This is a genomic window from Paenibacillus haidiansis (assembly GCF_036553665.1).
Taxonomy (GTDB): domain Bacteria; phylum Bacillota; class Bacilli; order Paenibacillales; family Paenibacillaceae; genus Fontibacillus; species Fontibacillus haidiansis.
Map to the genome: position 1 here is coordinate 1 of NZ_JAZHPZ010000004.1, position 115,343 is coordinate 115,343.

Here is a 115,343-nt window from a genome sequence, read left to right on the forward strand (position 1 = left end):
ACCGGTCAGAGGGATGTCAAGACCTGGTAAGGTTCTTCGCGTTGCTTCGAATTAAACCACATACTCCACTGCTTGTGCGGGTCCCCGTCAATTCCTTTGAGTTTCAGTCTTGCGACCGTACTCCCCAGGCGGAATGCTTAATGGGTTTCCTTCGGCACCAAGGGTATCGAAACCCCTAACACCTAGCATTCATCGTTTACGGCGTGGACTACCAGGGTATCTAATCCTGTTTGCTCCCCACGCTTTCGCGCCTCAGCGTCAGTTACAGCCCAGAGAGTCGCCTTCGCCACTGGTGTTCCTCCACATCTCTACGCATTTCACCGCTACACGTGGAATTCCACTCTCCTCTTCTGCACTCAAGTCACCCAGTTTCCAGTGCGACCCGGAGTTGAGCCCCGAGATTAAACACCAGACTTAAATGACCGCCTGCGCGCGCTTTACGCCCAATAATTCCGGACAACGCTTGCCCCCTACGTATTACCGCGGCTGCTGGCACGTAGTTAGCCGGGGCTTTCTTCTCAGGTACCGTCACTCCGTTAGCAGTTACTCTAACGGACGTTCTTCCCTGGCAACAGAGCTTTACGATCCGAAAACCTTCATCACTCACGCGGCGTTGCTCCGTCAGACTTTCGTCCATTGCGGAAGATTCCCTACTGCTGCCTCCCGTAGGAGTCTGGGCCGTGTCTCAGTCCCAGTGTGGCCGTTCACCCTCTCAGGTCGGCTACGCATCGTCGCCTTGGTGAGCCGTTACCCCACCAACTAGCTAATGCGCCGCAGGCCCATCCGTAAGTGACAGATTGCTCCGCCTTTCATTATCTCACCATGCGATGAAATAAATTATCCGGTATTAGCTACCGTTTCCGGTAGTTATCCCAGTCTTACGGGCAGGTTGCCTACGTGTTACTCACCCGTCCGCCGCTAACCCTCAGGAGTGCAAGCACTCCATCAGGTCCGCTCGACTTGCATGTATTAGGCACGCCGCCAGCGTTCGTCCTGAGCCAGGATCAAACTCTCCAATAAAGTGTTTGACTTGCTCATTTCAAAACTGACGAGAATTTTACTTCTCATTTAATACTCACTCGTTGTTCAGTTTTCAAAGATCAACTTCATTCAGTCGTTGTCGCTGCATCAGCGGCAACTCTTATATTATATCAGGTTCGAGATTGAAATGCAAGTCTTTTTTTAAAATCTTCAAGCTTGCTTTTCAACAACCTATCGCTCGAAGCGACATTTACTAATATATCAGATATCTCCCTATAAAACAAATTGTAAAATATGGATTCTGCAATTCCCGTTTTTCACTTACTCCTGCATCTTTCCACGGACGATTAACCGATGGGTCGGATTGATAAGCGGATCGCAAGTAATTAACGTCAACACTTTTTTACTTTGGTCTTCGGAGTCAAGGACAGAAATATCCGTCGGCTCTACAATGGATATTTTGTCGACAACGTAGACATAACGACTTCCTCTTGCTTCAATAATAATTTCATCGCCGGCTTCCACTTCATTCAGGCGGTTGAATAACCTCCCTTTCGTATGTGCCCGGTGAGCGGCAATCGCCGCGTTTCCCTCCTCCCCTAAGGCAGCCGTTTCTTTTAGGTGTGCGGCGGCGTATTTCATATTGGATTTGGTAGCCCCTTCAAGAATGGGTAGCTCTACATCTATTTTAGGAATTATGATTATGGCGATGGCCCCCTCCTGATTATTAGCATTGCTAGTTGTTTTAAGTGAAACCGTTGTTTCCAACGATTCCGCCGCCGACAATACCTGGGACATGTTCAGATATTCGCGCTTAAGCTTCTGATTAAACGCTTCGGCGCTTTGGGGACTGTTGTTGCTCATAGCCTGCTCCAGCAGGTTTTTTTGTTTTAAGTCCGCATACCATTCGTTAGCTTTCGGAAACAGGATAATCATGATACCGGCCACAATTAAAATGTAGGCGAGTTTCTTCATTAGAATACGTCCCTTCAGACTAAATAGAGAAGCAAAGAGTTTGACCCCTTTACTTCTCTTTAACAATAGAAATCTTTTAATTTCTTTTTGCCGTTTTTCTAAAAATGATCCCTAGCGCAGTGATGACCGAACCTAAAATGTAAAATGGCACGGAGCTGCTTTCGCCTGTTTTGGGAAGAGTCTTTGCTTCTGTTACTTGAACTTGATCCTGGGTCGAATTTGTATTTTCCGAAACATTAGGTCCTGGAGGTTCTGTTGTTTCATTAGATAAGACCGCCGGAGTGGGGCTTGGGCTTGAAGTCGGATCTACCGTCGGAGTCGCGGTTGAGTCCGGTGTCGGTGTCGCTATAGGCGTTGCACTTGGTGTCGATGTTGGCGTGGATGTTGGTGTGGAACTTGGCGTTGAAGTCTTTGTAGGGGTGGATGTACGCCCTGGTTTTCGGGTTGGCCTTGGTGTCGCTGTCTCCGTTGGGGTTGGTGTCGGTGTTACTGTTTCTGCTGGCGTCGGCGTCGCCGTTTCTGTCGGTGTCGGTGTCGCCGTTTCCGTTGGCGTTGGTGTCGCTGTCTCCGTCGGCGTTGGTGTCGCCGTTTCCGTTGGCGTTGGTGTCGCTGTCTCCGTCGGCGTTGGTGTCGCTGTTTCCGTCGGTGTCGGTGTCGCTGTCTCCGTCGGCGTTGGTGTCGCTGTCTCCGTCGGCGTCGGTGTCGCCGTTTCCGTTGGCGTTGGCGTCGCCGTTTCCGTCGGTGTTGGTGTCGCCGTTTCCGTCGGTGTTGGTGTCGCTGTCTCCGTCGGCGTCGGTGTCGCCGTTTCCGTTGGCGTTGGTGTCGCTGTCTCCGTCGGCGTCGGTGTCGCCGTTTCCGTTGGCGTTGGCGTCGCCGTTTCCGTCGGTGTTGGTGTCGCCGTTTCCGTTGGCGTTGGTGTCGCTGTCTCCGTCGGCGTCGGTGTCGCCGTTTCCGTCGGTGTTGGTGTCGCCGTTTCCGTCGGTGTTGGTGTCGCTGTCTCCGTCGGCGTCGGTGTCGCCGTTTCCGTCGGTGTTGGTGTCGCCGTTTCCGTCGGTGTTCGGGTCGGTGTTGGTGTCGGACAATCAGGCGTCCGTGTAGGTTTCGGCGTCTTCGTCGATGTTGGCTTTGGCGTCTTCGTCGATGTCGGCTTCGGCGTCTTCGTCGATGTCGGCTTCGGCGTCTTCGTCGATGTCGGCTTCGGCGTCTTCGTCGATGTCGGCTTCGGCGTCGATGTTGGCGAATTTGTCGGTCTATGCGTCGGGTGATGCCCCCCAAGCGTACTGTACTCCGGTTCTCCCTGATTCTCATTCTCCCCGCCAGAGGTTGCCGTTACCGCACTTGTCATTCCCAGCGCGAGCCCGGCAGCCAATGTGGCGGCAATGGCTGTCCTTGCTTTCTTTCCCATTCAGCCCACTCCAGTACAAAAAGATATTCATTTTAAAACAGTACTTTTTCTTTTTTATCTTATTGGACTAAGGCTTGCACTATGCCTCACGATGCACAAGCCGGCAAAATTTATTTGTTAATCCTCGGTCGAACTGGGCAAACTATTTTCGACCGTATCAAGATTCCTCCGGAACACCCATTTCCGGCTTCCGTAAAAATTCAGGATAACCGTGACGAAAGTAACCCCGGCCTTGGCCAAAAGAACATGCACTTCAGGAAAAAAAGACATCAACCTCAGTAAAACCAGTGAAAGGGCAAGAACGATCAAATTCAGTGCAACAAACCGGATAAACCGTTTCGCATCGGGTCCCCGCCGGTTCGTATTAGCCATCCTCCGGTCATCAAACGTATACCGTCTGTTCATCAAAAAGCTGTTCACCATTCCTGCCGAGTATGAGAAAATCTGGGCGATTCCGTGCTCCGCCCCCCATTCCGTCAAAAGCGCAAAACAGGCAAAGTCGATGGCTGTGTTAATTACGCCTACCATATTGAATTTTGCAAATTGCAGCAGAGACGGTTTGAACCGATGAACTGCGGACCGCTTAACCTGCATATTCCTCGGCCCGCTCTCGCAAATCCCCTTCCGCCGTCGATGAATTTTGGCTCAAGTATCCGCCATCCGCAAACTCAAAGCCCGCTTTGTCGCGCACGATATACAAAGGCCGTTCCTTCGTTTCATCATAAATTCGGCCGATATACTCCCCCATCACGCCGAGCAGCATCAGCACAATGCCGTTAAAGAAAAGATTGATCGCCACGATCGAGGCCCAGCCTGGAACCGTGCCGAAAGCGAGCCATTTTTGCAGCAGCACGACAAACAGGTACACGAAGCTGGTCAGCGACAGAACAAATCCGACGTAAGAGGCGATTTTCAGCGGCTTATGGGAAAAAGACGTGATGCCGTCGGCGGCGAAGCGCAGCATTTTGCGCAGCGGATATTTCGTCACCCCGGCATAGCGTTCCTCGCGCACATATTCCACCTGGGTCTGGCGGAAGCCCGCCCATCCGACCAGCCCGCGGACAAAGCGATTTTTCTCCTTGAGCCCTTTGAGCACATCGCATACCTTGCGGTCGATGAGCCGGAAATCCCCGGTATCAAGGGGAATGTCGACCTGCGTCAATCTCCCGAGCACCCGGTAAAACAGGAGCGCCGTAGTCTTTTTAAACACCGTCTCGCCTTTGCGCTTGATTCGCCTTCCGTAAACGACCTCATAGCCTTCCTTCCACTTATCGAGCATTTCGAGAATGATCTCCGGCGGGTCCTGAAGATCCGCGTCAATGATGACGACCGATTGTCCGGCGGCATAATCCATGCCCGCGCTGATGGCCACCTGATGGCCGAAATTCCGGGAAAAATGGATCACCCGCACATGCGCATCGCGCCTCACGATCGCCTCCACGATTTCCGCCGTCCGGTCCGAGCTGCCGTCATTCACGAAAATAAGCTCGTAATCTTCTCCCGTCACATCCATCACCCGCTTCAAACGGGTATAAGTATGCTCGATGACTTCCTCTTCATTAAACATCGGAACGATCACACTGCAGCCAATCGCCATAACCTCCCCGATCCCCCTAACCTTTAAAATACCCACGAAAGAAACCAGCGCAGAATATGCTCCACATAGAACGAGCTCACCGGCATGCCGGACAGCGCCGGATAGAATGCGATAAACAATAGTACGGCCAGCGCCATGTACCATTTTCTGATCCAGCCAAGCCGCGGCACTCTTTCTTCTATGACTTTCGCCGTATACACAATTGCCAGGACCATGAACGGCACCATGGCAAAATAGTGATACAGAAACGTTTCTCTGGAAACGAGCATCCAGGGGATATACTGGGCCAGATAAGCGATCCAGATGACATAGGCGAACCGGTCCTTACGCTTCAACGAAAGCCATATGGTCAGCACCAGCATAAATACGCCGGTCCACCAAATCAGCGGATTGCCCATAGTCACGATCGTTGACACTATGCCTGTGGGCTCCCATTCCCCGCCATAGTACCAGACGGGCCTTTTCATAAAGGGCCACTCCCACCAGGAGGAAGCAAAGGGATGATCGCTCACCAGTCTGCTGTGATAATCGAACATATCCTTTTGGGCCTGGATGAGGGCCTGCCATGTAAACCCGCCCGGAGAAGCGGCGAGCTGCGGAATGAACGACAAGGCATATACCGCCCCGGGGATCAGCACGAAAAAGATGACGCAGGCACCGAGCGTGAGCAGCATGTTCTTTGGAAAAGCTGCGACCGTCCGGCGGTAAAGCGAAATTCGCTCCTCCGGTTCGGGATGCTCCAAGTCTTCCGCCACCAGTGCACTGCGGGCGGCGGCATACTCCCTGTAGCGGAAATACAACGAGATGCCCAGCATCACCGCCAGCCCGGCTCCACCGTAGACGACGATCCACTTGGAGGCGACGCCGATGCCGAAGAACAGCCCCGCCCAGAACAGCGGAACGAGCGTCTTGCCCAGACCGTCACGATGAAAATTCAGATTGAAATACCGGCTCATGAAGTAAAACATCAGCAGTATAAAGAACACGCCGTACACATCGATCGTGGCGATGCGCGTCTGGGTAAAATGCATAAATTCAGCGGCAAACAGCACGGCGGACATGATCGCATATTTGCGTTGACCGAACAGGCGAAGTGCAAAGGCGTAAATCAGCGGCAGCATGGCGGCCCCGAACAGCGTGCCGATAATCCGCCAACCGAACGGGCTTAGTCCGAACGCCTTGATGCCGACGGCGATCAGCAGCTTGCCGAGCGGAGGATGCGTTGTCTCATAGGCAGGTAGTCCATGCAAATATTCGTAGGCGGTGCGGGCGTGATAGATTTCATCGAAATACGTCCCGTTATAGAAATCGGGTTTGCTGACCGCGTCGGACGGTTCATCGAACAGCAGGCCGGGTTGCTCCTCCTTTGCGTTCAGACCATCGTCCCCATGAATTCCCAAGACGGGTAATGGCCCGGTACCGCCCTGCTCATAAAATGCCATTTCATGCAGCGAGAACCCCGGCTCTTCCACCGTCAGCTTCGCATATCTCGCTTCCATTTGAAGCGGCTGGCTCTTCCAGGTGAACACACTGCCGTGATCTTCAACGACTTCAAGCGAATCGCCCCAAGCCGAATCATCCGCTCCAAACTCAAGCTTGAACTTTCCATGACCCGTGCCCCCGAAGATGTTGACCTTTTCAAGCTGCTTGACATCGCCGAAATCAATGTAAAAACCGTCTCCCCCCGATGACGGCGTCCATACGGTTTGGGGCGCCCTGAACGAACCAAGCTGGTACAGCGCCACCGCCAAATAGACCAGCGTTATCAGGATGATCCATATCCAGCCTTTAACGCGACGCAGGACGGACCTCGCTCCGACGGAATGCGGAGTGACCGAAGCCGAGGTCAGATCGGCTAACAGTGTGCAATCCCGCTCCTGTAGGCCGGCCCGGGTCAGCGGCTCCAGCGGCAGAATTCTCTTTTTTACGTAAATATCAAGCCCGAGATAAAGCATGTAAGCGAGCAGTCCGATATTGGCGATAGAGCAAAGGTATACGATCCCGTCTTCCCCGGGACTCGATCCTCCGTTCAAAAAGCCGAGCACATAGGCGGTGTTCACATATTGCGTGAGGCTAAAGCCCATGAAAAGCCCCAACAGGCGGCTGTCTTTCACCTCCATGTAGCTGAACAGGCTCAGGATCAGCGCAGGGAACATATAGCGCTCATGCATTTTTGTCCCAAGCACGAACATGATGGCGATTAAGGCTAGCGCAATAAAATAGGATGAAGTTAGGTCGCGCCCCCGCCATTTTTTTCGGAAAGAGATATAACCTGCATAAGCCACCGCCGCTACAATGGCCAGCATGCCCCACGCCCGGAAGGACAAAAGCAACCAGCGGTTGTCAAGCGGAGACCAGTTGTGGCCGAACAGGGCGTAAATGTTAAAAGCGTTCACCGAGGCGAAAGGATAAGAGGACAAGGTAGAACGGTAAAGGTCGATCAGCCCGGACAAGCCGCCATTGCCCCAGAAAAAAGGCAGCGCGAGCAGGCCGAATGCGCCGATGCCGTACAGGACGCTGCGGCCGATTCGCCGGCCGTCGCGATAATACAGACAAGCGATCAGCCATACCGGAGCAAAAATCAGCGTCTGCGGTTTGATCAACGCGGCGACGGCCAGCCAGACGGCGGAACGTTCAAAACGGCGCTCGATCAAAGCCATGATCGAAACGAGTAGAAACAGTACATAGAAGGAGTCCACCTGACCCCATGCCGAGGAGTTGATTAAAACGGCCGGGTTCAATAAATATAGAACGGATAGAGCCAATGCGGTTTTACCGCCCAGCTTCTTGTCCGCGGTTTGGTATATGAGATATCCGGCGATCAAATCGGTCACGATGGACGGAAATTTAAAGAGCAATTGCGTCCCGGCCGCGTCAAAGCCCAGAGCAAACACGTTGCAAATAGAGCCGAGCACGTACAAGACATAAATATATCCCGGCGGATAGTCGGCGAACATCCCTTCCACGTAAAATCCGCCGATGCCCCGGTCCACGGCATGCTGGGCCCAGGCCATAAACGTGTTCATATCGGTCTCGAAGCCGCGGGCCGTCAAGGCGATCCCGATACGCAGAAGCAGCGAGACCACGAGTATAGCAGCAAACCAGAGGTGTTCCCGCCCTTCCGGTTCCCCAAGTCGGACGGTTTTGCGGCGAAGCATTCTTTGATACAAGAGGACAAACAGCAGACCGAACAAGGTGGAAAACAATAGGATTGGCAGCACGGATACATGCGCCGCCGTTTGCGCTGTCCCATCCTGCGATTCTCCCCCGCCGCCCGCACTTGGCGCAGGCGGTTCCAAGGAAAGCGGAACGACGCCTTCGGGAAGGCTACCGGCCTCCTCCACCTGAAGATCGTCGAAATACGCCTTGCCTGTATTCAGATGGCCGTACCCGCCGATTCCGGCGGCAATCGTAAGCTCCTGCTGCTCGGGTCCGGTCCGGCCGTAAAATTGCACCTGCTTCCACTGCCCGTCCGATTCCGTTAAATGCGGAAACGGCCCGCCGACACCGAGCGGAAATATCGTCGCTCCAACCTCACCGCTGCCCATCTCCTCGACCCGGATCCAGCCCGAAACGGAATAATCCGTGTCCGGCCTCACCGAGATCCGCTGCACCCACTTCGCGTGATCGGGTTGCAAATTTTCCACCACGGCCGAGGAACTTCCCGAATGCGCCTGATCGGAGGCAGCTTCGAGATCGCTGGCCCCCTCCGTTTGCACCCAAACATCCCGGCTCCATTGATCCGGGGAATTCCCGGAAACCTGCTCGAAGCCCGGGTTTTGCAGCAAATTGTTTCCTTCGGCGTAAAGCCATCCAGCCGGAGCCAGACTAATGATCCCCATCATTGCGGCAATCCAAGCGATTTTAACAAACCTTAACACGGCCCGACTTCCCCCCGGATACGGTTCTTTGTATTCAATATTTTTTAAAAATATATTGCAGGGGGACCAAGCTTATGCCTTATTAACTAAAAAAAGCCCGCCAACCAGTTCTGCTGGTTAGCGGGCCTTCTGCTTTATTAAGAAATGTTAGCCTTGGCTGCCAAGGAAGATATAGCGGAGAATGATGAGTACGGCAAGCACCCACATCAGCCAGTGCACCTTGTATTTGTTGTTGCCGCGCAGGTTGGCAATCGTTGCGAGCACCACATAGAAAACGATTCCGAACGAGATCCCGTTGGCGATATTGTAAGTGAACGGCATCATTGTGATGGTCAAGAAAGCCGGAATCGCCACAACCATGTCTTGAAAGTCGATTTCGCGAATCGATTGAAGCATCAGCACGCCTACGACGATCAGGGCCGCAGCCGTTGCGGAACCGGGGATCAGCGCCACGACCGGAGCCAGGAACAAGGCGAGCAGGAAGCAAACGCCCGTAGTTACCGCCGTCAGACCGGTGCGTCCGCCTTGGGCAACCCCTGCCGTACTTTCCACATAAGCCGTAGTTGTGGAAGTACCGAGCATAGCGCCGCCCGTAACGGCAACCGCGTCAACGAGCATCGCTTTGCCGACGCGCTTCTTGCCTTCCACCGGATCTTTCATAATGCCGGCGCGTGTCGCCGTACCGACCAATGTGCCGAACGTATCGAACAATTCGACGAACGTAAAGGTAACGATGGCCGAAATAATGCCTGTATGGGCAATGCCTTCCCAGTCAAACTTCACAAAGTTGATTTCCGAGAAGTCGGGAACCCATTTCGCTTGGCTGGCCGAGATAGAGTTGAAATCAACGGCACCCATCAGCATGGCGATTACAGTAGTACCCAAAATTCCGAACAAAATGGCGCCGCGAACATTAAGCACCATCAATACCCCGATCAGGAGCAAACCGATGATCGCAAGCTGTACATCTGTGTTTTGCAGACTGCCGAGATGAATTACCGTTTCAAAGGATAACACATCCGTGTACGTGTTCGCCGGAATATCGCTGCCGGCTTCCACGCCGACAGTCATTAGACCGCTGTTTTTCAAACCTACGATCGTAACGAACAGCCCGATCCCGACCGTAATGGCATGCTTGAGCGAATCGGGAATCGCATCCAGAAGCATTTGGCGTATCTTCGTTACCGTTAGTAGGATAAAGATCAAACCGGAAATAAATACGGCAGTGAGACCCATTTCCCAAGTAAAAGGCTTATCCGTCGATGCCGACGAAAGCACTACCGACGCGAAATAAGCGTTCAAACCCATCCCTGGCGCAAGCGCAACCGGGAAGTTAATGAAAAGACCCATGGCGATCGTGAAGATACCGGCTGCCAGTGCCGTCGCCAGAAAAACAGAATACCAGCCCATGTCGATTCGGCCGAATGCAGTCAGCGTGTTGGGGTTGACCGTCAGGATGTAAGCCATCGCCATAAATGTGGTAATACCGGCCATGATCTCCGTACGAATCGTCGTACCGTTCTGTTTCAGCTTAAAAAAGCGATCCATGATTCAAATACTCCTCCTTATTTTGAGTCGGAAACGACAAAAAGCCCGAGGTTGAATCATCCCCGGGTACCGATAGCAGCCGGAAGAAGCGGGAAGACAAGAGGCTCTCGGAACCGGCGCGCCTTTACAACGAATAAGAGCACGGCAATACCGATCATATCTTGGCCAAACTATCGCTTCTTCCTTTCGTAGCCGGATCATTACGGTGACCTCGTAGAGACTTCCGGGCCGATTCCCGGAATTATACGAAAAGATATGCTATTTGTCGAATTATCCGAACAAGTCTTGGACTTAAAGACCTATCACATGACTTATTCTAGGCTCGGACAGGGGAAGTTGTCAACCAAAAAACGAATATTATTTCAAAAAAACTTATCCAATGTTCGCTATTTGGATATATATATCCTATTTTATCCCTCCAATTTTTGTAGTATTCCCAAATTTACTTACAACATTCGACATTTGCAAGATTATGCCGAAATAATATAATTATTTTGTTCGACACATAACTGGCCTTGAGGGGGTTTGCTGATTGAGAGTTGCCACAGGCATTATTTTTGCATTCTGGCTCGTATTTATGGGATACAAGTTTCTGACAACGCAGCCGGTGGACTATGATGGAGAAATTAGACATTTTTTGAGCGGGGGATTGGTTTTTCTGCAGTTCATCGCGTGGGCTTTTATCTTTACCATGCCTTTTACAACATTCATCATTCTCATCATTGCGGAAGTGATCGCTCTACTGCTTGCATTCACCTATCATTCAAGCTATACCATCTTCGTGATTATTAATCTGATTTTCATCTTCATGAGCTTCGCGGGATACAAAGAGATGACCAGACAGAAGGCTGCCGCCAAAAAGCGGGCTAGAGCTACTTAGATTTTCCAGGGATAGAACTACATACATTTTTTTGATCATAAAAAAAACTCCCTCTCATTTGCTAACTGCGCAAATAAAAGGGAGTATTTTTTGTCGTCTATTCCCACTCGATCGTGGCCGGCGGCTTCGACGTGATGTCGTAAACGACGCGATTGACGTTCTCCACTTCGTTGACGATCCGCACCGAAATCTTCTCCAGCACATCCCACGGAATGCGGGCCCAGTCGGCGGTCATGCCGTCGATCGAGGTTACCGCGCGGATGCCGACGGTGTAGGAATACGTCCGGGCATCGCCCATGACGCCGACGCTCTTCATGTTCGGCAAGGCCGTAAAATACTGCCAGATCTCGCGGTCCAGACCCGCCTTGGCGATTTCCTCGCGCAGGATATAGTCGGAATCGCGGACGATCTTCAGCTTGTCCTCGGTGACTTCGCCCAGCACGCGGATCGCGAGCCCCGGTCCCGGGAACGGCTGCCGCCAGACGATTTCCTTCGGCAGGCCGCATTCCTCGCCTACTTTGCGAACTTCGTCCTTGAACAGCGTGTTCAGCGGTTCGATCAGCTCGAATTGCATGTCTTCCGGCAAACCGCCGACATTGTGATGCGATTTGATGGTTTGCGCCGTCGCCGTGCCGCTTTCCACGATATCCGTATACAGCGTTCCTTGCGCCAGATATTTGAAATCGTCAAAGCGCTTGGACTCTTCTTCAAACACGTAAATAAACTCGTTGCCGATAATTTTCCGTTTCTTTTCCGGATCGTCGACGCCTGCCAGCTTGGACAAGAAGCGTTCACGGGCATCGATTTTGACGACCTTCATATCGAATTTGCCGACGAACGTCTCCATGACGCTCTCGGCTTCGCCCTTACGGAGCAAGCCGTGATCGATAAACATACAGGTCAGCTGGTCCCCGATCGCCTTGTGGATCAGCGCGGCCACCACGGAGGAATCGACGCCGCCGCTCAGTGCGCACAACACTTTTTGATCGCCCACCTGCTCGCGGATTTCACGGACCTTATCCTCGATGAACGTCTCCATGCTCCAGTTGCCCTCGCAGCCGCAGACCTCGTAGATGAAGTTCTTGAGCATCTCGTTGCCGTGAACGGAATGGCGTACTTCCGGATGGAATTGAACTCCGTACAATTTACGCTCCCCGTTGGAAAAGCCCGCGATCGGAGCATGCTCCGTCGAAGCGTCGAGAATAAAACCTTCCGGCAATTCAACGACATGGTCCCCGTGGCTCATCCACACCGTTTGCTTGCGGTCGAGCCCTTTGGTCAGCGCGGAATGCGCTTCGAAATCGACATCCGCTTTTCCGTACTCGCGTTTCGCTGCGCGTTCCACCTTGCCTCCGAGCTGTTGGGCCATAAGCTGCATGCCGTAACAAATCCCGAAGATCGGCACGCCGATATCGTAAACGGCCGGGTCGCTGTGCGGCGCATCTTCGGCATATACGCTCGAAGGTCCGCCCGAGAACACGATCCCTTTCGGCGCTAGTTCCCGAATCCGTTCCACCGGGGTGTTAAATGGCAGCAGTTCGCTGTACACGCCCAGATCGCGAATCCGTCTGGCTATCAATTGATTGTATTGTCCGCCGAAATCAAGGACAACAATCAGTTCATTTGGCTTTTTCATTACCGAGCCTCCCTCAATTCATGAACCTAATTATACGAAACGACAAAAGAGCTCGTCAAGGAAGAGCGGGCGGCAAATCAGCGCCCCGAATAAGCCAAATTCCGGCACATTTTCAAGAAGCCTCTGCTGTCGGTCCGGTCCAACCCGGCCCCCCCGTAATAAAGGTTCTCCCAAATGCGAACAAAACTTTCCAAATCATCGGAGTTCCGTCCCCCGTTCTTGGTGCTAATGAATTCCACATATTCCCGGGCGGTCATTTCCGGAGTTTTCGCTCCATAAGCATTATACAATTCCCGCCATACGCATTCGGCGGCCCGCAGCAGCTCCCTTCTTTCCGGGAATCTCCGCCGCTGCCCCAGCATAAACAGCCATAAGAGGTAACGGCTCTGACGCAGCCAGTATTTCCGGTAGAGGACGGCAAACAATACCGTTAAACCGAAGCCCGATAATAAGCTCGTCCAGAAAAACAAACGCTCCTGAATCAAGCTCAGGCTATTTGACAGCTTGGCGGCGGTTTCTTCCATCAACTCTCCCAAAGAGCCGCTCAGTCTCCGCCACAGGCTTGAGCCTTGTTCCAGCAAGCCCTGCCCGCCTCCGTCCGTCGACGCCGCGGCAAAGGCGGATTCGTAACCCGGTGTCGGATCGAACGGAATCCAGCCCGCTCCGGGAAAATAAACCTCCACCCAGGAATGCGCGTCGGCATAGCTGACCGTATAGCGGTGCTCATCTTCGGAGACCGGCGTGCCCGGGGCGAAGCCCTTGACCCACCTGGCGGGAATTCCCCCGCTGCGGAGCAGCACGGTCATCGCCGTGGAGAAATGGTCGCAGTAGCCGATTTTTTGTTCGAATAGAAAATAGTCGGCAAAATCGCTGCCCGCCGGCGGATATTGGCTGTCCAGGCTGTAGGCGTAATGCTTCTTCAAGTAGTTCATGACCGCCAGCACCGCGTCGTATCGGCTTGGCCGCTCCTCCACAAGGTCGGCGCCGAGCCGGCGCACCCGCTCCGGCAGCGAATCCGGGAGCTGAAGCTCACGGCCGGCAAGCTCGGCCGGATCTTCTCCCCCGGCCGCGCGGAGCCTCTCGGCGGAAACTTCCGGCACCCCGGCTTCCAACTCGTAGCCGTAAACGGCTTGCTCGGGATATGCCGGCGCAAAGTAGAAGGCATCCGCACCGGCATCGTACCGGGAGTTTGCCTGTGGCGAACCCGTCCCGGCGTTCAATGCGCCGGAATCCGATCCGGCCGCTTCCCATCCGCCGGCGGTCGGTTTACCGGCAAAAACCCGCTCCACATTCAGCGGGCTCCCGCCGCTGAACAGCGGTACGGTTCCGGTGGCCGGCTCCTTGAAAATGACGGTCTGCCGGACGCTCCGGGCAGCGGACTGGACCTCAGGTCTTTCCGGTTCAGCGAGTGAAGCCGAAGCCGGATCGGCCGGGGACGAAGCCCAGCCCGCTCCGGTATACACGCTTTTGCTCTCACCCCGCCAATACGTATTTTCCGGCGATACGGCCGTAAAATATGTCTCATGCCGCAGGCGGAGCGGGGCGCCGAGCCGGGTGTCGTCCTTGCCGTAGCCGGACAAGGCGTAGCTCACGGACGGGCCGTTCAAGCCGGAGCCGCTCCAGCCTTCAAGGACCTGCGCAACCTGGCTCCAGGCAATGGCTCGCGCCGGCTGGACCGGCAGAAGCGAGCTGAGGAGGAAGGGGCCGGCAACGCAAGCTGCAATCGCGATAGCGATGGCGGCGGCCCCTCCCGGCTTGCCGCCTGCCCGCAGGCGGCTGCGAAACACCAGCGCCTGCAGGGCAAGCCCCCAGCCTGCCGTACGGACAAGCCCGGCATATACCGGCACATCTCCAACGGTTTCAAGCGCGAGCAAGTACAGCACGGAGGCGGCAAAGAACAGCAAATTGCTCTGCTTGCTTAGCGCCAGCGCCTGTACGGAGACGACGAGCAGGCTCCAGCCGATCAGCAGCAGAAGCGTGCGCGTTTCGCCGCCGAGCCCGTACAGCCTGCCGGTTTGCACCGCTTCGGCGACATCCGCGGCGATCAGCCCGGCGCAGTCGGAAAACCAGGAGAATCCTTGCGCTTGGCCGAACAAAAAATACATCGCTCCCGCGATCAACAACGGCGGAAGCGGCACAAACGCATAAGCGGGCAGACGAAAACAACCGAGCAGCAGCAAAATGCCGGTAAGCGCAAGAAACAACCCGATCAACCGGACGGGTTCCCCGCCTAGAAAAGAATATAACGGGTACAGCCATTCGCCGAACAATCCCAGCAGCAGCAAAGACGTAAGGGCACGTCGCCCCCCTTCTGCCAGCCGGCGGGACTTGTCCGCTTCGGGCGTGAGCGGCGTCAGGCCATGGACGCCGGGAAGCGGGCCGCCGGTGACGGGGCTTTGGTGATTAAGCGATGTCATGCCGGACCCCTCCTTCCCCGGAAGCGGCCCCGGCGGTACTATACCGCGTCAAATCCACGACGGAGAGCCCGCGGTCCGTCAGGCCGGCCGCCAGACGGGCGCTCTCGGCGTCGCCCTTCGGCCCGCAGGCGCACCAGATTTCGAGCCGGACGCCGCGCTCGGCAAGGAGCAGGGCCGCTGCGGCCAATTCAGGGGTCAGGCGGCCGGTGATGAAGGTCAGGGCTCCGCCTTCAGTCACGGCCGCCGCTTTCCTCAGGAGCCCGTCGCCGCTTTCCGCCGGACCGGGAGTCACGCCCGCCAGCAGGTCGAGGCCGGCCTTCAGCCCGCGCATTCCCGTAAGCGCACAGGCTTCGCCGGAGACCGGCCCGGTCATCCCGCCGTGGCGGAAATCAGCCTCGGCCCGGCCATCGGCGCCGAGTTCGCGGGCAAGCCACGCCGCGGCCGCGGACACGGCAAGCTCGAACGCGGCGTCCGCGCTTCCCGGCGCACCGGGGGCGGGGCCTCCCGGCCGCTTGGCGCCGGGCCGGTCGTACGATGCCGCAGCCGTGTCCAAATAAAGGCGCCGGGCCGGCATCTCGCGATCCTCCGGGATGCGCGTCAATAGCGCGCCCTGCTTGGCCGAGCTTTTCCAGTGCACGCGGCGCAGCGGATCGCCGGGCATGTAGGCGCGCAGCCTGCCCGCTTCCGCATATCCTTGCACGCTATCCCGTCCAAGGTCCAAGCCCTCCACATCCGGGCCGGCAGTCCCGGCTCCGCCGGAACCCAGCGGCAGCGGCACGGGGTGAACGACAAGCTCATCCCGAACCTTCATGCGCAAACCGCGCTTGAACCAGCCGAATGAATCTCCCCAAGTAATTCTCATATCATCACCGGTATAGACGCCCCGGTCCAAATCCTTCAGGTAATAAGTGCCGGTAAACCGTCGTTTCCAACTGCCGAAAACCAGCTTGCCTCCTCTGGAGCCCGCATCCGCCGCTTGGCCGGTATCGTGCGGGACCGACCATTCATCCTCGACCTCCACCCACAGAGGAAGAAGCCCGCCGGAAACGGTTATGTCCAGCGTCACCGCGACGGTGTCCCCGGCCCGGGGAGTCAAAGGATGCCAGGACCGCTTCGCTTCGACCCGCTTGGGTCCGAGCAACTGGGTCGCCGCACCCTGAAGCATGATGAGCAGCAGCAGAAGCAGCACAAACAGGAGCGACTCGCCCCCTTTCCAGGTGTAAAGCGCCCCCACCGCCACCGTTACAGGAATCGCCGCCAGCCATGTCCATATCCCGCTTCTCATCGCGGGCCACCCGCGGCCCGGTGAAACATCGGCACATCGGCCCGTTTCAACAGCTCGGCCACCGCCTGCTCGCCGCTGACCCCGGAAAGGACCGCCTCCGGCTTCAGCACGATCCGGTGGGCCAGTACCGCCCCGGCAACCGCCTTGACATCATCCGGAATCACATAAGTCCGCCCTTTGTAGTAAGCCATCGCCTGAGCGGCCCCCATCCAGGCCATCGTGCCGCGCGGGCTGATGCCGAGCAACAGCGGATGGTGATGCCGGGAGGCATTGGCTACGGCGACGAGGTATTTCTTGATCGCCTCGTCGACCAGCACGGTTCTGACCTGCCGCTGCATCAGCCCGATTTCCTCGGGCAGCAGCACCGGCTTGACCTCGACGGGCGGCTCCTGCATGCGCCGAAGCATCTCCATTTCATCTTCCGGCTGCGGGTAGCCGAGCGTCAGACGCATCAAGAAACGGTCGAGCTGGGCTTCGGGCAGCCGGTACGTCCCTTCGTATTCCAGCGGATTTTGCGTAGCCAGCAGCATGAACGGCTGCGGCAGCGCCCTGGTGATCCCGTCGATCGTGACCTTGCGTTCTTCCATCGCTTCCAGCAGCGCCGATTGGGTGCGGGGAGCCGCCCGGTTAATCTCGTCGGCCAGCACGATATTCGCGTGAACCGGTCCCGGCCGGAATTCGAATTGCCCGGTATGAGGCTGATATACATTCACCCCGGTCACATCGGCGGGCAGAAGATCGGAAGTAAACTGAATCCGGCCGAACGAACCGCCCATGCACGCGGCCAGCGTCCGGACCAGCAATGTTTTGCCCACCCCGGGTACATCCTCCAGCAAAATATGTCCGCCGTACAGCATCGCTATAACGGCCAGCTCGATTTCTTCGCGTTTGCCGACGATTACGCGCTCAACGCGCCCCACCAGCCGCTCCAAAATCTCGCGGGCTTGCTCTTGAATCATCTCCATCCCTCCATATAAGACAGCAAATCTATCAACCAGTTTCTCCAAAAAGCGCGGTTCATAGACCTGGAAATAGAGAGATTCCGCAAGGATCTTTCCCGCTACATAGCTTTGATTCTGCGTTCATCCCCGTCGGAAACGAAGGAAACGACCGGATGACCCGTCGCCTCCAGCAGCGGACGCAGCGACAACCACAAAGCATTGTTCCTCAGTACAAACGTGATTCCGTTAAATGTAACGGAACCTTCCCGCCCTTCCGTGAGCAACCTGCTACGATTCGGATCGACCGTTACTACGGTATCTCCCCATAAGACGACCGCGGTCCGGCTTTGACCGTCCCAGCTTACCGAAGCCCCCAGCCTTTCCATGGTGGAACGCAGCGGGACGATGAACTGACCGTCATGCAGCGCATATTCACCGGCGCCCAGCTTCGTCTCCACCCCTCCGGCTTCCACGAACAACGGCTGGGCCGGCCCGAACAAAGCGGCATTCGGTTTGACGTGGCTTTCGATCCAGGCGGCCGAGGGAGCGGGTTTGGCTTTGGTTTTAGCCGAAGCGGCCAAGCTGAATTGGACCGGTTTTTGCTCCGGGGACAACGCTTTGAACGTATAGCCGTGTTTTTTATAGAATTGAATGATGTCGGGAAGGGCTTTGACGGACTCCGCGTGACCCGCCCCGTCATGCAACAGGACGATCATTTCGTCCTTCAGCTTCTCGGAGGTGGCGTTTTTAACGATTTCCGCGGCGGGAACTCCCTTCCGTTTGGAATCGCCGCTGTCGACATCCCAATCGAATACCTTATAACCGCCCTGTTCCAGCAGCTCGAAATACGTTTCGTCAAAATGACCGTAGGTACCTCCCGGAGCCCGGACCAAAACCGGACGAACGCCGGTGATTTCCCGCAAAATCTCCTCGGTCCGCTTGATCTGCTCCCAAAAGCGGGGAAAACTGCTGTATAAATCGCTATATTCATGATTATAAGTATGGTTTCCGATAGCATGTCCCGCCTCCGCGATTCTCGTAATAATTTCCGGCGATTGCTTGGCATGCTCGCCCAAGACGAAAAATGTGGCCTGAGCCCCCTCCCGGTCCAAAATGGACAACACCTCGTCCGTCAGCTTGCTCGGGCCGTCGTCAAAGGTAAGGTACACGACCTTTTCCCGCTTTGGGGCGGGCGGAGTCTTGTCGGGCTTAGCCGCGGAGGCAATCGAAGCGGCCGGAACGGTCGAAGCGGTTAAATCGTCCGAATCCGTCAGGGCGGCATCGCTGCCGACGCCGGAAGGAGGCGTCCGCTCGGCTTCGAACGTTCCGCTCCCATCCGCAGCGGCGGTCTGCAAGCCTGACGGTCCCGCCATGGCCGAAGCGATCCCGCCGGCGGAATATGTCCCTAGCGCCGGGCCCGCCGACAAGGCATACCCGGATATTCCGGGCATGACCGGTTGTTGCTCACCATACACCGAAGCCGCGGCGACAATCGCCAGCATCGCGAGCAGCGCCGTCCGCAGCGTTTTAAAACCTGGCATCCGATATTTTCTCATTTCCTTCGACCTCCGCCGTTCATATCAATCCGTTTGCTTTCTGATAGATTGTATGAAGCTAGAAACGAAAAAAGACCGCCTAGGACTTGTCCATTCACAAGCCGGCGATCCTTTCACTGCTCTTCTGCTTTAGCCCAGTTCCTTGACGGCCTCCAGCACTTTCTCCGCATGGTCTTTGACTCTGATATTGCGCCATTCCCTGACGAGGACGCCCTCCTCGTCGATCAGAAACGTCGAGCGCACGATGCCTTCGTATTCCCGTCCATACAATTTCTTTAGCTGCCAAACGCCGAACATGCGGCATACCTCATGATCTTCATCCGACAGCAGCGGGAAGGGCAGGCTCTGCTTCTCCCTGAATTTATCGTGCGATTTGACCGGGTCCCCGCTGATGCCGAGCACGACCGCGCCAAGCTCGTGCAGCAAGCCGCTGCGGTCGCGAAAATCGCAGGCTTCCTGCGTGCAGGCGGGCGTCATGTTTTTCGGATAAAAGTAAATGACCACCTTGCGCCCGCGAAACTCGCCAAGCGAGATCTCTCCCCCGCCGCTTGCGGGAAGCCGGAAATCGGGAACGGGTTGTCCGAGACGTACCTGAATCTCTTTTTCTGCCATAGATTTCTCTCCTTATCTTCACAATCGCTTAAATATAGGAAATTGATTGTATTTATAAAAGAAATTATAATGGAATGATATGAAGAACATCCATCCTCAAAGCGAATTCATCGTTTATTTTTGAAAGGACGAACAAAATGACAAAACGCACAAAACGGGCGATCCTCTGGTCGGTTGTGGGGGTACTGATCGCCATCGCCGCTTTCGTGGCCTACTATTTTATCGCCATATACAACCAGGTCGAGAACTTCCAGAAGACCGGCGAAGAATCCCCTTTTTATAAGGTACAGCCTACCGAAACGAAAGTCCCCGAACCCCCGAAATGGGAAGGCACCGAACGGGTCAACATATTGCTTATGGGCGTTGATGCCCGCGGCTTGAAAAAAGGAGAGATCCCCCGCTCCGATACGATGCTTGTCGCCTCGCTCGACCCTGTAGCCAAGAAGATCAATCTGTTCTCCATTTTGCGCGATACCTATACGGAAATTCCCGAACACGGCTCCGACCGCATCAACACCGCCATTACGCACGGCCCGAATACGGCGATGAAGGCGGTATCCGACCTGCTCGGCATTCCGATCCAATATTACGTTTATACCGACTTCCAGGGGTTCATTGAACTGGTGGATGCCGTCGGCGGCGTCGATTTTTACGTGGAAAAGGATATGCACTACACCAGTAAGGCGGACAATCATGAGTACGATATCGATTTAAAAAAAGGCCAACAGCATCTGGACGGCGAAACCGCGCTGCAATACGTCCGTTTCCGTCATGACGCCATGTCCGACTACACCCGGACCGAACGTCAGCGGAATTTCCTGAAGGCTGTTGCCGAAAAGCTGATATCGACGACCTCCATCATGAACCTGCCGTCGATTCTGGAGAAGGTGAACCCTTATATCGACACCAATCTGTCCATCAACGACATGTGGAAATTGGCTACCGTCGGCTATACCAGCGATATGAGCGCGAGCGAGCAAATTCCGCCGATGGAGCTGCTGGTCGAGCAAACGATCGGCGGATCGTCCGTCCTCGGCGTCCGCAGCGAGGAAGAACTCAAAGAATATGTGCAAGAAGTATTTAGCAAAAGCGAAACCGACGCTTCCGGAACGGAAAACAGCGGGGACGGAGACGCATCAAACGGTACCCCCGCTGACGGAAGCGCGAACGGTTCGGAATCCGGAGACAATGACGGCAATACGACTTCTACCGGCCCTTGACGGACCGGCGGAAGCGAATTGCAGCTTGACCACTCCGAACCTATTGTGAAAGGAAGTATTCCCTTATGAACCGAAAGCAATCGGAACATCTATACGAAGAAGCACTGAAGCACATCGTCGGCGGCGTCAACAGCCCTTCCCGCTCGTTCAAGGCGGTCGGGGGCGGGGCGCCCGTCTTTATGAAGAAAGCCCAGGGCGCCCATTTCTGGGACGTTGACGGCAACCGCTACGTCGACTATCTCGCCGCCTACGGGCCGATTATTACGGGACATGCCCACCCGCATGTGACGAAGGCGATTCAGGAAGCTGCGGCTAACGGCACGCTGTACGGCACGCCGACCGAGCTGGAGATCCGGCTCGCCGTCATGCTCAAGGAAGCGATCCCGTCGATGGACAAGGTCCGCTTCGTCAATTCCGGCACCGAAGCCGTCATGACGACGATCCGCGTCGCACGCGCCTATACGAAGCGTAACAAGATCATCAAATTCGCCGGCTGCTACCACGGCCATTCCGACCTCGTGCTCGTCGCCGCCGGTTCCGGGCCGTCTACGCTCGGAATTCCGGACAGCGCCGGAATTCCGACCAGCATTGCCCAGGAAGTCATCACCGTGCCGTTCAACGACGCGGACGCTCTGGGCGACGCGCTGGAGACCTGGGGCGACGATGTGGCCGCCGTCATGGTCGAGCCGATCGTCGGCAACTTCGGCATGGTGATGCCGCAGCCGGGCTTCCTCGAGGAGGTATGCCGGCTGGCGCGGTACTACGGCGCGCTCGTCATCTATGACGAGGTCATCACCGCCTTCCGCTTCCATTACGGCTCGACGCAAACCTATGCCGGGCTGGCCAATCACGACCTGATCAAACCTGACTTGACCGCGCTCGGCAAAATCATCGGCGGCGGCTTGCCGATCGGCGCATACGGCGGCAGCAAGGAAATCATGGAGCAGGTCGCTCCGCTCGGCCCGGCCTATCAAGCCGGCACAATGGCGGGCAACCCCGCCTCCATCTCCGCCGGCATCGCCTGCCTGGAAGTGCTGCAGGGCGCCGGGGTCTACGAAGAGATGGAGCGCCTGACGATCAAGCTGACGGACGGCCTGGCCGATTCCGCCCGCCGCCACGGCGTGCCGCTGACGATCAATCGCATCCGCGGCTCGTTCTCCACGCATTTCTGCGACCATCCGGTCACGAACTACGAGGAGGCCCAGGATACCGACGGCGAAGCGTTCGCCGCGTTCTTCCGCGCCATGCTGAACCGCGGCGTCAATCTGGCTCCGTCGAAATACGAAGCCTGGTTCCTGACGACCGCGCATACGGAAAGCGACATCGATTTTACGCTGGAAGCGGCGGAAGCTTCGTTCAAGGAAATCAGCTCGAAATAACAATTATCTAAAAAAGGGGCTGTCCCAAAAGTAGATAATTCTACTTGAGGGATAGCTCTCTTTTATGAAAAAGTCAATTTTTAAAAAAAAGAGCTTGCCAAGAGATGTTATTCTTGGCTGATTCTTTCTCTTTGCCGGCTTACTGCCGCCTGCTTTAGCAGGTTGTGGGCAAGGCAAAGCCACCCGACCTCCAAGCTCACTTTGGGTAAGCCGCGAAGCAGGAAGCGTCGGAAGCCTCGATTATTTTTTATCTGGCCAAATACGCTTTCCGGTTCGTGCATTCGACGAACCGACAGGTTGTATCCTTCCTCGCTGGCCAGCTTTTTGCGGATCTGCTTTTTATAATGAAAGTAGGTTAGGCTCACTTGGATTTCTCGATTACCGACGGCTTTGGTGCAGGAAGACTTGAACGGACAGTCCATACAATTCACGTTGCCATAGTGCCGCTTGTGAATCTCAAAGCCGCTTTCCGTTTTCTCCTGGCTTTCCCGAATGAAGGTCAATTTCTGTCCAGCAGCACATGTCCATGTATCCATTGTTTCATCGTACTGCCAATTGTCGATTTTACTGATGTCATTTTGCCAGGCTTTCGACTTTTCTTTGTGATAGCTGCCATATTTAACAACCGCCTCCACTTGTTCATCTTCCAGGTAAGCGTAGTTTTCCTCACTTCCATATCCGGCATCTGCGATGACGGTGCCAGGCAATCGGCCCAGTTGTGCCTTTACCTTCTCTAGATGTGGTTTTAGCGTTCGCGTATCGGTTGGTCGTTGATGCAGGCTGTAGCCAACGATGAACTGGTTCTCTGTCCCGATTTGCACATTGTAGCCGGGCTTGAGCTGCCCATTTTGCATATGGTCTTCTTTCATCCGCATGAAGGTGGCATACGGATCGGTTTTGCTGTAGCTGTTGCGCTCGCCGAGGATCTCTTGTTGCTGTTCGTATTTTTGCAAACGAGGGAGCAGATCTTTACGAAGAGCGCGTACTGTCTTTTTGAGCGGTTTATCCTTAGGTGTTTCCTGTAGTTTGGCTTCCAGTTGCCGAGTGACCTGCTCCAGCTTTTGACTGGTCAGGCTACTGGCCTTTCCCAACTCTGGCAGGTCTCTACCTTGTTGCTCTTGTTCTTCCTGCTGCTCAGCCAGTTCGATGGTCTCAAATAGCGCATGTACTTTTTCTTGCAGTTTCGCCTTGTGCTTGACGACTGCCTTGCCCCAAACGAAGGTATACCGATTGGCGTTCGCTTCAATTTTGGTCCCATCCATGAAGTAATGATCCAACTGCACATACTTGGCATCCACAAGCATCTGAAGTACTCCAGTTCCAATACGTCCTTCATGCGCTCTGAACGAAAACGGTTGATGGTACGAAAGTCTGGACGCTGCCGGCCAGCGAGCCACATGAACATGATATTTTCCCTAACAGCTTTGGCGATTTGCCGGGAGGAGTAAATGCGCTGAGTGTATGCGTAGATAAGGATTTTGGTGAGCATCTTAGGGTGATAGCTGTTACGGCCGCCGCCGGGGTAAGCTGTTGCGAAGATTTTGTCGTCCAAGCGATTAACAGCTGCATTGACGACGCGAACGAGGTGATTTTCTGGAATATCCTTCTTCCAAGTCCATTGGCAAGCAAAGTTGGTCCATGGTATATTGAATGTACAAAAGAAACCTCTCCTTTTGGTTTGTGGTTGGGTGGTACCTCCATTTTACCAAGGATTGGTTTCTTTTGTTTGTACTAAATGAAAAGGGGGTGTCCCTCAGTCATCTACGATGACTTTTGGGACACCCCCTTCTTTTCACATTTAATCTATGGCTTATAAGATTGCAAGTAGGAAGAAACGGCTTGGACCGTTTGCTGCATTTCCGGAAAACTCAAGCCTCCTTCCGGAGATACTCGGCTTACTTTAACTAAAATATTGTCGTAAGAAATCATACATTCATCATAATTGTGTAAAAAGTTATTTTCGTTGTAGGTATCTGCTGACTTGGTGGGCCAAAAGATCATATCTTTTCCTAGCGAAGTATTTAAATAAACCAAGTCAATGATCGTAATGACCTGATTTTCGTCCTGGTAATAGATCCTTTCTTGCGTTTCGGTATTCGACTGTTCTCCATCCAGCGTCAAGATGGACCTTTTCCCCAGTGAGAACTCCTTGTCAATGGCTACCAGATTAGTATCATCCGTCTTTTCAATCATTTTTGACGAAGGTAATTTCAGCTGCGCAGCCATATCATTAAACAAGGTCCGATACTGTTCATATGAAAACAATTTATTGTCAACTTCGTTAATACTAGAGTTTGGTGACTGATTGGAACAACCGAAAAGGATTAAAAAGGTGGAAATAAAAAGTATAACTAATCTCTTTTTTATCATAGTCCTAGATTTTAGATTCTGTATATTCAATAGTGACATCATTTTCATTTACAGCCCATCCTGATTCCCCAGTATAGTGCATGCCAACCCAAGAGGAAGAACCCTTAGGGTATTTTTTCCATTCGGCCTGTCCGGCCCCATATCCGCCAGCTCTATACTTTGTATATGATGCTTTATAACCGGCAGGAATATCTTTAGGACCTGCTTCAACGGTAGTACTTGACATAGTAGTTTTTGAATAATTGTAGGATCCGCCAAGTTTAGTTTTAAGGCTAGCTAAAAATGCCACCTTGAATTGAGCCTCCGCTTCAATATTAGCTCCTACTTCCCATTTTGTTGTTACCGATTCCTGCTGTACATACTTCAATGGGAGCAAGCCAGTACTATTATTTTCGACAGTTACTCTGGAAACAAAAAATCTCTTCTTATCAACTTTAGTACTATTCAAAGTCCATCCATTAAAGACATAAGTATAATTTGAATCACTCCATGAGTTAGTACCGATTCCCCCTTTTTTATTCAACACAGTATAAGGTACAATTCTCTTATTTCCATTCAAATCTACTTCCCATGCTGTAGGAGGATCTAGTTTGTATTGTTGTTGACGTTCAAGTTCCTCTTTGTCAGGAACAGTACTAAATACACCATAGTCATCATTTGTGCCTTGCAATGAAGAATTAGCATTAGCAGCAACTGGTGAAAATGAGGCTAATAAACTTAAGGACAGTATCATTGTTATAACTCTGTTTTTTTTCATACTGCTATCACTCCTTAATAAAATTATCTTCATTTGTTATTATATACCAATTAATAAACCTAGTAAATACAAAATTGGTATATTTTAATATAATTATTTTCTCTGTTCGATTCGACTTTGAATAGTTTACGACCATGCCTTACTACAGTAGTTCTATACTATAAATAGCTCAAGCTCATAACAGAAGGATGGGACCTCCCTCGTGGTCCGGTATTGGAAAGTCCACTCGTGGCGGCAACCCACCGATATTTAGGTTCTGCAGTACGCTTCAAATAGGCATAGTAACCACTTCTGCTTATGCCTAAATATACACATAGTCCCTTGACGTTTTGTTTTTCCTTTAATTCATCGACGGACGCGGTATCTGTCCCGTAACCCTCCCGATTCAAGATTTTTAACCACTTTTTTAGACGTCCACCTCTAACTGCAGTCGTCGAATTTCGCGTTCCTGTTCTGTCTCAATCCTAGGGATTCCCCCGTTTATCCTTAAATCCTCTAATCCCGCATTCCCGGTACTTCTTCATCCACTTTTTCAAACGGTCCTTATCTTGTATGCCTAAATGTTCCGTGATCTTTCGATAACTCCATCCCTCTTCGACATGAAGCCGAATGGCTTCCACTTTTAATGACTCAGGATAATACTTAAACTTTTGTCCTTTTACCGCCATAAAAATGCACCCCTTAGAATTCATCGGATTAACCAAGGGGTTTTTCCAATGTCTATTCTAAGGGGTGCACTTCAACTCTTGGAGCGTTTTTTGTGACCAGTTAATCCTGTTTATTTTTGTTCGATCTTGTCAAAATAGTTCTCTTGCACGTATTGCGCGGCTACGTCGAGCTGCTTCTTCGAATCGGTGTCCTTCTTCGAGAACGATTCCTGCACGACGTTGGACATCGTCGCATAGTAGTCCTGCGTTCCGAATTGGGCCTCCGGCTTGCCTTCCAGCAGGCTGAAGAGGTTCGGATCGTATTTGTACACATTGTCGTACTTGTCGTAAATCGCTTGCACCTTGGCGGCATACTCGGAATCTTCGCTGAAGTATTCGAGCGGTGTCGGAACATAGTATTTGCCTTCCGCCTTGCGGGCGTTAATCGTATCTTCAACCGATTTCAGGGCGTCGTCGGTGAAGTAGTCGAACGTAATGTAACGGAACGCCATTTCCTGCTCGTCTTTCGTAGCGTTCGGATTGATGACGAGATAGTTGCCGCCCAGGATTCCGTAGTGTTTACCGCCTTTTTCGGCCGCAGGCATCGGATAGACGAGCACGTCCTCCGGCTTCATGCCGCCTTCGTTCAGCGCCGCTTGCGCCACGTCGAACGCGCCTGCGATCACCATGGCCGTCCGGCCTTGCTGGAATGAGCTAACCGCGTCGCCCCAACCGAGCGCCCAGTCTTGAGGAATCGCGTTGGCTTCCCATTTCAGCTTCTTGTAGAAATCGAGAGCCTTCACGCCCGCTTCGGAGTTGAAAGCGGCCGTCACCTTGCCGTCCACGGTCGTTTCGATATCGCCGCCGGCTTCAAACAGGAAATTGGTCCAGTTCCAGCCCGCTTCATTGCCTTTGCCCATCGGCGCGATCCCGGAAATGCCCTTCTTCGGATCGGCGACCGCCTTGGCGGTATTGTACATATCGTCCCAAGTCCAGTCGAGCGCCGGTGCGGTTACTCCCTTCGCGTCAAGCAGCTTCTTGTTCACCACGGTCGAAGTGATATACCCGTTTTGGGTAATGCCGTAAACTTTGCCGTCCACGATAAATTGGTTTTGCAGCACCGGGTTAATGTCGTCCTTATACTCCCAGTTGTTCCACAGCTCCGTAATGTCGGCGACCCAGCCGCGCTCCACCAGGAAGTTGGCCTCCGTCGCCCAAGTGTTATAGAAGGTCGGCGCTTCATTGGAAGCCATTTTGACGCCGATTTCATTGATATCGTACTTCCAGTCGTCCTTCACAATCGTAACGTTCGGATATTTCGCCTGGAAGCGGGCGATTTTATCGTCCTCCTGCGCGCGGAGCGTCGTTTCGTCCGGCAGCGGATAGTGGATTTTCAGCGTGATTTTTCTTTGCGTAATATCGTCAGTCGGCTCTTCGCTCACCGCCGCGTTGCCGCCGGTATTGCCCGTGGCCGCGCCTCCGTTATTGCTTTGGCTTTCCGCGTTGTTCTTGCCTCCGCACGCCGCCAGGAGCGAGCCGAACAGCATGAGGCACATCAGTACTGCTGAGAACTTGCGCATTGAAACTCCCCTTTTCCTGTAATGTTGTAATTCCATTTCTATATTAGAAGAGAACCCATGGAAGAGCGATGTGCATTCGTATGGCGATCATGTGCAGCCCTACGCTGATGAAAACGCTCTCCTTATCCCTTGACCGCCGACAGGCTGACGCTGCGCACGATAAACTTCTGGAAGATGAGAAAGACGAAGATCGGCGGCACCATGACCATGAACAGAATCGAGAATTTGATGCTGCTGTCCAGGCTTCGCGCGTTGATCACGTATTTATAGATCGCCGTTGCCAGCGTGTATTTGTCTTCCGTATGCATGACCAGCGACGGCCAGAACCAGTCGTTCCAGGCGGTGGAGAAGATGAAGATCGCCAGCGTCGCAAAGATCGGAACCGACAGCGGGATCGCAATGCGCAAGTAGCTGGTGAGCTCGGAAGCCCCGTCGATCCGGGCCGCTTCGAAAATTTCCGGGTGAATCCCGTCGAAGAAATTTTTGATCAGCAGGAAATAATACGCATTCGCCCCCGCCGGCAGCCAGAAGGCCCAATAAGAATTCAGCAGGCCCAGCTCCTTCAGATTAACGAAGTTCGGAATCATATAGCTGTTCGCCGGAATAAACAGGGTCAGCAGAATAAAGAAATAGATCACTCGGCTATAAGGGACGCGGATGCGCGAAATGCTGAACGCCGCCAGCCCGAGAACCAGCATGGTCATGAACAGATTTCCGAGAAATATGAATACCGTATTCTTCAAAAATACCGGCAAATCGATATAATGCCAGCCCTTGTTAAAGTTCTCCCAATGCCATGTCGTCGGGAAAAACTTTGGTGGAAACGTGTTGATTTCGGGATTGCTCTTAAAACCGTTAAACATCGTCATCAATATCGGGTACAGCATAGTGACCACCATGACGGCGATGCACAGCACCATCAACCCGTATACGATTTTGTTGGCCGGCTTCCGCAGGTCCGCAGGCGACAGGATGCCTCTTTCTTCCATGTTAGTATTCCTCCCTGTTCAGCTTGAATTGGATGACCCCGAGGATGCTCAGGACGATGAACATCAGCACGCCGAGCGCCGTACCGGCCCCATAGTCCAGCTGCGTGAACGCATATTTCACCGTAAACAGCGCATAGGTCAATGTCGCCTTGTTCGGACCTCCGTCCAGCAAGGCAAGCTGGGATTGGTAGGCCTGCGAGGTGCCGATAAGCTGGAGGATCAGCATCAATACGATCAGGCTGCGCATCGAGGGAAGCGTTACGTATTTGATTCGGGCCCAAACCCCGGCACCGTCGATTTCCGCCGCTTCATACCAGTCCCGCGGAATGCTGAGCACCCCGGCCAGGTAGATGAGCATCGCCGACCCGAACTGCTGCCACGTCTCCATGAAGACGATGGAGATCATCGAGAACCGTCCGTCGGAAATAAACGAAACCGGCTCCGCTCCAAACCAGCCCAGCACCGCGTTGATCGGGCCGACCGGATCGTACATCCATCTCCACATCCCGTACAGGACAACCCCCGGTACGACGAAGGGCAGGTACGCCGAAATCCGGGCGAATCCCTGGAAGAATTTCAGTTCGGAGATGGCGATCGCCGCCGCGATCGGCACCCAGAACCCGATGATCAGGGTAAGGAACATAAAATACAACGTATTTTTTACCGATAGCCATAAATCCGGATTGTGGAAAATTTTGACATAATTATCGAAGCCCACGAACGTATTGCCTTTGACAAAGTCGATATTGTAAAAGCTGTAGACCATCCCTTTGATGATCGGAACCCATAAGAAAACGATAAAAATCACGATGGCCGGAACCAGAAACAGATATCCCCAAATATACTTTTTCCAGTTCGAAGTCCGCGCGTTTTTTCTCGTCTTTTTCTCAGGCCCCTTTACCATACTCGCTGGTGAAACCACCGATTCTTCCATGAGTCTCCCTCATTCCTTTTTAATGTCCAGCTATAATTTTAAGAAAAGGGAGGGAGTCCGAACATGTGTAATCCTATGTGAAGTATAGCCGTTATTACTTCTTCAGTTCGCTGGGGCTGACGCCGAAATATTTCTTGAAAATTTTACTGAAATGCTCCGGCGATTCGTAGCCGACGCGTTCGGCGATTTCATAGCGGCGCAAGTCGGTATGCAGAATCAGCGATTTGCTCTCCTCCATCCGCAGCTTGACCACGTACTCCCACAGATTGTACCCGGTGTTCTTTTTGAACAGATAGCTGAGGTAATTGGGGCTGACATGATTTTTTTTGGCCACTTCGTGAATCGTCAGCCCCTTTTGCCGGTAATTCGCTTCGATATATTGCTTCGCGCTGTCGACGATCCGGTTGCTGTGCGTGGTAAGCTCCTCCGCGGTCGGGTCCTGGACATAGTCGTTCCAGTTGAAATCGCCGTAGTAAAATACGTGATAATCCCCCTGCTTCTCCCCCCACAGTATCGCTTTGTCCGCTTGCCGGCTTAACGCAGGCAGGAATTCGGCGCCCTTGAGGATTTGACTGATTCCTACCGTCGCTGATATGCCCAAATATTTATGCACATGATGATGCAGACTGCGCCCGATCATTTCAAGATGGTTGATTTTATTCGCGTCCAGCTCGGCGTACTCCGCTTCGCTCCATTGCAGCAATATGGTAATCTCCCGGTCCCCGGCATAACAGGTCAGGACATGGTACTCTTTATGGAGCAGTTCTTCCGCGACATTGAGCGCGCCGTACTGCAAGAGCCGGAGATCCCGGTCCGAGTAGGAGGAAGAGGAAGCGCCGTCCTTATGCCGATCCAGCTTCATTTTGATCACGGAAAAATACGGCCCCGAAACGCCCAACTTCTCCTCCAGCACGACCGTTCCTTCCTCCCGGGGCAGCGTGCCGTCCATCAGCCGGTTCAAGCGTTCGTTCTTCTCCTGGTCATGCTCGGCCATTTGAAAATAAGCCGATTCCTCAGATAGAAACTCATCGATTTGCGTGACCGGCTTTTCCATTTTCAGCAAGGCGTTGCGGACGGCATCAAGGAAATTTTCGCTGTTCAGCGGTTTGATCAAATAGTCCTTCGCCCCGAGCCGAATCGCCATTTGGGCATAATGGAACGTTTCATGCGCCGAAATTATAATCGTCTGCACCCAAGGCTTGATCAGCTTCGCCTGCTGCATCAGCTCGATGCCGCTCATTTCGCCCATCTGAATATCGGTGACCAAGAGGTCGATGTCTTCCATCCGGATATTGTCGAGCGCTTCCTGCCCGCTGTACGCGGTAAACACGGCTCCGATATCCATCCCGGACTCGCTGAGCAAACCCGCCAAGCCTTTGCAGATCAACGGTTCATCATCGACGACCAAAATTTTGTACATCCCGTTCTCCCCCCGTATGCTTATTCGTTCGTTTGTCCTGCCTTCGGCAGCGTAATGGTGACCCGGGTTCCGCCTTCCTGACGTTTCGTGTATTTCAGCCCGTACCGGTTTCCGAAATGCAGCCGGATGCGCTGGTGAATATTACGGATGCCGTAGCCGAACGACGGGTCCGGGTTTTCTTCCTCCAGCAATCGGTTAATCATTTCGTAATCGGCCGGTTTATAGCCGTTATCCTCAATGGAAATGAGCAGACTGTCGCCTTCGCCGACAGCGCGAATCGCGATTTCGCCGTCTTCACCCATATTTTTCACACCGTGGATAATCGCGTTCTCGATCAACGGCTGCAGCGTTATTTTCGGAATGGACACCTGGAGCAGTTCCTCCGGGATGTCGATGATCACCCGAAACGGGTAATCGTACCTGTGCTGCTGCAATTTGATATAAGCGGTCGCATGCTCCAGCTCCTCGCCGAGCGTGATCAGCTCCCGGCCCCGGCTGAGACTGATTTTCATCAGCTTGGACAGCTCCTTGATCATTTCGGCCGAGGCGGTGTTGCCCTCCATCGTGCTTTTCCAATAAATGCTTTCCAGCGTGTTATAAAGCAAATGCGGATTGATCTGCTGATACAAAATTTGCAGCTGCGACTCCTTCTGCTTCAGATCCATCGTATATTTGTAATGAATCAGCCCGTTTAACCGGCGGGCCATATCGTAAATCGAATGCAGGAGCACGCTGATTTCGTCGTTCCGGCTGCGGATCGGCGTCTCGGGGATTACATTGCCCGGCTCATACCTCCTGACGAAAGTGACCAGCTTCTGCAGCGGCATCATCAGCGACCGCCAGAAATACAAAATGATGATCAGCCCGCCGGCGAAATAGACGACGGTAATCAACTGGATCACCTGCTTCATTTCATTCTGCTGTTGAAGCAGCGCCTGCAGCGGAACCTTATAAACGAGCTTCTGTTGGAGGACATAGTTATAATTAATGACATAAATAAAATCGTCGGTAATGATATCCTTCACCCCCATCAGGGGCTCTCCGGAATCCGCCTGCGGCGGCAATTCCAGCACGGCGCTTTGATTCGACGATCTGGAGGTAAAGATTCTATTATTCCAGTCGGTAAAATAAAGCTCCCCCTCCGGCAGCGACACGGTCTGCAGCGATTCGCCGATCCGCGCGTCCAGATTCGTCACGACGAGCACCCCGATCGTGCCGTTCTTGTAGACGCTGTTGATCGCCCGGACGTAGGCCAAGGTCCGCTGGCTTCCCTGCCCCTCGGAGGGCGGCGACAAATGCTCGATGAGACGCAAATAACCGTTGCCTTTTTTCGCAACAGCCTCATCAAACCATTCCGGCTTTTCCTCATCCGAGAAAAAATAGACCCCCGAAGTCTGCGGATTCGGATAGTACGGGGCAAAAAAGTACGTGTTATCCGGGTCGTATACGTAGAGCGAGTAGTATAACGGCTCTCTTTCATCGGTTTCCTGCGAATAACCGGCGAGCAAATCCTCGAGTTTTTCATAGTTTTTGACCCGCTCCAGCACCGTCTCCTCCGTTGAAACCGGATTCAATTGTTGCAGCAGCGAATTCTGGAACACGGTCGAGGTTACCTTGTTGACCGCTTCGATGTCCCGGTTGATTAGCCGGAAATTTTGCTTGTTCAATTCGATGTAGGCGTTGGTTACATGGCGTTTCAGAATTTGCCCCGCCCGGTAGTTGCCGTATGAATTCAGCACGAATAAGGGAATGACGAGCACCAGAAACAGCAGGACCAACTGCTGCTTCACATTCATTTTGTTTAGCGGATTGTTAAGCTTCCATTTCAACTTGTATTCCCCCCGGCCCTTTAAGTGTAGCAATAATAAAAACCGGCAAGTATGCGCATTTTTACGCACATCATGAGCATTTCTCCGATGTAGGCTTATGCTGCTCCAGCCGATTCATCCTTAGTGTAATGGATTTCCGGCGGCTTGCCAGCAAAAAGTTGTTTTCTGCGGAGGGCTACCGCTCCATCCTAAGGTTTGGCGGTCGCCGACTCCTTAGTTGGACGAAAACCTGCAAATGTGCAGGCTTTATCCGAGTTGGAGCTCCTTTTGGCGGAAATTCCTACGAAAATGCAGGAATTTCCTCGGAATCATACTCCCGTGGCGAGAATAGGCCGAAAAACCTGCAGAATCGCAGGAATTTCCGGACTCCTTCGAGGCCTCGCACCAAAACCTGCATTGTTGCAGGAATTCTCGTTCTGACATTAAAAGGGCTGCCCGGAAATTCCCGGACAGCCCGCTTGCGATTCAAGTTCTGCATCAGCATCTCTCGCCTCTCTCCTCTCTCCTCTCGCTTCAGACCAGCTCATGCAGGCCTGCAATCACGCAGTCGGCATCGCGCAAGATGACGGCGCTGCCGATGCCGACCACCTTGCAGCCGGCCGCCTTGCCGGCCTCGACCCCGGCTGCGGCGTCCTCGAACACGACGCAATCGGCCGGGTTCAGACCGAGCGCCGCGCTGGCCGCGAGGAACACCTCGGGGTCCGGCTTCGCTTTGGACACCTTCGTCCCGTCGACCACCGCGTCGAACAGCTCCGCGATCCCTAGCCGCCCGAGAATAAAGGCGGCGTTTTTGCTGGCGGAGCCCAGCGCGATTTTCACGCCCCGGTTTCGCAGCTCAAGCAAATACTCCCTTGCGCCCGGTAAAATTTCCGCGGGCTCCAGCCGGGAAATATACTCGACGTACTCCTTGTTCTTGGCCTCCGCCATTTCCAGGCGCTCGGCCTCGTTCGCCTCCACGCCGCCCACCTCAAGCAGAATTTGCAGCGACTCCATCCGGCTGACCCCTTTAAGCCGTTCATTGTCGCTTTCGGTAAATTCGAACCCAAGCCGCTTCGCCAGCGAGCGCCAGGCAAGATAGTGGTATTTCGCCGTATCCACGATAACTCCGTCCAGATCGAAGATCGCGCCTTTCATCGTTTCCAGCATGATATTCTCCCCTTGCTAAATTCTTGTGTACAGCTTTACAGCTCGACCTTGAGCTTTTGCCCCGGAGCGAGCACGGTATGCTTATTCCCGATCCGAAACGGCAGCGCATCGTCGTTACTTTCCGCGGCTTCAACCGTAACCGCTTTAAGCGTGACGCGAACCTTGAAGGACTTGCCCCGCAGTATCAACGGGAACTCCACGGCTTCCCATTTTGGCGGCAAGGAAGGCGCGATGCTCACGATTTCTCCGTCGAAGCGCAAGCCCGCAAAGCCCAGCACCGCCGCCATCCAGGCGCCGCCGTTCGCCGCGGGATGCGTGCCGCCGATATACAAATCGCCGACGTATTGCTTCGACTCCCCGGTCAGATCGATCGTCGCCGTCCGCATAAAATAAGGGTACGCCCACTCCGAGGAACCGATATCCGCCGCCACCAGCGCGTAAATGCAGGAGCTCAGGCTCGAGCCGTGTTCCGTGCGCGGCTCGTAATATTCCCAGTTGGCCCGTTTCGTCTCCAAGTCGTATTGATCCTTGAACAAATGCAGCATTAAAACCACGTCGGCCTGCTTCAATATTTGCGTTGTCGTCGCCAGGCCGTTGCCTCCGCCCCAATATTCGTTGGTGTGAAGCACCCGCGATTTGAGTTCCGGCAGCGACACGTCCTCCAGTGTGAAATATCTGTCGAACTGCTCGATCACCCTGCTCTCGCCGTCCGGCTGCGGCACATATAAACGGTCGTGCATATCCGCGATATGCTCGGGCAAAATTGCCGCGCCCCTCTTTATAAGCGAATCGTACTGATCCGGGTCGTGGGCCTGAAGAAATTCCAACGCCGCCAGCGCGACGCGAAGGGTCCGTTTGACCATCGCATTCGTGAATGCATTATTGTTCACCCGCTCATGATATTCGTCCGGTCCCGTGACATCGAGCAGTTCATAGCGCTGCTTGGCGGGATTGAAATAAGCGTAGGAGTAGAAAAAACGCGCGCATTCCCACATGGCCTCCGCCCCGCCTTCCAACAGGATGCTGCCGTCGCCGGTAAACTCATAATATTGCCAGATCCCGCAGGCAACGTCGGCGCTGATATGGATTTGCTTGTCGCGGAAATAGGTGCGCATCGGCCGGCCCGTAAACACATCGTTGACGTTGAACAGCGTGCAGGCGTCATCGCCCGTCTCCTGGCTTTCCCAGGCGTAGAACGCGCCTTCGTAACCGTATTCGGCCGCTTTTCTCCGAGCGCCTTCCAGCGTATGCACCCGGTACATCATCAGGTTCCGGGCCGCTGCCGGCTGCGTGTAGAGGAAGAACGGGAGCATGAACATCTCCGTATCCCAAAACACCGCGCCTTTATATACCTGGCCGGACAACCCGCGCGCCGGGATCGACAGCTTCTCCGAATGCCCCGGCGCAACGATCAGCAGATGATAAAGGCTGTAGCGCAGCGCCAATTGCGCCTCCGCATCGCCTTCTATGACGACATCGGCGCGGCGCCATTTCTCCGCCCATTTCGCCGCGTGCTCCTGCAACAGTTCCTCGTATCCGCACCCGGCGGCGTCACGGCTCAGCCGCAGCGCGGCTTCAGAGGCATCCCCTGCGCCGTCCAAGCCGGTAACCACCGCCGCATACTTATAGAATGTATAGGTCTCGCCGGCACGGCAGGTCAAACGGATTTCCCGGCACAGCGAATCCGTCGCTACCGCTTGATCCGCAACAGCAGCGGGCGTTTGCTCCCAAGCCGCCGGTCCGTCATAATCCGGGACCGCCGTTTCCGCAACGGCCACGGGCACCTTAAGCTCCCGCGTGACCCCGGAAAGCAGCAGGCTGCCTTCCGACTCACTCCCCGCGAGCCCTTCCAGATGCGGGCCGTTGATGTCCCACACCTCGCCGTCGATCCCGGTTCGTATCACCAGTTCGCCGTCCGCACTGCTCCGCACCGATACCTTGGCGGCGATAAGGCTCAGCCGCTCCGCGCTGCAAAACCGCTCCGCCCATACGGTAACCCGGGGCGCCCCCGGCCCGTCCCCGACCGCGAACACCGTCCGGCGGCGGTGCACCGCCCGCGAGATGTCGAGCTCCTGCTCATGCTCGACGATGCTTGCGCCGGGGGAGAGCACGCCAAGCGGAACGCCCTCGTACTCGATCACGGTATACAGCCCGTTCGGCGCGTTCACCGGCTCCCGCCACTTGTCCCCCACCCGGTCGTACAGCCCGGCCAGCGTCACGGCCGTCAGCTCTTCCCGGGTGAATTCCTCCAGCGTTCCCCGATAACCCATATAACCGTTGCCGATCATAAATTTGTTACCGTTTTTTGCAATCCGCTCCCTGTCAAAACCCTGCTCACGTATAATCCAATCCGCCCTCAAACCGATCACCCTACCTTTACCCGTTCCAGCGCGATCTTGATCCCTTCAGCGCCGACGCGGTAATCCTGGCCGTAAACGATCATATCTACCGGTTCACCCGACTCGGTACGGAAGTGAACATAGTCCTTGTTCACTTCCACTCTGAGCTTCGAACCATGGAAGGTGATCGGGAAGCTGTATTTCTCCCAGCGCTCGGGGATCGTCGGCCCGAACACCAGCTTTTCCCCGTCCGACCGCATGCCCCCGAATCCGTAAACGATATTCATCCAGGCGGCGGCAATTGAGGTGGTGTGCAAGCCTTCGCGGGTATTGCGGTTGTAGTTGTCGAGATCGAGGCGCGTCGCAAATTCAAAAAATTTGTACGCTTCCTCCGGCCGCCCGATCTCGGAGGCGATGATCGAATGGATCGACGGCGACAGCGACGATTCGTGAATACAGCGCGGCTCGTAATAATCGTAATTGGCGCGTTTCTCCTCAAGCGTGAACTGTCCGCTGTACAGGAACATGAACATCAGCACGTCCGGCTGCTTGATCATGTCGTAGCGGTACAGCCGGTCATAAGACCAATGCGAGTAGAGCGGAAAATCCGTAACCGGAATATCGTGAATATTGAGATGCGGCATATCGAAGAAACCGTCATGCTCCTCATATACGCCCGTTTCCGCGTCACGCGGAATTTTCATAGACTCGGCTTTATGCTTCCAGTCGGCCTGCTCCTCCTCCGTAAGGCCGAGGCGGCCCGCAAGCTTGACGAAGGCGCCAGCCTCCTCGGCGCGCATTTGCCCGATCACTTCAAGCGTGTATTCGAACATTTTTTTCGCCATCAGATTAATGTAGCAGTTGTTGTTGACCATCAGTTGGAATTCGTCCGGCCCCATGACGCCGAAATACCCGTACTCACCGGTTTTCTGCCCGAATTGCCCTCGGGTCGCATAGAAGCGGCTGATCTGAATCAGCATCTCCAGCCCTTTCTCATACAAAAACGCGGTGTCCCCTGTTATGTTGACGTAATGCCGGATGCCGTAAGCGACGGCGGTTCCGACATGCAGCTGCAGGTTGGAATGCTGCCACAGATCGCAGCTCTCCGTCCCGTCGATCGTCGCGATCGGATAGAACGCGCCTTCGCAGTCCAGCTCCTTCGCCCGCCGGAGCGCATACGGAAGACTTTTATAGCGGAATTCAAGCAAGCTCTTGGCCGCCTTAGGATTGTTAAAAATATAAAACGGCAGGCAGTACGATTCCGTATCCCAGAAGGCGAGTCCGCGATAAGCTTCGCCGGTCAGCCCCTTGGCCCCGATATTGAAGCCCGGATTGTCGCCGTGATACGTCTGGTACATCTGGAAAATGCAGAAGCGGATGCCCTGCTGATTCTCCGGGTCGCCTTCAATCGCGATGTCGGAATCCTTCCATACCCGTGACCAATATTCCCGCTGCTGCTCGGCCGCCTCGTCATAACCGAGACCGGCATACCGTTCTGTAAGCTCCAGTCCGGTCCGCCATACGGTTTCATGATCGATGCCGGAATCTTTCTCGGCGTAATTCACCGCCAATTTGTCTATGGTCGTCCGCTTGCCTTGCTCCAAATAAAGCACCACATCGCGGCCGATAAAGCGGTCGCTTTCCACCAGCCTGCTGCTGATTTGCACAGGCGCCTCCACGCGAAAAGCGGAAAACAGCCGGTTCTTCGTGTTTACCGTCTGGGCCAGAATTGCGGCCGCCCCTCCCGCTTCCTGCCGTTTCAGCGTGCCCCAGTAGCTGCGGCCTTGATCCTCATGCACAACGGAAAAATCCAGCCCGGTCCGCACCTCGGCCGTGCCGGAAAAATTGAGCGGCTCGAACGCGATCCGCTGACAGCCCAAATGGGACACCGTCATGCTGACGAAGCGCTGAAAGCTGAGCTTCACGCTTTTGCCGCTGTTCAGATGCCATACCAGTTCCCGGGTATACACGCCGCTGCGGAAATCCAGCTCCCGGCGGTAATCGGAAAAGCGGCTTGCGGCCAAATCCAGCGTTTCCCCTTCAATCGTAATCCGGGTGTACAGCCAATCTACCGCGTTCACCATAAAGCGCAGCGATTTGATGATGCCTTTATAGTGGGCGTCCACCTTGCTCTCTTCAAACAGCCCGTTGAAGTAACTCCCCAGCAGCGTATCGCCGCCGTAGCCCTCTTCCGGATAACCTCTGACTCCCATATATTCATTGCCCAGTGAAAAAATCGACTCGGACACCCGGTTGCGGGCCGGGTCAAAGCCTTCCTCGGCGACTTTCCACGGATCGACCACCAGGTATTTGTCGGCAACTTTCGGCATGCTTCGCTTCCTCTCCTTTGTCTTTTGCTAAGGTTCCTTACCAGATTAGCCAAAAGCAAACGGGTGCCAAATGTCCAACTCTAATGAGCTTATGTGCGATCATACGGAATTGAAATCACATCGCTGCTTGCCAAAAAAAGAACACGGCCGATTCCGTTACCGACGGAATTAGCCGTGTTCTTTGGTAAAAATCTTCTTAATCCAGATGAAGCGCCTTTCTGACCTCCGCAGGCCATTCCGTGCTGCTTGGCCCGTACGAAGACAATAGCGCGTACACCCACCGGTCGATGCCGAAGGCGACGCAGCCGGAGTTCAGCGGAGCGTCGTCCGTATCATGAACCTGGAACGGCTTGCACAAGGAATCCCCCATATGATTGAAGGATGCGATGGAGAACGAGCCGCGCGGCTCGCCGAGATCGGCGATCAGCTCATATTTCATATTGCCCATAATTTGATGCTGGCCTTTGGCGGAATCCTCCGAGAAATAAAACGGATCGCTGGCGTTTTCGATCTTCCCGGACAATCCGAGCGACTGGAACAAATTCCAGACCTCCTCCATGATCGCCGATCTTTGCGCTTCAATATGGGCGGAGTCCCCGAACAGCACGATCTCCCGCATGGTGAATTCGTTCAGCCGGTGGTTGCCGAGCCGCCATGGGGCTTCATGCCGGTGGCAGAGGCCCGACGCCGTCAATGCCAGCGGCCCCTTGAGTCTCAGGCCCGATAGCTCCGCGTAACAGTGAAAGCAAACGGCAGGCGACAGGGTAAAAGGGCTTAAACGCACCAGTTCGTCCAGCCGTTCCGCATGCCTGACCTGCTCCAAGGTTTGAAGGGCATGCGGGAATTCCGCCACGAGGTAGAGATTTTGCGGGAAAGAAGCGATATACCCGCATTTGTTCAAGGTGTCGAGCGAAATCTTGGAGCTGTAGCTGCGCAGCTCCGCCCGATGCCTTAAAGCGAGATCGACCAGCAGCGCGTCGAGGCGCTGGGCGAGTACGACCGCCAGGCCGCTGCGGACCGTCCCGTCGACGGAGAATACCGATTCGATCCGGTGATCGCCGCGGCCATGTTCTCCGTCATTTTGATCTTGCTCTTCCGTAGTCCAGACCGTCCGGTGGCCGATGATGCGGTTCGTTTTCTCCTTATCGATCAGCTTGTTTACCGTTTCGTTGACGACGGCAAGATCGGTATCGGACGTCAGACCGATAACAATCTCCTGAGTTTCGGGTTCGAGGGAGCAAGCGGAAATGTTCTCCACGCTGTAAAGCAGCTTCGCCTGCAGCGCCTCCGCTTGCCTCTTGTTCAGAACGCCCAGTGTCGGGTACCTTTTGATCACTTGCAGCTCCTCCTTTAACCGGGCAGCATTTTATATGGCTTGTACCTGCTCCGTAATTTGCTTGATCCACTTCATCTCCGACTCCAGCCTTTGGGCGGGCCGGTCCCCAAACCATTCGAGAGATGCCGGATATGCCTCGTCTCCCTGCAGCAAATGCCGCAGAATCCGGGCATAGTCGACGACGCCTTCCGACAAAGCGGTCAGCCCTCTTCTGTCCCCGCTCGGGGAATAAACATTTTCCGGCTTGAACACGTCCAAATAGGCGCGGTCGCTTACGTTTTTCAGATGGAAATAACCGACCCACGGCTTTAATACATTCAGCGCATGAAGGGGATCGTCCCCCGACTCCCAAACATGCAGGAAGTCCACATTTACCCGGATGCCGGGATGATCCGCCGCCTGCAGCAGCCCGTGGGCCGACGGGAGCGTGTCGAAATACGTGTCGGGATGAAACTCGATCACGGTATATATCCCGGACTCGTAAGCGATTTCCGCCAGCATCCGCAGTCTGGCGGCGCATAATTCCAGATCCCGCGGCGTTGCCGAAACGCTGGGCCGGCTTCCGGCAAAGATGCGGATCTTGTCGCTGCCGAACAGCTCGGCCAGAGCGATCAGCCGCCGCCAGCGCGCCATGACATCCGGCATGTCCTCTTCCGGCGCCATTAGAGGTATATAGTGGCTGATCATGGACACATTCAGCCCCTTATCCCGCATCTCGGCAACATAACGTTCCGTTACCGCCGGATCGCCCTCGGATATTGTCTCCGCGTGGGCTCCCCACAGCTCGATACCGGCAAAGCCCCGTTCGCCGGCAAAAGAGATGAGATCCTGAAACGAAGTCAGTGTATGACGAAAAGAGATGGAGCATATGTAAAATTTCATTTTGTATACACGCCCGATCCGTTGCGTATTTTTTTGAATCTGTCCGAATAGAGATTCGATGCTTCAATCGACACTTTAACGGGGATCTGATGTCTCTCCAGTTTTTCCGAACAGAAGGCCTGGACCCTCCGCTTTAATTCTTTGGCGTCGATATCTTCGACCACATTGACGTCCGCCGTCACGATCTGGCCGAGCAGCACGTTGGGTTCACCGCGAACCGTCACGTCCTTCACTTCGGGCATTTGCAGCAGTACGGCCTCAACTTCGGCGGGGTATACCTTCTGCCCGCCAACATTGATGATTTCCGACCTCCGCCCCAAAATGCGGATATAATCCCCTTCCTGAACCACCTGATCCTGCGTATTGAACCAGCCCTCTTCGTCGAACGGATTGGGAGCGTTCAAATACCCCTCCATCGCGAACTTCGAACGGATATGCAAAATACCGTCGCGGATTTCGGTTTCCACGCCTTCTCCCCCGACTTTAAACAAGAGCGAATCGCCCGATTTCGATTTGGCCCTTAAGATGCCGATCTCCGACAAGCCGTAGGTTTGCCTAAACTGTACGCCCGGCAGCGCAGCGTAGAGCTGGAGCAGCGTATATTCCGGCATGACCTCCGTGCCGTAGGTGATCATCTTCAAGGAGGACATATCATACCTTTGGTAGGCTCCCGTCATCAGAAGAAGATTGAGGAAGCTCGGCGTCGTGGGAAGCAGCTCGATTTCATATCGCTCGATCATCGCACAAATGTCGTCGGGCAAGAGCTGCTTGGGGCAAACGACCGTCCCTCCGTTAGCCAGCGTGTGCAGCAGCGTATTCATGCCCCCGATATGGTCGAAACGCAGAAAGGTCAAGGTGCGCAGCGTGTCCCGCGGCGTTTTGTACCGCTCGGCGAACTTGATTAAATCATGGACGATCGCTTTGGGCACGCCGGTCGTGCCGGAGGTGAACAGAATCAGGCCCGGATGCCCGGCATCGGCCAGGTTTTGCAGCATGGGAGGCCGGGAGCCCCGTTCATAATGAACGGCTCGGTATCCCCCGTCGCCCTCCAAAGCAACCAGAACGTCGGCATGGGCGATTTCCAGCTGCTCTTTTTGCTGCTGCCCCTGAACGGACATAGGAACGATAATATTGCGGTTATTCATTAGTGCCAAAAGGGCGCCGCAGAGGGACGGAGAGTATTCTCCCGTAAGCGCGGCCACCTGTCCGGGCCGAATATTCTCTTTGGCCAACAAGCGCTTCCACAACTCGATGCAGTCGATCAAGCCCTGATACGTAACCCGTTCATCGCCGAATATCATAGCCTCCCTGCCGGGATACCGCCGCATTTTGTCAATCAGCCATTCCATCGTCATCGGATATCTTCTCCATCACAAATTGTTTGAGATACCTGTATTCCTTTAAAATCGGCTGTTCCAAATCTTTCGCCCGGATGGAAATTCGGAACTCTTCCTCCAGCTCCGCGAACAGGTTGACGATCAATATGGAATCGAGCGCCAAATCATTGATGAGGTCGGTATCCTCCCGGATCTCATCGATGTTTGTCCCCTCGCGCATAACCTCCAGTAAAATCGGCTTCAACACACTATCGATTTTGTTGTGATCCATGCCCCTCGCCCGCCTTCTGCTTCAACCAGGCCAGGAAAGCCATTTCGGACTGCTGCAATTCCGCGATCTTATTTTCCATAAGCTCTATGGCGTTATCCCTGTCCCCGGCGCTCTTAAATTTAAGCAATAAATAATTCAGCCTTCTCCACTTCTCGGAAATTTCGCCGATTTGCCGTTCCCCCTCTTCCGCATCGGCCTGATCCAAGCTCATAAAATCGCGGTAGGTTTCCCAAATTTGCTGGCGGAGGAGGCGAATGGAAGAGATCGTCGTGCTGTTTCGCTTAATCCAGGCATCCCGCTTCGCTTGCGGCCAATTTGGCGCATCTTTGAGATCGGCGATAAAATACTTGAACGACTGGCTGCCGCCGCGCCGATTGGCGAACCACTCGTACCAGATCTTCCATCTTGCATCGGATCCGGTTTCATCCTGTACCTTATTTACCGTTTCAGGCTTCTCCCCCCGGTAAAAAACCAGGTTCCGTCCGGCGCAAAATTCCAGGATTTCCCTGTTCGTGGGCAATGAATCGACCTTCTTTTGGACCAGCGTAAAATAGTGCAGGGTGTCATTGCGCCCGGTCTTGCCCGCATGGGCAACGGCCTCGGGGGCCAAGTACCCCGCGTAATCCGTCATCGGATCGAACACGGCATAGCCGCGGAGGGGATCCAGCCCGTGAATCAGCACCGAGTGCTGAAAGCCGCTGGATTCCATGGTCAGGTAAGCCTGCGGGAAATACTCCAGCCTGGACGCCATGCACAGCAGAATGACGCTGCTCCCCTTGCGGAGTTCTTCCGTCAAGGATGCCGCATCGCCCGACTGAAACTTCAAATCGATCCCGTACAAATAGTCAAGCGGGAAATTTCTCGCGTTTTTGCTGGACATCAGGGTGCGGAACTCGTAATCGAGATTCCAATAGTCCAGCAGTAAAATCCTGTGGTCGCGGCCTATTAACCGGATATAGGTCATTACGCACGACGTAAAGCATTCCATGAACGCTAGTTTGAAATTACACTCTTTCCGCAACTCCGGTAAGGCATTCATCCCGGGCTTCCCTCTCTTCCGCAAGTTGTTTATTCACCAGCAGAACGTAGCTTTCGCAGCGCTCCAGCAGTTCCTGATGCGTACCGCGGTCGATGATTCTGCCGTTCTCCATCACAAAAATCACGTCGGCGGCCATGATCATATCCAGCCGATGGGTCGAGATCAGCGTGGTTTTATGACGCATCGCCTTATGCAGCGATTGCATCACCTGCTCTTCCGTATGCCGGTCCAGTGCGGAGGTCGGTTCGTCGAGCACAAGAAAATCCGGTGCCTTAACGATGGCTCTGGCGATCGCCACGCGCTGGCGCTGGCCTCCCGACAGTTGAAAGCCCTGGTTATCCAAATGCGTGTGCAGCCCGTTCGGAAGCGAGTCCACGTAATCCTTCAAATCCGCTTCGCATAATGCCCGGTATACCTCTTCTTCGCCGACCCCTTGTCTGCCTAACGCCACATTCTCATACAGCGTCCCTTTGAACAAAAAGTTCTCTTGAAATACGACGCCCCAGTGCTCGGCCAGCATCTCCCTCGACCACTCGCGATGCGGCAGACGCTTGACATGAAGCTCGCCCGATTCCACCGGCATAAACCCGAGCAGCGTGCGAAAAAGCGTCGTTTTGCCCGAGCCGCTTCTCCCGACAAATGCGGCCAGTTGACCTTCGTACACCTGGAAATCGACGCCCTTGAGAATCCCGATTCCGTCATAGGATACGTTCAGACCGCGTGCGGAGATCACCGGCTCGTCCGCTTCGGACGCCGGCACTTCCCGGGATTGGGTTGACGAAGCCGCCTCGACGGGGCTGCTTAAAAACTCCAAAAGCCTCGTCATGGATATTTCGCTGCTGATCATATGGCCGTAAAGGTGATTCATCGCCTGAATCGGCTGCAGCGCCATGAAAATGTACTGGATGGCCGCAACCATCATCCCGACGGTGATCGCGCCGTTCATTACCTGCGTGCTTCCGAGGCCGTAGAGTATCGTTACGGTGATCGAAACGATCAGCATGCCCGATTGGCCCGATACGCTGCGGAACATGCCCTCCATCGTACTGGAACGGATCAGCCCTTTGTACATCCGATCGTTGCGCGCTTTCTCCCATCCTTCCAATCCGTAAGCCCTGATCTCGCGGGAACCGCTGATGCTTTCCACGAGATAGCCTCCAATGTCCTGATTGTGGCTGCGGACATTTTCCGCCGCCGATTTCAAAGGCGACCGCAGCAGGCGGGGCAGGGCGAACGTTAGCGGTATGCTGATGAGCGCGATAATTCCAAGCCGCCAATCCATAAAGAATATAAGACCGACCGCAATCAGCATCTGAAATACCAGCGTTATAAACTCCACAAAAATCAAAATGAGAAAACTGGCTACCTTCGAAATGTCATTCCCCATCAGCTCCAGATATTTCCCGTGCCCGTTCTTCTCGATTTCGGTCATCGGAGTTTTGCGCAAATGGCCGAGCACCACGGCTCTGAGGCCGAGAATATGATCAATCTCCAAGTAGCGGCTTAGCGTCTGCTGCAGGATGTTAAGTACCATACCGGCGATGGCCAGCCCCAGATACATCGAAAGAATCGGGAATACCAGTTCCTGCCGGCCGTTCACCAGAACGCTGTCAATAAAGCGGGAGATCAGAACAGGCTGATATAAATTAAGCACCATAACCAGAAAAGCCAGTAAAAAAACGGCGCCGACCCGGCGGCGGTTGGCCGGATGGTACTTTTGCAGCCTCCAATATAGCCTCATGACACTCATGTTCTTCCCCCCACCTCGTCTTTCGGGGTCACTTCGTCCCAAATTCGGTAAACCCGCAGAAGCTCGGCTTTTACCTCGGCTTCCCGGGCTTCAAGCTCCCGGAGCTTTCCTTCGATCTTCGAATAATCCATGCGGTTGCCCAGAACCGCCAGCCGAGCCAGGGACAGCATCAGGCTCTCCCAGAGCTTGACCAGTTCATTCGCCCCCTTGACCCCCGCTTCCGCTTCACCCGGCTCGTCCCCGGCGAAATATTGAAGCACCGGAGCATATCCGTTCATTCTTTTGGAAATGACGCCGACCTGCTCAATCGATGAGAACAACAGCTTCGAAACGCCGCCATCTTTCCGGCCGCAAGCGGCGGACAAGAAACGCTCCACTTCCCCGATCAGCAGGCCCGGCCCCGCCGCCGACTCCTCCTCCATCAGCAAGCGGATTTGCGCGGGGTCCGGGGCATGCAGCTCACTCGTGTCCAAGAGAACCCCCATAGCCAAATCCTCGTAATAGAAGGCGGCCTCCAGTTCATCGTGGCCTATCCATCCGTACCGGTCCAGATAAGGGTCTTCATAGCGCCATTGCCCCTGCATTCGGTCCCATTCCTTGAGGATGATGACGTGGGGAGTATGCTTCGCTTGATATTGCGGAGTATAGGGAATCCAGAACAAGTCGACGATTACCAAAATCGCCCCTTTGTTCCCCATGCTCCTGATAAGCCCTTGCAAAAGAGCAAAGTTCTCCTTTTTGCCCTTACCGTAATCCAACCAGCGCTTTAAGCTTCTGCCATATAACCGCTCGAAGCGTTCCGGCCAATTCATGGCGTCCGCCTCGTCGCTGAAATAATAAATGCCGTGCTCGTCGGCCTTGAAAGCGGCGTTCCAGACGCCGATATACATGGGCCGGTAATCGAGATGGCCGGTTTGTTCGATCAGATGAGCGTAGCAATCCAGCCAGCAGTGAACCTGCCGCGAGCCTTTCACGGAGTTACCTCGAACTTGGCAAAGATTTTATCCCTGATCGACCGCAGGGTGGAGAAATTATCCAAAGTGAGCTCATCATCGTCAAAAGCGATATTGTAACGGCCCTCGATCATAACGACCAATTGAATGACGCGCATGGAATCGATCCCGTTCTCCAGAATGGATTGCTCCATGTCCAGTAAATGCTCCAGCTCCGGCCGTTCCGAGAGTTCGGCGATCATGCGCTTTAAATCGGAAATCACCGTTTCTTCCTGTAGTAATGACATAGCAATCCCCTTTCTTTTATCTTGGCGGTTATTCGAAAAATTTCCCTATTTCTCCGGCGATCTGCGCCACCATCGCTTCGGTCATGGCGATATGCATCGGAAGCGACAAAATTTCGCCCGCATATTGTTCTGCGACGGGAAATTGTCCCGGCCGGCCGAGATGGGCGTAGGCGGGAGTCAAATGCACTGGCTCCGGATAATGGATGGCGGTCAGGATTCCCTTCTTTTGCAAATGCTTCTTCAGCGGTTCCCTCGCTTCCCGGTCCACCCGGATAACGTACAGGTGATAAGCGTGGCTGCCGTCCAACGCCAGCACGGGACGCTTCACCGCGTCGATACCGGCCAAATGCCGGTCATACCATTCCGCCACCTGGCGTCTGCGCCCGGACCACTCCTCCATATGCGGCAGTTTCAGCTTCAGCGCGCAAGCTTGAATCGGGTCCAGCCTGCTGTTGTAGGCCGGGAATTCATGGCTATAACGGACTTCGCCCCCGTGATTGCGCAGCTTCCGCAGCTTCTCGGCCAGCTCCGGCGAAGAGGTGACGACGGCTCCGCCGTCTCCGAGCGCCCCCAAATTTTTGTCGGGGTAAAAGCTGAAGCAGCCCATAACTCCATAGCTGCCGGCGGGTTTGCCGTTCAGGCCGGCTCCGGCCGCTTGGGCGCTGTCCTCCACAACGGCAATGCCCCGCTCCGCGGCCCATGCGGTCAAGGCGGGCATATCGGCCATCAGGCCGTACAGATGCACGGGAATCACCGCCTTGGTACGCGGAGTGACCAAAGCTTGGACCCCCTCCAAATCGAGGACATAGTCCGGGCCACAGTCCGCCAGCACCGGCGTTGCACCCGTGTTATAGATCGCATTGACCGTGGCGATGAACGTATTGGCCGCGGTGATCACTTCGTCGCCCGGGCCGATGCCCAGCGCCTTGAGCGCCAGAAACAAAGCGTCCGTCCCGTTGCCGACGCCGACGGCATATTCGGTGCCGGAATAAGCGGCGAATGCTTTTTCAAACTCCGCGACCTCCGGTCCGCCGACGAACACGCCCTTTTCTCCGATCTTTCCGACTTGCTCCATCCATGCCTCGCGGATGATTGCGAATTCAGCTTGTGGCGCCGAGAACAAGATCGCCATACCGCACCCCCTGACGCCGTTCGGCCGAGATTCGGATCGCATCCGCCACAGCCATGGTTTCCACCGCTTCATCCATGGTGATGGCGAGAGGCGCCCCTTCCGTCAAATGCTTGACGAACGATTCGTAAATCGTTTGAGCCCCGTCATACAGGGACGGGGTAAGCTCGATTGATTGCGCGGGTTTCCCTTTGATATGAAGCACCGCTTCTTTGTCGGTATCGATCTCGAGGGTGCCGTTCTCCCCGCCGACAACCCAAAGCGGGCTAGCGGCATGGGAACCGAAATTGATTTCAAACGACAGCAAAATATCCCGATCCGTTTTGATCGAAGCCCGGACATAATCCTCGGCGTCGCCCTGCCGCCAGCGCAGGTTATGAAGCGCCGCGTCGATTTCCGCAAACTTGCCGATCTCCAGCCGCAGCAATTGATCGATCAGATGGACTCCCCAATCGAGCAGTGCGCCTCCGCCGTAATCGGCTTCGTTGCGCCAATCGGGGTGGAACGATTTGACGCCGAAGCTGGCGCCGGAGCCGAAGGAATGATGCCGGCGGTCTATGAACAGCAGAGGGCCCAATTCTCCCTCTTCAATCACTTGCTTGACCAGTTGATAGTCCCGGTCAAAACGGCGGTTGTGAAACACGGTGACGGCCCTGCCGCAATCGCTCGCGACCTTCTGCAATTGGACGGCTTCCGCATAAGTCAAAGTGACCGGCTTCTCCAAAATGACATGCTTGCCGGATTGAAGACATTGCTTCGCCAGCTCAAAATGGCTCTGATGCGGGGTCGCGATCAGCACGGCGTCGATCGGGGAAGACAGCAGGCCGTCCAGCTCCGCGAACGCCTCCAAACCCCGCTTGACGGCCAAATCCCGGCGCTGGGCGGTAATGTCGTACACCCCCGCCGCCTTGATGCCGCCCAGCCGTTTGAGCGTAGGCATATGAATCAACTCTACGATTCTGCCGAAGCCGACGATCCCGAATTGGATGATAGGTTCCGTCATCGCTAGGCCGACGCTCCTTGCAGATTTGCGACGTAATCGATCACCATGCCGACCGTTTTAAAGGTATCCGGCCCCATTTCTTCTTCGGGAACGACGATCCCGAAATATTCTTCGAGATACACGACCAATTGCAGCATGACGATGGAGTCCACGTTCAAATCCTCGTAAAGCAGCGCCGATTCCTGCAGATCGTCCGGAACGTTAAGCTCCAGGTCCTCCGCTAAAATGCCTTTCAGTTTCTCCGCAATTTGACTTCTAGTTTCCATTTTGAATTCGCTCCTGTTCTTCTAATAATTTTCTGCTGATTTTTCCCGAGGGCAGCCGCGGAATCTCGGCAACCTTCTCAATGAATGCCGGAATTTTGTAAGGTGGCAGGCGGCCCATGCACCAGCTCTTCACATCCGCTTCGGCGATGTTCTCCCCGGCGACGATCAGCGCTTTGGCTGCTTCCCCCCACACGGGATGCTTCGTCCGGAAGACAACGGCCTCCCGAACCCCCGGCATGCCTTCGATAACGCTTTCAATTTCCAATGGAATGACCTTCAGGCCGCCGACATTGATCAGATCATCCAGCCTGCCGTAGATATGCAGCCTTCCTTCCGGCGTTACGATGCCCGCATCTCCCGTACGGACGATTTGCTCCGACGGCTTCTCCACCGTAATCCCGGCGGATTCTCCGGGGGGAGCGGGCTCCAGGCTTACCCGCAGGTTGGAAAGCGGACGTCCCATATCCCAGCGGGAGGCTAGGCCTGTCCCCAGGGAGACGCAACCGACTTCCGTACAGCCGTACTGCTGCCACACCTGGTCGGAGGCGTTCCCCAGCCGCTGCAGCAGACTGTCCGACAGCGGCGCGCCGGAGCTGATCGGCTTATGGAAGCGCAGCTCCCCCTTGCCCAAGGTCAGGAGCAATTGATACAGAAACGGGACGCCGTAAATGGCCGCACGGTCGGCGGAACGGACCATATTCAGCTGGAATTTCGGGTTCTTGTTCTGGACGACGGTCACCTCGGCCCCCCGCTCCATGGCCGCCAGCACTCCGGTTATCAAACCGAAGGAGTGCGATACGGACGCCAGAACCAGGACGGACTCCCCGGGCTCCGGCTGCAGGGCAAGATTATAGGCCGAGATTTCCTCCGCCACCTCCGTCCAGGGCCGGAAGATCAGCTTCGGCCGCCCGGTCGTTCCGGAGCTGAATTGCAGCAGACCCGGGTGATCGGACAGGGCTTCGTGTACCGGGGCATTCAGCTCGCACACTTCGCTCCATTTTCCGTGTACCAAATAGGAACATCCCGCTTCAAGCGCCATCCGTTTGGCCTCGTTAAGAGGGGTATCGGCATGGAAGAGCAGGATCGAAGCTCCATGGTCCCGAAGATATACCACCAGCGTTATCACCTCGAACGCGCCGCCCAGACAGATGGCATAGGCTTTTCCTTCAGGATTTCGAAACGGCTCGGATTTCCCGATTTCGTTCAGCCTGGAGGTGAACTCGAATTCGTCTATTTTTTGCCGGTCAATCGCTAGCATCAAGTCTCTCTCCCGAAAAATATGATATAATTCAATAAAGTGGAAATCGAAGGTATCTCCTTTTTATTGTAGAAAGCCTCCTTTAAGCATTCAATATTCAATAATTCAGAAACTGCCAATATATTCAGGAAATGCAGCTTAGGCTATATTTAGGAGGGAAAACCATTGCCCGTTCTGACCTTAACGGAGCTGTTGCCCGTCTACTTCCTCACTTGCGGGACAGGCCTTCAACCGAATTCCGTCAAATCCCGCTTTGTCCTGATCTGGTCTTCGCCTTCAGGCCATACGGGGGAGCGCGGGCGGAGCGAAATCACCCTGATTCCTCCGGGGTTGCGGGAATTTCCGCCCGCTTCCGCTTTTCCTGCCCATGCCGACTGGTTCTCGTTTCATTCCGCTTTTCTGGAAAACCATGATCTGATCAAAGCTCTCGATGCGCCTTTTACGGCTTCCTCCTGCGCTTATACCGAAGACATTCTGGCGCGTCTTTCCGAGCTGGGGCGGCAGGTGCATACCCAGCGGCGGCAAATCGATCTGTCCAATGCGCTATTTTCCCTCGTCTCGGAAATCCTGGAGCAGATCGCCGCCACGAAACCGGCCGCATCGCCCTTGTCGCCCGGCCGCCCGATCTCCAAAGACGGGAAATCGATCATTCTGGCCACCCGTTATATCCGCGAGCATATGGACAACCCGGATTTGTCCCTTTACGACATCGCAAATGTAATCGGTTACAATTCTAACTATTTTTGCTATAAATTCAGCTGCATCATGCAAATTTCGCCGATCCGTTACTTGAAAACCGTCAGGCTGGAGCAATCGCTTCGGCTTCTGAAGGAGAGCAACCACTCGATTCAAGCGATCTGCCGGCTGGTGGGCATCCGGAATCCCAGCAGCTTGTCGAGCCTGGTGAAGAGCAGCACCGGGCTCACGCCGATCGAATTCAGAATGCGGTACAGACAGCAAAAAGTCACCGGTTAAAGAAGGGGTTTCATTATGGCAAGGGTACTTTTCATTAATGGTCCGGCCAGCGGCCATGTCAATCCTACGTTGGGGCTGGTGGAGGAATTGATTACCCACGGGGAAGAAATCGTATATGTGTCGAGCGAGGAATATCGCTCCAAGCTGGAGCGCCTCGGCGCCGCTTTTGTGGCCTACGGCAATTTTCTGGCGGGGGCTCCGGCCTCCAGTCTTGGCGGGTTGATGCCGCTATCCAATCTGATCCTGTCTTCCTACGACATCATTCTGCCGTGTATCCGCGAAATTTCGGAGACCCGAACATTCGATTATCTGATTCACGATTCCATGTACGGCTGCGGGAATATTGTGGCCGGGATGCTGAGGCTCCCCCACGTTGCCACCTGCACTTCCTTTGTTTATTCGGAGCGCATGTCCGGCGGAAGCTCCGGCGATGAAGACATGCGGGAGAGCAACCGCAGATACGTTAAGGAATTCATGGCTTTGGCGCGACAAATGGAAGCCAAATACAAAATCCGATCTAAGCTGCAAATACAAAACGTGTTTTTTAATCCCGGCGATCTGAATCTGCTGTTCACCTCCAGGGAGTTGCAGCCCGAAGCCGACACGCTGGACGAGAGCTACCGGTTCGTCGGCCCATCGATTCATGATCGGGGAGAGCCCTTGGACTTTCCGTTAGAGAAGAAGCCGGGCCAAAGAACCGTCTACATTTCGCTGGGAACCGTGTTTAACGAGTTTCCGCAATTTTATGCTCTTTGCTTCGAAGCGCTGCGGGATTTTGACGGCCTTGTGATCGTATCGGTCGGAAAAAATACGGACATCGCCGGCTTTGGGGTCCTGCCGGAACATTTTATCATTCGCCCCCATGTCCCTCAGCTGGCCGTTCTCCAAGAGGCCGATCTCTTCATTACCCACGGCGGAATGAACAGCGTGCACGAGGCTTTGTATTTCGACGTTCCGCTCATTGTCGTTCCGATGGCAGCCGACCAGCCCGCCGTGGCCGGCCGCATTGAAGCGCTGGGAGCGGGGCGGATGCTGGACGCGGCTGCTTTGACGCCCGAGCTGCTGCGGGCCTGCGTCGACGAGATTTTGACTTCGGAGCATTACCGGCTCGGCAGCGCGAGAATCGGGCGGTCTTTGCGCGAGGCGGGAGGCCAGCAGGCGGCCGTAAGGGAAATTATGCGGTTCAAGCGGAAATTCGGCATTTTATAGCAAAAAACACGGCCCTTCCGCACCCGCGGAATCGGCCGTGTTCTTGTTGTTTCGGCAGCTCTATTCTATTTTACAGTTATAAATTGATAAATGCCGTTTTTGCTTTGCCGCTGTATTGAATATCGAGTCCGAGCCCGGTTGCGACCGCGGCCAGCGGCACATAGGTTTTCGACTCCTTGCCGACCTTGTGCAGGAAGGCCGGCGAAGCCGTGTCGAGCTTGACCCCGTTCGCCGTTATTTGGCCGGCGCCGATCGGAATCTCTACGGTGACACCGCCCAGGGCAACGGTCGCGGTGCCCGTCTTGGCGTCCCATCCGGTTTCGCCGCCGACCGCATCGGCAAGATCCTTCAACGCGACGAAGGTTTGCCCGTTTTTTAGCACCGGCGGATACGGAGTTTGAAGCTCCTGGCCCCGCACGACGACGGAAATCTCCGCTTTGCCCGCTTGAGCCGCGGTTTCGAGATAGCCGCCCCAAATCCTCTCGGCCATCACTTTGGCGATCGCTTCATAGCCCGCTTGGTTCGGATGCACGTCCTCCGCGAAAATATGCGTCAGCGACAATTCCTTGCCGGCAAAAGCCTCGGCCACATGCGCGGCCTGAACCGCCTTCCCCTCGGCCGCAAATTGGCCGGCCAACCCGTCAACCACGGCGGTAAAAGACGCGGCGGCCGCGTTCAGTTCCTTGTAAAGGTCCGCTCCCGCCAGTTTGGGCACCGGCTGGTACTGGTCGGCCAGCACGATGAGCGCCTCGGGGTTGATTTCGGTTATCAGCGATACCGCCCGCTCGACATTAGCCCGGTATGTACCGAACAATTCCGCGGCTTTTGTCTTTAACTGGCCTTCCGTCATTCCCTTTGCATCGGCGATCAGGGTCGTTACATCGTTGCCGCCGATGGTGATCGTAATGACGTCCGCCCGCTCCAGCTTCTCCCTGGCTTCCGCCACGCCGGCCGCAAACGCGGCAATCCGCGGATCGGAGAGTCCCGGCTGAATCTCTTCGGCGCTGACCTCCGCCTTGCCTTCTTTCATGGCGGAGACGAAGTTCAGCAGTCCGCCCGACGTCAATCCCAGCACGCCGTAGTTGGCAACCTCTGCGCGGCCGTGGAACCATGCCTGTTCCTGCAGCCGGTCGACGTAGCCGTACGGGGTCGAGGTGCCGGTCATCCCCGGCTCATAGCCGGCGGTAATGGAATCGCCGAGCGCCACGATCAATTGGCCGGCCTGGACCTGCGAGCCGGCCTGCCGCTCTGCCGTTCCTGCCGCGGCCGCCATCCCGCTCCGGGGCGATGAGCCGAGAGCCGCCGAACCGCCGCCCAGAAACAAAGCGGCGGCGAGCATCCCGGAGCAAAGACTCCGGCCCCGGCCGTTCGCCATGCCAAAATTCATAAATTCACTCCTTTTTCGTCTTCTTTAAATATTCGTCATAACGACCGTCGATCTCTTTGGCCATGCTGCGGTATTTCCGCGTCTCTTCCACGATGGGGTCGAGGTTGGTCTGAATGCGGATTTCGTATTTGGGAGACAATCGTCTCCGCTCTTCCTCCAAACGCTCTTCCTTGCTCGCTTGCTCCTGTTCGCTCAGCATCTCGCTGAGCTCTCTTTCAAGGTCTTTGTTATCGCTCATGACCCTAGACACTCCTTCCAATAAAAAGTGGCATCCTTCGTAATGAGCCCCGCTCTCGCTAATGCAATCCGGTTGCTCCCGCCGCCGTAATGACATCCAGCAGCTGGCGTTGGATTTTGCCGTTGCTCGCAACCAGATTGCGGACTCCGATGTCATAAGGGTTGCCCGCGGTATCCGTCACTATTCCTCCCGACTCCCGCACAAGCAGCGCGCCGGCCGCGCTGTCCCAAGCATTGAGATTGACCTCGTAGTAGCCGCTGAGCCGTCCAGCCGCCACATAGGCTAAATGAAGCGCAGCGGAACCGGCGGCGCGAAGGCTGCGGGTCGCTTCCGACAGGGCGACGATGCCTTTGAGGTTGACCGGGGCCGCAAATGTCCGGTCCGGATTGAAGCCGACGGCGACCACGCTGTCCGCCAACAGCTTTTCTTCCGACACGCGAGTGGGATTACCGTGCATATAGGCGCCCTTCCCTTTCTCGGCGACGAACATCTCGTCCCGAATCGGGTCGTAAATGACCCCGATGATCACTTCGCCTTTATAGGCCAGCGCGATGGACACGCAGAAGAACGGAAACCCCTGCACGAAGTTGGTCGTGCCGTCCACGGGATCGACAATCCACAAATATTCGGAAGCTTTGGCCTTGGCCAGCGCCGCCTCGGACGCCGCCGCACCCGGGGCCACTCCCTCTTCCCCCAAAATATCGTGATTGGGAAAATGGGTCAGGATCAGCTTGCGGATCATCGTCTCCGCTCCCTTGTCCACATCGGTCACCAAATCCTGCGGGGAATATTTCGTACTTAATTCCTTAACCGTGCCGAGCCTGCTTTTAATCCATTCGCCCGCCTTCGCGGCGCAATTGATTGCCACGGCGAGCGGACTCTTGCTGCCTACAACATAAGGAATACTAGGTTTCGAATCCAATTGCTTCACGCTACTTTCTTCATGTATTCTATAAACCGCCTCTATGAATCTTGCAAAATTTCCCTTTTACAACTATACGCCGACCGTTATGCAAAGTTGCGCCTTTTTTCACCCGGTTCCCGGGAAACGGGCAACCTTCCGACATGACCCGACATTATATAAAAAGTCCGCACCGGGCGCTTCAAGATCAGCGCCGCCGGACACGAACTTTTTTCGTTTGCTGGTTCGATTAAGCCCCCACGATATTGTATCCGCCGTCGACATAGATCACTTCGCCGGTAATGCCGCGGGACAGGTGACTGAGCAGGAACATCGCGGTGTCGCCGACTTCCGCCGTTTCCGTCGTTCTGCGCAGCGGCGCCTTCTCCTCGACCTGTTTCAGAATCGAGTTGAAATCGCTGATGCCCTTGGCAGCCAGGGTCCGGATCGGTCCGGCGGAAATCGCGTTGACCCGGATATTCTTGGGTCCGAGATCGTTGGCCAGGTACCGTACGGACGATTCCAATGCCGCTTTCGCCACGCCCATGACATTGTAGTTGCGCATGACGCGCTCCGCACCCATATAAGTCATCGTCATGATGCTTCCGCCTTCGGTCATCAGCCCGGACAAGCGCTGCGCGACCGCCACGAGGGAATAGGCGCTGATATCATGCGCCAGCGCAAATCCTTCGCGCGACGTGCTCAAGAAGTCGCCGGCCAGGTCCTCCGCTTTGGCGAAAGCGATGCTGTGCACCAGCCCGTGCAGCACGCCGAACTCGGTGCGCAGCGTATCGGCCAGCTTGTCGATCTCGGCGTCGACGGTCACATTGCAGGGCAGAACGAGCGAATTCGGAATGGTCTCCGCCAGCTTGCGCACCCGTCCTTCCACGCGTTCGCTTTCGTATGTAAACGCAAGACGGGCGCCCTGCTCCGCCAAGCTTTGGGCGATCGCCCAGGCGATGCTGCGGTCATTGGCCACGCCCATGACAATGATATTCTTACCTGCCAACAATTCTCCCATGAATAAGGGCCTCCTTTAATTTCCACCCGGTTTCGTTTTGTTCAACTTACCTTATTTCCGAAGCAATTTCAAGGGCGAAACCCGTACAAACTCACGGCTTGATCCGCACGCTGGCCCCGTCCAAAATTTCCACTCCGTCGCCTTGATAACGGGCAAGGTCTTCCATTAAAGCGAACAGAGCGCCGTCCTTCAGCTTGGCCTCCAGCATGACGTCAACCCGCTTTGTGTCTTTGGCGATCTTGCGGAGAAAATCCAGCAGTGGCGCGGCGATTACATGATCCGCGTGACCGCGCGGGTCACCGGCGCTTTTCGGACTGGAGGCGTGAATTTTCGGCGGCAGCGGGTCATCCGGCGGTGCGTCCGCCTGGGCAAACGGGCTTGTCCACGTTTGCCGGATGCGCGGCCAAAGCTCCGCGGGGTCCTCGCCGTCATTGTTCACCGATTGGTGGTGGATGTCGAGCACCATCGGCAGGGAAAGCGCCTCGCTGAGCTCCAGCGTCTCGACGGCGTTAAACGTCTTGTCGTCGTTCTCCAGCGTCATTCTCTGCCTGAAAATGTCCGGCAGCGCCGCGACATTTTCCTTAAACCGCTCTCCGGCCGAAGGCTTGTCCCCGTACGCTCCGCCCACATGAATATTGTTCTTCGCCCTGCGGTCAAGCCCCATCGCCGCAAACATCGCGTTATGATACTCCAGATCCCGCACCGAGCTGCGGAGAACTTCCGGACGGGGGGTGCTGAATACGGTAAAATGGTCCGGATGGAACGATACGCGCATGCCGTGCTTTTTCACAAACGCTCCGACCTCGGCAAACGGCTCGCGCAGCGCCTCGTACGGATTCCATCCCTTCAGGGCCTCATGAGTCGCCAGCGGAATCAGCTTCGAGGAGAAGCGGTAAACCTTGATGTCATGCGCCAGATTGTGCCGGAGCAGCCGCAGCGTATTGTGCAAATTCTCCGCGGCGATCGACTCCAGCTTCCGGACGGCCGCCTCGCGGTCCGCCAAGCCGCTGAACGTTTTGTAGGTCATTGTCTTCGATGGAGACGCGCCCGCTACCACGGTCGACATGGCGACATAGCCGAACCGGACGATCACTTGGCACCGGACCCGGCTTCCCCGAAGAACATCTCGTAGGCGAGCGCCGTCTGCACCGCCGATTCCTCTTCGGTCAGCGGACGGATGAGCTGCAGCTCCACCGAGGTGACTTCCTCCCCGTTAAAATTGATTTCGGCCACGCAAGCCGTAATCTTTACGATCGCGACCGCCTTGTTATCCGGGGTATAAGCGATTACCTTCTGCCCCGTCGGAAATACGCGCAGCCCCTGCTTCAGCATTTTGCCGCGGCCGTATTCCAGCAGTTCGTACAGCTCCTGTTCGTTCTTGAATTTGCATACCGAATTGAATTCCGTTTGAAAGCCCATGCCCATCGTCTTCCTTTCCGGTCTTATTGGATTCCGTTTTCGAAGTTCAGATTTTGCCGCGTTTCGAAGCGTTCGAGCGCCAGTTCGATCAAACGGTCGAGCAGCGCCTCGTAGGACACGCCGGTTTCGCGCCACAGCAGCGGATACATGCTGAACGGAGTGAAGCCCGGCATTGTGTTGACCTCGTTGATCCAGATCGTTCCGTCTGATCTTTTCACGAAAAAGTCGGCCCGGCACAGCCCGCTCCCCGAAATCGCCTTGAACGCCTTCACCGCGAGCTCGCGGACGCGGTCGGCCAGCTCGGTGTCCACCGGAGCGGGGATCAGCATCTGCGATTTGCCGTCCAAGTATTTTGCCTGGTAATCGTAGTATTCGGCGGAGGTGACGATCTCGCCCGGAACGGAAGCCAGCGGTTCATCGTTGCCGAGCACGCCGACTTCCACCTCGCGGGCGTCGACGAATTCCTCGACGATAACCTTCACATCATAGCGGAGCGCAAGCTCGATGGACCGGATCAGTTCTTCTCTTGTTCTCGCTTTGGAGATGCCGACGCTCGAGCCCAGGTTCGCCGGTTTGACGAAGCAAGGATAGCCGAGTTTTTCCTCCATTCCCTGGATCAGGATGTGGCCGTTGCGCTCCCATTCCGGGGCGGTGAAATAGCAATATTTGCACTGTTCAAGCCCCGCTTCCGCGAACAGCTTCTTCATGACCACCTTGTCCATACCCGCAGCCGACGCCAGCACGCCCGCGCCGACATATGGGAGATTGGCCATTTCGAACAGGCCCTGGATCGTTCCGTCCTCCCCGTTCGTTCCGTGCAGCAGCGGAAAAGCGACATCGATCGCCGGAGCACCGGTGGAAAGACCTTTGAACAGCAGGTTGATCGCCTCGGCCGTTCCGCCGCTTGCGGCGTCAAGCTGCAATTGCTCCAGATCCGCAAACGGCGCGGTCAATGTCTCGCCGACTCTCCATTCCCCCCGCTTCGTTATATAAAAAGGAATCAATTCGTATTTTGCGTAATCGAACGCTTTTGAAACCGCAAAAGCCGTTTGCAGCGAAATTTCGTGCTCTCCCGATTTTCCGCCGTAGATTAGCCCTACGGTCAATTTTTCCTGTCCCATGCGCAACCTCTTTTCAATAGATGTAAACGGGGCAAACCGCGCTGCCCCCAAATGGCCGGTCAGAACCGGTCCGCAATATGGAAAAAACGATACACCGTGCTCTCGGTCCAGGCGTAAGAATCCCGGTAATCCCAATACCGGTGCTTGCTGGGAACGGTATGGGCGTTCACCAGCGGCATGCCGCCCGCATCAAACGCGGTAACAATGGTACTGTGCTGAAAGGACCCGTCCCCATCCCAATCGTAAACGATGACATCCCCCAGCTCCAACTGCTCGGGCCGGCTAACGAGCTCCGCTCGGAGTCCGGATCCGCTGTTGGTCAAAAAGCGCTCCAGCGCATTTGCGACCGACCAGCTGTAGCTCCAGCCTTCCTTGCCCCCGACATAACCCTTGTACCACCAGCCCGATTCCCTTTTTCCAGTATAGTTTATAGGGGCCCCGCCTGCAAAGAGGCACTGGGAGATATAATTGGTGCAGTCGACCTCGAACTCGGCGAACTCGGGATTGAATCCGTCCCACCACCGGTCCGCGTACAGAACGGCGTCCTCCCGCCGGTACGGGTCGCTGCGCAGCCCCCCGCCTCCAAGCACTTCGTGGTTCAGAAACGGGCGCGGCGAGCCGTGTTTTCCTCCGCCCCCGCTTTCGCCGCCGTAATCCGGCAGAACCGGGACCGCGCTCCGTTCGGGCACGGGCTGAATGACGCGGGTGATCATCCATCCCCCGCCTTCGCGCTGAAGAGTCAAGCGCTGCTTGACGATGCGCTCCTCCTGATGGCGGGCGCCGCCTTTTTCATAATCGGTCTTCTGGGCCAGCAGCAGTTCCACCTCCATCTCGCCTTCGCGGTTCTCGATCTCGCGCAGCAGGCGGGCCCGGGTTTCGGAGCGAAGCGGCACGGCTCCGCGCCCTTTGTACCATTCCGCCAGCTTCCGCTTCTGCTCGCCGCGCCGCAGCAAATAATCCAGATCCGTGATCGTCGTCTCCGCCGTCCGCGGGCGGTAATCGACCTCGTCCTGGTTGTAATGGTTCACGTAAAGGGACAGCGCCTTTCTCCATTCGTCCGCCATTGCTCTGGACCTCCTTTAATTCCAAATAAGGAAATATACCCATTATGAAAATTATATGAGAGCGCACGGCCGAGTATGTGCCCGCCGTATGGTCATGCGCCGGATGACCGTGTAAGCCCATTCATTCGCGTAAATCGGGCAATACCGGGAGCAAATTGGGAACAAAAAGTTCTTTACTCGCACCTTGGGGGACGGTATACTTAACATAGTGAGTTTTGAAATCGAGTTTCATCTAGTGAAACAAGGAGGTCCTTTCATGTCAAAGAACGATTTTTTCGCCAGCCGCCGGACCCTCGAGGTCGGAGGCAAAAGCTACCGTTACTATGACCTTCAGGCTTTGGAGGAGCAGGGTCTGGGGAAAATAAGCAAACTCCCGTTCTCCATTAAAGTGCTGCTGGAAGCCGCCGTCCGCCAGTTTGACGGAAGAGCGATTACCGAAGAGCACGTCAAGCAAATCGCCGGCTGGAGCGAAGGCCGGGACGACAACAAAGAAATCCCGTTCATTCCGGCACGAATCGTGCTTCAGGACTTTACCGGCGTTCCGGTCGTGGTCGATTTGGCCGCGATGCGCGACACGGTGAAGAAGGCCGGCGGCGACCCGAAACAGATCAACCCGCTCGTGCCCGTCGATCTAGTTATCGACCACTCGGTCATGGTCGATGCGTTCGGTACTCCCGAAGCGCTTGAATATAATATGAACGTTGAATTCGAACGCAATGAAGAACGCTACCGTTTCCTGCGCTGGGCGCAAACGGCGTTCAACAATTTCCGCGCCGTCCCTCCGGCTACCGGGATCGTGCACCAGGTCAACCTGGAGTATCTCGCCTCGGTCGCCGCGACGAAGACGGTTGACGGCGAAACGGTCGTCTTCCCGGATTCCCTCGTCGGCACGGACTCCCATACGACGATGATCAACGGCCTCGGCGTCGTGGGCTGGGGCGTCGGCGGGATCGAAGCCGAAGCCGGCATGCTGGGACAGCCGCTGTATTTCGTGGCGCCGGAAGTCATCGGCTTCAAGCTGACCGGCAGCCTGGCCGAAGGCGCTACGGCGACCGACCTCGCGCTGACGGTGACGCAGATGCTGCGCAAAAAAGGCGTGGTCGGCAAATTCGTCGAGTTCTACGGACCGGGCCTGGCGAACATCAGCCTGGCGGACCGAGCTACGGTGGCCAATATGGCTCCGGAATACGGTGCGACGATCGGCTACTTCCCTGTCGATCAGGAAACGCTCGCCTACCTGCGCAGCACCGGCCGTACCGAGGAGCAAATCGCGCTGGTTGAAGCGTATTACAAGGCGCAGGGCATGTTCCGCACGAGCCAGACGGAAGATCCGGTATTCTCCGATCTGATCGAGCTCGATCTCGCCTCCGTCGTGCCGAGCCTTGCCGGGCCGAAACGCCCGCAGGACCGGATCGAGCTGACCGAGATGAAGGACAGCTTCAACAGCATTATCCGTACGCCTGTCGATAAGGGCGGATACGGCCTCAGCGACGAGAAGATCGAGCAAAAGGTGGAAGTCAAGCATCCGAACGGCGATACCAGCGTACTGACTACGGGTGCGGTCGTCATCGCCGCAATCACGAGCTGCACGAACACCTCGAACCCGAGCGTTATGGTAGGCGCCGGCCTCCTGGCCAAAAAAGCCGTGGAGCGCGGCCTCAAGAAGCCGGGCTACGTCAAGAGCAGCTTGACTCCGGGCTCGCTGGTCGTTACCGAGTACCTGCAAAAAGCCGGACTCATCGAGCCGCTGGAAGCGCTCGGCTTCCATGTCGCCGGTTACGGCTGCGCCACCTGCATCGGCAACTCCGGCCCGCTGCCGGATGAAGTCGGCGCGGCGATCGCGGAGAACGATATGACGGTCGCGGCCGTCTTGTCCGGGAACCGGAACTTTGAAGGCCGCGTGCACGCCCAGGTCAAAGCGAATTACCTGGCGTCCCCGCCGCTTGTCGTCGCTTACGCCCTGGCCGGAACGGTCAATATCGACCTGCAGAACGATCCGATCGGTTACGATCAGAACGACCAGCCGGTCTACCTGAAGGATATCTGGCCGTCTTCGGCGGAGATCAAGGAAGCGATCGGCCTGTCCGTCAGCCCGGACATGTTCCGGGCCAAATACGAAAATGTGTTCACCCAGAACGAGCGCTGGAACGCCATTCCGGTTCCGGAAGGCGAGCTGTACGAGTGGGACGAGAAATCGACCTACATCCAGAACCCGCCGTTCTTTGAAAAGATCGGCGACGGCCTGCAGGATATCGCCGATGTCCGCAGCGCGCGCGTGCTTGCCCTGCTCGGCGATTCGGTCACGACCGACCATATCTCGCCGGCCGGCAATATCTCGGTGACCAGCCCGGCGGGCATCTATCTGAGCGATCGCGGCGTCGCCCGCAAGAATTTCAACTCCTACGGCTCCCGCCGCGGCAACCATGAGGTCATGATGCGCGGCACTTTCGCCAACATCCGCATCCGCAACCAGGTTGCCCCTGGCACGGAAGGCGGCGTGACGAAGCATCTGCCGACCGATACGCTGATGTCGATCTACGATGCGTCGATGAACTATCAGGCCGAAGGTCAAAATCTCGTCGTCATCGCCGGCAAAGAATACGGCACGGGCAGCTCCCGCGACTGGGCGGCCAAAGGCACTTACCTGCTCGGCGTCAAAGCCGTCATCGCGGAAAGCTTCGAACGGATTCACCGCAGCAACCTCGTCGGCATGGGCGTCCTGCCGCTGCAATTCCAGGAAGGCCAAGGCTGGAAGACGCTCGGTATCGACGGCACGGAGACGTTCGATATCGTTGGGCTCAGCAATGAAGTGAAGCCTGGGCAGGAATTGACGGTCATCGCCACCCGCCAGGACGGCACACAGTTTGAATTCCCGGTAACCGCCCGCCTCGACAGCATGGTCGATGTGGACTACTACCATAACGGCGGCATCCTGCAAACCGTACTGCGGCAAATGATCGCGGAAGGCAAAGCGGTCAACCAATAAGCGGACGTTAGGCATAAGCCATCATCCTTGCAAATAAAACAAAAACTCCAATCCGACATGGGACTGACCCCATAAACGGATTGGAGTTTTTTGATGCGGCGGGCTATCCGGGAGAGCATTCTTCCACCCGGTCGAGCCATTCACCGACCAAGGCATGGAACAGCCGGGGCTGCTCGATCTGCAAATTGTGGCCGGCACGGTCCAGCATGGCAAAGCTGGCGCGCGGATAAGTCTCGGCGCAGTTCCATTGATTTTTATACCCGACCAGATGATCATGCCTTCCCGTAAGAATCAGCACCGGTTTCGGGTACGGTTCAGCCGCGATTCCCGGATCATCGCTTAAACGATATCGTTCCCTGATCCGCTCCAAAAAAGCGGCGTCGGCGGCCCGAAGTCCGCATAGGATTTCCGCTTTGAACCGCTCCCAGTTATAATCGTCCTGCACCACCTGAATCGCGAGAAAATCTTCGCTGCCGTCCACGTCCTCCATCCGTGCGATCGCCTCTTGATCCCGGTAAACGATCTTGAACGGCGGGACATTCCATTCCGCTTGTTCCGTAACCGGACAGATGAGCGCCATTCCGCCGACCTGTTCCGGCCTTTTGGATACAAGAGCCCTAGCCAAATATCCGCCGTAAGACTCCCCGGCCACCGCAAAGGATTGACCCGGCATGGCCTTATCCGCGAATTGTTCGACCACCGCCAGCATATCGTCCGTGCTTCGGATCCGGTCCGTCCCCTTCGTCCGGCCCATTCCCGGCAAGTCCAGGTATATCCGCTTCCAGCCGGGCCGTTCCGCAAACACCGGCTCCATGCAGCCGGTCATCAATCTCCGGTCACATCCGAAGCCGTGTATCATCAGTATGGGATAACCCGTACCGTGCACCTCATAATGAACCGTAGTAGAGTCCAGCTCCAAAATGCAATCCATTGTATCACCGATCCTTTTTTCAAACTATATAGATATCTATACATTTATCATAAAACTATACTACATAGATGTCTATACATTGACTAAAAAAGATCAAAACCTCTGGAGGATACGCTTCAACATCTCTTCCAGCTTGGGCTGTTCGTCCCATTCAAACCCGCCGTAAATAATTTCGTTCAATTGGTTGGATACTTTGCGAAACACCGGCCCGAGCTGCTCGCCTTTATCGGTCAAGCTGATCAAAGTCACCCTTTTGTCCTTCTCGTCCTTTCTTCGGGTTACATAACCGAGCTGCTCCAATTTATGGACCAGTACGGTTACGGTCGGCTGGGTGCGGTTGATCTTCGCGGCCAATTCGCTGATCGACATTCCGTAGGAATGAAACAGCAAGGACAGGATGTCGCCGTGCGACGGAACAATGTCCGAAACGCCATGCTTCTCCAGTTCGGCTACGATCAATTTATTTACGGCATCGTTTATTCTACTAATCATGGAAGCGGCATTATGTTCTATCATATCCCCATATTAAATAATCCCCGGCGGGATATCAAGCGGTTTACAATCTGTGTGTCAACTGTTATATTTGATATATAACAGTTGTACATTATGCAAAGGAGGGTTCTCTTGATCATTCAGCTTGATTTACAGTCCGAGGTCCCCATCTATACGCAGCTTGTCCATCAGATCATCGAAGGAATTGCCGGCGGAAAACTGCAACCTGGCGAGCCGCTGCCGTCCGTGCGGAGCCTCGCCTCCGATATCGGGATCAATCTCCATACGGTTAACAAGGCCTATACCCTGCTGAAGCATGAAGGATATATTCAGGTCCACCGCCAGAAAGGCGTCGTCGTCAACCCGGACGGGATGCCGCCGGTCACGCAAGAGTTTGCCGATAGACAGCACAGCGAGCTGAGGCCCGTTATCGCCGAGGCGATTTGCCGGGGAATGAGCAAGGATGAGCTGCTGGACATAGTAGACCGGCTGTACACGGATATTGCACCTATTACACCTATTGCACCTATTGCGCCACAAGGAGGAGAGAATTAATATGCAGATCTTATCCGTTTTACTGCTCGTCCTTTTGCTTCTGCCGGTCATGGCCATTTTGGCTTTTATGCCTTATTTGATGAGGAAAACCGTCAGCTTCGGCATCTCCGTAAGCGAGGAAAATTACCGCAGCGCACCGCTGCGCCGGATGCGGAAGTCCTATGCCGGAATAAGCTCCGGTCTTTATGGGGTAATATTCCTGCTCTGCATTTACAGTCTGGTCAAATCCGGAGGCGAAATTGAGCAGACGGGTGCCTTCGGCGTATACGTTGTTCTGACGGTCGTCATTTCGATCGCCATGAACCTGATTTTCCATTTTAAAATGAAAAAAATGCTGCCTTCCCTGCCGGCCGCTCCTGCGGCCCAATCCGTGATTGCCGTGGATACCGGCTTCCGCCGCAACAAGCTGGTCTACTCGAATTATTGGTTCTTGATTCATGCCGCGGTCATAGTGATCAGCGTCATCGGGGTCCTGGCGAATTACGGGCGGATTCCCGAGCAAATCGCCATGAAATTCGACATCGAGGGGAATATCGCCCGCAGTGCGGCCAAATCTTACCGGAGCGTACTGTTTCCCAATATCATGCAGGCATTCATGACGTTGTTGTTCCTGTTCATTAACGTGAGCATCTTGCGGAGCAAGCAGCAGACATACGCCGGGGCTCCGGAACAATCCATCCGGCAGAACGTCCTGTTCCGCCGCAGATGGTCGATATTCACGATCCTGTCCGGGCTGGCGCTCGTACTCCTGTTCTCTTTCGTTCAGCTCAACATGATCCATCCGTTGGGTACCGGCGTCATCACGCTTGTCAGCTTCGGCGTTCCGGTCGTGATCGTACTTGCCGCGGTCTTCCTCTCCTTCACCACAGGCCAGGGAGGAAGCCGGACCGGCCGTAAGGAAGCGGGCTCCGGTGTGCAGCCGGTTGACGACGACAGGCATTGGAAGCTCGGCAGCATATACTTCAATCCGCAAGACCCTTCGATCTTTGTGGAGAAAAGAACGGGGATCGGTTGGACGTTCAATTTCGCCCACCCGGCAGGCTGGCTGATCTTAGCCGGTATCCTTATCGTCATCGCGGCTGCGTCCTTTTTTGCGGATTAAAAGAATAGGCTGAATTGGCTGCACGTGGGTGCGGCCGTTTCAGCCTGTTTTTGATTTAATTATGAATCATCATCCCCATCTCCCGGGCCGCTTCGATCAGCACCGGGGCGAACTCGGTGAGCGTCTGCGGCGACAGCCGGCTGACCGGACCGGACACCGACAGGGCCATCACGATCTTGCCGGTCCGGTCGAAGATCGGGGCGGACACCGCCGCTGCGCCGGGCTCACGCTCCTCGTAGCTTGTAGCGTAGCCTTGCCTCCGGATCTCCTGGAGCTGAGCGAGGTACGCCTCCCGATCCACCGTGGGCGGCCAATCGGCAACGTCCAGCACGGCCCGCACGACCGTCTCGTCCGCGTAGGCGACGAGCACCTTGCTGGACGCGCCGACGTAAAGCGGCAGCCGGGCTCCGACCGGGGCGACCCGCCGGATCGCCTGGTTGCTCTGCACCGCCTGAATCCGCAGGCGGTCCGTGCCGTCCCGCAAATACAGGCTGACCGTCTCGCCGAGCCGGTCGCGAAGCCGCTCCATTTGCGGCAGCAGCAGGACCGCCGGGTCGTCATCCTGGGACAGATAGGCCGACAGCTCCCAGATTTTCAGGCCGAGGCGGTACTTCTCCGTTGCCGGATTGCGGATGACGAACCCTTTTTCCTCCAAGGTCGTCATCAGGCGGTGCACCGTGCTTTTATGCAGCCCGATTTCCCCGGCGATTTCGGTCAGTCCGAGATCGCTGCCCTTCGTAAAGCACATCAATATATCCAGCGCCCTTTCCACGGCGCGCACAGTCAACTTACGGTCCTCCATCCTGAACCACACCCCTCTGAGTTTCATTCCATGAAACGCGGTTACATAAATTATAATGAAAATCACGATCGTCCGTCAATCGATCCGATATAATCCCGTGCAATCCCGTGGCAATTATCTCCGTCTGCGTTGACATAACCGGATGCTCGTCATACGATATTTTATAGATTCGTCCTGTTTCGACATATTCCGATTATTTGCGCCAGGGACGGTTAAATAGAATAAATAGCATTTTGCACTTTATTTAATGGGAAGCCCGGCATCTGTGAACATATAATGAATTACGACATACATGAGGAGGGGAGTGTATGAGCCAAAGCAGCCGCAGCGATCTTCCCCTGCCGACAGGATTGAAGGAAAGAGAGGCCTCCGGGCTTGAGGTCCGGCATATCAGCTTCAAGCATATTATTGTGGCCTTGCTGTTGTCGGTTTTGTGTTTTCTGATCTTTTGCTTTATTTCACTGCACGGATATATCGCCTGGGTGCTGTCCAATCCGACGGTGGCCCCGCTTTATTCCAACCCGAAGCTGTCCAAGAACCTGGACTACGAGGACGTTTCCTTCCCCGCCGCCGACGGCAGCCGGATGATGCAGGGCTGGTACATTCCCGCCGAGGGCTCGGACAAAACGATCGTGTTCAGCCACGGTTACGGGGCCAATCGCGAGGAGACCTGGATTCCGATGTACGACCTCGCCCATTACGCCCATCGCCTGAATTTCAATGTGCTGATGTTCGATTACGGGTTCGCCGCCCAGAGCAGCAAAGAGGTGGCCACCGGCGGCAAAAAAGAAGCCCAGCAGCTGCTCGGAGCCATCCAGTTAGCCAAGCAGCACGGCAGCCAGGAGATCATCGTTTGGGGCTTCTCCATGGGCGCGGGAACCGCGCTCCAGGCCGCCCTGTTGAGCGATGACATCGACGGGATGATTCTGGACAGCACCTTCCTGCTAGAACCGGATACGATGTATCACAATATCCGCCAGCACCTGGACCTCCCGCGTCATCCGTCACTCGAGATTATTGAACTGCTGCTGCCCGTGCTGAACGGTACGAGCCTGCGGCAGATTCCTTATCAGGAGGTCAAGTCGAGCGATTATCCTTTCCCGATCCTGTTTATCCATGGCACCGAAGACGAAAAGGCTCCTTATCCAATTGCCGAAAAATTGGCCGAAAACCAGACCAATCCGTTATCCGGGGTTTGGATCGTCGAGGGATCGCATCATGAGCTGATCTTTCGCGAGCATCCCAAAGAATACTTGCGCCTCGTTTCCACCTTCCTAAGCCAAATCGGACAGTAGTCCCAGGCGCCGGGACTTCGGATACCGATTATTTTGATTTCAACCCGATAAACGGCATCTCTGAAAAACGCCAACGCCTGATCGTCAGGCGTTTTTTCTTTGCATAGGCCAAACCGCCCGCGGAATAGAATGGTAACAACGTTGGATTTCGAGGAGGGTTGTCCCGATGCAGTTTGTTTACGGACCCTATTTGCCTGTCCGTATTTTAGAGGAAATCCGCTTTTGGAAGCAGATCGAGAAGGAGCATACCGAAGTCATCAAAGCGGTGGTCCCGGATTTGGAGCCGTTTTACGTCAAGCTGCTGGACGAGTGGAAGCAGGTTTTCGCCACTACGCAGGAGGCGGCGGACCAGCTGCTCTCTTATGCCGTATCGTCCAAAGAAGCGTCATGCGATCCGCAGCTCGTCAAAGAGACCGAACGGATCTTGGAGGCTTCGGTGCGCCAATCCCGGGAATTTATCCGGCAGTTGTATTTTATGCTGGACCAAAGCGCCGCCGTTAAAGCCGTACCGGTCGCCAGAATCCTGCTGCTGCACATCATTCGCGAATCGGAATACTTCCTCGGGGTGCTGGAAACACTCAACCGTCCCGGCGCGATCGCAGGCAGCATGGCAGGTTACGGGGTTCCGCCTTATCGGACCGAGAACGAGGCCGGGGCCGGGGCTTGGGAGGATCCTATAAACGGTCAACGGCAGGAAGCCGGTATCGACCGGGACGGCGTACAACCGACCGTCCACCTGTCGGCCGTCCCCGACGAGCAGAACGAACCGGACGAAAGAGCATGCTCGGACAAAAAGGAAAATGCTGCGGCGTCGGACCCCAACCAGACGGATGGCCGTCCTGTCCCGATCGGCGGCCATACCCTTCCGCCCCTGCCCTATCCCTACAATGCGCTTGAGCCGTACATTGACGAAGCGACGATGCGCATCCACCACGACAAACACCACAAGACTTACGTCGACGATCTAAACAAAGCGGAGAAGAAGCTCCAGGAGTCGCGCAAATCCGGTAATTTCGATCTCGTCAAGCATTGGGAACGCGAACTGGCGTTTAACGGAGCGGGCCATTACCTGCACACGATTTTCTGGGATATTATGAGCCCGAATGGGGGAGGAAAACCGGAGGGTGAGCTGCTGGAGCAAATCAAGCGCGATTTCGGCAGCTACGACGCCTTCCACAAGCAGTTCTCCAGCGCGGCCGAAAAGGTCGAGGGCGGCGGCTGGGCCATTCTCGTCTGGAGCCCGCGAGCCCACCGTTTGGAAATTCTCACGGCGGAGAAGCATCAGAACCTGTCGCAATGGGACGTCGTTCCGCTCCTTCCGCTGGACGTCTGGGAGCACGCCTACTATCTGAAGCACCAGAACAACCGCAAGGATTATATCGCCGACTGGTGGAACGTCGTATACTGGCCCGCCGTCGCGGAGCGGTACGAAAAAGCGAGGAAATTAAAATGGCAGCCGTATTGACGGCTGCCTTTTTCCGTTCAAGCGCGTAATCCGCATGAAAAAAACCCTTGGGACAAGCGGCCAAAAACCGCTTATTCCAAAGGCTTAAAAATCTTACCCTTCCTATCCCTATTCCTTAAGCAGGGACAAGAACTCCGCGCGCGAAGCGGCGTCCGTGCGGAACGTTCCGCGTACCGCCGAGGTGACCGTTTTGCTGCCCGGCTTCTTGACGCCCCGGGAGCACATGCACAGATGCTCGCCTTCAACGACGACCATGACGCCCTGCGGCTTCAGCACCTCGTCCATGATATCGGCGATCTGCGAGGTAATCCGCTCCTGGACCTGCAGGCGGCGGGTCACCGCCTCGACCAACCGGGCCAGCTTGCTGAGGCCGGCGATTTTTCCGCTGGGGATGTATCCGATATGCGCTTTGCCGAAGAAAGGCGCCATATGGTGCTCGCATTGGCTGTAATACACGATATCTCTTACAATGACGAGCTCTTCATGGTTTTCTTCGAACGTAACCCCGAGTACTTCCCTGGGATCCACGTCGTATCCGGCAAAAATCTCCTCATACATTCGGGTTACCCGGGCCGGCGTTTCCAGCAATCCTTCACGCTCCACATCTTCCCCGATCAGTTTGAGGATTTCGCGTACATGATGCTCGATCTGCTCGCGGTTGTCTCCCACCCGTGTGTTGACATAATCTTTAACGCCAGCCATTAGCGCCTCCTCCTTTCAATAATCCGTGATGTATATGCAGCACCGGGCTGCTTGGCTTCCTCAGGCTTACTTCTTCTTGCGCTTGCCTCCGGCCGGAGGCACCTGACCCTGATTTTTCATCATTTGTTGGGCGCGCTGCATTTGCTTGTTATTTAAATTATATCCCATTTGCTTCGCCATCTTTTGCAGCATTTGCGGATCGTTTTGCATTTTTGTCAGCTGTCTCCGCAAATAGAAGACGCCGATGGCAAAGCCGCCGATCAGCCCGACGATTAACGTAATAATAGGAATTACGATATCCATTGATAAGCCACCCCTGTATCAAATCTCCTTATGCGATAGCCAAGTCAGCTAGCGCACTCAACATATCATAGCATTCAAGCAGGCTTGATTCAAGCCAGGACCGCCTCGATAAACACCGTCGTTTCTTTGGCCAGATCCACTTCCTTGACCTCCATATCCTCTCCGGACCCGCGTGCGATCCGGACGACCGGACGTCCGGGCAAACCGCGATGCTGGCGGACGACAACCCCGGTCTCCTTGGTGGACAAACGAACGGAGGTCCCGTTAGGATACACGGAGACGATCCGGGTGAATTCCACGAGCGCCTCACGGTCAAGCACCTGCTCGGAGCAGGCCATCAGCCGCTCGCATGCCTCATGCGGAAGCATCGCCCGTTCATCGCCGCCCCCGCCGCCGATCAGGTTATCGTACATATTGGCAATGGCGACAATCTTGGCAAACGGATGGATCTCCTCGCCGTTCAACCCGCGCGGCAGGCCCGTCCCGTTCAAACGTTCATGATGCTGCAAGGCGGTATGGGCGATAAGCAAATTGAATTCGCGTTTTTGCTTGAGCATCTCGAAGCCCTGCCAAGTGTGGTGGTTTTTCGGATCGTTCGGGTCGGCGTCTTCGGGCAGCTGTTTGCTTTTGCCGATATCATGAAGAAGCGCGCCGATCGCAAGATCCTTCAGTTGCCCGTAATTCAGTCCCAGATTGAGTCCGATCATCGACGAGATGAGGCACACATTGACGGCGTGCAGATAAGCAGCGTTATCGGCCGTACGGATATCGGTCAGTTGAACCAGCACTTCCTTATTGCTCAGCACATCCTCGAGCAGCTTGTCGACCGAGGCGCTGATTTTGCGCGTGCTCCACTCCTTGCCCGAGCGGACCGCTTCCAAAGCATCGCTCATTTCCCGAAATACCGCTTGTTTTGTCGATTCGCTCAGGACGTCTTCGATTTCAATATCCTCATAGTCGGAGTCCTTGATGTAAAGCATCGTCACCCCGATCCGTTTGAGCGTATTGATCATATAAACGGTAAGCTGGATCCCCGCCGACAAGAGCACCGTCCCGTTCGCGGAGTATACGGTCTTCCCCAACAATTGGCCCGGCTCGATATCCTCAATGCTGATAAATCTCATGTCTTATCCCCCTAGTCGATCGTTGCTTCAAGCTTCCTGCGGGCCGCAGCCAAATATTCCAGCACTTCGGGATCGGACTCCGTCTCGGCAGCCTTGGCCACCGCCGCCAGCGCCTCATCTCCGCCGATCCGGCCGAGCGCCCACGCCGCGGTTCCCCGCAAAACCGGTCTCGAATCGTTTTCCATAATATCTATTAATTTCGGCACGGAAGAGATATCTTTGAAGTTCCCGAGGGCGATCACCGCGTTCCGCTGAATCGGCTTCTTCCCCCGCCAAGCCGCAGCGCTGCGCCCGAACCGCTCCTTGAACTCCTTGTTGCTTAAATCAAGAATCGGCAGCAACAGCGGCTTCACCGTTTCGGGATCGGGCGCAAGTACCGGCCGGTGGTTCCACGATTTCCCCTTGTTCTTCGGGCATACAACCTGGCATGTGTCGCAGCCGTACAGCCGGTTTCCGATCTTCACCATAAATTCCTCTTCGAGAAAACCCTTCGTTTGGGTCAAAAAAGAAATGCAGCGCTGTGCGTTCAATTCTCCCGGACCGACCAAGGCTCCGGTCGGACAGGCGTCCAGACATTTAGTACAGTCGCCGCAGTCTTCGGTCACCGGAGAATCGGGCGGAAACGGGATATTCGTCATCAGTTCGCCAAGATAGATCCAGGACCCCCATTTGGGCGAAATGATCGCGCAGTTTTTGCCGGAAAAGCCGATCCCGGCCCGCTCGGCCACCGCACGGTCCGACAATACTCCCGTATCGACCATGCTCTCGATCCGCGCGCCGGGCACGCGTTCCATAATGAACGCCTCAAGTTTGGACATCGCTTCCCGCAGCACCTGGTGGTAATCCTCCCCCCAGGCCGATCTGGCGAGAATGCCGCGCCGCTTGCCGGGCTCCGATTTGGGCGGATCGTTCAGCTTCGACGGATACGCCACGGCGATGGAAATCAGCGATGCAGGCTGTTCCATAGTCAGCTCCGGGTAGACCCGCTTATCGATATCCGGCTCCTCGAAGCCGGATTCATAGCCTTTTTCGCGCCGGTCCAGCAAGATGGCTTTGAGCGACAAAAACGGGTCTGCGGACGCAAACCCGATATCATCTATACCTAATGATGGCGCGGCTTCCTTGATTTCACGCTTTAGCCTTTCCCATGCGGGAAGGCCCGCCGTAAGTGTATTTTCGTTTAAGTTTTCGGCCATCGCCATCTTTTTCCCCTCCTTATACAGGTAACATAATCCTATCACTTCACAGACAAAGATTTGATCGCTTCCCGCGCCAGTTGGTCGCAGCGGTTGTTGAGCTCGTTGTCGCTATGGCCTTTGACCTTCACATATTCCACTTGGTGAATTCCCATCAGGCGCCAAAGCTCTTGCCACAGCTCCTTGTTCTCCACGGGCTGGTTCTTGCTGTTCTTCCAGCCGTTCTTCAGCCATCCCCGGATCCAGCCCTGCTGAAAGCAGTTGACCACATAAGCGGAATCGCTGTATACCTTCACCCGGCACGGCTCCTTCAACTGGCTCAGCGCCGAAATTACCGCCTGAATCTCCATCCGGTTGTTCGTCGTCAGCGGCTCTCCGCCGGACATCTCCTTGCGGTGCTGATTAAACATGAGGATGGCGCCCCAGCCTCCCGGCCCGGGATTTCCCGAGCAGGCGCCGTCCGTATATATCGTCACTTCTTTCACGCAGGTAACCTCCTGGAAGGGCTATAGGCCTCGTATTTTCGGGATCGGCCAGAATACGAATTCCGCCCGTCCCACAATCCAATCTTTCCGCACGCTGCCGAAATAGCGGCTGTCCTTGCTCCGTCCGGCATGGCGGTTGTCCCCCATCACAAAATATTCGTCTTCTCCCAGTGTCACCGGGGCAAGATCGCCGTCTTCAATGACCGTATCCGTGTACGGCTCCGACTGCGGCCGGCCGTCAATGATAAGCACATGATCGCGGATTTCGACGGTTTGCCCCGGTACGGCGACAACCCGCTTGATGAGAAGCGGCTTTTTGTCTTCGCCCGTACTCGGATCTTTGAGTACGACGACATCCCCGGCCTTGGGTGGAACAAAGCGGTACACGATCTTGTCCACGAACAGCCTCTCCGCTTCCTCCAATGTCGGCTCCATCGATTGTCCTTTCACCAAGGACAAATTGAAAACGAATATATTCAACAGCAGCATCACCGCGAACGCGACCGCCACCGTCTTGAACAAATCCCAAAGTTCCCCGGCCAAACCGCCGCTTTCGCTTGCGGACTTTTCGGCGTCCAAAGCTTTCGTCTTTGACTCTTCATTTAAGCCCGATTCGCCTTCGGGCGGTACAAGCGGTTCCATGACACACCTTCCCTTGTATAAATAGAAAAGCATATCCGACGCCCATTTGCAACGGGCGGAAGATATGCTCAAGGTCCTGCAAAATATAGCAAGAGCCGAAGATTCCTCTTTATCTGGATCCGGACAACGAACTTACAGCGGCGATGCTAAGCTTCTGGAACGCCTCCAGAAATTTTCCGGCATAGCCCATCGCTTCATATAACGGGGCAATCGCCTTGTTGTGGTCGTCTCCGGCAATCATGACTTTACGTACATTACGCTGCTGAAACCGTTGTTCCATAGCAGTGATGAGATTTTTGCCTACTCCTTGGCGACGGTAATCGGGATGGACGGCGGTGCGGTAAATGAAGCCCGTGTTCTGGTCGATCGTACCGATCAATGTACCCACAATCCGGTCATCGATTTCGGCGATCAGAATTAATTCCGAATCCCAGGACAGCTGTCTGGCAAACGCCCGCTTGGTGTCTTCGTAGCAATCTTCCATTAAAGATTCCTGCAGAAGCTCCATCACTTGATTCACATCACCCAATTGGAAGGAACGAATAAGCATGCTATGATCTCCCTTTTCTCTACTTATGATAGACTCATGTAAAATGCACGGTTCAATTTTTACATTGACCGAATAGTTGAATCCAGACAAAAAACGAGAAAAAAACTGCTTCCTTGTCCATTAAAACATAATTATCTCCGAAAAACATCATTTTTCTTCTGAAAGCGCTTCATATTAAGCGTTTACATCAATTATTTCATTATTTTTTTCTATTACTGGAAATGTAAATGCATAATTTACCGGCACCTTCCAATAATAGGATTGTTAATCCCGGTTAAATATCCGTTTGTTTTTGACGCGAACGGGTAAAAAGATTAATGCATGTAAAATAAAACTTAAAACATACGGAGGTATACCGAACATGGCTTACGAATTACCGGCTCTTCCTTACCCCGCGAACGCCCTGGAACCCTATATCGACGAGCAGACGATGAATATTCACCATGACCGGCACCATAATACGTACGTGACCAATTTGAACGCCGCCTTGGAGAACGCTCCGGAATTGGCGCAGAAAAGCGTGGAAGATTTGATCGCGAATCTGCACAGCGTGCCGGAAAACATCCGCACGGCGGTACGCAATAACGGCGGCGGGCACGCCAACCATACGCTGTTTTGGCAGGTGATCGGCCCAGATAGCGGCGGCGCGCCGACCGGAGCCGTGGCCGAGGCCATTGACCGGGAGCTCGGCGGATTCGAGAAATTCAAAGAAGATTTCACCAAGGCCGCTACGACTCGCTTCGGCAGCGGTTGGGCTTGGCTCGTTGTGGGCAAGGACGGCAAGCTCGCGGTGACGAGCACACCGAACCAGGACAACCCGCTGTCCGAAGGCTTGACGCCAATCCTCGGCCTGGATGTCTGGGAGCATGCCTACTACTTGAAGTATCAAAACAAACGCCCCGATTATATCGCCGCGTTCTGGAACATCATTAACTGGAACGAGGTCAACAAGCGTTACGAGGCCGCGAAAAAATAAATTCCGGAGGGATCAGATATGTCTACGGACAAGCAGCAGGATTTGACGAACGACCCGCAGGAAATGCTTAAAGCCAAGCACGAGGCCGACAAGGAGAAGCAGCAGTTTACGAGCTTCGCGCGCAGCGTCAGCGGCCAAACTCCGTTCGACCAGGGCCAGGTGACTCCGGACAAGCATCATGAGCCCGACCAGCAAAACCATATGAAGGATACCGAGAATCGGATGATCTGACGAAATCAGCAATATAAAAAGCTGCCCGCCGCAATTTCCCTTGCGGCGGGCAGCTTTTTTGTTACGGTGATCAATATATTAACTGGATTTCCTACAGCTATTTTAGCTAAAACCACTCCGTTTGGTGAATTAGATGTAAAACCTGCAGTTATTTGTCGAGGATTCTCTTCAAAGGGCCTAAATTGGCTAAATTAACTGCAGGATTTCCGGTTAATTCGACGGACGTTCCATAAAGCGGCCGAATTAGCTGGATATTTTCCAGTTATTCGTCTAGGGCGGCTAAGCTCTGATTTAATCAGCTCAAGCTCCATAAAGGAGAGTATTGCTTCAATATCCGCAGGAAGACATTCGGAAAAGCCAGGCCCTCCATGTCTTCGGGGGCGATCCAGCGATATTCCTCCGCTTCGTTCGCGGAGGCGCCGCTTTCGTAGGCGGCGCTCGCCTCGGCCACGGCTTTGGCCGCGGCGTCCGTGCCGGGGCCGGGGCCGAAGCCGGGACCCGGGAGCGAGCCGGAAGGCCCGGCGGCAATGCCGCCGGGAGCGGCTAGCTCCCCGGCCGCTTCCCGGAAGCGGAAGACGCGGAGGTTCCAGTGGATATGGCTGAACGTATGCTCCGCGTCCATGAACGCTTCCAACGGCCGGGCGGCCACGCCTGCCTCGGAGAGCGCCGCGGCGAGCCGGTCCATCGCCGGCCCGTCCGGCAGGCCGGCGCCTTCGCCGGCGTTCGCGGCGGCGGGGATGTGGGGCAGCTCCCACATCCGCGCAAGCAGCCCCGCGGCCGGCCGCCGGCGGACGAGCACGCGCCCGGCGTGCTCCCCGTCGCCCTCCACGAGGGCGACGAGCCGGTACTCCGGCCGCGGCGGCTTCGCCTTGCTCTTCACCGGCAAGGCCTCCTCCACGCCTTCCAGGCGCGCGGCGCAGTGCGCCATGACCGGGCACACCAGGCATTGCGGCGATTTCGGCGTGCACACCAGCGCGCCAAGCTCCATCAGCGCCTGGTTGAAATCCGCCGCCCGCCCGCGCGGAATCAGCCCCGCGGCCAGCTCCTCGATCAGCGTTCGCGTGCCGGTCTTCGCGATATCTTCCTCAATGAGGAAGTATCGCGACAACACCCGCATCACATTGCCGTCGACCGCCGGCTCCGGCCGGTTGAAGGCGATGCTGAGGATCGCGCCGGTCGTATAGGGGCCGATGCCCTTCAGCGACGCCACCTCGGCCTTATTATCCGGCACGACCCCGCCGTGCCGTTCCATCACCTGGCGCGCCGCCGCCTGCAAATTGCGGGCCCGGGAATAATAACCGAGCCCTTCCCAGCATTTCAGCACGTCCTCCTCCGGCGCTTCCGCCAAATCCTTGATCGTCGGAAAGCGTTCAATAAACCGCTGGAAATACGGAATGACCGTATCGACGCGGGTTTGCTGCAGCATGATTTCCGATACCCAGATGTAATAGGGGTCCCGCTGTCTGCGCCAGGGGAGATCCCGTTTGGAGCGCTCATACCATTCCAGCAGCTCGCCGCTAAAATATTTCTTGCTGTCTATGCTTTCTTGCATCGCTATCTCCTTCATTTCAAAAGCTTATTTCAAACGTTCCACCACGGCAAACGCCGAAGCGAGATGGCGCTCGTGCGTAATGCTGAGATGGACGGCGTAATCCGGCGCAGATAAGCCCAAGCGTTCCCAGGCTTCCCCGGACAAGGTGACGATCGGCTTCCCGCCGGCGTCCGGCAGCACCTCCATATCGGTAAAAGCCAGAATCCCGCCGATCCCGCAGCCGAACGCCTTGCTCACCGCTTCCTTGGCCGCGAACCGCCCGGACAGAAACTCCGCCGGCCTTGCCGCGCAGCCCGGAAGCTCAAGCTCGGCTTCCGTGAGCAGCCGACGTTTCAGCCTTTCTCCGACCTTCCCTTGCGCCATGCGGTGCATTCGTTCGATTTCCACAACATCATGACCTACTCCGTATATCAAAAGGCTGTCCCTCTTCCTCTGTATCACTTCGGCGGACGTTTAAAACCGCCTTGCCATTTATACACCCCATTGTAACAGGGAAGCCGCCTTGAAGCGAGTCCATGGGCGGCTTCATGGTATAATTAGGGAACAATTAAAAAGCCCTAGAAAGGATGGAATAAAAGATGCCGATCGATTTCCAGCTTCCCCTCGAAGGCGGGCATTTATTGAGATGCTCCCGCTTCCCGGCACAAGCGGAACCGCAGAGTTTAATCCTGATCGCCCATGGCTATAAAGGCTTCAAAGAGTGGGGCATGTTCCCTCCGGCCGCCGAATATTTGAGCCGTTCCCATGAAGTAATTGCGTTCAATTTCTCCCATAACGGGATCGGCGACCGGCCCGACGAATTTACCGAACTGGACAAATTCGCCGTCAACACCTACGACCGGGAACTGTCCGATTTGGCGGAGCTTGCCGCTTTCGTACGCGCCGATGAGTGGCTCGGCCGTCTGCCGCTGTTTCTGCTCGGCCACAGCCGGGGCGCGGGCGTCTCGCTGATCCACGCCCTTGATCATCCCGGCCAGGTCCGCGGCGTAATCAGTTGGAACGGGATCACGAATCTCGATCTGTTCAGCGACCAGCAGAAGCTGGAGATGCGGGAATCCGGGCGCAGCCATGTGATGAACGGTCGGACCAAGCAGCGGATGCCGCTGGACAAGATCATCCTGGAAGATCTGGAGCGGCAGCGCGAACGGTATGATCTGCTCGGCCGGATGGAGCGGAGCCGGGATTTCCCCGTCGTGCTCATCCAAGGCTCCGAAGACGGGGAGCATCTGCGCCAAGGCTCCGCTGAGCTTGTCCGGCGCCGCCCGGATATCGAATGGATTCGGATCCCGGGCGGCAATCATACGTTCGGCACGGTCCATCCCTTCCAGGGGTTCACGGAGCCGTTCACCGCTGCGCTCCAGGCTACGCTTGATTTTATCTCGAACACCGTCAAGCGCTTTTGAGACTCTTTCCAAAAGCTTCGGACAGCAAGAATGATCAAGTTTCGCAATTCTCCTTCGCTTATACTTAGAGCATAGACCGGTCTGGAGGACATTTGTTCATGAACAACGTCACAATCATTCAGCAAAGCATCGAGTACATCGAAGAGAGGCTTAATGAGGAATTGACATTAAAGGGTGTATCCCAAGCGATGCATTATTCCGAATACCATTTCCACCGGACCTTTCTGTACCTGGTCGGGGATACGGTGACCTCGTATATCCGCAAGCGCCGCCTGTCCAAAGCTGCGGAGATGCTGGCTTATACGGACCGGAAGGTGCTTGATATCGCGCTGGAATGCGGATTCGCCTCCCACGAGGCGTTTACGAGAGCATTCCGGAAGATGTACGGCATATTGCCCTCCGCCTGCCGCAGGCTCGGGTACCCTCCCTTTCTTGTCGCCAAAGCCGAGCCGCAATTCTTGCTCGAAGCCCAAAATTCTATGAAATGGGGAGAATTCTGTATGGAATATCGGATTGAGAGTCGTCCCGCTATGAGAATTATCGGCTACGCCATCACAACAACGACGCAAGGAGGAGAGAACAGCAAGGAGATCCCGGCTTTCTGGCAAACCTATATGCAGAACAGGTTAGGCGAGAAGGTTCCGGGGAAGAAAAATCCAAATGTCGAACTCGGGATATGCACTACCTATGACGAAGACGGAAACTTCCGGTATATTATCGGATTTGAAGTCGAGGAATCCGCCCAAGCTCCCGAAGGCATGGTGGAATATGAAATCCCGGAATCCACCTACGCTATCTTTACGACCCCGCCGGCCGGCAAAGACAATTTCACGGCTTCCATTCAGGAAACATGGAACGTCATCTTCGGCGAATGGTTCCCTACCTCTGGCTACGAGCAGGCCTTCGCCCCGGATTTCGAATGGTACGACGAGCGGTGCTACCCGGAAGAAGGCAAGCAAATCGATATCTACATTCCCGTAGAGCCTAAATCCAATCAATAAATCGGCCGGATTTACCCGGCTTCCGAAGCAAAAAAGTAAAGGCTCTTCCCAAGGTTATTTTCAAGCCTTGGGAAGAGCCCGTTTTTATCTATTCGTACCGCAGCGATTCAATCGGATGCAGCTTGGAAGCTTTGTTGGCGGGGTACAGTCCGAAGAAGATGCCGACCGCCGCGGAAAAACCGAAGGCGAGCAGGATCGCCCAAACCGAAACCACGAAAGGCCAGCCTGATATCAATGCGAACACATAGGCCGCGAGCAGCCCGAACAAGGCCCCGATCGTACCGCCGATAAACGAGAGGATCACCGCCTCGATCATAAACTGCAGCATAATCGTTCCCGGCGTCGCCCCGATCGCCTTGCGGATCCCGATCTCCCTCGTCCGTTCCGTTACCGACACGAGCATAATGTTCATGACCCCGATTCCACCGACAAGCAAGGAGATGCCGGCGATCGCACCGATGATCGTCTGGAGGATGGAGAACATGCTCGATACCATCTGTTCCGCTTCTTTTCCCGTTTGCGTCAAATAGGCGTCCGGATCGATCTTTTTCCGTTCGCTGAGCCAGTTTTTGATCGTCGCGATCGTCTCATCGATATTATCCTCCGAGGAAGCGACGACTTCCAGCATCCCGAACCGTTCGTTGTCTCCGGCCTCGCCGAAAGCCGCCGCGGTAACGGGCACATAACCGTAATACTGCTCGCCCTCCATCCCGCTCAGAATACTTTCCTGTTGCTTGAACACGCCGACGATGCGGAAGGTACCCTCGGACAGGACGAGTTTTCTGCCGATGGCCGCGTTTGCCGATCCAAACGCTTTTTCGGCGTATTTGGTATCGACCACAATGACCTTTTGTCTGCCCCGTTCCTCCTGAGCATTAAAAAATCTTCCCTGAACCACATCGATTTTCTGCATCTGGTCCATTTCGGAGGTGGTGGCCGTTATCGAAAACCGCAGCGTATCCTGTTTCAGTTTCGTCGTGATTCCGTAATAATTCAATGAAGAAGATACATAGCGGACTCCGGGAAGCTTGCTTATTTCCGTCATATCGCGGAGGCGAAAATAGACGTCCTCGCTATTGTCCTCTTCATTCATATTCGGATAGAGGACGAAATAACCGTCCTCATAATTGGATACGAGCGAGATAATGGAGCTCTGTCCGGCCTGCCCGATGGAGACGACCGTCACCACGGCGGCGACCCCGAACACAATCCCGATCATCGTCAAAAAGGAGCGGAGCTTGTTGATCCGCAAATTGTCCAGGGCGATCCACACGCTCTCCAGAATGCTCATACGCGGACACTCCCTTTGCGCATATCCTTCAGCAGCTTGCCGTCCCCGAACAGCAGCACGCGATCGGCATGCTCGGCGATATCCGGCTCATGGGTGACAAGGACGATCGTCGTCCCTTCCCGGTGAATCTCCTTGAACAGCGCCATAATATCCTCCGACGATTTGGTGTCGAGATTCCCGGTCGGTTCGTCCGCAAGCAGAAGCGGGGCGCCCATTGTCAGTGCGCGGGCGATCGCCACCCGCTGCTTCTGCCCGCCCGACAATTCGGTCGGCCGATGCTTGACGCGTTCCTTTAGCCCGACCTTGTCCAGCAGTTCCAGCGCCCGCTCCTGGCGCTTCTCTCTGGGAATTCCCGCATACATCATCGGCAGCGTCACATTTTGCAGCACCGTTTGTCTGCCGAGTAGATTGAAGCTTTGAAAGACAAAGCCGATTTTGCGGTTGCGGACGCGGGCCAGCTCCTCTTCGCTCAGCGCATGGACTTCTTCCCCGTCCAGCATGTAGCTGCCGGAGGTCGGCACATCCAGGCAGCCGATAATGTTCATCAGCGTCGATTTGCCGGAGCCCGAAGTCCCCATGATGGCCACAAATTCGCCCCGCTCCACCTGCAGGTTAATCCGGCTCAGCGCTTCCACTTCAAGCGGCCCGTTTTTGTATACCTTGGTGATATCCTGTAATTTAATCATGGATGCTCACCTTATCGCCGTCCTTCAGCGATTCCGCGCCTTCCGTTACGATCTGCTCACCCTTGGCGACACCCGATACAAGCTCGATCACATCGTCGCCTTCCTTGCCCGTCGTTACCGGAACCTTAACGGCCTTGTCCCCTTCGATCTTGAAGACAAAGGTTTGATCCCCTTCATATTGAACCGCGCCTACCGGAACGAGCAGCCGCTGCTTGTCCGGGATTTGCATCTCGATTGATACGTTATACCCCGCGCGAAGCTCCGGGTCAACCGTCTTTAGCGTCACCGTCATCTCCACCGACGCATCCTTCGAGGTGGTGTCGGTGATCTCCGCTACCGGAGCCAAATACGTGACTTCCCCGTCGTACGTGCCGGCGATCGATTCGCCGGTGACGACGGCCTTTAGTCCAAGGGCCGCCTTCCCCGCATCCAGCTCGTTAAGATTGGCGGTGACCTTGTAAGCGGACAGATCGGAGATCGAAGCGATCCGGCTCCCTTCCGCAATCAATTGTCCCGCATCGATATCCAAACCGGTAATCGTACCGTCCGTCACGGCGTAAACCGTGCTGTTCGCCAATTTCTTCTCCAAGGAGGCGATCGTCAGCTTGCTGCTTTGGATGGTAAGATCATAGGAAGTAAGATCAAGCTCCTCCATCGTCTGGTCCGGGGACTCGCTCATCAGCTGCTTGTAATTGTCAAAATGCTCCTTCTTCGCTTTAAGGCGCTCCGCCTCGGTCATTTGCAGGCTGATCCGTTCCTTTTCCAACTGGTCTTTGATCTCGTCCATTTTCAGCGTAAACAATACTTGTCCTTTGGTTACCGCGTCTCCCAGCTTGACACGCAGTTCCCCCACGACCCCGCTCGCGGGAGAATATACCTCCGTGGTCTCCTCCGGCTCCAGCTTGCCGTTGGTGTAGATATTTTCGGCAATCGGTCCTTCGGTCACCTCGGCGACCTTCACCGCAGCGGCCCGTTTCATATTCGACAGATTGACCAGGACGAGGCTGACGACGATCAGTCCCAGCACGACTCCCCAGATCCATTTTTTCTTTAACAATGCCATCACCCTATCCTATACATTTATGAATTTAAAAGAGCAGCACCGAACCTACCGAAAATACCAGCCAGGTTCCGACAATCCATAAGGCGACCTTTTTGCGGGGACGTCTCATCATCACCGCTGCTCCGATAACGTACAGGATCAGGTTCCAGATGCTAAACGGATTGGCCAGCGACAGCAAGCGGTAAGCTTTGCTTGCGGTATCGGTAACGAATGCCGCCAAGCTGATCGTGACATCCGTTGCGGATTCCGCTCCTGCGGCGACGCCGATAATGCCGGTCAGAAGCGAGCCCACTATTCCCGGCAGCGCCCCGAAAGAAGCCACGGACACGAGCTGCATATACTTGGCCTCGCCGCGGACGATCAGATTCAGCAGCAGAAAGAGCAAGGCAAGAATAAATACGCCGGCAATGGCGGAAATAGGCGCCATAACCCAAGTCATGGTTACGGTTTGAGCGACAAAAGAATCTATCATAGCAGGATCAATTTGCGCATTCTTCTGCAGCGTTTCGCGTGCGACTTGCTCAATTAGCGGCATTTGCAGGTAAACCGTTACCAGCGACAATACAATCGATACCGCCAAAGCGATGATCCAGGCCGTTTTGCTGTCCCTCACCCTCTTAAACGTTTCTTCCGGGGACACGAAAATCGTAAATACATTTTTCACCAGATAACCTCCCAAACTTCTTTTTCAATTCTCCCAGTTATGTACAAGAACAGTCCGCTACTATATATACGGATAAAAAGGTGAAGTGTTTCCACTAATTGGCGATAAACGAATAAAAAATAGCGCCGGAGTTTATACTCCGGCGCTTAGCTTCATGTGTTCATATTCCATTAAATTCCCGGAATGGGACTGCGTTTATGCTCCGTCTTCCGGTAGAAGGCTTCCAGACGTTCGCGGACCGCGGGGTCGACCTCTTTGCCTTCCAAATAATCGCTGTTGGCGTCGTAGGAGATGCCGAGTTCTTTCTCGTCCGTCTGACCTTCCCACAAGCCGGCCGTCGGCGCCTTGTCGATCACGCTTCTCGGCACGCCGAGATGAGCGGCAAGCTGGCGGACCTGGCGTTTATTGAGCGAAGAAAGCGGGGTGATGTCGACGGCTCCGTCTCCCCATTTCGTATAAAAGCCCGTGATCGCCTCCGAGGCGTGGTCGGTGCCGACCACCAGCAAGTTAAGCTCGAAGGCCAGCGCGTATTGGACCACCATGCGCGTCCGGGCTTTGATGTTGCCTTTGCCTTGCGGGCTCATGTGGCGGTGCTGTCCGATATTTTTGAGCCCGTGTTCGGTTTCCAGGGCAATTTCGTTGACCGCATCCTCGATATTTGTCTCCACCGTGTGCGTCAAGCCGAACGCCTTGGCCACTTCATAGCTGTGCTCGATGTCCTCCTGCTTGCCGTACGGCTGGAATACGCCGAGCGTCATGTATTCCTGCCCCGTTTCCTGCGTCAATTCGTCTGTGGCCCGCTTGCACAGGCCGGTTGCAACCGCGCTGTCGATCCCGCCGCTGATCGCGATCAACAACCCGGTCGTACGGGAGCTCTTCACGTATTCCTTCAGAAAATCCACGCGTTTGCGGACTTCCTCTTCCACGTTAATCGTCGGTTTAACGCCCAAGCGTTCAATGATTTCCTGCTGCAAACTCATTCTCTCATCCCTCCGTTTATCTGTGTGCAATATGTAAAACGCCCCGGCAAGTCGCGGTCATTGCCGAGCTGCGGGACGTTGGTCAAACTTGCGGATTCTATGGAAACTTAGCGGCAGAAACGGTCAAAAGCGCTCGTCAGATCGGCGGCGATCTCTTCGGCCGAACGGTCCTCGATTTGATGGCGTTCGATGAAATGAACGAGTTCCCCGTCCTTCATGAGCGCGATCGAGGGCGAAGACGGCGGATATGGGGCGAAATATTCGCGTGCCGTCGCCGTGGCCTCCTTGTCCTGACCGGCAAACACCGTAAACAGGTGGTCTGGAGTCAGATCGTGCTGCAGCGCCTTGGCCACTCCCGGGCGGCATTGGCCCGCCGCACAGCCGCAAACCGAGTTGACGACGACCAGCGCCGTTCCTTTCGCGCTCGGAAGCGCCTCTTGCACTTCCTCGGGGGTGCGAAGCTCCTGAATTCCCAGAGAGGTCAGTTCATCCCGCATCGGCTGAACCATATCTCTCATATATTGATCAAATGACATGGACATAGCTGTTTCACTCCTTATGAAAACTGTTGTCAATGAAGCGGATCACCCGCTCTGAAACTATATATAATTATACATTCATAAGGAAGGAAAGCAACTTTACATGGCCGGGCATATGTAAACAATCACCGTTTTTCTTTCCTTTAAAACACAATTATTCATGTTCTATTCGGCAAATCGGGCCAGATCCGCACCGTACTCCTGCGGTAAATTTCTCGCGAACGGGAAGAATACGGTAAACGTCGTTCCTGTCCCCTCCTCCGAAGCCACGCTGATCTTCCCGCCGTGACGCTCCATAATGCTGAGGCATAGCGGAAGTCCTAGCCCGGTTCCTTGGGTTTTCGTCGTAAAAAACGGCTCAAAGAGCCGCTCGCGCTGCGCCGCAGGAATCCCCGGGCCCGTATCCGTGACGAACAACTCCACCCCGTCCGTTCCGACTTTGGTTTCCAGGACCAACAGGCCCTTCTCGTCCATCGCCTCCATGCCGTTGCGTCCCAGGTTTAGAATCAGCTGCTTGATCTCCTTCTGATTCAGCCATAAATCGGGCACATTTTCATCCAGTTTGACTTCGATGCTCTGGCCCCGCAGATTGGCGTCGGCCCAAAGCAGGGGCGTCAGCTCCCGGACGATTTCATGCAGGCTGCACAGCTCCATTTTAACCGGCCGGTTCTGGGCCAGGGAGAGAAAATCGTTAATAATGCTGTTCGCCCGGTCCAATTCCTCCATCACGATCCGGTAATAATGATCGAGCGAGGACGGGCTTTTCTCCCGCATCAATTGCAGAAATCCCCGGACAACGGCCATCGGATTGCGGATTTCATGAGTAATCCCCGCCGCCATCTGGCCTACGAGGCTGAGCCGCTCGACATGGTTCATCTCGTTGCGGAACGTCTCCAGCTCCGTAATGTCCTGAATGATGAGCACCGCGCCGATGGTTTCATCGGTATGGCTTTTTTTGATCGGTGAAGTGCTGGTAAAATAGATTTGATCTCCGCTCTGAATCAGTTCGCGGGTTTTTTCGTTCTTATTCAGCGTTTTGGCGGCCAGAGAGGCCAAAATTTTAAAATCTATGCCGGAGAGCACGGTCTCCAGCTTGAGCTTAATCAGATTCTCCCGGCTTGCAACCGGATCGACCCTCCGGTATAAATGAAGAAACGTCTCGTTGATGGCCATAATGTCTCCGTGCTGATCGAGCAAAATAATGCTGAGCGGCGCCGCGTCAAGACTCTGCTGCAATTTCTCCGCTTCGCGGAAATAATTGCGCGATAGCTGCATCACTTGCAGGCGAAGCTTTTCCTTTTCGAGTGTATGCTCAATCATATAAACGAACAAGGCGCCGATCAGAAGAGTAACGAGGACATTGACCACCGCCGCGGTAAGGGAAAACAAATCGGTAGGCAGCGATCTCACTCCGGTCATAAACGGAGAAGACGTGATCATCAATTCGCCCGCAACGAAAAAACCGGACAGCGTGACTACCTTCCCGTGTCTGCCAGCCATTTTGAAAAAATTCGAGGTTAGTAGAACCATTGGATAGAGAAGCATGCCGGTTTCCAGAATGAAGCCGGAAAAGGTGAAATGAAGTGCAAATAACGGATAAAGAAGCAGGTGAAGCAGTCCGATGGCGACGCCGTCGCGAAGCCGGCCATAGAGCATTAAAGCAAACAAGGGCAAAATACCGTAATTGAGCGGAATGTCGTTCCATAATCGGGTAGAAAAAATCGTGCAAAGCAGCATACTAAAAGTACATGTATAGACGAGCACTCCGGAGTAGGATTTTTGAAGTTCGTTCCGTTCTTGGGATGAAGAGACCGAAGCGCATTTCCCATAGAACAGAGGGAACAAAAATGCAGGCAAACCGGCGATTAACATCTGCAAAAGAACTTCTTTGATCTCCTCCACGTTACCCCTCCTCTGGCGGAGAATACATCCTAATCTGAATTAAATCATAGGCGACAAAGTTTTACAATATTTCTTATTTTAGAGAAATGAAAAGAAGTTAAATTGTGAAAAAAGTACAAATCGAAAGGAAGTTAAACGAGTGAGAAAATACGAGGTTATCGTGATCGGAGGCGGACCTTCCGGCCTGATGGCGGCGATCGCCGCAGCGGAACAGGGCACGAAGGTTGCCCTGCTGGATAAAGGGGACAAGCTGGGACGCAAGCTCGGCATTTCCGGCGGCGGGCGCTGCAATGTGACGAACGTCAAAGAGATCGACGAGCTGATCGCATATATTCCCGGCGGCGGCCGGTTTCTGTACAGCGCCTTCACTTTGTTCGGCAACCGGGATATTATCGCCTTTTTTGAAAACCTGGGGATCGCGCTCAAGGAAGAGGACAACGGGCGGATGTTTCCGGTATCGGATAAAGCCAAAACCGTCGTCGATGCCCTGGTCGGCAAAGCGAGGTCGCTGGGGGTCGAACTGTTGACCCACCATCCCGTTCAAGAGGTCGTATACGGGGCGGAGAGCGTCGAAGGAGTAATTCTTGCAAACGGCGAGCGGCTTGGTGCGAATTCGGTCGTGATCGCCACCGGGGGCAAATCCGTTCCCCACACGGGGTCGACCGGGGACGGCTACCCTTGGGCCGTTGCCGCCGGGCACAGCATTACGGAGCTGTATCCGACCGAGGTGCCGATCGTCTCGAAGGAGAAATTCATTGTAAACCGGGAGCTTCAGGGCCTGTCGCTGCGCGATGTCAAGCTGTCCGTGCTTGACCCGAAGGGCAAGGCCGTGATTTCGCACCGCGGCGACATGATCTTTACCCACTTCGGCCTCTCGGGTCCCATCGCGCTGCGGTGCAGCGGGTTCATCCGCAGCGTCAAGAAGAAGTTCGGCGTCGCCGAAGTGACGATGGCCGTCAATCTGTTCCCGGACCGTTCCATGGACGATCTGGATGCCTTTTTGCGCAAGCTGGCCGCGGCCGAGCCGAAAAAGGCGCTCAAAAATGTACTGAAAGGAACGATCCCGGAACGCCTGCTTCCGCTCTTGTTCGATAGAGCCGGGCTGCCGGGCGAAACGACCTACGAGCAGCTCCCCAAGGAGCCTTGGCGCGAATTTGTGGCCTCGGCCCGGGAGTTTAAAATTCAGGTTACGGGCACCCGGCCCTTTGAAGAGGCGTTCGTCACCGGCGGCGGCGTGAATTTAAAGGAAATCAACCCGAAGACGATGGGCTCCAAGCTGAAGTCCGGCTTGTTTTTCTCCGGCGAGGTGCTGGATATTCACGGTTATACCGGCGGATACAATATTACCGCGGCTTTCTCGACCGGGTATACGGCGGGTCACCACGCCGCGAAAGCTGCGCGCGGGGAATTATAGTTATATCCCCCGCCTGCGCCGCAAGGCGCCGCCCAAGAACAGCTGCCACATTGACCCGGCCGCCCGGGCGATGAGAAAGCCCGCGGGAACGGCGGCCAGAATCCCCCACCAGGATGGATGCACGGAAGCGCCAAACGCTACCGTAAGCGCGATGACCCCGGGATACAGCAGCAATCTCATCGCCGGCGCGGCGCTGCGGTATTCGGTATCCTCCGTAAGCGGCAGGATCGTCATCAGGTCGCGGGCCAGGAAAGCCCGGCGGTGACCGTTCAGCCAGTAAGCCATCAGCAACAGTAAGGCCGCATATACGATCAGGTTGACCGGGTAAACCGGAAAGTAAACCGCGGCGCAGCCGAACAGCGTAAATTGCCAATAGAGCTTTACTTCCGGGCCGCGAAAGAAAGATTTGAACAACGATTCCGCGATGATGGCCTCGGGCTTCGCCGAGCGGAGCAACCGGCCGCTGCGGCGGAACAGCCAGGAGCGGGACCGAGGCTTCGGCGGGCGATCGACCGCGCCCGACAACAAAACGCCGGTCAGCGCCGTCTTTCGCCGCTCCTCCTCGCGGATTTCGGCGTCGAATCTGCCCCGCAGGCGGAATCGCCGCCAGGCGAGGAAGCCCGCCAGAACCAGGCTCACGGCAAGCGCCGCAAAGGCTGAAGCTGGGAGGCCGTTCCACGTGACCGTCCAGAACGTGAAGCCGCAGGCGATCAGGCCCATCGTAGCCGTGAGCAACGCCTTCTGCCGCCAGCCGGACCAGGCGACGCGAATCAGATTGTCCGCAAACAGGTGGACGGCCTTGACGCCGCAGGTGACGGCGAACACAAGCGCGATCGCGGAGCCGTCCATGCCGTAGACGCGGACCAGCAGCGGGGCGATCAGGGCAAAGCATGCCCCGATCCCTCCAAAGCTGCGAAGCATTCCCGCCAGCGCGCCGCGGATCATCAGTCCGCGCAGCCATGTCGGGCGCTGCCTGAGAAAAAGCACATCGGCCGCTTCAATATAAAGCAGAAGCCCGCCCAGTATGTAGAGAATTATCAGAAACGCGGCGGGCAAGGCGGCCAACGGCATGCGCGAGAGCCAGGCCGGAAGCTCCTCCAGCCACAGTCCGTAATAAGTCCGCCCCAGCAAAAGCGCGGTCGGAATTCCGATATACAACAAAACGACTCCGTCAAAGGTGAAACGCAGGATGGACAACTGCTTGCGCAAATGGTCGCTCCATCTTCTGACAAACAGCCGCCGTACTCCTGCGTCAGGTGTTATTTTCCCCTTCCCCATCGTGCCTCCCTTTCTTCCAGCCGTCATGTCAGAACGTCAAAGCAGTCGAATAAGGAAGCGCCCGGCAGCCCCGCGGCCAGACGGATCTCGTCCAGTGTTCCGCCGGCGGCGAGCTGGCCGTCCGACATCATGACGAAATCGTCGCAAATCCGCTCCGCGGTGTCCAGGACATGGGTGCACATCAACACGCCGGCCCCCCGGTCCAGCTCCTCTTCCAAAAGACCGAGAAATTCCTTGGTCGCCCGGGGGTCAAGCCCGATGAAGGGCTCGTCCACAATATATACGTCCGGCTTAAGCAGAAAGCCGATCATCAGCATCATCTTCTGTCGCATCCCTTTCGAAAATCCGCCCGGTAAATGATCCCGTACCCCGCTCATGCGGAATCTTTCCAGCAGGCGGCCGCCTTCGCGCTCGAATTCCTGCCCGTCCATACCGTATACGGCCGCGGCCAGGCTTAAATGCTCCCATAATGTCAGTGTATCGTAGAAAACCGGATGCTCCGGGACATAAGCGTACCTGTCCGAATCTCCGGTAAAATGTATATTCGCTTTGGCATCCGGCAGCAGACCGAGGATCGCCTTCAGCGTCGTGCTCTTCCCCGCCCCGTTCGGGCCGATCAGGCCCGTCAATACGCCGGACCTGACCGTAAGAGATATATGTTCGATTTTCGGTTTGCTTGCTTCATAACCGGCTTCTTCAATCTCGGCAATCAGCAATGTCTCCGCCATGGTGCTCTTCGCTTCCTTCCGTTGTACCGTTTCTTTTATATACGCTTCGGCCGAAGTCAAAGTTTCTTCTTCTAAGCGCCCGCCGCTTGTTGGGCCGGGATGGCTGCATCCTTGTCTCGCTTTATGATCAGCGGCATGAACAAAAGCAGCAGCATGCCGATCAGCGCCATCAAGCCTCCCGACAGTATAAAAGCTGGGGACGGGCCGAACGCGGTGACGAGATATCCCCCAAACAGCGGGCCGATGACGGAAGAAACCGAGGTCACGCTCGAAACCGTGCCGAACACCCGCCCGGTCAGCGCTTCCGGCGTCCGCTGCTGCAGGACGACCTGGAAGGGGATGAACGTCATTCCCGCCCCGAGGCCCGCCAACAGAAACAGCAGCGCCACAAGCGTATAGCCCAATTGGTTGAAAGGACCATACAGAGCGAATAGCCCGGCCCCTCCCATGACGATTCCCAGCATCGCACCGCCGGACCCCATCTTGGCCAAGGGGGACCAGCGGCGAAGCAATTGGGAAATCCCGGCCGCCGTCAGCGCACCCACACCGCTTAGCGTGATGCACCATCCAAGCATATTTTCCGGCATGCCGGGAATATCGCGGAACAGAACAACAGTTTGCGAATCGGCTATTTGAAGGACCAGCAGCCCCGTCGCCATAGCCAAAAGCCCGAAGGAGATGATCGGTATGCCCGCGATCACCTTCATCCCGTCGGCCATTTCCCGCCATAATCCCGGTTTGGTTCCGCCGGGCTCCTCTTTTATTTTATCCGCGGAGGCTGCGGGCTTACCCGGAACGCCGAACAAAATGGCGGCGGACAGCAGAAAGGAGGCCGCATCGATGATAAAGCAGGAGGAAATGCCGACGGTAACGGCGAGCATCCCGCCCACCGCCGGGCCGATAATTTTCGTACCCTGCTCGATGATCGCGCTGTAAGACACGGCTTTTCCCATATGCTCCGGGGCTACGATTTCCTTCAGTTTGCCGTTCTTTGCCGGGTAAAAAAGCACATCAAACGCGCTTTTGGCGACCATCAGGACATACACCTGCCATAGCTGAGACACGAAGACGAGCCCAAGCACGACGAGCACCCGGCTCAGATCCGAGATGATCATCAGCTTTTTGCGTTCCAGCCGGTCCGCCAGCATCCCGGCGAAAGGCCCGCCTATCAGCATCGGCAGCAGGGCGGAGAGCATCACCATCGTGATCTGCCAAGGTGTGGCGTTCCATTTTAGTCCGACCATCATCAACAGCGCCAATAAGTGCAGCCAGTCTCCCAAATTGGAGACCAGTTGCGAAGCCATTAAGGCCAAATAGGAACGGTTGTGCAGCAGTCCTTTTTCAGCGCCGAGGGTTTGTTGCTCCATGTTTATCATCCACCTGTTCACTTTAATCTTTTGAGATAATCATAAATGAACGGTGTATCCCGGACATCCGCCGGATGCCCGATTGTCGGAAGACCCTGGGAATGAAATTCGTCTAGGCCCGGGGATAGAGAAAAATAAAGTACTTTTAAAAATTAAAATCTGAATAATTGTGATAAATTATATTTTTTTTAAAAAATCCGTGGTCTAAGATAAAAACAATGATCCTAACTACTTTAAACACTGTCAAAATATAGAATAAGGCGGGATGAACATGTTGAAAACCGAAGAACGCGGAACCGACTTGTCACTTCATCTATACCGGGTATTTAGCAAATCGTTCAAAAGCGTCAACGAGCATGCCGTAACCGGAAGCAAAATACAAGGTTTCAATCCGACGGCTTTCGCCGTAATGGAAGTGCTGTACTACAAAGGCGCGCAGCCGATTCAGCAAATCGGGGCCAAGCTCCTGCTGCAAAGCGGCAATGTCACCTACGTTATAGACAAGCTGGAGTCGGCCGGTTATTTGCACCGCACGCCATGCCCTCGCGACCGGCGCGTCATTTTCGCCGAGCTCACGCCGAAGGGTAAAGAACTGATGGACCAGCTCTATCCGGAATTTGCCGAGCGGATCAACTACGCGCTGAGCGGCCTTAACGACGAAGAGAAGCAAGTGATGATCGAATTGCTCAAGAAAATGGGCCGGGAAGCCGAAAAGCTGGCCCCGTTGGCCCGGAAATAATCGTCCAGGAATCGATAAGGATGTCATAACAAGCAAAAAACGGCCGATCAAGGGTTTTTCGACCTCTGATCAAGCCGTTTTTTTGTTTCGTTCTAATGTGAAGGATTCATATCCGTTTCCTTATTATGATTACGGGCGTCATGGTGGCGGCGGTCATTCACGTCCTGCTGCAGCTGCTGCGCTTGGTGGCTGTTTACGGGGGATTGCTCCAAATCGTGAACGACATTTCCCAGGTTTTTGTCGCCGGGGAATCCTTTGGCTCTCGTCATTCCGAGCGACCTCGCTTTCTTTAAGTGGGATTTGTAATCCGGTGCAGCGCCTGCGCGCATTCGTGGAGATGGCGGACATAGTCCTCGGTCAGCTCCTGAATTTTCTCGCTACGTTCATTGATCGTGACCCCGTCCCTCTCCACATCGACCAATTCCACGCGAACTTCTCTCGGATCCATATAGGAGCATTCAAAGTCGAACGAATAATACTGGCGTCCCTCCGCATCGATGTGAATACGCAATCCCTGCGGGTTCCCGCGGTCGGCTTCGACCTTTACCGAGTCCCCTGGATTCAAGTATTCCGGCAATTGCTGCTGCCAGGCATGGACGAGCGAGCTCTGGTCCAGACTCAATTCCTCATTCATACTGTACTAACACCTCCCCTTTCCCGTTATGGTGCGGAGGAAGGCAGGGTTTTATACCTCTTCCGGTTCAGGCTCGGGCGCTTTGCTGCGCAAACCGAGCGTCGACAAGATGCCGAGAACCGCCAGTACCGCCATTATAATGAACAAAGTATGCAGGCTTCCGCCCAGCACATGCTTCAATTCGCCCCATAATTCCCTCGGCAGCAAATGGACTTTCTCCGGCGAGAGCAGATTGTTGATGTCATCCTGAGACACCTGAACCCCGGAGGCGGTTCCCTGAGCTGTACGGGAAGCGATTCCGTAGTTGATCAAGGCGCCGAACACCGTTACGGCAATCGTCTGCCCGATCGACTTGATGAACGAATTGAGGGCGTTGGAGGCCCCGCGCAAATTGTAGTTGACCGACGATTGGGCGATGATCGTAAACACGGCGAACGAGAAACCGAAGCCGATACCGTACAGCGCGTTAAAAATCAGCATGAACAGCAGCGGCGTCCCTTCATGAATAAACGCCATCCCTAAGGCCCCTGCGGCGATAATCAGCATCCCGATCAACGAAGTCAGACGCGAGCCGCGGCTGACAATCCAGCGCGAACCAAGGACCGAACCGAGCATCCAGCTGATCGACATCGGGGCGAGCACCAGGCCGGAAATGGTGGCGTTCTTGCCCAGTACACCCTGCACCCACAGGGGCAGGTAAGAGGTAAGCCCGATCAACAGGGCGCTGGCCAGCAGGCTCGCCAGGTTGGAATAGGCGATATCCCGGATGCGGAACAATTTTAACGGCACCAGCGGCTCTTCGGCCCTTTTTTCCACGATAAAAAACGCAACGATCGATAAGGCCGCCAAAGCGAATAAGCCGATCAACAGCGGCGAATCCCAAGGGATTTGCTGCCCTCCCGTCGCCAATGCAAACAGCAGCGCGGTCACTCCGACGGTAAAGGTAACGGCTCCGGCAATATCGATTTTGGCTTTTTGCTTTTGAACATCTTCTTTTAAATATTTGATGATAAAGACAAGCGACACCAGGCCGAACGGAATATTAAAGCCGAATACCCAGCGCCAGTTCAGCGAATCCACGAAATAACCGCCGAGCAGCGGTCCGATCAAAGAGGATATCCCCCAAACCGAACTGATCAACCCTTGGGCCTTCGCCCGTTCTTCGATCGAATAAATATCTCCGATAATGGTGAAGGTAACCGGGGTCAAGCCGCCCGCCCCGATCCCCTGGATCGCGCGGAACAGGATCAGCTGCTCCATGCTTTGCGCGAACCCGCAGAGCATTGAACCGGCCAGAAACAGCACGGAACCGATAACGAATACCGGCTTTCTTCCGTACAAATCGCTGATTTTGCCAAAAATCGGCGTCGTTACGGCCATAGTCAATAAATAGGCGGTAAACACCCAGCTGAGCAGCTCGACGCCGCCGAGGTCGCCGACGATTCTCGGCCCGGCCGGACCGATAACCGTTCCTTCAATCGCAGCGAGAAACGTGGACAACAGCAACCCGATTAAAATATAATTTCGCTTTAATGCAGTACCCAAAATAATGACATCCTTTCTCTATGTAGCGGACACTCATAAGACATCATTATATAAGAAGCCTCTGTAAAAAGAAAGACAGCAAACCGCTTGGGCATAAGCCCCGGGGCTTGCTGTTCTTGGATCATGGATCTATGATTTTGCCCGCAAAACGCCGCCGGAGAGATTCCACACGATCGTGTCTTCCCCGGCAAAATACTCAGGTTCATGCGTGATCATGATCAGTGCGGTTCCTGCCGCCACCGCTTTTCGGCAAAGCCCGGCGAGCACGGACGCACCCGCGTAGTCCGTACCGGCCGTCGGCTCGTCGAGCAGGATCAGCTTCCTTCCGGCGGCCAATCCCGCCGCCGCGCTCAGCAGGCGTTTCTCCCCGCCGCTAAGCAGGTACGGCGATTCCTGCTCCCGCCCCTCCAGGCCGATGAGCCCGAGCCATTCCTGGGCCTGCCGGAGAAGCGGCTCCGGCGTCTTGTCTTTAGGGCGGAGCCTGAGGGCGCTGCGCGGGCCGAACAGCAGCTCGTCCAGCACCGTGGCGGCGACGAATTGCTGCTCGGGATGCTGAAAGACATAGCCAATGTCCGCCGCAAGTTCGTAGAGCGACAGCTCCGAGGCGTCCCGCCCCCGCCAGAACACCGTTCCGGGCGGCGGGGTTTCCAGTCCCAGCACGAGCCGGGAGATCGTTGTTTTGCCGGAGCCGTTGTCTCCGCAAAGCATATGCCATTCGCCTGCGCGCACCCGCATATGCACATCTTGCAGCACCGGGGACCCGGTGGGCTCCGGCGTCCGATTGCGGCGCGGGCGGCGGCGCGGCTTCGGCGCGCCGTAGGCGAAGGAGAGGCCGCGGATGTCCAGCAGCGGCGGCGGGGTTGGCTCGGCGGGCTCCGGAGACGGTGCGCCGGTGAGGACCGCGGACCGGCTGCTGCGAGGCAGAGCCGGCAGCAGCCCGAGGCCGCTCAGCAGCGGCCGCCGCTCGCGCAGCAGCTCCGGCGCCGGGCCGTCCGCCGCGATGCGGCCCTCGGCCAGCACGACCAGTCGCGGCGCGGCAAGGGCGAGCTCGTCGAGCCGCCCCGTGACCGTCACCAGCGTGACGCCCGACTGGTGAAGGCCGCGCAGGAGCGCCGCCAGACGCCGGCGGCCCCCGGCGTCAAGGCTCGCCGCCGCCTCGTCGAGCACGAGCACCCGCGGCGCAAGTGCCAGCACGGACGCGATCGCGGCGCGCTGGCGGCCCCCGCCGGACAGCTCGTGCACGCTGTCCCGCCGCCGCTCCAGCAAGTCCACGTCCTGCAGAGCGGCGGCCACCCGGCGTTCGACCGTTTCCGCCGGGAGGCAAAGATTTTCCGGCCCGAACGCGGCCTCATCTTCCACCCGCCCCCGGACAAGCTGGGCGTCCGGGTCCTGAAACACGGTCCCGATGGCCTTCGCCAATTCCGCGATTCCCGCGGACGCCGGATCAAGTCCGTGTACCGTGAGCCTGCCCTCGCGAACGCCTCCACCCGCCCGCGGCAAATACCCGCTCAGCAGCCCGGCCAAGGTCGACTTGCCGCTGCCGCTCGGCCCGGCGATCGTCACCCACTCCCCGGCTCCGATTACAAGCGAGATTCCTTCGACAGCCGGGCGGGCGTCAGGTTCATAGGCATAAATCACATCCTGAAGAAATATGGCTGGAACGCCGCTATTCCCCGATGCGATATTCCCGGATGACGGCCGCTTGTCCCGCATTAACCTTGAGCCTCCCGCTTAACAACGGCAAACCGCCGCAGCAGCCCGCTGCGTGCCAGTGCGTCGCCAAGCAGCTTGGTCAGCAGACCGCATAGCACCACCCCGCTTAGAATGCGGACCACAAGGGCGATTAGCAGGATATCCGTTCCCCATTTGATATATCCGAACATCAAGGCCGCAAAGAAAAACCAAATCGGCACCATGGCGCCCCCTGCCAGAAGCATGACAGGCAGGCTCCATTTTCTGTAGCGAACGAGCGCAAACACGGCCTCCGCCACGACAATATAGCAGGCGGCGGCCACAAAGCAGGAAGCGATTCCGTAAGCCGATCCCATAAACGCCTGAACGACCGCGCCGATCCCGAAGGTGATCACCGCCGTTCCCGGCTTTCGAATTATGTAATAAGCCAGAAGCCCATAGATCATATATAATCCGGTTATCGTAGAAGTGGCGATCGGTCCGCCGATGCCGTTAAGCACCTGATTTAGCTGTGAGAGGAATACGGTCATGACGGCGTTGGCGGCGGCCAGCATCGCCATCAGCACAATATCCAGCGTGGTGAACGCTTTGAAAACGGAAACTCCTTTTCGTTCTTGATCCTTCATTTGTTGCTCCTCCATCCCAATCTAATTGTCAACCTTGTCCATAACTATAGGTTGACAATTAGAATTCGTCAAGGCCCTTTTTACGGGGACTTATATAAACCATAACCCGGCCGTGGCTGCGATACTCCCGATCATTAGCGCATAGCCTTCGGCGGTTACCTTGACCTGACGCAAAAAGGTGCGGGCTTTGTAAGCGCCGAATCCTTTGGCTTCCATCGAGCCCGCGGTATGCTCCACCCGCCGAACCGCTCCGGCAAATACCGCGACTAGGTTTCCACGCCATGCCCGCAGGCGTTCACCGGGACCGCGCGGCCTCCGGCCGTACCGGATTTTGCGGGCTTCAGCCGCGCTTTTCCCCTCCGCCTCCAGCAGCGGAAGAAATGTCAGCGCCATCGATATGCCGAAGGCAAAGCGATAGGGCAGCTTTAACGACACCGTCATCATCGTTACGAAATCCTGCGGGTCCGTCGTTTCAATATAAATCAGGGAGGACAGAAACAGGCAAGCCACCCTCAGCGTCACCGCCGCGGCATAGGATAACGCCTCTCCCGACAGGCGAAACGGGCCCCACTCGATAACGGCCGGTCCGCCGGGGACCGCGAGCGCCGTCAGCACAAACAAAGGCAGCCCGAACCAGGCGATTTGCCGCAGCCTTGCCATCAGTTTGCCGGAGCTTACTCCCCCTCCATACCGTGCAATAAGCATAAGTGCCACAAGCATGACGACCAGCGGCAGCGGCTCGTCCCAATGCATCGCCAACAAAGCGGCGCAAAACAAGGAAACCAGCTTGCTGAGCGGATCGAGCGTCAGCAAGGGAACATGCTTTTTTTTCAAGTTAAACGCCCCCTCCCAGGTTCGACCGTTTCGTCCGTTTTGTCGGGAACATATTCCCGTTTTAACAAAGCATACATCAACAAATCGACAAACCCGATCTCGGTCTTCTGATACTCCCGGAGCAATCCCTCCTCGCGGAAGCCAAAAGACCGGAGCAGCGAGCGGGACGCCGCGTTTCTCGGATCGACCAGCGCTTCGATGCGGTTAAGGCCCATCGTCCCGTAGCCGAAGGCCAGCACCATCCGCAAAGCCTCGGACATATAACCCCGTCCCCAATATTTGCGCCCGAGATCATAACCGATTTCTCCCCGGTAAGCCCCGGCAAGCTCCCATACATTAAATCCGCAACTCCCGATCAGTCTTCCGCTTTCTTTTAACTCGATTCCCCAGCGCAGCGCATCCTCGCTTTCGGCGAGCCCGTTAAGCAGGTCGATCATTTCGCAGGTATCTTCCACCGAGGAAAATGGGGGAATATTCATATACTTGGTAACCTCCGGATCGCTCCAATACCGGTGTAATTCGCGGGCATCCCCCCGGTCCATCCGTCTAAGACGCAGTCTTTCGCTCTCGAGCACCGGTATTTCACCGCCGCATTTATACATCGTTTTCCCCCCTGCCGTATGAAGCCTTGGGCATGAAATCCCGTTCACTTATATAATCACATAAGCGGGCCGGACGTCAAAGCTTTTACGCCGCCGCGATACAACGGGGATTCGCCGCGAATCAGGCCGTGTCCGTGATATTAACATCCTTCTTGGTGATAATATGAATATATATTGCGCGAAAGCAAGGAGGCATGCACCTGCTGATGTTGACAATTCTAATTCTCGCCGCGCTGCTGTTGCTCCTGCTTACAGCGGGACTGACCGGATTCGCTTTTCGCCTGATCACCCAAATGAAGCTGCAGCCACCCGAAAGGATATTTGAATATTTGGAATCGACAGGGGTATACTCCCGGGAACGGTTCGACAATCTGGCGAAAAAAGAGGTGCAAGTGACCTCGAAGGATGGACTCACACTTTACGGATACGCTTTAGAATTCAATCCGGAGAATAAACGCTGGGTCATTATCGTACATGGATATACGGTATCCCTTTACGTTTCCGCCCAGTACATAGATATGTTCGATCAGAAGGGCTTTAGCGTACTGCTGATCGACCAGCGCCGGCACGGTAATAGCCAAGGTCGATATACCACATACGGCTTTATGGAAAAATACGATGTAGCGACATGGGTGCAGTGGGTATTGGAGCAATACGGGGAGGATTGCGTGATCGGTCTGCACGGACAATCGTTCGGCGGGGGTACGGTGCTCGAGTATCTCGGAATCGCGGACCGCCGCGTCAAATTCGTTGTGGCCGACTGCCCTTATTCCGATCTCACCAAGCTGATGCGTCACCAGATGAGGGTATTGAACAAGATTCCTACATTTCCGCTTCTGTGGTTGGTCAACCGGAGAATGCAGCGCGTGGCAGGGTTCAGGATGGAACAGGTAAGCCCGCTTAAAGCGGTGGGGCACAGTGTGATGCCCGTGCTGTTTGTGCACGGAACCAAAGACAATTACGTACCGACCTATATGAGCATGGAATTGTATGAACGCAAGCCGGAGCCAAAGCGGCTATTATTGGTGGAAGGGGCCGTTCACGCCAATGCCTATGGCGTCAACCCCAAACGATACGCCGAGGAAGTTCATGCCTTGATTGAGTCCGCAATCGGAATGGAGGGTCTTTCGGAGGAATATTACTCATTGCAAAATGAAGCGGAACCCGCCGCAGCCACCTAAGGCCGGCTTATCTGCCGAGCATTTGATTCTGCGCCATAACTATATAATGGTCCAACCGCTGGCTCAATTCCACCACGGCTTCGCTGTTAAAACTGTTATCTTCCGCGGCGACCATCAGCTCCGACCGTAAACGTTCGATCATTTCCGTCAATTCAAGACTAACCTTCTGGCGGCCCGGGGTCCTGCTGAAGTTCTTGAAGGAGGGATAGGCCATAAATTTCACCTTCTTTATCTTCTTGGAGCCCATTGTATCGAATGATGCCAAAAAACATATTTTACAAATTTTAAAAATATTATCAGTCTTTGTCGGAGGGTGTAAAAAATCCAGCTAGAAAATCCCATTCGCAACAGGTCCTTACTTTTGCCCGCTTAAGGGCGGGGAGCCCCATTCCGGGGCGGGCTAAGCCCGGGGTTGCCGGTCCGGCCGCACCGCCTCGCACAAACGCTCCACAGCGGCGCGAATTTCCTTTAATTCTTCCATGCCCGCGCCGGTTACGGAATACACATCATCATGAGCGGTAAGAAAATTGTCTTCGGCCAAACGCTCCAATTCCTGCTTCACCTCGCGTTCGCCCACCTTATATCCTTGCGCCTCCAGCAGTTGCAGCGTATCGCTGACGGTGAGGTCCTCGATTGTCGCCTGATGGAGCATCCGAATCCGAATCAACAAATTTTGTACATCCGCACGCATTAACAGTTCCCCTTTCCCGCTGGTGTCGTAAGCAGTTTGTTTCAATAAAAAATTACCCTCCGCAAAGTAGGCGGAAACAGCGGGAAATCAAGTATAATGATTTATTGTACAGCAATCAAAGGAGGTTACTCTGCCATGTTTCATTCCGGTGAACTGACAGGCACGCGCGAAGAGCAGCACACCGCGGTCCTGTCCCAGCTTCAATCGCTGATCGAAGGGGAAAAAAGCGCGGTCGCCAATCTGGCCAACGCTTCCGCGCTTCTTCATTACTTTTTGAAAGATATCAATTGGGTAGGTTTCTATCTGTTTGACGGACAAGAGCTGGTGCTTGGCCCGTTCCATGGGCTACCCGCCTGCATCCGCATTCCGATGGGCAAAGGCGTCTGCGGCACAAGCGCCCTGCAAAGGGAAACGCTGCGGATCGAGGATGTGCACGCCTTCCCGGGCCATATCGCCTGCGACGCGGCGTCGAACAGTGAAATTGTCGTCCCGCTCGTGAAAGAGGGGCAACTGCTCGGCGTGCTCGATATCGACAGCCCGCTCAAGGGGCGCTTTGACGAAGCGGATCAAGACTTCCTGGAGCGTTTTGCACAAGTGCTGACTGAAGGTCTGACGCTTCCGCTCTCGCTATACTGAAGGCAATTCCGCAAAAATAATACCCCCGCAAAGGAAGGCAAAAAAGCTATGCTAATTCCGCTCCCTTTGCGGGGACCCCAAAAAACTTTCCCTATGTTTCGTCCGGTCTTCTGATGATTTCCAGCCCTTCCACATGCCGTTTCCCCATCAAATGCCGCTTTTTCCGGTTTTCCTTACTGTCCAGCACGATATCCAGATCATAATCCTCGGGATACAGCTGATCTTTCTTGAGATAAGGCTTAACCCTTTTACGGTTGAACTTGTACCGCCGCTTCTGGATCATGACGCCGATCATGCCCCGGGAATCCTCGGGTTCGCAAACGATGCCGATTTTGCCGAAGGCGGAGACATAGACGGCGTCCCCGACCTCATGTTTTACCCGAGGGCTTTTCGCGTTGTCCGCCTCCGCGCTTAGGCCGTCCTGACGGTGCGAAGTCTGCGGCTTTCCGGCCGGCTCAATGACTTTGGCTTCCGGGACGATATCGTCCCAGAGCGTCTCCCCGCCGCCTTCGCGGATTTGCCGGCTCACGATATCCCGCGACCTCGCGATGATATCGGCCGCGATTCCGAGCTTTCTGGCGATATCTATCGCATAGCTCTGCCCCGCCCGGCCGATGGTCAGGCGGTATAGCGGGCGCAGCGTTTCGGCGTCGAACTCCATCATCGCGTTTTCAAAGCCCTGCGCCCGGGAGGCGAACGTCTTCAGTTCATTGAAATGCGTCGTCACCAGCACGGTCGCTCCCTTGCGGCTGAACTCCTCCAGGATGGCGATCGACAAGGCGATCCCCTCACCCGGGTCCGTTCCCGCCGCCAATTCGTCGATCAGGAGCAGGGTGGCCGGTCCGGCCGTCTTCAGCATGGACACCAGACTTTGGATCTGCGCCGAAAAGGTGCTGAGCGATTGCTCCAGATTTTGCCCGTCTCCGATCACGGCCATAATGCCAGTGTATACCGCGATCCGGCTGCCCGGAGCGACCGGAACAAGCAGGCCCGATTGCGCCATCAGCGCCAATAGTCCGAATGTCTTTAACACCACCGTCTTGCCTCCCGTATTGGGTCCCGTAATGATCAGCGACTTGTAGTCCGCGCCGATCTCCACATCCAGCGGCACCATGCAGCCCAGCAGCTTGGGATGCTTCGCTCCCCGCAGCACGGTCTCTCCCCGGTCGTTCAGCTCGACCTGCACGGCATCCATGGATGCCGCATACTTCGCCTTGGCGAAAATAAAATCGTAAGTGCCCGTAATCTCGATATTCCCGGCGATCTCCTCGGCCTCCTTCTCCACCAGGCCGGTCAGATAGCCAAGGATTTTCGCTTCCTCTCTCGCTTCCTCCCCTTGCAGCACCTCCAATTCTCCCTGGAGCGAAGCGATTTCGTCCGGCTCGATAAACACGGTCTGGCCGCTGGTGGACTGGTCGAGCATCCGGCCTTTGACCTGGCGGTAAAATTCCTTCTTCACCGGAATTACGTAACGCCCGGCGCGTACACTAACGATATTCTCCTGTAAAATGGAGCCGTAGCGGGACATCGCGGATTGAAGTTTTTTCCCGATCTTCTCCTTCACCATTTCAATCTTCCGCCGCACCTTCTCCAGCTCACGGCTTGCGTCGTTCGCAATGACCCCGTGGCGGATACAGCGCAGAATCTCCTGCCGTACCGCGGGCAGATCCTGCAGCGAATCGGCATAAACGCCGATCCTTAAGGCCGGGCCGCCTTTGGATTCCATATATTTTTTCAGTTGGCCGCAGCTTTGCAGAAAGGTCTGCACCGCCGTTAAATCCATCTCCGTAAATAAATATCCCGTCCCCAGCAGCGACACGACTTGTTCGATTCCATCCAGGGAAGGAAGGGGAATACTGGAGCCTCTGCGGAGCAGGTCGAGCGCTTCCGCCGTTTCCCCCATCGCCCGCTCGATCCGCCGCAAATCCGTCATCGGCGCCAGCTCCGCAATCCGGGACCGCCCGGCATAGGAGACGGCAAACGCCGCCAGATCCCGCTTGATGTCCTCATACTCCAGCATATTGAGCGTAAAGTTTTCCATGTTGATGCCTCCCTTGTTTTATGACAATAAAAAAGGGCAAAAGACAGCACGAACGGCCATCTTTTGCCCTTTGGTTATCCGCTAATGCAAGGTTCGTTTCCCCCCGGTAAGAAATCAAAAAAAGCCGCGCTGAAAACAGCACGGCTCCATATCGATTACGGAGGAAACAAACAGCGGTCAAAGCGCTGAATGATGTTCTAACGTGTGTTCTTAACTAAATTTACAGTCTGAAAACGGGCACAGAAAAACAAAGGGCCCCTGGCTCCACAAAAATGAAGCGGCTCCTTGCCGGCCGTTTTACAAACCATATGAAATTAATTAGTTAAGAACATTCACCGACATCAAAAACTCTCCTAACATTCTCGGATGGCTTTAATTTACCAAAAACTGCGGATAAAAGTCAACAACGTCGGCAGCGGCCTGTAAACCTGACATTAACTTGGTATTTCTTGTTAGATTAGTGAATAGATTTATTTTCTTCTTCAAAGCTTTTCATGTATTATATTAAGGGTATTTAAAATGTAAATCCGGTATTAAATATTAACCCTTAGAGAGAGAGAAAAGCGAAAGGAAGGATCGTACTGTGTCCGCTTCAACCCGCATGAATCTTGGCAATACCAAACCGTTCGTTTTCTTCACCGTCATCATGATTCTCAAATCGTATCTTGCCTGGATTTCCATTTTTGACGGAATTGCGCCTTGGGGTCCGTTATTGAGAGAGCTTCCTTTCATCTGGATCCTGTTTTGCCTGATCGAATGGTTTTCTTCCAAGCGTAAAATCGGCATCTACTTAACGGTCAATTTTATTGTAACGGCCATCTTCTTTGCCGCGATTATGTACCACAAATATTACGGCGTCATCGTGACTTATCACGCGCTGGAGCAGGTCAACCAGGTCACCGCTGTCAAAAACAGCGTATTCTCGCTGCTCGCTCCGTATTATTTGCTGATCTTCCTGGATATCCTCGTGATCGGCTTCTGGCTGCTGCGCAAGAAACGAGCGGAGAAGCTGAGAGCGTTCTTTAATATGAAAAGACTGCGCACCGGCGTCATCGCCTCGGTCTTCGGCATTTCAGTCGCGCTATGCATCTTTAACATTTGGCCGAACCGGGCCAGCATGAACGAAATCAAGCAGGCCGAAAATATGGGCATCCTTAACTACGAAACCTACGCCATCTTCTCCGGCACCAAAGAAGAGGAGCTCGTCAACAGCAATGAGATCACGCAGAAAAAGATCGACCAGCTCAAAGGGATTACCGCCAAAGCCGATCCGGAATACTTCGGCGCGGCCAAAGGCAAAAACCTGATTATCATCCAGTTGGAGTCGTTCCAGAACTTCCTGATCAACCTGAAAATCGACGGCCAGGAAATCACGCCGGTGATGAACTCGCTGGTTAAGGATAATGTATACTTTAAACATTTCTACCAAATGGTCGGCCAAGGCAATACGTCGGACGCCGAATTCGTGGTGAATACTTCTTTTTACATCCCGTATAACGAAGCCGCCACGCAAAATTACCCGGATAAAGAGCTGCCAAGCCTTCCGAAGCTAATGAATTCGGCCGGTTATGACACCGCTACGTTCCACACGAATGTGGTTGATTTCTGGAACCGCGGCGAGCTGTACAAGGCGATCGGCTGGAACCGGTACTATGACCAGAAGTTCTTCGGTACGGAAGATACCGTATTCTTCGGTCCTTCCGATGAGGTGCTGTACAAGAAAACAGCCGAGGAACTGGATAAAATGCAGCAAACCGACCAACCTTTCTACAGCCAGGTCATTTCAATGACCGCGCATCACCCGTTTACGATGCCGCATGAGAAAGACCGGATCACACTGCCGGAACGATACCAGGACAATATGGTGGGCGATTATCTCCGCTCGCAAAATTACGCCGACTACGCGTTGGGGCAATTTATCGATGATCTTAAGCAAAGAGGCATTTGGGACAACAGCGTCGTCGTCATATACGGGGATCATCTTGGCCTGCCGATGTATTCGCTGGACAAACATGGTTTGGAATTGATGAAAGAGATTTACGGCCGCGATTACAGCTATATCGACATGATCAACATTCCGCTGATCATTTCCGTTCCGGGCGAAACGGAACCGAAGACTATGGAAAATGTGGGCGGACAGGTCGATATTTTACCGACGGTAGCCAACCTGATGGGGCTGTCGCTCGACAATCAAATTCACTTTGGCGAGGATCTTTTGAACCAAAGCTATAATTTGCTGCCGCAGCGTTACTATCTGCCTTCCGGCTCGTTCCTGAACGATAAGGCGCTCTTTATGCCGGGGGTTTGGTACGATGACGGAACCCAGTATCCGTTCGCCGAGGATGCCGTAAACCAGGCGCTCACCACGGAGAGCGAGTACAACCGGGCGCTGGAACTGCTCCGCCTTTCCGACAGTTATGTGCGACAGTTGCCGGACCGGGTGAAAGAATAACCCTATAGATTAGAGAAGCGAAAAAGGCCTGGCCGGGAACGCGTTGTTCCCGGTCAGGCCTTTTGTTTAACCTTGATAAAGGGCAATTATTAGATGGAAAAAGTACATCTAATTTAGGGTAAATCGCTGCTTCCCCAAATTTAACTGGATAAGCTACAGCTAGTTAGCACCCTTCTGGCCTTTCTTCAGGTTTAGGGGTGATTTAGGTGTATATTTTCCAGTTAATCAATATGATTAAGTGCTATTTCCAAAAACAACTGCAGAAAATCCAGTTAGTTGCTTGCCTGTTATTTTACAGCGCCGGGCTGGCCGCGCCCTCCTCGCAGCGGTATTGCTCCTTATCCTTTTGCGCTCCTTCGCGCGCGAGATCGGCCTCTTTCATCCGCAAAAATTTGCGGCCTCTCCAGCGGAAATACGACCATATGCCGCGGATATATTCATCGGCGATCATGCAGGCGTAAATGGCGATGATGCCGTAGCCGAGCGAAACGCCGAGTAAGTAGGAGCATCCGGTGGCGATAATCGACATGGAAATCAGCGAGATATTCATGGTAAACCGCGTATCGCCGACCGCGTTTAATGAGTTGCCGAGCGCCATATTGATCATTTTGCCGGGCTGCAGCATCAAGTTCATCCACAGCAACACCCCGCAGAGTGCCAAGATATCCTCGTCTCCGGTGAACAAACCAAGTACGTTCCGGCCGAACAGGACGATAATAAACGCATTGACGAGGACGAGCGGGAGTCCGATCGCCAGCACTTTGAATACGGCGCGATACGCCTCTTTGGTTTTGCCCGCGCCGTATAGATGGGCGATCTGGATCTGCACCGCCAAAGCCAGTGAGAACCCAAGCAGGAAGCAGAACGACTCAAGTGTGTTCATGTACGTTCTCGCCGTCAATTCCGTCGATCCCAGCACAGCCAGGAAAGAGAAAATAGCCAATTGCGAAAATACCCAGCTTGCCGAATTGACGCCAAGCGGCCAGCCGATGTTCAAAATTTCCTTGAACAGCTTGCGATCAAAGATCGAGAAATCGCGGGGACCGATTTTACGCTGGAACGAACCGAGAAAAATAAACAATAATACTATCGTCGCCAACAGCCGGCTGACGACGGTCGAGATCGCCACCCCGGCCAGCCCCCATTCTGGGAAGCCGAAGGCGCCGAAAATAAAGCAGTAGTTCATGACAATATGAATGATATTCATCCCGATGGCGGTCATCATCGGTCCTTTGGTGTTCCCGGTATTGCGGATCGCCGTACCCAACACCGACATCATCGCCGTCAAGATCATGCCGCCGCCGACAATCGAAATGTATACCTCGGCGAGGGACAGCAGCTCTTCCGGTAACTGCAGCATGCTGGCGATTTGCCGCGGGGCCGCGACCAGCAAGATGCTTAAGAACAGCCCGATGCCCGTCGTGACTTTAAAAGCGATAATAGCGACAGTCCGCGCATCCTCTTCTTTGTGCGAACCGATTTTTTGCGCGATGACGATCCCGGCTCCGCTCGCCACGGTTGCAAACAGAGTCATCAGCGCATTGAACAGCTGGTTGGAGAAGCCGACCACCGCGACGGCGTTGTCCGAAATCCGGCTCACCATCAGCGTATCGACAGTGCCAAGCAAAAATTGCAGAAATTGTTCGAGAAAGATGGGCCATGCGAGCAGCCACAGGGAATATTTGTTTCTCTCGCTGCCTTTGTTTTTCATCATTTTTACAACCTCCTGTAGAACGGGTAACGGTTCTACCTGCCCGCGTGAAAACTTTTTAGCATGAATCACATTATAGATGCTATAGTTAATTCGATGTATCAAAGAATCAACTCAATCTTTCAATATTCCAACCTGAATTATTTAGCGTTTGGAGGATGCTCATGCCGCCTGTAATCGAATTTACCGCGCCGCCGCTCCCGCACTATATCATCAGCGGTTTCTCCCCGATTCCTGCCGGGGGCAAACATCCCAGCCGTAAAAATATCGGCGCTTTCGACCTTCTGGTCGTGACGCGTGGCTGCCTCTATGTCGGAGAGGAGGACCGCAGGTATGAAATTACGGAGGGCCACGCCCTCATCCTGCGTCCGGACAGTTATCATTACTCGTACGCCGAATGCCAGGAGGAATGCCTTCATTACTGGCTGCATTTTCAGATTCTTGGCGATTGGCGGGTCATTGAAGATGAGGAGTATTATCTGCATCATGGACGGTATTCCGAAGGGGAGGTACAAGGATATATATCGCCCCCTCCTTTTGAGACGACGCCTTATACGGTGGCCCTCCCGCAATTCACGAAGCTGGCCCAGCCCAAAAAGCTGGCGGAAGTCATCGACGAATTGAACGAAATGAGTCGCCATATCCATCGGGCCGGCGTCCGCCTGAAACAACAGGCATTATTTCAGGAGGTCATCATCCTGCTGTCCGCCTCGCTCGGATCGACCGCGCCTTCCCCGCAATCCGCCTGTGCGGAGCGGGCCGCCTCCTATTTGCGGGAGCATTACCGCGAGCCTTTTTCAGCCCAAAAACTAGGGGAAAGCATCAATTTTCATCCGGTCTATATCGCCCGCTGCATGCAGAAGGTATTCGGCTGCTCTCCCTCCGCGTATCTGCTGAGGCTGCGCATCGATCAGGCCAAACTGCTGCTGATCCGCACGGATCTGCCCGTGGAGCGGATCGCCGAAGAGGTGGGCTTTAACCAGGCGGCCTATTTTACCGCCAGCTTTACGCGGATGGAAGGATTGTCCCCGCGCAAATACCGGCAGCGCTTCGCCTGGAACAAAAACTGATCTTTTTTGCTTCCGGTGCGGCGCTCCACTATAATCAAGGAAAGCTATTCTATCATTCAAAAACGATCATTGGGGGAAATCTATTGATACAAGTGAAAATTTTTGCGGACAGCCTTGCCGATATTCCCGATTCCTGGGCAACTCGTTACAACATCGGAATTGTTCCGCTCTATGTCATATTCGGCGAAACGGCCTACAAGGATAAACTGGAGATTGCCACAAGCGACATCTACCGCAGGGTTGAAGAAACGGGAGAGCTGCCCTGCACATCTGCACCATCCCCCGGGGATTTCATTGCCGCTTTCCGGCCATGGATTGAGCGAGGCGACACGATTGTGTATATCAGCATGTCTTCGAAGCTCTCTTCCACTTATCAAAACGCGCTGATCGCCGCGGACGAACTGCCGAAGGGCCGCGTCATCGTCGTAGATTCACTGAATGTGTCGGGAGGAATCGCCCTGCTTATTATGAAAGCCGCCCAAGCCGCAGAAGCCGGAGCAGATGCGGGTGAAATCGCCGCCATGCTGGAGGAGCTTCGCGGCCGGGTCGAGATCGAGGTGCTGGTCGACAGCCTCGATTATCTTCACAAAGGCGGGCGAGTCTCCAGCGTGCAGCATATGATCGGAAGCCTGCTTAAAATCCGCCCCGTGCTGCGCATCAAAGATGGGCTTGTCATTTCCGCCGATAAATATAGAGGAAAAACCGAAAAAGCGTTGGAGCGCATGCTCCACCACTTTACGGAAAATATTCATAAGGTAGATCGGGATCTTGTCATCGTTGCCCAGACACTGGCCGAAAAAGCAGCCGGATATATCAAAACGACGCTGGAGAAGACGAGTGTCCGGGAAGTCGCCGTCATTGAAGGCGGCTGTGCCATTTCGTGCCACTGCGGTCCCCGAACCGTTGCCATTATGTATTTCCGCAATCATGCATATTCCATGTAAATTTCGTGACTAAAGGCCCTCTCCTCGGGGATACTCCCTGGAGACGGCCTTTTTTTGCTTACAAGCCTCCCATTTAAGTGTAAATAAAGGGTATGGAAACTTTTTGCGAAACCGTTCCGTAATATTGAACATAGAGACTAATGCTTTTGCGGAGGTGGGAAGATGAGACATGCCCGTTTGTACAAAATAACCGCCTGCTCCCTGCTCGTTTTCGTTCTGTCGCTTTGCGGCTCCTTCCTTCCGGGCCACCCGCGCGCCCATGCTAATTACTTCACCGATTTGTACAAGGGAGTCAAAGAACTGACCGAGCTCCCCGACGAGGTGAACGAGCTCAAAGCCGGCTATCAAATGACGCAGGACAAGCTGGTTGAAGCGGAATCGGCCCTGGAAGCCTACCGGCAGCAAAACGAAGCGCTGCTCGCGCAAAACCGCGAGCTCACCGCCTCCGTGGAAGCTTTGACCCAAGCGCAGCAGGCCCGGGAGGCGAACGCCCGCAAGACACGCGTGCTGATCATTACCGGGGTTCTGCTGCTGGCCGGATATTTCGTCCTGCTGCGCATTATTCGCTTCGCGCTCCGGCGGTGATTTCCGGCCGTCGGGCCGGAATCCGACATCAGCAGCATAGAAAGGGGTTGCCGAGAGATGGAAGTCATTTACGAACAGGAGCCCGGCGGCTTTAGTGGACAGGCCGTTACATTCGAGGTACGTAACGGAGAGAGGCTGCATGTGCTGCATCCCGCGCAGATCGTCGCGTTCCGGGGAGCCGCCGGCAGCCGCAGCGACAAGCTGATGAATGTGAAAGGCATGTACCGCAAAAGAAAGCTGATCCGCGCCGAATTCACCGGCCCTTGCCGACTGGTCGCGGCGATGCCCCCGGCCGTGGCTTTGAAAACGATCCGGCTGTCCGCCGAAACCGACTTGCTGTACGACTTCCGGCATCTTTTCTTTTATACGGAAGGTGTGCACATGGAGTCCCGGCTGCTCAGCGTGAAAAATATGATGATTACCCGCGATGCCGTAAAGATGAAATTTTCCGGGACCGGAGAGATCGGCATCCTGACGCAAGGCCAGGTGCTGGAGCTCCCCCTTGACCCGGAAGAGCCGCTGTACGTCGAAGCGGGCTGCCTGGTCGCCTACCCCGAGAACGCCAAACTGGAGCTGTCGGTGTACGGCAATCATCTGGCCAGCCAGCATATGAAATACCAGTGGAAGATCACCGGCCGCGGCCATGCGCTCGTTCAGGCGAGCGGCGGCAGCCGGGAACTGGAGCGGGATCTGAACGAATCCGACGGCATCGTCAAGCGCTTCCTGCGCGAAGCGATCCCGTTCGGCGGCGTGTTTATCAAGTAGAATCGAACGGCCTGCCGGATCGCTCCGAGCTGTCATGGGACGAATTACCGCAGTCGCGGATTCATTACGATAAACTGGAGGATTAGATGTAAAACCTCCATCTAATTTAAACCCGCTGCCCCTTTTCGCCAAATTAACTGGATAACCTCCAGCTAATTTTATGTTTTTCGGGTTGCCGGGCCATATTGGGCGGAAATAACTGCAGGTTTTCCATCTAAATTCGCTTCCGGCAGCCCGCAACCCAAATTAGATGTATGAAATACAGTTAATTTTTGTCCCAGGCGAGCCGATCAAGCGCCCAGCTTACGGGGCGCTTGTTTATTTCTTCCCCGCGTCGATATCCTGCGGGCGCAGCCCTTCCCAGATGTTCGGGATATCGACCGCATCCGGGTCCTCGAATACGAGGAAGGCGGTCGGCAGATAGCGTTCGCCGTATTCGGAGGACGGCTTGTTGACGATCTCGCCGCCCTCCTTGACCAGGACGGTCGACGATCCGCCGTCCAGGTTGGCGGCTATGACCGCGCCATGGTCCAGCATGATCTGCTGGACGTCGTAGAGGCTTGCGCCGACACTGTATCCCGGCTGGCGCCCGTCGATGACGACGAACAGAATCGCGCCGTCCTCCCGCTGCCCCATCGCCGTCCGCGGCGCAATGCCCCAGCCTTCCTTCTGGCTGCGGATTTGGCCTTTGCCGTTGACGATAATCCGCGGCTGGAACGTCACCGCTTCCTTGATGCCCAGCTCGTTCAGCTCGTCCAGCGTATATTTCCCGGCGATCATCTTGCCCTGCTTGTCGATACCGACAATCTGGGTCGCGGCATTATTGCTGATGCCGTTATAGTACAGCTTCCCTTGCGAGATCACGACGCCGATCGGCTTGAAGCCATTGCCCTTCCAGTTCGGGTCGGCGAAGCCGCCGCCGTTGACCCCGGCCACCGCGCCGGTGCGGTCGACCATGCTGGACACCTTCTCCCCCTTGCCGCGTTTGGCCGGAACGCCGAGCCGGATCTTCGTCGGGTCGTTGACCGTCAGCACGTAACCGTGATACCCGGTTCCGGACACTTCCTCGATTTCGATCAGCGGCTTCTCCTCTTCCGCTTCCTCCTGCGGAGCGGGCAAGGTAATCGTGTGAGTGTCTTTCTCCGTGCCCATCTCGTCGAATTGCGCCTGATAGGCCGCCACCCTCTTGTCGAGTTCAGCCTGCCCAATAATATACTTGGCCCAATGGCGGTGCTGCGTCGTGATCAGCGTGTCGGCCATCAGGAATCTGACATTGTTGCCGGAAGGCGTAAAGAACAGCCAAATCCCCGCCAGCGTCCCCATCGCCATCAACACGACAATGAGCCTTCCGACAAAGCGGATAAAGCCTCCCTTGCGCCGCTTTTTTGCCCTTTTGCGTTTGTTCGTGCCCTTTCCCCGGCGTACCGAGGAACGGCTGGGCAGTGTCGCCGAATTCATACAAAATCCCCTAACATAATAGCGTTATTTTACATGCTCTCATGTAAAAACGCGCAGCCAGGGGAAAAAGTTTCGATTCATCATTCAGCCGTCAGCCTGCTATCAGCCTTTCGAACCGTCTTAGTGGCCCAGCTCCCGCTCCTGCACCTTTCCCTGCGCAAGCGGCTGCTGCGAGCGAATAATAGGCGTAAATAATAAAATACACCATTTCCGCGCCGGAAGGCCTCAGAAAATAGTGTATTTTGGTGTCGACTTTTGTATGTTTATGCGATTTCTAGACGAGCTTCCCATCCCAGGCCAGCAGGCCGCCGGTCATATTCACTACATGGTAACCTCTTTCGGACAAGAGCTCGCAAGCCAGCCCGCTCCGCGCTCCGCTGCGGCATACGATAAACCATTCACGTTCCGGATCCAGTTCCGTAAATCTCTCCGGCAGCTGACCCAGCGGGATATGCTTGGCGCCGGGAATATGTCCTTCCTCCCACTCCGCGGGCTCCCGCACATCGACGATATTCAAGGCTTCCCCGCTTTCGAGCCGGTCGGCCAAATCTTGAGCTGATATTTCTCTATCGGGTTGAACACTCATGACGGTCATCTCCTTGCGAACAGTTTATGGGTATCTATAGGCCATCTATAATAGTAAAGCTAGGCGGTTTTGTCAATTGCCGGATGATCTTGTCGAATGCGCTCCAGCAGAGCCCGGCAGCCCTTGCCCACCAATTCGTACGTCTCATCGAAATTGCCGGTGTAGTAAGGGTCCGGTACTTCTTTAAGCACCGCATCCGGGACCAGATCGAGCAGCTTGATGATTTTGGCATCGGCCTCCCGGGCGAGCACCTTCAAATCCTGCTCGTTCCGGTTATCCATCGCCACGATATAATCGAACTTGTCAAAATCGTCCGCCGCCACCTGGCGGGCTCTAAGCCCTTCATACGAGATACTATACCTGTCCAGAATCAATCTCGTTCCGTGATGCGGCGGCTTGCCGACATGCCAGTTGCCGGTTCCTGCGGAATCGATCAGAAAATGCCGCTCCAGTTGCTCACGGGCCACTAAATCACGGAACACGGCCTCCGCCATTGGAGAGCGGCAAATATTGCCCAGGCAGACGAACAGGACGCCGATTTTGCGATTGTCATTCATTTATATTTCACCTCATGTCAGATACTACTATAGGTTTGCGAATTATTCAAAAGCCGGTTCCTTTTCCCCACCATTTCATTATACGGAAGATCTCAGCAAATCTCAGCATGTCGTTGACGATCGATTTCAGAAAACCTGCGGCTCGCAATACCGGCGTTGGGTCAGGAAATGACGATTTTTGAAGAGCCGATTCTTTTGTCTTGATTTAATATTGACAGCTGCCACCAGAAGCCAGCTATTCAGCATCAATTACTCCAAAGTATCACACTATCCGGACCCGATTTGTGCAAAACTATTTACGAACGACGGTGTACCCTTTTTCCTCCAGCAGCTTGACGATACCATGCTCACCCAGATAGTGGGCTGCGCCAACCACGATGAAGTACTCTTCTTTTTTACCGTTTTTCAGGTATCCGTCGATTTTCTCGGCCATTCCGATGTTTCTGTCAATCAGCATCGCTTTGTTGTATTCCTCGTCAACGGCCATGCTGTTTGTGAACTCAAGCAGCTCTTCATCATTACCCGTTTTCCACGTTTTCGCCAATTGCTCGACACTGTCATCCAGCATGTCAAAGTCGTCCAGGGCGACGTTAAGATTTTTCTCCTGCAATTCCTTGGAGAAGCTATTGAACATGCCCAACTGCAATTCGTAGGATTCCAGCTCGATCACCGGAATTTTGCGCTCGATCGCTTTCTGGACGAAATAAAGATCGATTCCTGCAGCGGCTTCATATCCAGCCTGCACTGCTTTCAAGCTGCTGATCGTGGATTCCACTACCCAAGGCTTGAATGCATCCAAGGCATTTGGCTGCATGCCGCTCTCCGTCAGAATTTTACCAAGCTTGGCATACGTCTCGCTGGACACATGATCCTTGAGCGTTGTTCCATCCTTATACATGCCCATATCCATGATCAGCTGTTGCTGCGCTTCGTCAGCCGCTTTGCTGACATCAACCTCGACGCCGAGGTAGTCGGCCTCGGCAAAGGCTTCCTCAAATTCAGGACGCAGCGGGTAGAAGCTATCATCCGCTATATGCATGGATCCTACCAGATATACCGTATTCCCGTTGCTCTCCACTTCCCACATGAAACCGCGGCCACCGGTCTGTGCGGTTTCGGTCGCTTTGGAAACCAGCACCACCGTGCGCGTCTTGGCATCCCAGTGGACCTCATATCCGGCTGCATCGCCGACCACCCGAATCGGTGCATAGGTTACGCCATTGATGCGCTTGAGCTTGCTTTTCAGCGTAATCGTCTTGCCGTCCACCACAAAGTGAATCGTGTCATCTGCGGCATTTGTAAGCTTCGCATCCATTGCCTGAAGCGTCACTCTCAGCGGAACATAGGTTGTTCCGTGATCGATGACCGGAATACCTCCGGTATACTCTAGGGTTTGATCATTCACCTTAACTGCGGGCTGCTGAGGCGCAGCCATTGCAGGTGCAGCTGCCGTAGTAATAATCCCTGCCGATACGATAAGCGATAAGAGCATTCGTTTCCAATTTTTCATGTCTTTTCTCCTTAGAATATTAGTTATGGTCATTAAAATGTCACTAACTCATTATTACGCTACACAATTCCCGGCCCATCCCCCTTAGAGTTTATAAGCCCGCATCGCTTTGCGCAGCTCTTTGATTGACGGCCGCTTGCCGTATAGCAAAACTCCGGTGCGGTAGATCTTGGCGGACAGCCAGCCGAAGAATAGAATAGAAAGAATCAGAATGAGCATCGAGATGATGACTTCCCAAATCGGCGCATCCCCTAGCCCGACTCGGACCACGATCGAAACCGGCGAGAAAAACGGGATAAAGCTGCTCACTTTCAAAAGCATGGAATTCGGGGCGGCCAGACTGAATATGCCGATGTAAAAGGCGGCCAGCGACAGCATCGTAATCGGCATAATCGCTTGGCCCAGCTCTTCCGTCCGGCTTACGAGCGAACCGATAGCGGCGAACAGGGTGGCATACAGGAAGTAGCCCAGGATGTAAAAAAGCAGACCGAATACGAGCATTTCCACATGAATCTGGGACAAATCAAGATTGAAATCCGCCAGAACGGGCCGGTTATGCGGCAGCGAAATATTGATGCCGATCACCGCTGCGAAGATCGCAATTTGGAATAGACCGATAAAGAACATCCCGATAATCTTGCCGAACATTTGCGCGAGCGGTGAGACGCTTGTGATAAGAATCTCCATGATCCGCGAGCTTTTCTCCGCGGTCACTTCGGCCGCGATCATATTTCCCGTCATCATGCTCGTCATAAAGAACAGGATAATCAGCACATACACCAGCACGTAGTTGATCGTGGCCGGCTTCTCCGCCGCCGCTTCACCCGCGCCTGCATTTCCTCCGTCCGCTGCGGCCTGCTTCACCGCTTCGATCTGCACCGGAGTGGTCAACGCGGCGATCTGCTCATCGCTCAGCATTCCTTTTGTAATGTATTCGGCCTTCACGCTTTGCAGCGCGGCCTGGAGCGAGCTCTGAAGCCCTTGAGGGATGGTGTCCTTCTTAGAGATATAGGTCACGGACGGGAAAACTCCGTCATTGCTGTCGCCGAACTCCAGATAACCATCGATTCTCCCCTCCTCGAGATCCTGGCGAAGAATCCGCTCATCGGCCTGCTCATACTCCGTCAGCTCGAACCCCGCGGCCTCTTGCTTTTCCCGGTAAGCTTTTAACGAATCCGCCAGCTCCGGCCGATTATTCTGAATAATTCCGATCGTCGCCGGGCCCTCGTCGTTTCCGGTGAATTTATCGATAAAATACGGGATGTTCAGGCCGATCGTA

At 55.1% G+C, this 115,343-nt stretch carries 104 protein-coding genes, 1 rRNA gene, 2 pseudogenes and 1 riboswitch (1 of these 108 running past the window's edge); of the genes and pseudogenes, 23 read left to right on the plus strand and 84 right to left on the minus strand.

Translation table 11 applies throughout. The features are described 5' to 3' along the window. The 8 genes from V3851_RS09640 to V3851_RS09670 form a co-directional block, all read right to left on the minus strand. Window positions 1-1,020: ribosomal RNA gene (locus V3851_RS09640) — 16S ribosomal RNA — on the minus strand; the annotation flags it as partial. 282 nt (window positions 1,021-1,302) lie between these two features. Continuing rightward, window positions 1,303-1,956, minus strand: coding sequence for a class D sortase (locus V3851_RS09645; protein WP_331846328.1), 654 nt, complete (start codon window positions 1,954-1,956; stop codon window positions 1,303-1,305). A gap of 76 nt (window positions 1,957-2,032) precedes the next feature. Beyond that, window positions 2,033-2,305 carry an LPXTG cell wall anchor domain-containing protein gene (locus tag V3851_RS26965; RefSeq protein ID WP_414859291.1) on the minus strand — a complete coding sequence of 91 codons (273 nt, stop codon included), beginning with the start codon at window positions 2,303-2,305 and terminating at the stop codon, window positions 2,033-2,035. Further along, window positions 2,220-3,038 (minus strand): hypothetical protein, encoded by an 819-nt coding sequence (locus V3851_RS09650; protein WP_331846329.1) that lies wholly within the window; start codon window positions 3,036-3,038, stop codon window positions 2,220-2,222. The genes V3851_RS26965 and V3851_RS09650 overlap by 86 nt, the downstream gene beginning before the upstream one ends. Window positions 3,039-3,478: 440 nt before the next feature. Next, complete coding sequence (locus V3851_RS09655; RefSeq protein WP_331846330.1) at window positions 3,479-3,955, minus strand: GtrA family protein; 477 nt, start codon at window positions 3,953-3,955, stop codon at window positions 3,479-3,481. After that, complete coding sequence (locus V3851_RS09660) at window positions 3,945-4,958, minus strand: glycosyltransferase family 2 protein (RefSeq protein ID WP_331846331.1); 1,014 nt, start codon at window positions 4,956-4,958, stop codon at window positions 3,945-3,947. Before V3851_RS09660 ends, V3851_RS09655 begins: the two co-directional genes overlap by 11 nt. A gap of 23 nt (window positions 4,959-4,981) precedes the next feature. Then, window positions 4,982-8,839 carry a glycosyltransferase family 39 protein gene (locus tag V3851_RS09665; protein ID WP_331846332.1) on the minus strand — a complete coding sequence of 1,286 codons (3,858 nt, stop codon included), beginning with the start codon at window positions 8,837-8,839 and terminating at the stop codon, window positions 4,982-4,984. A gap of 147 nt (window positions 8,840-8,986) precedes the next feature. Further along, complete coding sequence (locus tag V3851_RS09670) at window positions 8,987-10,387, minus strand: NCS2 family permease (RefSeq protein WP_331846333.1); 1,401 nt, start codon at window positions 10,385-10,387, stop codon at window positions 8,987-8,989. 169 nt (window positions 10,388-10,556) lie between these two features. Beyond that, window positions 10,557-10,656: riboswitch (purine riboswitch) on the minus strand. Between the two features lie 263 nt (window positions 10,657-10,919). Here V3851_RS09670 and V3851_RS09675 point away from each other — a divergent pair. Continuing rightward, window positions 10,920-11,267 carry a hypothetical protein gene (locus V3851_RS09675; protein ID WP_331846334.1) on the plus strand — a complete coding sequence of 116 codons (348 nt, stop codon included), beginning with the start codon at window positions 10,920-10,922 and terminating at the stop codon, window positions 11,265-11,267. Between the two features lie 97 nt (window positions 11,268-11,364). On the opposite strand, the gene guaA is transcribed toward V3851_RS09675, so the two are convergent. The 6 genes from guaA to bcp form a co-directional block, all read right to left on the minus strand. Next, window positions 11,365-12,903, minus strand: coding sequence for a glutamine-hydrolyzing GMP synthase (gene guaA, locus V3851_RS09680; protein WP_331846335.1), 1,539 nt, complete (start codon window positions 12,901-12,903; stop codon window positions 11,365-11,367). Between the two features lie 77 nt (window positions 12,904-12,980). After that, a complete protein-coding gene (locus V3851_RS09685) occupies window positions 12,981-15,320 on the minus strand; it encodes a transglutaminase-like domain-containing protein (RefSeq protein ID WP_331846336.1) in 2,340 nt (779 codons plus the stop codon). Next, window positions 15,307-16,605: a DUF58 domain-containing protein gene (locus V3851_RS09690; protein ID WP_331846337.1), complete on the minus strand. Its 1,299-nt coding sequence runs from the start codon at window positions 16,603-16,605 to the stop codon at window positions 15,307-15,309. The genes V3851_RS09685 and V3851_RS09690 overlap by 14 nt, the downstream gene beginning before the upstream one ends. Further along, on the minus strand, window positions 16,602-17,564 hold the full coding sequence (locus V3851_RS09695) for an AAA family ATPase (RefSeq protein WP_331846338.1): 963 nt from the start codon (window positions 17,562-17,564) through the stop codon (window positions 16,602-16,604). Before V3851_RS09695 ends, V3851_RS09690 begins: the two co-directional genes overlap by 4 nt. 101 nt (window positions 17,565-17,665) lie before the next feature. After that, on the minus strand, window positions 17,666-19,102 hold the full coding sequence (locus tag V3851_RS09700) for a polysaccharide deacetylase (protein WP_331846339.1): 1,437 nt from the start codon (window positions 19,100-19,102) through the stop codon (window positions 17,666-17,668). A gap of 129 nt (window positions 19,103-19,231) precedes the next feature. After that, window positions 19,232-19,714 (minus strand): thioredoxin-dependent thiol peroxidase, encoded by a 483-nt coding sequence (gene bcp / locus V3851_RS09705; RefSeq protein WP_331846340.1) that lies wholly within the window; start codon window positions 19,712-19,714, stop codon window positions 19,232-19,234. Between the two features lie 137 nt (window positions 19,715-19,851). Here bcp and V3851_RS09710 point away from each other — a divergent pair, with 137 nt between their 5' ends. Further along, window positions 19,852-20,934 carry an LCP family protein gene (locus V3851_RS09710; RefSeq protein ID WP_331846341.1) on the plus strand — a complete coding sequence of 361 codons (1,083 nt, stop codon included), beginning with the start codon at window positions 19,852-19,854 and terminating at the stop codon, window positions 20,932-20,934. Between the two features lie 65 nt (window positions 20,935-20,999). Beyond that, complete coding sequence (locus V3851_RS09715) at window positions 21,000-22,313, plus strand: glutamate-1-semialdehyde 2,1-aminomutase (protein WP_331846342.1); 1,314 nt, start codon at window positions 21,000-21,002, stop codon at window positions 22,311-22,313. Between the two features lie 107 nt (window positions 22,314-22,420). Here V3851_RS09715 and V3851_RS09720 read toward each other — a convergent pair. From V3851_RS09720 to V3851_RS09835, 24 genes and pseudogenes are all read right to left on the minus strand, one after another. Further along, a pseudogene (locus V3851_RS09720) lies at window positions 22,421-23,971 on the minus strand (IS1182 family transposase). Window positions 23,972-24,116: 145 nt separating this feature from the next. After that, entirely contained in the window at window positions 24,117-24,731 is a 615-nt protein-coding gene (locus tag V3851_RS09725; RefSeq protein ID WP_331846714.1) for a hypothetical protein, read from the minus strand. Continuing rightward, entirely contained in the window at window positions 24,688-25,440 is a 753-nt protein-coding gene (locus V3851_RS09730) for a hypothetical protein (protein WP_331846343.1), read from the minus strand. Before V3851_RS09730 ends, V3851_RS09725 begins: the two co-directional genes overlap by 44 nt. 464 nt (window positions 25,441-25,904) lie before the next feature. Further along, on the minus strand, window positions 25,905-26,108 hold the full coding sequence (locus V3851_RS09735; protein ID WP_331846344.1) for a helix-turn-helix domain-containing protein: 204 nt from the start codon (window positions 26,106-26,108) through the stop codon (window positions 25,905-25,907). A gap of 110 nt (window positions 26,109-26,218) precedes the next feature. After that, window positions 26,219-27,667 (minus strand): ABC transporter substrate-binding protein, encoded by a 1,449-nt coding sequence (locus V3851_RS09740; RefSeq protein ID WP_331846345.1) that lies wholly within the window; start codon window positions 27,665-27,667, stop codon window positions 26,219-26,221. 122 nt (window positions 27,668-27,789) lie between these two features. After that, window positions 27,790-28,656, minus strand: coding sequence for a carbohydrate ABC transporter permease (locus V3851_RS09745; protein WP_331846346.1), 867 nt, complete (start codon window positions 28,654-28,656; stop codon window positions 27,790-27,792). Window position 28,657: 1 nt separating this feature from the next. Beyond that, window positions 28,658-29,560: a carbohydrate ABC transporter permease gene (locus tag V3851_RS09750; RefSeq protein WP_414859292.1), complete on the minus strand. Its 903-nt coding sequence runs from the start codon at window positions 29,558-29,560 to the stop codon at window positions 28,658-28,660. 124 nt (window positions 29,561-29,684) lie between these two features. After that, window positions 29,685-31,010 carry a response regulator gene (locus V3851_RS09755; protein ID WP_331846348.1) on the minus strand — a complete coding sequence of 442 codons (1,326 nt, stop codon included), beginning with the start codon at window positions 31,008-31,010 and terminating at the stop codon, window positions 29,685-29,687. Between the two features lie 20 nt (window positions 31,011-31,030). Next, window positions 31,031-32,806 carry a sensor histidine kinase gene (locus V3851_RS09760; protein ID WP_414859293.1) on the minus strand — a complete coding sequence of 592 codons (1,776 nt, stop codon included), beginning with the start codon at window positions 32,804-32,806 and terminating at the stop codon, window positions 31,031-31,033. 546 nt (window positions 32,807-33,352) lie between these two features. Continuing rightward, window positions 33,353-33,985: a beta-phosphoglucomutase gene (gene pgmB / locus V3851_RS09765; RefSeq protein ID WP_331846350.1), complete on the minus strand. Its 633-nt coding sequence runs from the start codon at window positions 33,983-33,985 to the stop codon at window positions 33,353-33,355. Window positions 33,986-34,020: 35 nt separating this feature from the next. Then, window positions 34,021-36,345 (minus strand): glycoside hydrolase family 65 protein, encoded by a 2,325-nt coding sequence (locus tag V3851_RS09770; protein ID WP_331846351.1) that lies wholly within the window; start codon window positions 36,343-36,345, stop codon window positions 34,021-34,023. Window positions 36,346-36,350: 5 nt separating this feature from the next. Next, the gene (locus V3851_RS09775) at window positions 36,351-38,654 is read right to left on the minus strand and encodes a glycoside hydrolase family 65 protein (RefSeq protein WP_331846352.1); all 2,304 of its coding nucleotides are present in this window, start codon (window positions 38,652-38,654) and stop codon (window positions 36,351-36,353) included. Window positions 38,655-38,850: 196 nt separating this feature from the next. Continuing rightward, window positions 38,851-39,990, minus strand: a complete 1,140-nt coding sequence (locus V3851_RS09780) for a class-II aminoacyl-tRNA synthetase family protein (RefSeq protein ID WP_331846353.1) — start codon at window positions 39,988-39,990, stop codon at window positions 38,851-38,853. 30 nt (window positions 39,991-40,020) lie between these two features. After that, complete coding sequence (locus V3851_RS09785) at window positions 40,021-40,872, minus strand: sugar phosphate isomerase/epimerase family protein (RefSeq protein WP_331846354.1); 852 nt, start codon at window positions 40,870-40,872, stop codon at window positions 40,021-40,023. Further along, window positions 40,869-42,227, minus strand: a complete 1,359-nt coding sequence (locus V3851_RS09790) for a long-chain fatty acid--CoA ligase (RefSeq protein WP_331846355.1) — start codon at window positions 42,225-42,227, stop codon at window positions 40,869-40,871. Before V3851_RS09790 ends, V3851_RS09785 begins: the two co-directional genes overlap by 4 nt. After that, window positions 42,205-42,480 carry an acyl carrier protein gene (locus V3851_RS09795; protein WP_331846356.1) on the minus strand — a complete coding sequence of 92 codons (276 nt, stop codon included), beginning with the start codon at window positions 42,478-42,480 and terminating at the stop codon, window positions 42,205-42,207. The genes V3851_RS09790 and V3851_RS09795 overlap by 23 nt, the downstream gene beginning before the upstream one ends. Further along, on the minus strand, window positions 42,458-43,519 hold the full coding sequence (locus V3851_RS09800) for a hypothetical protein (protein WP_331846357.1): 1,062 nt from the start codon (window positions 43,517-43,519) through the stop codon (window positions 42,458-42,460). Before V3851_RS09800 ends, V3851_RS09795 begins: the two co-directional genes overlap by 23 nt. After that, window positions 43,485-45,269, minus strand: a complete 1,785-nt coding sequence (locus tag V3851_RS09805) for an ABC transporter ATP-binding protein (protein ID WP_331846358.1) — start codon at window positions 45,267-45,269, stop codon at window positions 43,485-43,487. Before V3851_RS09805 ends, V3851_RS09800 begins: the two co-directional genes overlap by 35 nt. Continuing rightward, entirely contained in the window at window positions 45,266-46,243 is a 978-nt protein-coding gene (locus V3851_RS09810) for a DUF6005 family protein (RefSeq protein ID WP_331846359.1), read from the minus strand. The genes V3851_RS09805 and V3851_RS09810 overlap by 4 nt, the downstream gene beginning before the upstream one ends. Next, window positions 46,240-46,509, minus strand: a complete 270-nt coding sequence (locus V3851_RS09815; protein WP_331846360.1) for an acyl carrier protein — start codon at window positions 46,507-46,509, stop codon at window positions 46,240-46,242. Before V3851_RS09815 ends, V3851_RS09810 begins: the two co-directional genes overlap by 4 nt. Window positions 46,510-46,537: 28 nt before the next feature. Next, the gene (locus V3851_RS09820) at window positions 46,538-47,641 is read right to left on the minus strand and encodes a DegT/DnrJ/EryC1/StrS family aminotransferase (protein ID WP_331846361.1); all 1,104 of its coding nucleotides are present in this window, start codon (window positions 47,639-47,641) and stop codon (window positions 46,538-46,540) included. After that, entirely contained in the window at window positions 47,610-48,641 is a 1,032-nt protein-coding gene (locus tag V3851_RS09825) for a Gfo/Idh/MocA family protein (protein WP_331846362.1), read from the minus strand. The genes V3851_RS09820 and V3851_RS09825 overlap by 32 nt, the downstream gene beginning before the upstream one ends. A 2-nt stretch (window positions 48,642-48,643) precedes the next feature. After that, complete coding sequence (locus tag V3851_RS09830; protein WP_331846363.1) at window positions 48,644-48,907, minus strand: phosphopantetheine-binding protein; 264 nt, start codon at window positions 48,905-48,907, stop codon at window positions 48,644-48,646. After that, window positions 48,897-50,165 carry an AMP-binding protein gene (locus V3851_RS09835; protein WP_331846364.1) on the minus strand — a complete coding sequence of 423 codons (1,269 nt, stop codon included), beginning with the start codon at window positions 50,163-50,165 and terminating at the stop codon, window positions 48,897-48,899. Before V3851_RS09835 ends, V3851_RS09830 begins: the two co-directional genes overlap by 11 nt. Before the next feature lie 165 nt (window positions 50,166-50,330). On the opposite strand from V3851_RS09835, the gene V3851_RS09840 reads away from it, so the two are divergent. After that, complete coding sequence (locus V3851_RS09840) at window positions 50,331-51,140, plus strand: helix-turn-helix domain-containing protein (RefSeq protein ID WP_331846365.1); 810 nt, start codon at window positions 50,331-50,333, stop codon at window positions 51,138-51,140. A 15-nt stretch (window positions 51,141-51,155) separates the two neighbouring features. Then, complete coding sequence (locus V3851_RS09845) at window positions 51,156-52,349, plus strand: macrolide family glycosyltransferase (protein ID WP_331846366.1); 1,194 nt, start codon at window positions 51,156-51,158, stop codon at window positions 52,347-52,349. Between the two features lie 76 nt (window positions 52,350-52,425). Here V3851_RS09845 and V3851_RS09850 read toward each other — a convergent pair whose 3' ends face one another. From V3851_RS09850 to V3851_RS09885, 8 genes are all read right to left on the minus strand, one after another. Further along, window positions 52,426-53,736, minus strand: coding sequence for a stalk domain-containing protein (locus V3851_RS09850; protein ID WP_331846367.1), 1,311 nt, complete (start codon window positions 53,734-53,736; stop codon window positions 52,426-52,428). Window positions 53,737-53,740: 4 nt separating this feature from the next. Beyond that, entirely contained in the window at window positions 53,741-53,974 is a 234-nt protein-coding gene (locus V3851_RS09855) for a hypothetical protein (RefSeq protein ID WP_331846368.1), read from the minus strand. A gap of 58 nt (window positions 53,975-54,032) precedes the next feature. Next, window positions 54,033-54,896 (minus strand): inositol monophosphatase family protein, encoded by an 864-nt coding sequence (locus tag V3851_RS09860; RefSeq protein WP_414859294.1) that lies wholly within the window; start codon window positions 54,894-54,896, stop codon window positions 54,033-54,035. Window positions 54,897-55,125: 229 nt separating this feature from the next. Next, on the minus strand, window positions 55,126-55,896 hold the full coding sequence (gene fabI, locus V3851_RS09865) for an enoyl-ACP reductase FabI (protein WP_331846370.1): 771 nt from the start codon (window positions 55,894-55,896) through the stop codon (window positions 55,126-55,128). A gap of 91 nt (window positions 55,897-55,987) precedes the next feature. Then, entirely contained in the window at window positions 55,988-56,989 is a 1,002-nt protein-coding gene (gene uvsE / locus V3851_RS09870; RefSeq protein WP_331846371.1) for a UV DNA damage repair endonuclease UvsE, read from the minus strand. After that, on the minus strand, window positions 56,986-57,315 hold the full coding sequence (locus tag V3851_RS09875) for a hypothetical protein (RefSeq protein ID WP_331846372.1): 330 nt from the start codon (window positions 57,313-57,315) through the stop codon (window positions 56,986-56,988). The genes uvsE and V3851_RS09875 overlap by 4 nt, the downstream gene beginning before the upstream one ends. A gap of 23 nt (window positions 57,316-57,338) precedes the next feature. After that, window positions 57,339-58,436, minus strand: coding sequence for a D-alanine--D-alanine ligase (locus tag V3851_RS09880; protein ID WP_331846373.1), 1,098 nt, complete (start codon window positions 58,434-58,436; stop codon window positions 57,339-57,341). Between the two features lie 59 nt (window positions 58,437-58,495). Beyond that, complete coding sequence (locus V3851_RS09885; protein WP_331846374.1) at window positions 58,496-59,500, minus strand: amidase domain-containing protein; 1,005 nt, start codon at window positions 59,498-59,500, stop codon at window positions 58,496-58,498. 256 nt (window positions 59,501-59,756) lie between these two features. On the opposite strand from V3851_RS09885, the gene acnA reads away from it, so the two are divergent. Continuing rightward, window positions 59,757-62,486: an aconitate hydratase AcnA gene (gene acnA, locus V3851_RS09890; protein WP_331846375.1), complete on the plus strand. Its 2,730-nt coding sequence runs from the start codon at window positions 59,757-59,759 to the stop codon at window positions 62,484-62,486. 103 nt (window positions 62,487-62,589) lie between these two features. Here the strand turns inward: acnA and V3851_RS09895 are convergent, their stop codons facing one another. Beyond that, window positions 62,590-63,417, minus strand: coding sequence for an alpha/beta fold hydrolase (locus V3851_RS09895; protein WP_331846376.1), 828 nt, complete (start codon window positions 63,415-63,417; stop codon window positions 62,590-62,592). Between the two features lie 93 nt (window positions 63,418-63,510). Further along, window positions 63,511-63,933: a MarR family winged helix-turn-helix transcriptional regulator gene (locus V3851_RS09900; protein ID WP_331846377.1), complete on the minus strand. Its 423-nt coding sequence runs from the start codon at window positions 63,931-63,933 to the stop codon at window positions 63,511-63,513. A gap of 108 nt (window positions 63,934-64,041) precedes the next feature. On the opposite strand from V3851_RS09900, the gene V3851_RS09905 reads away from it, so the two are divergent. Beyond that, complete coding sequence (locus V3851_RS09905; protein ID WP_331846378.1) at window positions 64,042-64,464, plus strand: GntR family transcriptional regulator; 423 nt, start codon at window positions 64,042-64,044, stop codon at window positions 64,462-64,464. Between the two features lies 1 nt (window position 64,465). Beyond that, window positions 64,466-65,566: a DUF1648 domain-containing protein gene (locus V3851_RS09910; RefSeq protein ID WP_331846379.1), complete on the plus strand. Its 1,101-nt coding sequence runs from the start codon at window positions 64,466-64,468 to the stop codon at window positions 65,564-65,566. A gap of 55 nt (window positions 65,567-65,621) precedes the next feature. On the opposite strand, the gene V3851_RS09915 is transcribed toward V3851_RS09910, so the two are convergent. Continuing rightward, a complete protein-coding gene (locus V3851_RS09915; protein ID WP_331846380.1) occupies window positions 65,622-66,368 on the minus strand; it encodes an IclR family transcriptional regulator in 747 nt (248 codons plus the stop codon). Window positions 66,369-66,676: 308 nt separating this feature from the next. On the opposite strand from V3851_RS09915, the gene V3851_RS09920 reads away from it, so the two are divergent. Together V3851_RS09920 and V3851_RS09925 are read left to right on the plus strand one after the other, a co-directional pair. Continuing rightward, entirely contained in the window at window positions 66,677-67,663 is a 987-nt protein-coding gene (locus V3851_RS09920) for an alpha/beta hydrolase (protein ID WP_331846381.1), read from the plus strand. Window positions 67,664-67,829: 166 nt separating this feature from the next. After that, complete coding sequence (locus V3851_RS09925) at window positions 67,830-69,128, plus strand: Fe-Mn family superoxide dismutase (RefSeq protein WP_331846382.1); 1,299 nt, start codon at window positions 67,830-67,832, stop codon at window positions 69,126-69,128. 108 nt (window positions 69,129-69,236) lie between these two features. On the opposite strand, the gene folE is transcribed toward V3851_RS09925, so the two are convergent. From folE to V3851_RS09960, 7 genes and pseudogenes are all read right to left on the minus strand, one after another. Continuing rightward, window positions 69,237-69,830: a GTP cyclohydrolase I FolE gene (gene folE, locus V3851_RS09930; RefSeq protein WP_331846383.1), complete on the minus strand. Its 594-nt coding sequence runs from the start codon at window positions 69,828-69,830 to the stop codon at window positions 69,237-69,239. A gap of 66 nt (window positions 69,831-69,896) precedes the next feature. After that, window positions 69,897-70,133, minus strand: a complete 237-nt coding sequence (locus V3851_RS09935) for a YneF family protein (protein ID WP_331846384.1) — start codon at window positions 70,131-70,133, stop codon at window positions 69,897-69,899. Between the two features lie 89 nt (window positions 70,134-70,222). After that, window positions 70,223-71,257 (minus strand): HD-GYP domain-containing protein, encoded by a 1,035-nt coding sequence (locus V3851_RS09940; protein ID WP_331846385.1) that lies wholly within the window; start codon window positions 71,255-71,257, stop codon window positions 70,223-70,225. A gap of 26 nt (window positions 71,258-71,283) precedes the next feature. Then, window positions 71,284-72,453, minus strand: a pseudogene (gene queG, locus V3851_RS09945) (tRNA epoxyqueuosine(34) reductase QueG); the annotation flags it as partial. Window positions 72,454-72,494: 41 nt separating this feature from the next. Beyond that, window positions 72,495-72,938: a ribonuclease HI gene (gene rnhA, locus V3851_RS09950; RefSeq protein ID WP_331846386.1), complete on the minus strand. Its 444-nt coding sequence runs from the start codon at window positions 72,936-72,938 to the stop codon at window positions 72,495-72,497. 21 nt (window positions 72,939-72,959) lie between these two features. Continuing rightward, a complete protein-coding gene (gene lepB / locus V3851_RS09955; protein WP_331846387.1) occupies window positions 72,960-73,580 on the minus strand; it encodes a signal peptidase I in 621 nt (206 codons plus the stop codon). Between the two features lie 109 nt (window positions 73,581-73,689). Next, complete coding sequence (locus tag V3851_RS09960; RefSeq protein WP_331846388.1) at window positions 73,690-74,130, minus strand: GNAT family N-acetyltransferase; 441 nt, start codon at window positions 74,128-74,130, stop codon at window positions 73,690-73,692. A 361-nt stretch (window positions 74,131-74,491) separates the two neighbouring features. Between V3851_RS09960 and V3851_RS09965 the strand changes: the two genes are divergently transcribed. Then, window positions 74,492-75,106 carry a superoxide dismutase gene (locus tag V3851_RS09965; RefSeq protein WP_331846389.1) on the plus strand — a complete coding sequence of 205 codons (615 nt, stop codon included), beginning with the start codon at window positions 74,492-74,494 and terminating at the stop codon, window positions 75,104-75,106. Window positions 75,107-75,124: 18 nt separating this feature from the next. Further along, window positions 75,125-75,337: a hypothetical protein gene (locus tag V3851_RS09970; RefSeq protein ID WP_331846390.1), complete on the plus strand. Its 213-nt coding sequence runs from the start codon at window positions 75,125-75,127 to the stop codon at window positions 75,335-75,337. 295 nt (window positions 75,338-75,632) lie between these two features. Here the strand turns inward: V3851_RS09970 and mutY are convergent, their stop codons facing one another. Further along, window positions 75,633-76,889: an A/G-specific adenine glycosylase gene (gene mutY / locus V3851_RS09975; protein ID WP_331846391.1), complete on the minus strand. Its 1,257-nt coding sequence runs from the start codon at window positions 76,887-76,889 to the stop codon at window positions 75,633-75,635. 24 nt (window positions 76,890-76,913) lie between these two features. Further along, window positions 76,914-77,303, minus strand: coding sequence for a holo-ACP synthase (gene acpS, locus V3851_RS09980; protein ID WP_331846392.1), 390 nt, complete (start codon window positions 77,301-77,303; stop codon window positions 76,914-76,916). Window positions 77,304-77,467: 164 nt separating this feature from the next. On the opposite strand from acpS, the gene V3851_RS09985 reads away from it, so the two are divergent. Together V3851_RS09985 and V3851_RS09990 are read left to right on the plus strand one after the other, a co-directional pair. Beyond that, entirely contained in the window at window positions 77,468-78,292 is an 825-nt protein-coding gene (locus tag V3851_RS09985) for an alpha/beta hydrolase family protein (protein ID WP_331846393.1), read from the plus strand. 98 nt (window positions 78,293-78,390) lie between these two features. After that, window positions 78,391-79,293, plus strand: coding sequence for an AraC family transcriptional regulator (locus tag V3851_RS09990; RefSeq protein ID WP_331846394.1), 903 nt, complete (start codon window positions 78,391-78,393; stop codon window positions 79,291-79,293). Between the two features lie 88 nt (window positions 79,294-79,381). On the opposite strand, the gene V3851_RS09995 is transcribed toward V3851_RS09990, so the two are convergent. The 7 genes from V3851_RS09995 to V3851_RS10025 all read right to left on the minus strand — a co-directional run bounded on the left by V3851_RS09995 (window position 79,382) and on the right by V3851_RS10025 (window position 86,418). Continuing rightward, on the minus strand, window positions 79,382-80,584 hold the full coding sequence (locus V3851_RS09995) for an ABC transporter permease (protein WP_331846395.1): 1,203 nt from the start codon (window positions 80,582-80,584) through the stop codon (window positions 79,382-79,384). Beyond that, window positions 80,581-81,270 carry an ABC transporter ATP-binding protein gene (locus V3851_RS10000; RefSeq protein ID WP_331846396.1) on the minus strand — a complete coding sequence of 230 codons (690 nt, stop codon included), beginning with the start codon at window positions 81,268-81,270 and terminating at the stop codon, window positions 80,581-80,583. The genes V3851_RS09995 and V3851_RS10000 overlap by 4 nt, the downstream gene beginning before the upstream one ends. Beyond that, window positions 81,263-82,333, minus strand: a complete 1,071-nt coding sequence (locus tag V3851_RS10005) for an efflux RND transporter periplasmic adaptor subunit (protein WP_331846397.1) — start codon at window positions 82,331-82,333, stop codon at window positions 81,263-81,265. The genes V3851_RS10000 and V3851_RS10005 overlap by 8 nt, the downstream gene beginning before the upstream one ends. Before the next feature lie 25 nt (window positions 82,334-82,358). Continuing rightward, complete coding sequence (locus V3851_RS10010) at window positions 82,359-82,997, minus strand: YIP1 family protein (RefSeq protein WP_331846398.1); 639 nt, start codon at window positions 82,995-82,997, stop codon at window positions 82,359-82,361. Between the two features lie 170 nt (window positions 82,998-83,167). Further along, a complete protein-coding gene (gene nadE / locus V3851_RS10015) occupies window positions 83,168-83,977 on the minus strand; it encodes an ammonia-dependent NAD(+) synthetase (protein WP_331846399.1) in 810 nt (269 codons plus the stop codon). 107 nt (window positions 83,978-84,084) lie between these two features. After that, the gene (locus V3851_RS10020) at window positions 84,085-84,519 is read right to left on the minus strand and encodes a BrxA/BrxB family bacilliredoxin (protein ID WP_331846400.1); all 435 of its coding nucleotides are present in this window, start codon (window positions 84,517-84,519) and stop codon (window positions 84,085-84,087) included. Between the two features lie 162 nt (window positions 84,520-84,681). Continuing rightward, entirely contained in the window at window positions 84,682-86,418 is a 1,737-nt protein-coding gene (locus V3851_RS10025; RefSeq protein WP_331846401.1) for a two-component system sensor histidine kinase NtrB, read from the minus strand. A 139-nt stretch (window positions 86,419-86,557) separates the two neighbouring features. Here V3851_RS10025 and V3851_RS10030 point away from each other — a divergent pair, with 139 nt between their 5' ends. After that, complete coding sequence (locus tag V3851_RS10030; protein WP_331846402.1) at window positions 86,558-87,832, plus strand: BaiN/RdsA family NAD(P)/FAD-dependent oxidoreductase; 1,275 nt, start codon at window positions 86,558-86,560, stop codon at window positions 87,830-87,832. Here V3851_RS10030 and V3851_RS10035 read toward each other — a convergent pair whose 3' ends face one another. The 3 genes from V3851_RS10035 to V3851_RS10045 all read right to left on the minus strand — a co-directional run bounded on the left by V3851_RS10035 (window position 87,833) and on the right by V3851_RS10045 (window position 91,205). Next, window positions 87,833-89,110, minus strand: coding sequence for an ABC transporter permease (locus V3851_RS10035; RefSeq protein WP_331846403.1), 1,278 nt, complete (start codon window positions 89,108-89,110; stop codon window positions 87,833-87,835). A gap of 23 nt (window positions 89,111-89,133) precedes the next feature. Then, complete coding sequence (locus V3851_RS10040) at window positions 89,134-89,838, minus strand: ABC transporter ATP-binding protein (protein WP_331846404.1); 705 nt, start codon at window positions 89,836-89,838, stop codon at window positions 89,134-89,136. A gap of 71 nt (window positions 89,839-89,909) precedes the next feature. Then, window positions 89,910-91,205 (minus strand): MFS transporter, encoded by a 1,296-nt coding sequence (locus V3851_RS10045; RefSeq protein ID WP_331846405.1) that lies wholly within the window; start codon window positions 91,203-91,205, stop codon window positions 89,910-89,912. A 271-nt stretch (window positions 91,206-91,476) separates the two neighbouring features. On the opposite strand from V3851_RS10045, the gene V3851_RS10050 reads away from it, so the two are divergent. Beyond that, window positions 91,477-91,944: a MarR family winged helix-turn-helix transcriptional regulator gene (locus V3851_RS10050; protein WP_331846406.1), complete on the plus strand. Its 468-nt coding sequence runs from the start codon at window positions 91,477-91,479 to the stop codon at window positions 91,942-91,944. 92 nt (window positions 91,945-92,036) lie between these two features. Here the strand turns inward: V3851_RS10050 and V3851_RS10055 are convergent, their stop codons facing one another. The 7 genes from V3851_RS10055 to V3851_RS10085 form a co-directional block, all read right to left on the minus strand. Further along, window positions 92,037-92,213, minus strand: a complete 177-nt coding sequence (locus tag V3851_RS10055; RefSeq protein ID WP_331846407.1) for a hypothetical protein — start codon at window positions 92,211-92,213, stop codon at window positions 92,037-92,039. Window positions 92,214-92,233: 20 nt separating this feature from the next. Further along, window positions 92,234-92,578, minus strand: coding sequence for a hypothetical protein (locus tag V3851_RS10060; RefSeq protein WP_331846408.1), 345 nt, complete (start codon window positions 92,576-92,578; stop codon window positions 92,234-92,236). Window positions 92,579-92,629: 51 nt separating this feature from the next. Next, a complete protein-coding gene (locus V3851_RS10065; RefSeq protein ID WP_331846409.1) occupies window positions 92,630-94,123 on the minus strand; it encodes an MDR family MFS transporter in 1,494 nt (497 codons plus the stop codon). A gap of 129 nt (window positions 94,124-94,252) precedes the next feature. Further along, window positions 94,253-95,836 (minus strand): ABC transporter ATP-binding protein, encoded by a 1,584-nt coding sequence (locus V3851_RS10070; protein WP_331846410.1) that lies wholly within the window; start codon window positions 95,834-95,836, stop codon window positions 94,253-94,255. Next, a complete protein-coding gene (locus V3851_RS10075; protein ID WP_331846411.1) occupies window positions 95,836-96,441 on the minus strand; it encodes an ECF transporter S component in 606 nt (201 codons plus the stop codon). Before V3851_RS10075 ends, V3851_RS10070 begins: the two co-directional genes overlap by 1 nt. Window positions 96,442-96,531: 90 nt before the next feature. Beyond that, the gene (locus V3851_RS10080) at window positions 96,532-97,275 is read right to left on the minus strand and encodes an energy-coupling factor transporter transmembrane component T family protein (RefSeq protein ID WP_331846412.1); all 744 of its coding nucleotides are present in this window, start codon (window positions 97,273-97,275) and stop codon (window positions 96,532-96,534) included. Then, complete coding sequence (locus V3851_RS10085; RefSeq protein WP_331846413.1) at window positions 97,272-97,877, minus strand: GNAT family N-acetyltransferase; 606 nt, start codon at window positions 97,875-97,877, stop codon at window positions 97,272-97,274. The genes V3851_RS10080 and V3851_RS10085 overlap by 4 nt, the downstream gene beginning before the upstream one ends. 206 nt (window positions 97,878-98,083) lie before the next feature. Between V3851_RS10085 and V3851_RS10090 the strand changes: the two genes are divergently transcribed. Further along, window positions 98,084-99,058 (plus strand): alpha/beta hydrolase, encoded by a 975-nt coding sequence (locus V3851_RS10090; protein WP_331846414.1) that lies wholly within the window; start codon window positions 98,084-98,086, stop codon window positions 99,056-99,058. A 7-nt stretch (window positions 99,059-99,065) separates the two neighbouring features. On the opposite strand, the gene V3851_RS10095 is transcribed toward V3851_RS10090, so the two are convergent. Both V3851_RS10095 and V3851_RS10100 read right to left on the minus strand, forming a co-directional pair. Further along, on the minus strand, window positions 99,066-99,272 hold the full coding sequence (locus V3851_RS10095; RefSeq protein WP_331846415.1) for an aspartyl-phosphate phosphatase Spo0E family protein: 207 nt from the start codon (window positions 99,270-99,272) through the stop codon (window positions 99,066-99,068). A gap of 186 nt (window positions 99,273-99,458) precedes the next feature. Next, on the minus strand, window positions 99,459-99,749 hold the full coding sequence (locus V3851_RS10100) for a hypothetical protein (RefSeq protein WP_331846691.1): 291 nt from the start codon (window positions 99,747-99,749) through the stop codon (window positions 99,459-99,461). A 135-nt stretch (window positions 99,750-99,884) separates the two neighbouring features. Between V3851_RS10100 and V3851_RS10105 the strand changes: the two genes are divergently transcribed. Next, on the plus strand, window positions 99,885-100,385 hold the full coding sequence (locus V3851_RS10105) for a GAF domain-containing protein (protein WP_331846416.1): 501 nt from the start codon (window positions 99,885-99,887) through the stop codon (window positions 100,383-100,385). 91 nt (window positions 100,386-100,476) lie between these two features. On the opposite strand, the gene V3851_RS10110 is transcribed toward V3851_RS10105, so the two are convergent. Further along, on the minus strand, window positions 100,477-102,426 hold the full coding sequence (locus V3851_RS10110; RefSeq protein ID WP_331846417.1) for an endonuclease MutS2: 1,950 nt from the start codon (window positions 102,424-102,426) through the stop codon (window positions 100,477-100,479). 583 nt (window positions 102,427-103,009) lie between these two features. On the opposite strand from V3851_RS10110, the gene V3851_RS10115 reads away from it, so the two are divergent. Continuing rightward, window positions 103,010-104,878, plus strand: a complete 1,869-nt coding sequence (locus V3851_RS10115; RefSeq protein WP_331846418.1) for an LTA synthase family protein — start codon at window positions 103,010-103,012, stop codon at window positions 104,876-104,878. A gap of 292 nt (window positions 104,879-105,170) precedes the next feature. Here the strand turns inward: V3851_RS10115 and V3851_RS10120 are convergent, their stop codons facing one another. Then, window positions 105,171-106,592, minus strand: a complete 1,422-nt coding sequence (locus tag V3851_RS10120) for an MATE family efflux transporter (protein ID WP_414859288.1) — start codon at window positions 106,590-106,592, stop codon at window positions 105,171-105,173. Between the two features lie 161 nt (window positions 106,593-106,753). Here V3851_RS10120 and V3851_RS10125 point away from each other — a divergent pair, with 161 nt between their 5' ends. The 4 genes from V3851_RS10125 (at window position 106,754) to V3851_RS10140 (ending at window position 109,953) form a co-directional block, all read left to right on the plus strand. Further along, window positions 106,754-107,659, plus strand: a complete 906-nt coding sequence (locus tag V3851_RS10125; protein ID WP_331846419.1) for an AraC family transcriptional regulator — start codon at window positions 106,754-106,756, stop codon at window positions 107,657-107,659. Between the two features lie 92 nt (window positions 107,660-107,751). Beyond that, window positions 107,752-108,603, plus strand: a complete 852-nt coding sequence (locus V3851_RS10130; protein ID WP_331846693.1) for a DegV family protein — start codon at window positions 107,752-107,754, stop codon at window positions 108,601-108,603. Between the two features lie 162 nt (window positions 108,604-108,765). Further along, window positions 108,766-109,188, plus strand: coding sequence for a hypothetical protein (locus V3851_RS10135; RefSeq protein ID WP_331846420.1), 423 nt, complete (start codon window positions 108,766-108,768; stop codon window positions 109,186-109,188). A gap of 57 nt (window positions 109,189-109,245) precedes the next feature. Further along, the gene (locus V3851_RS10140) at window positions 109,246-109,953 is read left to right on the plus strand and encodes an AIM24 family protein (RefSeq protein ID WP_331846421.1); all 708 of its coding nucleotides are present in this window, start codon (window positions 109,246-109,248) and stop codon (window positions 109,951-109,953) included. A 318-nt stretch (window positions 109,954-110,271) separates the two neighbouring features. Here the strand turns inward: V3851_RS10140 and V3851_RS10145 are convergent, their stop codons facing one another. The 5 genes from V3851_RS10145 to V3851_RS10165 all read right to left on the minus strand — a co-directional run. Next, window positions 110,272-111,411 (minus strand): phosphodiester glycosidase family protein, encoded by a 1,140-nt coding sequence (locus V3851_RS10145; RefSeq protein WP_331846422.1) that lies wholly within the window; start codon window positions 111,409-111,411, stop codon window positions 110,272-110,274. 274 nt (window positions 111,412-111,685) lie between these two features. Continuing rightward, on the minus strand, window positions 111,686-111,997 hold the full coding sequence (locus V3851_RS10150) for a rhodanese-like domain-containing protein (RefSeq protein WP_331846423.1): 312 nt from the start codon (window positions 111,995-111,997) through the stop codon (window positions 111,686-111,688). A gap of 59 nt (window positions 111,998-112,056) precedes the next feature. Continuing rightward, the gene (locus V3851_RS10155; protein ID WP_331846424.1) at window positions 112,057-112,554 is read right to left on the minus strand and encodes a low molecular weight protein-tyrosine-phosphatase; all 498 of its coding nucleotides are present in this window, start codon (window positions 112,552-112,554) and stop codon (window positions 112,057-112,059) included. A gap of 292 nt (window positions 112,555-112,846) precedes the next feature. Further along, complete coding sequence (locus V3851_RS10160; protein WP_331846425.1) at window positions 112,847-114,064, minus strand: TraB/GumN family protein; 1,218 nt, start codon at window positions 114,062-114,064, stop codon at window positions 112,847-112,849. A gap of 84 nt (window positions 114,065-114,148) precedes the next feature. Further along, window positions 114,149-115,343: the 3' portion of an ABC transporter permease gene (locus tag V3851_RS10165; RefSeq protein ID WP_331846426.1), read on the minus strand. It continues 95 nt past the right edge of the window; only the last 1,195 of its 1,290 coding nucleotides appear in the window; its start codon lies beyond the right edge, outside the window; the stop codon is at window positions 114,149-114,151.

Excerpts from the sequence above, each read along its gene's own strand:
- V3851_RS09735 (WP_331846344.1), bottom strand. The coding sequence starts at position 26,108 with ATGGCGGTAAAAGGACAAAAGTTTAAGTATTATCCTGAGTCATTAAAA.
- V3851_RS10020 (WP_331846400.1), bottom strand. The coding sequence starts at position 84,519 with ATGTCCATGTCATTTGATCAATATATGAGAGATATGGTTCAGCCGATG.
- V3851_RS09835 (WP_331846364.1), bottom strand. The coding sequence starts at position 50,165 with ATGCTAGCGATTGACCGGCAAAAAATAGACGAATTCGAGTTCACCTCC.
- V3851_RS09755 (WP_331846348.1), bottom strand. The coding sequence starts at position 31,010 with ATGTACAAAATTTTGGTCGTCGATGATGAACCGTTGATCTGCAAAGGC.
- V3851_RS09985 (WP_331846393.1), top strand. The coding sequence starts at position 77,468 with ATGCCGATCGATTTCCAGCTTCCCCTCGAAGGCGGGCATTTATTGAGA.
- V3851_RS09940 (WP_331846385.1), bottom strand. The coding sequence starts at position 71,257 with ATGAGATTTATCAGCATTGAGGATATCGAGCCGGGCCAATTGTTGGGG.
- V3851_RS09670 (WP_331846333.1), bottom strand. The coding sequence starts at position 10,387 with ATGGATCGCTTTTTTAAGCTGAAACAGAACGGTACGACGATTCGTACG.
- V3851_RS09900 (WP_331846377.1), bottom strand. The coding sequence starts at position 63,933 with ATGATAGAACATAATGCCGCTTCCATGATTAGTAGAATAAACGATGCC.
- V3851_RS09730 (WP_331846343.1), bottom strand. The coding sequence starts at position 25,440 with ATGAAAAAAAACAGAGTTATAACAATGATACTGTCCTTAAGTTTATTA.
- V3851_RS09880 (WP_331846373.1), bottom strand. The coding sequence starts at position 58,436 with ATGGGACAGGAAAAATTGACCGTAGGGCTAATCTACGGCGGAAAATCG.
- V3851_RS10060 (WP_331846408.1), bottom strand. The coding sequence starts at position 92,578 with ATGAATGAGGAATTGAGTCTGGACCAGAGCTCGCTCGTCCATGCCTGG.
- V3851_RS10050 (WP_331846406.1), top strand. The coding sequence starts at position 91,477 with ATGTTGAAAACCGAAGAACGCGGAACCGACTTGTCACTTCATCTATAC.
- V3851_RS10110 (WP_331846417.1), bottom strand. The coding sequence starts at position 102,426 with ATGGAAAACTTTACGCTCAATATGCTGGAGTATGAGGACATCAAGCGG.
- V3851_RS09815 (WP_331846360.1), bottom strand. The coding sequence starts at position 46,509 with ATGTCATTACTACAGGAAGAAACGGTGATTTCCGATTTAAAGCGCATG.
- V3851_RS10100 (WP_331846691.1), bottom strand. The coding sequence starts at position 99,749 with ATGCGTGCGGATGTACAAAATTTGTTGATTCGGATTCGGATGCTCCAT.
- V3851_RS10125 (WP_331846419.1), top strand. The coding sequence starts at position 106,754 with ATGCCGCCTGTAATCGAATTTACCGCGCCGCCGCTCCCGCACTATATC.
- V3851_RS10005 (WP_331846397.1), bottom strand. The coding sequence starts at position 82,333 with ATGGCATTGTTAAAGAAAAAATGGATCTGGGGAGTCGTGCTGGGACTG.
- V3851_RS09795 (WP_331846356.1), bottom strand. The coding sequence starts at position 42,480 with ATGGATCACAACAAAATCGATAGTGTGTTGAAGCCGATTTTACTGGAG.
- V3851_RS09745 (WP_331846346.1), bottom strand. The coding sequence starts at position 28,656 with ATGGAAGAAAGAGGCATCCTGTCGCCTGCGGACCTGCGGAAGCCGGCC.
- V3851_RS09660 (WP_331846331.1), bottom strand. The coding sequence starts at position 4,958 with ATGGCGATTGGCTGCAGTGTGATCGTTCCGATGTTTAATGAAGAGGAA.
- lepB (WP_331846387.1), bottom strand. The coding sequence starts at position 73,580 with ATGGAACCGCTTGTACCGCCCGAAGGCGAATCGGGCTTAAATGAAGAG.
- V3851_RS10150 (WP_331846423.1), bottom strand. The coding sequence starts at position 111,997 with ATGAGTGTTCAACCCGATAGAGAAATATCAGCTCAAGATTTGGCCGAC.
- V3851_RS09915 (WP_331846380.1), bottom strand. The coding sequence starts at position 66,368 with ATGGAGGACCGTAAGTTGACTGTGCGCGCCGTGGAAAGGGCGCTGGAT.
- V3851_RS09760 (WP_414859293.1), bottom strand. The coding sequence starts at position 32,806 with ATGAATGTGAAGCAGCAGTTGGTCCTGCTGTTTCTGGTGCTCGTCATT.
- V3851_RS10095 (WP_331846415.1), bottom strand. The coding sequence starts at position 99,272 with ATGGCCTATCCCTCCTTCAAGAACTTCAGCAGGACCCCGGGCCGCCAG.
- V3851_RS09970 (WP_331846390.1), top strand. The coding sequence starts at position 75,125 with ATGTCTACGGACAAGCAGCAGGATTTGACGAACGACCCGCAGGAAATG.
- V3851_RS09925 (WP_331846382.1), top strand. The coding sequence starts at position 67,830 with ATGCAGTTTGTTTACGGACCCTATTTGCCTGTCCGTATTTTAGAGGAA.
- V3851_RS09960 (WP_331846388.1), bottom strand. The coding sequence starts at position 74,130 with ATGCTTATTCGTTCCTTCCAATTGGGTGATGTGAATCAAGTGATGGAG.
- V3851_RS09845 (WP_331846366.1), top strand. The coding sequence starts at position 51,156 with ATGGCAAGGGTACTTTTCATTAATGGTCCGGCCAGCGGCCATGTCAAT.
- guaA (WP_331846335.1), bottom strand. The coding sequence starts at position 12,903 with ATGAAAAAGCCAAATGAACTGATTGTTGTCCTTGATTTCGGCGGACAA.
- V3851_RS09685 (WP_331846336.1), bottom strand. The coding sequence starts at position 15,320 with ATGACATCGCTTAATCACCAAAGCCCCGTCACCGGCGGCCCGCTTCCC.
- V3851_RS09855 (WP_331846368.1), bottom strand. The coding sequence starts at position 53,974 with ATGAGCGATAACAAAGACCTTGAAAGAGAGCTCAGCGAGATGCTGAGC.
- V3851_RS10160 (WP_331846425.1), bottom strand. The coding sequence starts at position 114,064 with ATGAAAAATTGGAAACGAATGCTCTTATCGCTTATCGTATCGGCAGGG.
- V3851_RS09655 (WP_331846330.1), bottom strand. The coding sequence starts at position 3,955 with ATGCAGGTTAAGCGGTCCGCAGTTCATCGGTTCAAACCGTCTCTGCTG.
- V3851_RS09920 (WP_331846381.1), top strand. The coding sequence starts at position 66,677 with ATGAGCCAAAGCAGCCGCAGCGATCTTCCCCTGCCGACAGGATTGAAG.
- V3851_RS10155 (WP_331846424.1), bottom strand. The coding sequence starts at position 112,554 with ATGAATGACAATCGCAAAATCGGCGTCCTGTTCGTCTGCCTGGGCAAT.
- V3851_RS09895 (WP_331846376.1), bottom strand. The coding sequence starts at position 63,417 with ATGGATTGCATTTTGGAGCTGGACTCTACTACGGTTCATTATGAGGTG.
- V3851_RS09790 (WP_331846355.1), bottom strand. The coding sequence starts at position 42,227 with ATGACGATGGAATGGCTGATTGACAAAATGCGGCGGTATCCCGGCAGG.
- V3851_RS10000 (WP_331846396.1), bottom strand. The coding sequence starts at position 81,270 with ATGATTAAATTACAGGATATCACCAAGGTATACAAAAACGGGCCGCTT.
- V3851_RS10085 (WP_331846413.1), bottom strand. The coding sequence starts at position 97,877 with ATGTATAAATGCGGCGGTGAAATACCGGTGCTCGAGAGCGAAAGACTG.
- V3851_RS10075 (WP_331846411.1), bottom strand. The coding sequence starts at position 96,441 with ATGAAGGATCAAGAACGAAAAGGAGTTTCCGTTTTCAAAGCGTTCACC.
- V3851_RS09935 (WP_331846384.1), bottom strand. The coding sequence starts at position 70,133 with ATGGATATCGTAATTCCTATTATTACGTTAATCGTCGGGCTGATCGGC.
- V3851_RS09690 (WP_331846337.1), bottom strand. The coding sequence starts at position 16,605 with ATGAGAAGCGGGATATGGACATGGCTGGCGGCGATTCCTGTAACGGTG.
- V3851_RS10070 (WP_331846410.1), bottom strand. The coding sequence starts at position 95,836 with ATGCGGGACAAGCGGCCGTCATCCGGGAATATCGCATCGGGGAATAGC.
- V3851_RS09910 (WP_331846379.1), top strand. The coding sequence starts at position 64,466 with ATGCAGATCTTATCCGTTTTACTGCTCGTCCTTTTGCTTCTGCCGGTC.
- V3851_RS10140 (WP_331846421.1), top strand. The coding sequence starts at position 109,246 with ATGGAAGTCATTTACGAACAGGAGCCCGGCGGCTTTAGTGGACAGGCC.
- V3851_RS09995 (WP_331846395.1), bottom strand. The coding sequence starts at position 80,584 with ATGAGCATTCTGGAGAGCGTGTGGATCGCCCTGGACAATTTGCGGATC.
- fabI (WP_331846370.1), bottom strand. The coding sequence starts at position 55,896 with ATGGGAGAATTGTTGGCAGGTAAGAATATCATTGTCATGGGCGTGGCC.
- V3851_RS09710 (WP_331846341.1), top strand. The coding sequence starts at position 19,852 with ATGACAAAACGCACAAAACGGGCGATCCTCTGGTCGGTTGTGGGGGTA.
- V3851_RS09785 (WP_331846354.1), bottom strand. The coding sequence starts at position 40,872 with ATGAAATTTTACATATGCTCCATCTCTTTTCGTCATACACTGACTTCG.
- bcp (WP_331846340.1), bottom strand. The coding sequence starts at position 19,714 with ATGGCAGAAAAAGAGATTCAGGTACGTCTCGGACAACCCGTTCCCGAT.
- V3851_RS10055 (WP_331846407.1), bottom strand. The coding sequence starts at position 92,213 with ATGACGAGAGCCAAAGGATTCCCCGGCGACAAAAACCTGGGAAATGTC.
- V3851_RS10105 (WP_331846416.1), top strand. The coding sequence starts at position 99,885 with ATGTTTCATTCCGGTGAACTGACAGGCACGCGCGAAGAGCAGCACACC.
- pgmB (WP_331846350.1), bottom strand. The coding sequence starts at position 33,985 with ATGCTGGAAACGATGAAAGGCGCGATCTTCGATCTGGACGGAGTTATC.
- V3851_RS10090 (WP_331846414.1), top strand. The coding sequence starts at position 98,084 with ATGTTGACAATTCTAATTCTCGCCGCGCTGCTGTTGCTCCTGCTTACA.
- V3851_RS09965 (WP_331846389.1), top strand. The coding sequence starts at position 74,492 with ATGGCTTACGAATTACCGGCTCTTCCTTACCCCGCGAACGCCCTGGAA.
- mutY (WP_331846391.1), bottom strand. The coding sequence starts at position 76,889 with ATGCAAGAAAGCATAGACAGCAAGAAATATTTTAGCGGCGAGCTGCTG.
- V3851_RS10135 (WP_331846420.1), top strand. The coding sequence starts at position 108,766 with ATGAGACATGCCCGTTTGTACAAAATAACCGCCTGCTCCCTGCTCGTT.
- V3851_RS09695 (WP_331846338.1), bottom strand. The coding sequence starts at position 17,564 with ATGATTCAAGAGCAAGCCCGCGAGATTTTGGAGCGGCTGGTGGGGCGC.
- V3851_RS09800 (WP_331846357.1), bottom strand. The coding sequence starts at position 43,519 with ATGAATGCCTTACCGGAGTTGCGGAAAGAGTGTAATTTCAAACTAGCG.
- V3851_RS09825 (WP_331846362.1), bottom strand. The coding sequence starts at position 48,641 with ATGACGGAACCTATCATCCAATTCGGGATCGTCGGCTTCGGCAGAATC.
- V3851_RS09850 (WP_331846367.1), bottom strand. The coding sequence starts at position 53,736 with ATGAATTTTGGCATGGCGAACGGCCGGGGCCGGAGTCTTTGCTCCGGG.
- V3851_RS09990 (WP_331846394.1), top strand. The coding sequence starts at position 78,391 with ATGAACAACGTCACAATCATTCAGCAAAGCATCGAGTACATCGAAGAG.
- V3851_RS09750 (WP_414859292.1), bottom strand. The coding sequence starts at position 29,560 with ATGGTAAAGGGGCCTGAGAAAAAGACGAGAAAAAACGCGCGGACTTCG.
- V3851_RS09805 (WP_331846358.1), bottom strand. The coding sequence starts at position 45,269 with ATGAGTGTCATGAGGCTATATTGGAGGCTGCAAAAGTACCATCCGGCC.
- nadE (WP_331846399.1), bottom strand. The coding sequence starts at position 83,977 with ATGAGTTTGCAGCAGGAAATCATTGAACGCTTGGGCGTTAAACCGACG.
- V3851_RS09725 (WP_331846714.1), bottom strand. The coding sequence starts at position 24,731 with ATGAAAATGATGTCACTATTGAATATACAGAATCTAAAATCTAGGACT.
- V3851_RS09740 (WP_331846345.1), bottom strand. The coding sequence starts at position 27,667 with ATGCGCAAGTTCTCAGCAGTACTGATGTGCCTCATGCTGTTCGGCTCG.
- V3851_RS09830 (WP_331846363.1), bottom strand. The coding sequence starts at position 48,907 with ATGGAAACTAGAAGTCAAATTGCGGAGAAACTGAAAGGCATTTTAGCG.
- V3851_RS09820 (WP_331846361.1), bottom strand. The coding sequence starts at position 47,641 with ATGGCGATCTTGTTCTCGGCGCCACAAGCTGAATTCGCAATCATCCGC.
- V3851_RS09875 (WP_331846372.1), bottom strand. The coding sequence starts at position 57,315 with ATGGGCTTTCAAACGGAATTCAATTCGGTATGCAAATTCAAGAACGAA.
- folE (WP_331846383.1), bottom strand. The coding sequence starts at position 69,830 with ATGGCTGGCGTTAAAGATTATGTCAACACACGGGTGGGAGACAACCGC.
- V3851_RS10040 (WP_331846404.1), bottom strand. The coding sequence starts at position 89,838 with ATGGCGGAGACATTGCTGATTGCCGAGATTGAAGAAGCCGGTTATGAA.
- V3851_RS10145 (WP_331846422.1), bottom strand. The coding sequence starts at position 111,411 with ATGAATTCGGCGACACTGCCCAGCCGTTCCTCGGTACGCCGGGGAAAG.
- V3851_RS10120 (WP_414859288.1), bottom strand. The coding sequence starts at position 106,592 with ATGATGAAAAACAAAGGCAGCGAGAGAAACAAATATTCCCTGTGGCTG.
- V3851_RS10035 (WP_331846403.1), bottom strand. The coding sequence starts at position 89,110 with ATGGGGAAGGGGAAAATAACACCTGACGCAGGAGTACGGCGGCTGTTT.
- V3851_RS09700 (WP_331846339.1), bottom strand. The coding sequence starts at position 19,102 with ATGAGAAAATATCGGATGCCAGGTTTTAAAACGCTGCGGACGGCGCTG.
- V3851_RS09645 (WP_331846328.1), bottom strand. The coding sequence starts at position 1,956 with ATGAAGAAACTCGCCTACATTTTAATTGTGGCCGGTATCATGATTATC.
- V3851_RS09715 (WP_331846342.1), top strand. The coding sequence starts at position 21,000 with ATGAACCGAAAGCAATCGGAACATCTATACGAAGAAGCACTGAAGCAC.
- V3851_RS09775 (WP_331846352.1), bottom strand. The coding sequence starts at position 38,654 with ATGCCGAAAGTTGCCGACAAATACCTGGTGGTCGATCCGTGGAAAGTC.
- V3851_RS10045 (WP_331846405.1), bottom strand. The coding sequence starts at position 91,205 with ATGGAGCAACAAACCCTCGGCGCTGAAAAAGGACTGCTGCACAACCGT.
- V3851_RS09885 (WP_331846374.1), bottom strand. The coding sequence starts at position 59,500 with ATGGCGGACGAATGGAGAAAGGCGCTGTCCCTTTACGTGAACCATTAC.
- acnA (WP_331846375.1), top strand. The coding sequence starts at position 59,757 with ATGTCAAAGAACGATTTTTTCGCCAGCCGCCGGACCCTCGAGGTCGGA.